Below are 115,343 nucleotides of genomic sequence, written 5' to 3'. Positions count from 1 at the left end.
GTTCAATTGCAGCATTGTTGATTAGAGTCGTACCTTTCGCTAAAACAGCGGCCATCATTGCATTTCCTGTTGCTCCAACAGATGAGACATCAAAATTAATCTTAGCTCCTTTTAAATTTTTAGCTTCCGCAATTATATAACCGTCTTTCAAGTCTATTTGCGCACCTAATTTTTTCATCGCTTCAAGATGAAGATTAACAGGTCGTGGACCCCAGGCACAACCACCGGGTAACGAGACTGTTGCTTTTCCGAATCTTGCTAACAGAGGTCCGAGCACATATATCGAAGCACGCATCTTTTTAACGTGTTCATAAGGTGCGGTAAACTCATTTATACCTGAAGTGTCTATCTCGAGAATTTCATTGTTAAAACTTATATCGGCTCCGAGGTGTTTGATCAGTTTTGACATCGTGTATACATCATTGAGTTCAGGAGTGTTTTTGAGAACAGATTTTCCCGATGCGAGAATAGAAGCCGGCATCAAGGCAAGAGATGAATTTTTCGATCCACTTACTTTTACACTACCGGAAAGAGTCTTACCGCCTTTTATTACAAATTTATCCATATGATTTTTTTATTATTTGATTTGTCATAGCAAAACTAAGAATAAAACTTCGTATTGACAGTTAAAAACATTACTCGAAGAGCCGATTTTATTTCATCATTTATACTGTGTCCCCGACAACAATCATAATTGATAAACACCTCCTCTGACCGTATATTAGTAGCCAATTTTTAAAGATTTACACAGCAAAATAACAAATCTGCGAGAATGGCGGAATTTGGCAGACGCGCTAGACTTAGGATCTAGTACCGAAAGGTGTCGGGGTTCGAGTCCCCGTTCTCGCACACTTTTATTATTAAACAATTCAGAGGTTAATTTGGAGTTCACAGTAAACGATATTTCACAATCGGAAAAAGAAGTTGAAGTTACGCTCAGCTATGATGAAATTCGTGATGAAATAAAATCAGAAGTAAAAAAGCAGACAAGTAAAATTCAGGTTCCGGGATTCAGAAAAGGGAAAGTTCCACAGCATATAATCAAACAAAGATTTGGAGATTCACTTGAGTTTGAAGCATCAGAAAAAGTTGCTAATTCCCGGTTCTGGCAATTGGCAAAAGAAAATGATTTACGTCCAATTGGTCAACCAGTGATGACCGATCTCGATTTTAACATCGAAAAAGACTTTAAATTCAAAGTAAAGTATGAAGTAATTCCTGATATCGATGTAAAAGATTACACAAATCAGTTGATCGAAGTTCCGGATATAAAAGTGACTGATTTAGAAGTCGAAAAAGAAATCGAACATATTTTGCGATCAAACAGTACGCAGGAGGAAACCGATGCAGTTGGTGATGACAATAATTTTATTTTAGATGTTGAACTTACAAGAGTAAATAAAGAAGACCAGCCATCATCAGATTCAAAACCGGATAAAATGCAGATCGATCTATCGAACGAAAGCGTTCATGTAGATATAAAAGAAAATGCAAAAGGGAAAAAAGTCGGTGAGAAGTTCAAGTTTCATTTTCACGATGAACGAATGGTACCGAATAAAGATGGACAGGAAGAAAAAGTAGTTGAGCATTTTGATTATGAAGTTTTGATTCTTGGGATTAAAAAAATTGTATTGCCTGAATTGAATGAAGATTTAATTAAAAAGGTTACAAAAGATAAAATTTCGACAGAAGCTGATCTTCGAACAGAAATTGAAAAAAACATTCAGAATTATTACGATCAACGAGCTGATGAATTCACAAGGAACCAGCTTATTGGTTTAATAATTTCTAAAAATGATTTCACTCCCCCTTCATTCATGGTGGAAAGTATTCTTGATGAAATGGTAAAAAGTGAAGAAGAGAGACTTAAGAAGCAGGGAATGAAAAAAGTTGATACTAAGTATCTCAGGGAATATCTTCAGCCATCTGCATTGAATGAGGTGAAGTGGTATCAGTTAAAAAACGAAATCCTGAAAAAAGAAAAACTTGAAGTCGCAGATAAAGAGCTTGAAGAACTTGCTGCGAAAGATGCCGAAAAAACAGGTCTTCCGATTGATAAGCTTATGAACTACTACAAATCATCAAACCAGATGGAAAGAATGCTTGACCAGAAGTTATTTTCCTTCTTAAAAGAAAAAAATGATATTAAAAAAGTTAATCCTGATAAACTTGCTAAAAAGCAGAAAGAGGAAAAAGAATGAAAGACAAAATAGAAATTTTTAACCAACTCGTTCCTTATGTTATAGAACAAACAGGACGCGGCGAACGTGGAATGGATATTTACTCACGTTTGCTTCGTGAGCGAATTATATTTATCGGTATGCCGATAGATGACCATGTGGCAAGTCTGACGATTGCACAATTAATTTTCCTTGAAGCTGAAGATTCACAAAAAGATATCAATCTTTATATCAACAGTCCGGGTGGAAGTGTGACTGCTGGAATGGCTATTTACGATACGATGCGCTACATTAAACCGGAAGTAGCAACAATTTGCGTTGGAATGGCAGCTAGTATGGGAGCAATTCTACTAGCAGGCGGTGCACAAGGAAAACGTTCAGCTTTGCCACATTCTAAAATAATGATCCATCAACCATGGATTGGCGGATTGCAGGGACAAACAACAGACATCGAAATTCATGCAAAAGAGATGCTTAAGACCAGAGACTCTCTTTACAAAATTTTAGCAAAGCACACCGGAAAATCCGTCGAACAAATTACAAAGGATTGCGACAGAGACTACTTCCTGACTTCAGAAGAAGCTAAAGAATATAAGTTGATTGATAACGTTTTGGAAACACGATTACCGATCGAAAAAAAATAATTTAATGGGGGAATTTATTTCCCCCCTTCCTTTCTTAATTCTCAACAAAATTTATTCTTGTTTTAACATAAAGTTTAATTTATTTTCAACCCGAAATTATTGCGAACTAATAATTCATTTTCATTGTTTATACTATTATGATAGGACATAGATTTACAGATTTCATCCCAAGTGATAGTTCCGGAAACAGTTTTGAAGACTTGCTCAAAGTCTTTTTACAGCTTGTTACCATCACATCCGGGGATGTATCAGAAGCTTTAAACTGGATGAACGAGCTTGATCGTCAGTATAATATGACCGGGGAGGAATATGGAATGGGTGATTTTATTGATGAACTGAAAGAACGAGGTTACATAAAAGAAAATGAAGACGGAAAAACAATTTCATTGACTACTAAAAGTGAAATGACAATTAGAAGACAATCTCTTGAGGAAATATTTGGTAAACTTAAAAAATCTGCACGAGGAAATCATCGCACTCCTTTTTCAGGACACGGCGACGAACTAACATCCGATCGAAGGGAATATAATTTTGGTGATACTCTTGAGCAGATTGATATGACTGATTCAATTAAGAATGCTCAGATAAATCACGGGATTGATGATTTCAAATTAACTGAAAAAGATCTTGAGATTGAAGAACGAGATTTCAAAGGATTGACATCGACAGTGTTGATGATTGATGTTTCTCATTCGATGATTTTGTATGGTGAAGACAGAATCACTCCCGCAAAAAAAGTTGCGATGGCTTTATCAGAACTTATCACTACCAAATATCCAAAAGATACATTGGATATTATTGCATTTGGCAATGACGCATGGCCAATTGAAATAAAAGATCTCCCATATCTCGAAGTTGGACCTTTTCATACAAACACAGTCGCAGGATTACAATTAGCTCATGATATTCTTCGCAGGAGGAAGACAAATAACAAGCAAATTTTTATGATAACGGATGGTAAACCAACTTGTTTAAAGGTTGGTGCAAAATATTATAAGAACAGTTTTGGACTCGATAGAAAAATAATTAATAAAACTCTTGACCAGGCTGCAATTTGCAGGAAGCATAATATCGACATTACAACTTTTATGATTGCTCGCGATCCATATTTACAGCAATTTGTTCGTGAGTTTACAAAGATTAACAATGGCAGAGCTTATTACAGCAGCTTGACAGGTCTCGGCGATTTTCTTTTTGAAGATTATATACGTAACAGAAGAAAGAGAGTAAGGTAAGGCCTCACCCTGCCCTCTCCAAAGGAGAGGGTTAATAAAATTTTAATTTGGTTTTTATTGGACAAACTAAAAATATTAGAAAGAAATATTTAAATAATGAAGTTAGATAGTATTAAAACGCTCGGTGAATTAAAACAAAGCGGATATAAATCCAATTCAATTAAGGATGAATTAAGAGATAACCTGATAAAGTTTTTAATGGAAAATAAAAATCCATTTGAAGGCATAATCGGTTTTGATGATACTGTAATCCCCGATCTTCAGACTGCAGTTCTCTCACGACATGATATTTTGTTTCTTGGATTACGTGGACAGGCAAAAACTAAAATAGCAAGGCTGATGATCAACCTTCTCGATGAATATATTCCAATTGTTGAAGGTTCTGAATTGAACGATGATCCGTTGAATCCTCTTTCAGTTTATGCAAAGGAAATAATAAGTAATGAAGGTGATCAGACTAAAATTAGCTGGATTCACCGCACAGAGAGGTATACAGAAAAACTTGCAACACCTGATGTTTCTGTAGCTGATTTAATCGGCGATGTTGATCCGATAAAAGCTGCAGCACTTAAGCTCCCTTACTCTGATGAAAGAGTAATTCACTTTGGTTTAATCCCAAGATCACACAGAGCAATATTTGTAATAAACGAGCTTCCTGATCTTCAGGCAAGAATTCAGGTTGCACTGTTCAACATACTTCAGGAAAGCGATATTCAGATTCGCGGTTTCAAAGTAAGATTGCCTTTAGATATTCAATTCATCTTCACTGCAAATCCGGAAGACTATACAAACAGAGGTTCGATAGTTACGCCGTTAAAGGACAGAATTGACAGCCAGATACTCACGCACTATCCAAAGAGTATTGAAATATCAAAAAGAATAACTCAGCAGGAAGCAAACCTGACGGATGACCAAAAACAAAAAATAAATCCTGACGAAATATTGCTGGATCTTGTAGAACAAATCGCATTTGAAGCACGTGGAAGCGAATACATCGACTCAAAAAGTGGTGTCTCAGCACGTCTTTCCATTTCTGCATATGAAAATTTAATCAGCACAGCAGAGCGACGAAGAATTCTGAACAACGAAAAGGAAACTCACTTGAGAGTTAGCGATCTTTTTGGAGTGATCCCATCAATTACCGGAAAGATTGAACTTGTTTATGAGGGTGAACAGGAAGGTCCCGCTAAGGTCGCTCAAATATTAATTGGTAAAGCGATAAGAAATAATTTTACTAAATACTTCCCTACTCTGGATAGTTTGAAAAAATCTCAGCAGCCAAGTCCGTATCAGCCAATAATTGATTGGTTCAAGAAAGGCAACAAAGCAGATTTGATGATGGACTTAACTGATAAAGGATATACAGAACTTCTCCATAAAATTCCGCAGCTCGAAAATGTTGTCAAGAAATACCAGCCATCAATGAATGGAAATTCAAGACTTCTTTTGATGGAATTATTGTTGTTTGGATTATCAGAACATTCGCTGCTCAGCAGAACAAAGATTGAAGACGGAATTCAGTTCAGAGATATGTTTAGCTCGATGTTCACAATGCCAGCTGAAGAAGATTTAGAGGATGAAGACGATGAGTCTCAGTATAAGTTTTAGTTTGTAATCCGAGTGTCATTCCGGAACTCTGACGCAGTCGGAGTATCCGGAATCTTTAAGTAATTATATTTATATCCATTTTACTTACTCAAGTTGACATCTTTCATTTATAAACCGTTGAAACGGTTATAAAAGATTTTTTTCCTTTTATTAACCCACGGATTAATCCGTGGGTTAATGAGAAACAAATAGAATTTTCCAACCGTTTTAACGGTTTTTTACCTGCGAATAATTTAATCGGTTAATCCGAGTCACTTAAATAATTTATATCCCTTAATTCACGAAAAGTATTCTGAAATAAATTCAGAATAAACACTCTTTAACACCAGAAGCGTTTTATTTATATTTCTAATGAAAGATTAATAATTAAAGCACTTTAGTTGAAGAAAAAAATAATCCTCATTGGTCCGGTTTTTCCATACAGAGGTGGAAATGCATTGTTTGTAACACACACCTATGAATCATTAAAGGATCATTTTGAAGTCAAGATTTACAATTACAAACTTCTTTATCCCTCAATTCTATTTCCCGGAACAACTCAGTTTGATCAAAGTAAGGAACAGGTATTCAAAGTTCCAAGCGAGCGGATTATCAATTCAATTAATCCATTCAACTGGATAAAAGCTGCAGGAATGATCAAGAAAGAAAATGCCGATCTGGTTGTTTTTGACTGGTGGCATCCTTTTTTTGGATTTTGTCACGGAGTTATTTCATTTCTCATCAGGAAAAAATATAAAAATAAAATACTCTTCATAACAGAAAACGTTGTCTCCCACGAAGCAAATGCTATCGATAAATTACTTACTAAGATCGGATTGATGTCCGCATCAAAATTTTTAGCGCTTTCGGGAATAGTTGAAAAAGAAGTACAGCAGTTTTCTAAAGAGAAAAAAGTTTATAGATCGGAATTGCCTGTCTACGATTGCTACAAACACAGTGATCAAGCTGATTCAAGAATGTTCAAAATAGAATTTGGTTTTGAAGAAGATTCACTCATTTTATTGTTCTTCGGATATGTAAGAAAATATAAAGGACTGGATATTCTTATTGAAGCATTCCCAAATATTCTTTCTTCAAATCAAAATGCACGACTGCTGATTGTCGGTGAGTTTTATGATAATCCTTCTGAATATTTTGAGTCGATAAGGAAATTAAAAATTGAAGACAAAGTAAAAGTTATTAATCAGTTTGTTCCCAATGAAGAAGTTGGGAAATATTACCAGGCTGCAGATGTTGTGATTCTTCCCTACCGCAGCGCTACTCAAAGCGGAATATTGAATGTCGCTTATGGATTTTATAAGCCGGTTATTGTAACCGATGTCGGCGGATTAGCAGAGTTTGTCGATGAAGGCAAAACAGGATTTGTTGTTAAACCGAATTCTCCTGAAGCAATTGCAGAGGGAGTTCAGAAATTTCTTCCCGTAAAAGATAAAGTGGATTTTACTACCTACATAAATGAAAGAAACCAGAAGAACAGTTTTAACCAGCTGCCGGAAGTGTTCGAGAGGATACTGGAAGAGAGTAGATAATCAGTCGAAAACATTTTTACCTCACCCTGTTTCCCTCTCCTTATAAAGGAGAGGGATGAAGGCAGAGGTTTTTTATTTCAGTAATACCATCTTTTTTGTATCAACAAAAGTTCCAGCCTGTAACTTATAGAAATAAACACCACTTGTAAGAGATGAAGCATCGAATTCAACTTCATAATTTCCTGCAGGCTTTAGTTCGTTTACTAATGTAGCTACTTCATTACCCAAAATATCGAATACTTTCAGAGTTACATCACCGCTCACCGATAACTGATAACTGATTACCGTACTAGGGTTGAATGGATTGGGATAGTTTTGCATTAAATTAAAATCAACTGCCGAAATGTCTTCGTCATCAACATTAATTATACCCGGTGTTAGTACATTATACTTCCACGTACAATTTGTTCCGAATGAGTTTTCACCAAGTATAGCAGCTCCCGGAATTTCATCATAGTAATAGATATAGTTAAAATCTAATGAAGTTCCACTCCAACCATTATGGACAATACCGCTGATATTTACCCAATAATTTGCTTCATGCGGAACATTCACAAGTAAGCTCGGTTCAATCCAGTTTTTTCCACCATCTTCGGAGCCTGAAAAACAGATATCGTAATAGTATTTATTCTGTTCACCAGCTTGTGAAAAGATATTTATTGGACTATTGCCCGGTTCTCCGGAAAATTGTGGAAGATTCCACATTACTACTACTATATTTCCTGATGAATCTGTTTCTATTACCGGCAAACTTGGACCATTAAAATTTCCTGCACATAAGTTAGTATAGTCATAGGGATATGTTTCAACAATCTGTCTTTCAAGAGCTATCCATTCTTTATCCCTGTCATTCCAATAAACAATCGGTGAAACATTGAGCAAACTAGAATCTCCTTCAATAATCGTGTAAGTATTAAAGGCTTGATGAACATAATGGGTTACACCATTTTGATCCACAAAATATGAATTGAATGGCCAGGTAGAAAGATTAGTCTCATAATTTCTTCTGTTAGTAATTAATGTGTCGCCATCCAGAGCTATCCATTCACCTTGCCAGTTCATACCTTGATCAGTTGAAAACCAATGATAGATACCACTTGCACTGTCCGGATTGCTTGTACCTTCTTCTCCAATACCTAATAATGCCAGCGACCCTGATCTTTCAATAGGTACAAACATTGAAATTTTATTTCCATTGGCTGATAAAAAACCTTCCCAAGCGGCAGCAGTACCCCAGAATGACGGATCATTTTCACCAACATGAGTAACAATATTAAAAGTCTCACCACCATCTTCAGAAACTGCAATATCGAAATGCTCCTCAAAAAGTTTAGATGCCCAAATATTACCTGAACCATCTACAGCATAAGGAATCAAATATTCATTTAACTCGCCTACCAGTTGTGCTTCATTCGGATCAATATTTAAATTAACTGACCAAAGCGAAACACCAGAAACACCATTCATATCAAATATTACTAAGTATGCTATTCCATTCGTTGCGTCCAAAAATACGTGGCTGGCTCTACTTCGGACGGGAATTCCAAGACTATCATAACCACAAGGAAAATACGATTCTACTCCAAAATCATCTTTATAAGCAACCACAGCGCAAGAATCACCGTTTGCCATCATAAATGGATCCGGAATACCGTCCCCAGTAAAATCATAAACAAATGATAGTTTTAGTGCAGTTTTATTCCACGGCCAATCATAATTGGATATTATTAAATCAAGTGGAGTTCCACTGCCATTAGCAAAACTATTAGCACTACTCTTGTTTTGAGCAAATGGTATAGAAAAAGATAGGATAAAAACTATTATAAAGAGTTTTATTGCATAACTCATATATATGCCCCTTTCCTTTTTTATAATGATCCAGTACTTATGACTAATAAATTTTTCAGAAGCTGAGTCATCTAAATCCTGAACTGCGAAGACTATTTAAACTTATTACTATTAATTTCTAAAATCAACAATTAAAGAAAAGCAAAAAGCCCCTCAATCATAGGGGCTTCTTAATCATTTACTTTAGAATAATAACTCTTTATTATTTAATTAACAGCATTTTCTTTGTCTGAACTAAATTTCCAGATTTTAATTGATAGAAGTAAACACCGCTTGGTAGTTCCTTGATTCCGGACAGGCTGGAATGACTGTTGAACTCTATCTCATAATTTCCAGCTGGTTTTTGTTCGTTGACCAATGTAGCAATTTCATTTCCTATAACATCATAGATTTTCAAAGTTACAAATCCCAACTCAGCAATTTGAAATTCAATTTTTGTGGTTGGATTAAATGGATTGGGATAATTCTGTCCTAACGAAAATGTTCCCGGTAATTGTTCGATTTCATCTACCGAGCTCGTACCACTTGTCCTATAGGCCAATGACTGAACATTGGTATATCCTGTTTCTCCTACCTCAGTTCCAACTGCTGTCGTTTTATTGATAGAAATTAGTTTGCCAATATCCGTTACTCCTCCTATCACACCATACAATGCACCTGTTTCGTCAAAAGCAAGATCATTTGTCTGTACATTAAATCCTGTTCGTCCTATTACTGTTGTATCTCCGGTAGACAAATCTATTTTGAATATTCTATCTTTTTGTCCTACTACAACTCGAGGTGTTGCCCATAACTCATTAGTTGTTGGATCAAATGCAATTGCTGTAAGTTGAACTGTAGTTGTAATTAGTGAAGTCGCTCCAGTAACTAAATCTATAGAATATAATTCTCCACTTTGTTTTGCACCATATAAAATTCCTGAAGTATCAAATGCAACTCCTACCATAAATCCCAATCCGGGTAGATTGTAACATGTGTATGCATCTCCTTCTGTTGCATTTACTCTTACAAGATCACTGCTTGTATTGCCCGGGACTATACCGTATAAAATGTTTGTTTGTGGATGTACAGTTAATGCACGAATGTCTGCAAAATTTGATTCACCTAACACTGTTCCTTCGCCTGTTAATTTATTTAATGATAGTGTTACTCCAGTATCTGGTAAACTTGCGTTTGCACTAGCATAAAAAATATTTGTATTTGCAGGATTCAACTGATAGGCTGTACCTTTCAGGTTCAATCCTTCAATACTTGGATCATTATCATTAATTTCCATAAACTCTTGATACATTCCAAGATTACCAGGATCAAACTGAATTTCAAGTGTCAAACTTTCATTTGTAGAAAGTGTAACCGGATAAGTTGGTTGAGTCAATAAAGTAAAAGGACCAGCCTGTGAGGTAATAGAATTGATAGTTAAATCCTCGAATCCATAATTTGATAATGTTACTGATTTAACCAAGGGAGTTTCTCCAAAAGCTAATTCAAATAAGACGGTTTCTTTTTCTGTGTATAGAAATGGTCCTGGGTTTATGTCTAAGTTCCCAATCATAGTATTTCCATTTTTATCAATTTTCCTCACTGAAACAAAAGTATTGTTCAGAACATAGTCTTTACTATCAGGATTTGTATTCCAATCAAATCTTCTATTATTTGTTGCACCCGGGAAAGGATCTCCCGCATCTCCTCTATTTTGACCATTGTTTAAATTACGATTACCATCCGCCTGTTCAAGATCGACTTTATAATGATTTTCGTTTTGATTACTCCCAACAGCATCATCAACGTGATAAATAAGTAAACCTGAATCATAAATGTTTGCATCAAATCCAATCTTCTGCCTGTTTTCAACTAAAAAATACTGCTGAGTAATAGTACCATTAAGCCAAATTCTGTAAACAACTGGATTTTCTTCTACATTTGGTATCGAAAGTTCTTTCTCCAATGAACTAATATTTATTGGTGTCACCCAACCCATTTGCTTTTTACACCAGGCACTCATATGAACAGGAGTCTCAGGTGATGAATCATTACCTCCCCAGGAACCCGCAGCCATTAAACACCAATTCCCTAATCCTTCGGATGAACCATCCGTGTCATATAAATCAGGTAATCCAAAAATATGACCGAACTCATGAGCAAAGACACCAATTTCGATGAGCGATCCTTCATTATTATTTCCACCATTACGTTCAGGCATGATCGCATAAGGACCGTCAATAATCACATTAAATCCAGAATTTGGATCAATATCATTAGTAGTAATTGGTCCGCCGCTATATACCGTAAAATTCCATCTATGTGACCAAATATTATTAGCTCCTGCTTCAGCACCAGCACCTGAATGCACGACTGCGAGAAATCCAATGTGTGGTTTGTTTTGAGCATCATAATATTGAATATAATCTGCAAAGTTTAAAGTGGGATCTGAAGATTGAATTAATTCAACAACAAATTTTGGTCCTCCGCTACTAGACCCTGGAGAATAATTTTGAATGTTACCATTTACATTATACCAACCCTTAGCATCGCCGGTAAAGTGTAGTTGGTTGTACGAAACTTCTGTATAATAATCTGTCACTGTTCCTGTTGGATTGGGTCCATCGTATAGCTTAGCTTGGAATTGTTCTTGAGTATAAAAACCGGGTAAATCCATGAATTGTCCCATCAATGTAAGAGCAAAAACAGTATCTGTCACCAAAGCAGATTCTGAAAGCAATCCTTGGGAAATCTTTTCTCTAATATTTTTCCTCTCTCTGAACTTCTCTGCATAATATCCATTTGAATATTCACTTTGAATCATTTGCTGAATTTCCAAAATGTCAGCCGGAGGCTTAACACCTTTTTTTGGTGAAACCTGAGCAAAGTTGATAGTTACATAGAAAACGACAAAGAGTAGTGTAACGCTAGAAGTAATTTTTCTCATAATATTATCTCAAATAATTTTTAAAAATTCCAATCACATATTATTGGAGGCTAACATAAGCAATTTCTGTTTTGTAAAAAATGCAAACATATCCTAATAGTTAACTGAACGATAACTAATTCAAATATTTTTTCAAATTAATGGCTTTTTTATTTACACAAAAAATCCCTCATAGTTAAAAACCTGAGGGATTTTGTTCAAACTAATTTTATGTGATTACTTCAGAAGAATCATCTTTTTAATATCCTGAAACTCACTTCCTTCAACACCTGAAGCTTTTAATTTGTAGAAATATATTCCACTGCTAAGCTTAATTCCTTTTGAATCATTCGCATTCCATATAACAGAATGATATCCGGCTGGTTTTTGTTCACTTAGTAGAGTTACTATTTCCTGACCAAGTAGATTATAAACAACAAGTTCAACATCGGATGCAACGGGTAAAGTAAATTCTATCCTTGTAGTTGGGTTGAACGGGTTAGGATAGTTTTGACCTAATGAAAATGTCACTGGTAGTTCATTACCTTCTCCGATTGAGCTAGTACCACTATTTCGATAAGCTAATGATTGAACATTTGTATATCCTGTCTCTCCTACTTCAGTTCCCACTGCTGTTGTTTTATCTATAGAAATTAGTTTGCCAATATCTGCTGCTCCTCCTATCACACCATACAATGCACCCGTCTCATCAAATGCAAGATCATTTGTCTGTACGTTAAATCCTGTTCGACCTATTATTGTAGTATCTCCGGTAGACAAATCTATTTTGAATATTCTATCTTTTTGTCCTACTACAACTCGAGGTGTTGCCCATAACTCATTAGTTGTTGGATCGAATGCAATTGATGTAAGCTGCACTGTAGTTGTAACTTGAGTGGTTGAACCATTAGATAAATCTATTGTATATATCCCTCCGCTTTGGAGTGCGCCATATAATACACCCGATGTATCAAAATCAAGTCCTACCATAAATAAACCAGGAAGTGTATATAAAGTATAAGCATCTCCTTCTGTTGCATTTACTCTAACAAGATCAGTACTAGAACCACTAGGAACTAATCCATACATAATATTTGTTATCGGATCGATGGACAATCCACGTAAGTCAGCAAAATTTGATTTTCCAAGAAGAGTACCATTACCTGAAGTTTTATCTAACGAGAGTGTCCTGCCAGTATCTGGTGTTACAGCATTTGATACTGCATAAAATACGTTTGTCATTGTTTCGTTTATTTCGAATCCACGACCTTTCATCCTGAATCCAGAGAAATCAGGGTCGTTATTTGTGAAACTCATTATTTCGTCATAAACAACTGGATCAGTGGGGTCAAATTCAAATTCAAGATCTACACTAGCATGTGGTGCAAGTGTATGGGGAGTGTCAGGTTCGTTAGAAGAGTAAATGGTCCAGTCGGTGAGTTTATAGTATTGATCACCAAATCATCTTCTCCATAATTGCTAACAGTTACACTTTTAGTGATAGGTGCTGATCCAACTTCCAAATTTCCAAAATCGACAGTAAATGAGTTGGCAAAAGCATGTGCACCTGGATAAGATTCCATTCTGATTTGACCAACATAAGTACCCCAGGTATTACCGGTTCTTGCATATTCGGTAAAAGTCCATACATTCAATTCATTCACAGGATCCAAATAAATTCCCATATAGTCACCCCATCTATTACGTGAGCCGCCAAAAGTTACCACATAATTTCCAAGTCCTACCTGAATAGGAACGCTGGGATTTAATCCTGCAGGATCCGATGCATGCTTAGTAGATATAAATGCACCACAATATTCTGAATCTCCAGAACGGCTAAAAGTAACAGCAATATTATGATTTTTATCAACTGTCAATGCTGGATAAAGATAGTAATAACCGATAAGACCAAATTCAGAATGCTCTGTAACTGATGGAACACTGAGATCAATTTTTGCATATCTAATTGCAGAATAGGATGTATTAGTTGTATTGCCAACAGGATGTGCCATATATAAATATCCATCTCTGACTATTGGAGAATGACGCAATTTGCTGCTACCTGCATCCAATGCAGTGCCACCTCCTAACTGATTTGCATCCGGAGAATTATAATAAAACTGTGTGCTAATTACTTTCCCACGTAAACGAGGTGTTGTACTAATAGGACTCAGAATTTTGTATAAGTAGTATACATTACTTCCACCACCCGGTACAGGACTAGACCATGTCCAGAAAAAATAACCACCCTGGCCAGGTGTATATGATATAGCAGGTTCTAATACATCAGGTTTTTCAGAAGTTTGATTTGGTCTTCTAATATCCCAAATGTCTTTCCAAGTTAATAACCCTCCATTACTTGAGTAAAGTTCTGATTTGTTTAATATTCTTATTTTGTTGTATTGTAAACCACCTGCAAATCCAAATTGTCTGGAATCTATGTAAATAGCTTCTTCATCGAAACCTATCTGTGGAAAATCTCCCCAAGTACTAGTGGTTGCAGTTCCATTTTGTCTTGAATCCAATCTATACATATACCATGTTCCAAATGGATCAGCATCATCAGAATAACTGATAATGAAATAGGCTTGAGAAATTTCATCCCACCAATCCCACAACATAAACCATCTTCCTGCGTAATGATCATAAATTATTTGAGGATCAAATGCACCAGCATTAATGACAGGAGCAATCCAGGTATCGGCGTTGATATTCGCAAGCAAATTACCTTGTTTATCCCAAACTAAAAACCTGCTATTTACACAAGCTATCACATGATCTGGCCCTGCAGCAACAATAGGATCTGGAGGAATAGAATTTTCCATATTCATGCCAGGCCAGCGATTTAGTATAACAGTTTCACCGTTAGTTCCATCATTATATCCGTGCACATTTGTATCTTCAACGTATACAAACTCCGGTAATGTTGAAGGATCAACATCTATAATGACCGATTCATTATAAGTTACTTCGGTATTTCTATCTGCTATTCTATTTTCCCCTTCAGAAGGTGCTTCAAATGTAAATTGATTAAGGGATATCATCACACCCGAGGCTACGCTGCCAGTTGCCGGTCCCTGATAGAAAACAGAATCTAACTGAGCATACCCTGTGAAAGTGAAACAAATTATAAATAATAAGAAGAGTGAAGATTTTTTCATATCTCTATCCTTGAATAATTGGTTGTTAAATTTTTACGAAGTTAAGCATTAAGATATTCTTATTCAATTATAATAATTCACCGATTAAAATAATTATTTACTCTTGCTTTTATATGTCTCAAGTAAATACTTTGCTACTGCTTCCGCTTCATTCGGCTTCAAGCCGGGATTCGGCATCGGCGGAAATGCCGGATCAACTTTAACCGGATTACGAATAAAAGCGATAAGCTGGGATTCTTTTCCATCATACTTCGGCAGTACGTCAAGGTGTGCCGGACCAACAAGTTTTTGATCCCACTTATGACAGGAAGCGCATTTGACCTGGTAAATTTCCTCAGCATTAATCGTTACCGTTTTTCCTTCACCCTTGAGTTCTGCAAGATATTTGTCGAACTCAGCACTTAGGACAGCACTATGCATCTGTGTTGATGTGGCCATAGCTTTCTGATCACTGATTATAAATGCAGCAACTGAAAAAATAAGTGTGAAGAACAATAATGCGGCGGTTGTTCCTTTAATTTCTTTGGTGAGCAGGTAGAGGAAATGATATCCCAAAAACAATAGTGCTAATGATATTATTGCATACGTGAAAACAGGTCCAGTGAGAGCGGTTTGCGGTAAACCAAACAAACTCAATAATGCAAAAAACGGGATGAATATTGCTGAGAAAAAAGAAACTCTCAGAACTTTCTGTTTTAGGAAATTAGAGTATTCTTCATCCTTAATATGTTTTTTCTTTTCATCTTCCAGGAAAATAAAAAGCATCATTCCTCCTGAAAGGATTATTGCAAAGAAGATGTAATAAATTAATCTGGAGATAACTTTCCAGCAGAATAATCCTCCGATAAAACTTTCTGATGTCCAGGCTGAGTAGACAGATGGTATCGTAAGCGCTGTAATGAAAAACCAGATTCCAATAAAAAGGAAAAACAAACCAAACGCACCCGCTTTTCTGCTGATCCTGTTACTTTCATCGCTCAACCGGCTGACATCTTCCAAAACATTTGGATCAGAAATACCTTTATCTGGTAACGAATTGAAAATTCTGTTGAACGAAAGTGAGTATCTATAGCTGTAAATAAATACAAGCGAAATAATAATCAGGATTAAAGATAACCCAAGATAATTCAGATTTGTGATTTGTGAATTATGAAGAAGCTGAGCGTAAATTAAAATTGCCGTTAGAATTGGTATTACACCAAAAATAAATCCTGCGCTTTTATTAACTGTAGTTATTTCAGTGATATCCTTTGCCAGACGCAGATAAAACGGATCATTCTGTTTTTCACCTTTCCTCTTATAAAATACTGAAAGCAATATTCCACCAAAAACAATACTTATGAATGGAACGAACAAAAACAAAGCAATCAGCAGCATGTAATGAAGCAGCTCAATGTGTTCTGCAGACTGTGGCAATACAAAATTATTTAAGAATTCCATTTAAACTTTTTTTAATTATGAAATGAGCTTGTCAATCGATACGAAAAAAACTACACTTAGCGCAAAATAATTTATTGATTTAAAATTGAGTCTGAATGCTGAATAATCGTTCGATTCAACCAGCAACCCGAAAGCTTTCCAGGTAAGCAAAACTCCGCTTACGAACAAAGCAATATCAACCCACAGCTGAGAAACAATTCCAAACAAAGGAATCATCAAACCAGTCACTGCAGTAGAAATTATCCAGATAAAAGTAATCCTTGATAACTGTTCTTTGCTGAACAACATTGATAAAGTTGGAAAGCCTGCTTGTCTATATTCGTTATCCATTACTAAAAGGAGCAACCAGAAATGCGGTATCTGCCAGATAAAAAAGAAAAATGCAATGATTATCATTTGCGGATCAATTAATGAACCACCAGCCGCAGCCCATCCGATCATCGGAGGGATTGCCCCTACAAATGAACCGGGAATAATTGCAAATGGTGTTTTTCTTTTTAATAATGTGTAAATCAAATTATACCAGACAAGGTTTAACAATCCAAGTGAAAGAACCAGAAGATTAGTAAATACGATTAAAACTATTGAGCCTGATATTACAAGCAACGATGATATTAACAGAGCCAATGATGATGAAATTCTTCCAGATGGAATGGGTCTGTTTTTTGTCCTATTCATTTTTGCGTCAAAATCTTTTTCCTGATAATGATTCAAAGCTGCTGATCCGAATGCAAGTAATAGCACACCTAACAGAACAGGGATAATTCCTACATCAATTTGAATAGTTGCCGCAATATAACCGAATGCAGTTGTTACCGTAACGAATGAGGTTATCTTTACTTTCGTTAACTCAAAAAATATTTTAATATTGTTTCTCAATTACCTTTACTATAGAAAATTATTGAGTCATTTGTTCTAATAATTTCAAATCTTCTTCGCTCATTCCGTACATCCAGTCTTTAAATTCCTGGTTTTCCATTACAATTATTTTTGAATACATGTATGAGTGATTTAATCCGCAGTATTCAGTGCAAGCGATATCATATTCACCGGTTCTTTCAGCAATAAACCAGGCAATTCTTTCCCTGTTCGGGAAGACATCTTTCTTCAGCCTGAAAGCTGGAATGAAGAAAGAATGGTTAACATCATTTGAATGAAGAATTAACTTGATTGGAGTATTAACAGGGACAAAGAGTGAATCAGACTTTTTGCCTCCTTCATATTCAAAACTCCATTTCCACATTTGCGCTGTTACATTTACCGGCATAGCATCTTCAGGCACATTTACCATCTCTTTATAACCCTGCCATCCGTACCAGAACATTATCAGTACAAGAATAGTTGGAATTGCAGTCCACGCAATTTCAAGCCCCATATTGCCGTGAATGTTTTTTGCTTTTGGATTTCTTTTTCTGCTGTATTTAATGACAAAAAATATCATCAGCACTGTAATCAGTACAAGAAAAAACACAGAAACTATTAATGTAAATAGAAATGTTCCGTCAACAGAGCTTACAAAATTTGATACACCATCAAACATTCTTAATATCCTTAGTGGAAAGAGTAATCAGAGAATAATAATACAAACGAAATACCCAGAAACAACAGTGCAACGAACACAAAGACTACAAACGTTTTGGTTTCACTCCTCAGATGCATAAACACCGTTAATACAAGATAAGCCTTGAATGATGCAATGATTAAAGCAGTTGCCACTGTAAATCTTCCGATATCCATTCCTGCTACTGCGACTGTAATTGCAGTAAGCGCCATCAACGCCAGCCATACCAAAATATATGCGCCATAGCTGTGAGAATGTTGATGTTGTTTATCATGTATTTGCATTTTGCTTCCTTATGTAATAAGATAGAAAAGTGGGAAAAGGAAAATCCAGATAATATCAACAAGGTGCCAGTATAAGCCGGCATTTTCAAGCCTTACATAGCTGTCTTTAGTAATGATATCTTTTCTGGTCATTCTTGTCATCACAGCAATTAAAAACATACCGACTATAACGTGAACACCATGAAGCCCTGTCATTACATAGTACAAACCAAAAAATAAAATCTCACCAGAGCTTTTCGATAATAATTGCTCACTTCCCGGATAAATTCCGTGGTGAAACTTTGCTGTCCATTCAAAATATTTATTCACTAAAAAGAAGAGTGCGAGGAAAATGGTGATCAGCTGCATCAGAATTGATAATGTTTTCTGATCTCTCTGAAGTGCAATAATTGCAAGCACCATCGTCAAGCTGCTGGTAAGAAGTACTGCGGTGTTGAATGCACCCATTATTGTGTTTAATTCTTTAGCAGCAAGATGAAATTCATCAGCATACTGAAATCTGTAAACAGAGTAAAGAAGGAACATTCCTCCAAACAGAAGCAACTCTGTAAACAGAAAGAGCCACATTCCCATACGGGAACCGACATCATCCCTGTGAACGTGAGCAGCAGATGTGTGTGTTGTGGAACTCAACGAACCTCCTGTTTTTCTAATTCTTCTTCATTCATTTTGTATTGATAGGGATCAGCCTCTATTTCAGGTATATTAACAAAATTTTCGTGGATAGGCGGTGTATCAATTTGCCATTCAAGAGTTTCTCCACCCCAAACATTTTTCTCTGTTACAACTTTACCTTTCCATATAGAGTGAACAATATTGTAAACCATCATCAGCATACCTGCAACTAGAATCCACGAACCGATGGTTGATATAAAATGGTATGAATGAAATTCCGGAAGATAATCGTAATATCTTCTCGGCATACCTAACCAGCCCATAATAAACATCGGGAAGTAGAGAACGTTAAACCCGATAAATAAAAACCAGAAATAAGTTTTAGCAAGCTTCCTGTTATACATTCTTCCAAACATTTTGGGGAACCAGTAGTGCATCGCTGCAAAAAATCCAAAACCTGTTCCACCAAACATTACATAATGGAAGTGTGCAACAATGAAAGATGTGTCATGCACCTGCATATCAATCGATAGAATTCCCTGCATAACACCGGTTAATCCGCCAATCGTAAAGAGAAAAATAAAAGCAAGCACAAACAATAGCGGAGTTGCAAGATCAATCGACCCTTTGTATAAAGTAGCAACCCAGTTGAATACTTTTATCGCACTCGGAATTGCAACAAGCATTGTCAGAAGTGAAAATATAAACTGTCCGGTATCGCTCATTCCGACTGTGAACATATGATGCGCCCAAACAAGCGATCCAAACAATGCAATTGCAATACTTGAAAAAGCAATGAATTTATATCCAAAGATTGTTCTTCTTGCAAAGACGGGAATTATTTCCGAAACAACACCCATTGCCGGAAGTATCATTATATATACTGCCGGATGAGAATAAATCCAGAACAAATGCTGGTAAAGAACGGGATCACCACCAAGAGCTGGATCAAAAATACCTACTCCGAACCATCTTTCAACTGCAACAAGTAATAAAGTAATTCCGATTATAGGTGTAGCTAAAACCTGAACCCACGCGGTTGAATAAAGTGACCAAACAGAGAGCGGCATTTTAAACCAGGTCATTCCCGGGGCTCTTAATCGATGCACAGTTGTAACAAAATTCAATCCCGTTAAGATGGAAGAAAATCCAAGAACGAATGCTGCAATTAAAGCAACTATTACATTAGTATTTGTTCTTACAGAATATGGCACATAAAACGTCCAACCAGTATCTGCAGGTCCGCCGGGTAATAGGATGGCTATAATAGCAAGCAATCCACCAATTACATACATATACCAGGACATCAGGTTGATTCTCGGAAACGCAACATCTTTTGCCCCGATCAAAATCGGAAGAACAAAATTTCCAAAAACTGCAGGAATACCCGGAACAACAAAAAGGAAAATCATTATAACTCCATGTAAAGTAAAAATAGAGTTATAAGTCTGCGGATCCATTATCGTTCTTCCGGGAGAGATAAGTTCAAGACGCATCAAAAATCCGAACGTAACTCCGACTAAGAAGAAAATTGCAAGAGAAATCAAATAAAGAATACCGATTCGCTTATGATCGGTGGAAAGTATCCAGCCTAATATACCAGAGTGTTTACCTTTAAATTCGAGGTAACTTGGTTCGTGTCCGTTTGTCTTTATAGCTGCAGCATCAACTGCCATAGTTCATCACCTTGATTTAATAATTTCTTTCTTCGGTTTCAGTTTAATAATCATGAAAAATATTCCCGCAAACAATAAAATTGCCGCACCAAAAATCCTGGTAATATTCAAAGCATATTTCTGTCCTTCAGTATCGTAGCTGAAGCAAAACCTTAGAAACCTAGCAACTGTTGGTGAAACTCTGCTCTCACCCGTTTCGATAACTGCCATTTTAAAATCGAATGGTAAAATACCATAACCATGATTTTCAGTATAGCTTGGGAAAAGGTAGCGGCAAATTTTTCCATCTTTATCAATAAATATCAATGTTCCGGCATGTCGAAGTTCTTCACCTTCGCGTTTGAAATAAAACCCGGCTGCATTAGTAACAGTTTTAATATTTTCAATTGAGCCGGTCAAAAATCTCCAGCTATCCGGATTTATATCACTGTCGAAACCCGAAAGCATCTCTTTCTTTTTACTGTTAGCTTTTTCAGGATTTTCTAATTCATCGATGCTGATCGAAACAACATTGTAATCATATCCGGGTTCAAGATCAGATTTGTTCATCACATTTGCCAATTCAAACATAAGCGGATTGCAAATTCCCGGACAGCTATAATAAACAAGTGCTAAGACAGTTGGGCCATTTATTAATTCCCTCAAAGACACCGGATTTCCATTCTCATCATAGAAAGTCACATCAAGTGGAAGATTCTTACCAAGCTGTTCATCAACTCCTATTTCAATTTGATTAGTTGAATTGGCAACCGATGTCAGTAAAACAATTAGAATTAATCCTTTAAGTAACTTCATGACAAGTCTTATAAAATCTTTCTTAAGTAATTAATCAATGTATTTCTTTCATCAACAGAAAGTTCAAGCACTTTTGAATTAAATCCGTTCTGATTAACATTTATACTTACATAATTAACAAATGCTGCATCACCGTCTTTCCAATTTTCAGAATTAATTAAAGATGATAAAGCAAGCTTTTCGTTGCTTACAACACTATGGAATAATCGAGCTGGATAATCGGCTACATCAGTATTTAAAGTATTAATTGCCTGATTAAGTTTATCAGCTTTGCCAGAATTTTCAGAAGTCAGAATATTGATTGCAGTACTTACCGGGATCTGAGCAGGTATTTCCATTCCTGAAGCCAAATTATATAACGAGTTCAATGCAGATAGATCATCATCTGTATCGACAGGTGGATTAGTTATAAATTCCTGCCTGATGTAATGAATTATCGAAATCCTTTCCTGCGGTGTAAGAAAATTATATGATATCATTGCACTTCCTTCAAATCCTTCTTCTAAAGTTGTATAGATTCCGCTCAGTGTTCTGCCGTTTTTCCAGCCATCAGGACTTGTAAAATTTCTTGGAGCAGGATTCATTCCTACTGCAGCCGGCCCGCCACCTGCACCAGTTTCATTATGACAGGATGCACAGTTTTTAGTATAAAGTTCTTTACCGGTTTGAATTAGTTCCTCTGTTGGTTCTTTCATTTTGAATATATCTACCGGAGGAACTGTTCTGGCTTGCATAACCGGCAGATCAGCTACAACTGTTGAATCAGGGATAAAAGCTGAAGTTTTATTGATAGCAACATTACCAATGTTAGCGACATAATATAATCCAATAATTACAATGATTATTAGAATATATGGATATAAAAATCCGAATATCGTTCCGGGATTTTCTTTTATGCTTTTTATAAAATCAGATATTATTTGTTTTATTTCATCCATAAATTTTTAAAGATGGAAATCTAAACCTCGTTGTAATTTTGGATCACCGACCGGAATCAGGTTATCTTTTTTTGCTTTCATATTGAAGACTAAAATTAAAATTCCGACAACGGCTATTGGAAACACAAAATCAATCCAACTGAATGAATATCCACCGGAAAGCTGTTCCATTTCAGGCATAACAAGCCAGAAAAGATCATAGAAATGAGCAAACAGCAGCCAGACTGAGATGAATTTCAGTTTCTTCGGATCCATTTTTGATGGCTGCGAAACTAATGTGATATAAGGAACGAGAAAATGAATTACTATCAAACCAATTGAGAATATTGCCCAGCTTCCTTCCCACTTCTGCAGAAACCAGAAAGTTTCTTCCGGCAAATCAGCATACCAGATTAACATATATTGTGAGAAAGCAATGTATCCCCAGAAGTTCACGAATGCAAAAAGTAAAGCACCAAGGCTGTACAAATGATCATTCGTCATTGCCGGATGAAGATAACCATGCTCTTTTAATAAAACAGTTGCCAGTGTAACTGCTGCTAATGCTGCTATAACAGTACCTGCAAAAAAGTAAACTCCAAAAATTGTAGAGAACCAATGGGGTTCAACACTCATCAGCCAATCCATTGCAGCAACTGTTACAGTAATTGCAAAAACCGGAATGAAGATTGCAGATAACCTGATATTTATTGTTGTCAGCTTCTGATCTTTTGTTGTGTCCTGCTTTTTCGAATTCCTTATGAAGAAGAAATAGAAGAGTGACCAAAGTCCGATGATTACAAAAACTCTTATTATAAAAAACGTCACATCTAAATACGGCGCTTTGCCTTGTAAGATTTTATCTTCTGCAACTGCTTCAGGATGCGACCAGTGGAATAGCTCACCAATGTTGAACAACAATGGAATAACTAGCAATGCCAATAATGGAATAACAGCAGCAAAAAATTCTACAACTCTTCTTATTGGTACGCTCCAGTCAGCTCCGACAATATACTCCAGCGAAACAAGGAATAGAGCACCAACACCAATACTTATCATAAAAGTAAACGCTATTAGATAATTGAATACAGCTCTTGAGTGATCGACAAAAAATGCTACTACACCAAGGATTATTCCCAATGCAAGCAAAGCCATACCCAATTTTGATAAGCTGGCAGGTAAATCTTTTTTCTGATATGTAATTTGATTTGTATGCATCTAAGATTTACTCCGCTTTAACCATTTTAAGATCTGCGTCAGTTGCATTCTTTGCTCTCTGTAAAGCACGAATATAATTTACGATTGCCCATCTTTCTTCTCTCGTCACCTGAGAAGCATAAGAAGGCATAACATTCTGACCAACGGTGATGATATGATAAATCATTCCATCAGAAAAATTTCTTGCTCGGTCTGAATGAAGTGTTGGTGGATTTGGAAATTGTCCTGCCAGTCTGCTATCACCATCTCCAAAATTTCCGTGACAAGGACTGCAGTAAGTTAAAAACTTCCTCTGACCAAGTTGTAAGTTTGCTTCTGTTGGAAAGTATGGATTTGATAAAACTTCTTTAGGATTTGTTTCACCTTCGAATGGATATGGGATAAATCCTTTAGCAACAGTTCCTTGAACTGGAAGTCTCATTCCTCTTCCATCTGCAAAAAAATCACTTCCGGATTGAGGAATTATTTTGGCCTGATTTTCCATCCAGTTAAATGGTTGAATATACATTAGCTTATTCAACATTAAATATGTTCCGATAGAAACAACAACTGCAACACTAAATAAGAACACAATAAATCTTGGTTCAAAAATCAGATACCCCTCTTTTTCAGGATGATATATAATTTCGGTTGAAAGAGGTTTCAGATTTTTTAAAAATTCAAGCGTGTTCTTTTCATCAAACTTCGGATCAATTGCCTCGATTACTATTCCATAATGGTCACGGGAAACTTTCTTCATGTATTCTGTATCGTGAAGCGCATGCGAATTTCTCGGAAGTCCAAAGAAGAATGCGAACATCGCAACAACTGTGGAAACTGTTGCCATAATTACCGTAACTTCAAAAGTCACAGGAATAAAAGCTGGAAGCGAGAAGTACGGTTTACCGCCGATGACCATCGGGTAATCAATTGACATTGTCCAATACATAAGTATCAATGCAAGAACAGCACCAGTAAGACCAAAAATCAAAGTAACGATACCAAGCTTTGATGGCTTCATCTTCATAGCTTTATCAATACCGTGGATTGGATATGGTGAGTTAACATCCCATCTGGTGAACCCTGCATCTGCAACTTTTTTTGCTGCTGCAGTTATTGCATTCGGATCGTTGAAGAGAGCTGTTGTACCAAAAATCTTTTTATCAGCCATGATTCTCTCCTTTGTGATGAGTTGGCTGAGCACCATCAGCGACAGCTTTAACTTCAGCAATGGAGACAACGGGTAATGCCTTGGTAAATAAAATTACCAATGTGAAGAAGAGTCCAAAGCTTCCGAGTAAAATTCCTGCATCATATAAAGTTGGTGTGAACATTCCCCAACTAGAAGGAAGAAAATCACGATGCAACGAGGTAACTACAATCACAAATCTTTCGAACCACATCCCCACATTTACAAGTAATACAATTACCATCATTGCCGGAATTGATCTTCTGATTTTCTTAAACCAGAAGAATTGAGGGAAGAAAACATTACAGCTTACCATTGTCCAGTACGCCCAGGCATAAGGTCCAAACATTCTATTAATGAAAACAAATTGTTCAAATTGAACGCCGCTGTACCAGGCAATAAAGAATTCCATACTGTAAGCATAACCTACCATCATTCCGGTCGCAAGAATAACTTTGTTCATCTTTTCAAGATGATCTATGGTGATGATGTTCTGCAGATCGAATATCTTTCTCACAAAAACTAATACAGTCACAACCATTGCAAAACCAGAAAAGATCGCACCTGCAACAAAGTATGGCGGAAAGATTGTTGTATGCCAGCCGGGCATTATCGAGACAGCAAAGTCAAAGCTAACAATTGTATGAACTGAAAGAACAAGAGGTGTTGCAAATCCAGCAAGAATCACGTAAGCTTTTTCATAGTGCAGCCAGTGACGTGATGAATGTCTCCATCCCAAACTGAAAATCGAGTAGATTGTCTTTTTTATTTTTGAAGTTGTTCTGTCGCGCAAAGTTGCGAAGTCAGGAATCAAGCCTGTATACCAAAACACAAGTGAAACTGTGAAGTACACAGAAACTGCAAAAACGTCCCAAACCAAAGGTGAAGTAAAATTAACCCATAAGCCATGTTGATTCGGATATGGAGTTAGATATCCAGCAAGCCATGGTCGTCCTGTATGAATAATCGGAAAAATTCCTGCGCACATAACGGCAAAAATTGTCATCGCTTCAGCGAAGCGAGCGATGCCAGTTCTCCATTTTTGTCTCAACAAGAAAAGAATTGCAGAGATAAGTGTACCTGCATGACCGATACCTACCCAAAAAACGAAATTAACAATTCCAAAACCCCATCCAACCGGTTGATTGTTACCCCACATCCCAACACCATAGTAGAATGTATAAGCAAGACAAATTGCACCGATAAGCAATGCACTGCCTGAAATAGTAAGTGCAATGAAGAATTTTTTATCCGGCTTAGTATCCATCGGTTTGGCCACAAGCTCTTCTATCTGAGCTAATGTCAACCGTCCTGCAACTACCGGAGCTTCAACTGAATAATCTGTGCTCACTATGCATTCTCCGGATTTTTGTTTTTAAGTTTCGCAATGTAAGTAACATTCGGTCGGATATTTAGTTCTTCAAGAAGATAATAACCAAGTTCATGGTTTCTGTATTTGCCAAATTCTTCTTCATTATTATTAATATCACCAAAATGTATGGCATTTGTATTACAAGCATCCTGACAAGCTGTTTTTACATCTGAACCTTTCAGTTCCCTGCCTTCTCTGGTTGCTTCTGCTCTGGCATCACTTATTCTTTGAATACAGAATGTACATTTTTCCATGACCCCGCGTGAACGTACTGTTACTTCAGGATTCATTAACAATGCAAAAACCGGTGATTCCTGAAATCCATCTTTAAAGTGATCGCGGAAATTGAAATAGTTAAATCTTCTAACTTTATAAGGACAATTGTTTGAACAGTATCTTGTACCAACACAACGGTTGTAAACCATCTGATTCAAACCATCGGGGCTGTGTGTGGTTGCAACAACAGGACAGACATTTTCACATGGTGCATGATCGCAATGCTGACAAACCATTACCTGGTTGTTCACATTCGGATCCTCAGGAGTTCCTGAATAATATCTATCAATTCTAATCCAGTGCATCTCTCTTCCATTATCTACCTGATCTTTTCCAACAACCGGGATATTGTTTTCAACATTACAAGCTACAACACAATCACCACATCCGAGGCATCTGTTCATATCGACCGACATTCCCCATTTAACGCCTTTGTAATCATAAAAAGGATTTACACTTGTAAGCTCATGTTTTTCTTCTTTATGAAAAATGTGCGGATCATTGAGATATTCCTGAACGGTTGCTTCCTTAATTATTCCTCTCTTTGCTGGAAGATCTTTTGTAAGTCCCTCGTTAAATGCATAAACTGTCTGCGAGGTAACAAGTTTATAACTGCCAGATACTTTTTCTACCTTCACACCTGAAAATAGCCATGGAGACAAACCACCGGAAGAAGCAAGAATAGCGTTCGCATTAAATCCAACACCGGTTCCAACAGTACCACCATTTTTTCTACCATAACCTGCTTCAATTGTAATTGAATTGTCTGAAGCACCTGGCTGAATAAAAACAGGAATGGTAAGAAAATTATTTTCGATAGAAACTTTCAAAAAATCGTTGCTTTTGAGTCCCAGATCATTTGCAGTTTTAGGTGATACAGCCGCATAATTATCCCAGACAATTTTTGAAACTGGATGCGGTAATTCCTGAAGCCAGCCATTGTTGGCAAATCTGCCATCCCGGACAGCATAACTTTCTTTAACAAGTAAAGAAAAATTTGTTGAAGTTTTGAATGGTTTAATCTCCCCAGAGGCTGCTGAATTAAATTTAGGACTAAAATTAGGTTTATCTTTTGAATAAACTATACCATCGTGAAGTGAATTATACCAAAATCGTTCAAACTCTAAATTACTTCCAGACTGAGGAAATATATTATTCTCCCAATTGCTCATTAAGTACTGATGATAAATTGATTCATCATATACTGAAGAATCTCCGGAAATTAAATTCAGTAATATTGCTTCGGTCTGTCTTGTATCATAAAGCGGTGCGATTACCGGCTGCTGAAGAGAATAAAATCCAGTTCTGGTTTTTGCATCGCCCCAGCTTTCGAGCTGATTATTAATCGGAAGAACAAAATTTGAAAGTTCGGAAGTTTCGTTCTCAAGTTCAACAAGGCTTACTACAGTATCTACTTTGGATAGTGCTTCTGCAAATTCCAGATCAGTAGGAAAATGATAAACGGGATTTGAATTAATATTTATTGCAACTGCTACTTCCCCGGATTTCATTTTCGCAGTTAAACTTTTCAGTTCTTGCAGTGAAGAAAGGGGATTAATTGAAAGAGTTGCCGATTCAAAGTCGTAGAGTGCTTCATTACCAAGGACACTGTTTAATAAATTAACAGCTATGTGAACATCTTCAGAAAGATGATCACCAGCGTAAATAATTGATTTGCCTTTGTTCTTTATTAAATCAGAAACGAGATTGTTTAAAGTTTCAAGATTGAATCCATTTTCTTCAGCAAAATTTTCTAAACTGATTCCATTAACATTCAATGGAATACCAGCACCTTTTTATTCAATGCAGCAATGAGACTCAAAATAAAATTTTGCTGAAAATCAGGACGTAGTCTTAATCTGTAATCTGCAGTCATTCCTGTTATAGTAAGATTACCTTCAACAACATAAAGACGATTGAATTTCTTGTTTACAACATCTCTTTTTTCCGAGAACAGCCGTGCATTTTGAATTCTATTATACGATTCACCAAGAAAATCACCATCGAGTGAAAGTATTATTTCAGCTTTGTTCCATTTAATCGATGGGAACTCACCGGAACCATAACTTTTTTTCCACGCCGAATTGCGTACTGAATTATCAAACTGCTCATATGAATAGATCTTTGTCGAAGGATATTTGGCAGCAAATTCATCAAACACTTTTTTTGCTGTTGGAGAAATCATTTTGTGCGTAATGATAGCAATTTCTCTGCTGCCGGTATTCATCAAATCAAATATTATCTCATCGGTTGCATCCTTCCAATTATAATCAACAAAAATTCTGTCATTTTTTTTCTTCGGGTTCTTTAACCTATCAGGATCGTAAAGATTCATTATGCTTGCCTGACCCTGTGCACATATCTTTCCTTTTGAAACCGGATGATCAGGATTACCGTCAATCTTAATTGGTCTTCCTTCGCGTGTTTTTATTAATGTTCCGCAGGCATTTGCACAAGCCATGCAAGTTGATGCATAATAATTTGCTTTGCCTAGAGTAATCTCCTCAGGTTTTTTATTATACGGAATTATTGCAGCTTTATCTCGGTAATCGGAACAAGCTGTACCTGCAAGAGCGGCAGATGCACCGAGGAGCGCAAGAAATTTTCTTCTTGAAATTGATGACATTCCGTTAGTATCAATTCCTTCAGATACACCTTGCTGAAACTCATCCTGATGAACTTTTAGGAATTCAGGAACGTTGTAAAGCTCTTCGAATGACTGCCAGTAACCTGCCTGTTCGGCAGACAGGTTTGGATTAGTGTTTTTTATTCCGTCTAATTCTTCAGCCATTCTTCTTTCCTGATTTTTCTCTTTTAACAGCGTTTGGGTTTAGTTTCACCATTAAAGAATTTTCATTAGATGAATTTTTTTTTGATGTAAAAAGATTCAATGGATTTGCTTTAATAAAAGCTGCACCAATAAGACTAGTTGAAAAGAGTGCAACAAATTTTTTTCTGTTCATATTCTTTTTATCTATGACAAGCCCAGCAGTAATCCGGACCCAGGTTAATATTTTTAAGATCAGGCAACCTATCGTGTGCATTTCGATGACAGTTTAAACAACTGTTCATTGTAAATGACTGCACCTGACCAACTTTTTCTGCCTGAGTGATCTCGCCATGACAAGCAACGCAATCAATTCCTTTATTCACATGAACACTGTGATTGAAATAAGCATAGTCAGGTACTTTATGAATTCGCTTCCACTCAAGCGGTTTACCTTCATTGTAATATTCTGTCAATTTGATGATTTCTGGTCTATCTTTCCTTGCAACAGTATGGCAATTCATACAAGTTGCAGTTGGTGGAACCATCGCATGTCGTGATTTTTCAACTGCCACATGACAATACTGGCAGTCAATCTGCATTGTACCAGCATGAAGTTTATGAGAATAATTAATCGGTTGATCCGGGGTGTAACCAACTCCATCTCTTTCGGCTCTTGAGGCAAAATAGGTAAGCGCAAACGCTGCTAATACCACGAAAATAGTAACTGGCAATCGGTTTCGGAGAATATAATCGAGGTAAGATTTCTTCATAGCCTACCCTTTAACATTCCCGTGGAAACAAGTTTCGGGATGATGAACTATCACTTTTGAATAAAATCCTGAAAACAAGATTAATAAATTATTCCGTAATTAGTTTTGAAAAATAGAAGCGCGGAGGCTTAAATTATCAACCGTATATGGTTGAACAATACTTCAATTTTTGGTCTGTAAAAATCTTAATTTTATTTAATTAAAGCAAATTTTTTATCAGTCTTTTTGTTTGACATTGTTTAATATAGATTACAACAAATATTAAACAACAAGCTTCAATATGTTGTAAACAATAATTGCAGCTATAACCATCAGGACTAAGTACAAAACAATAGTTTTAATCAATGATTTATTGAAGGTGAAATTAGCTTTCCATCCACGCCAGCCGCATTTCTTACATCTGTATAGTTCATACCATGTGAGATATTTTATTATCCTCTCTTTTGTATTCCGGGCTCTTGAATTTCGCAGCTCACCTTCATTACCGCAAACCGGACATTTGGAATAATGTTTCTTAGTTCCCATAAAAACTCGTCAGAAATTAAAAAGTATCCGAATTATTGCTAGCAATATAATCCCGGCAAATAATTTTTTTATTAAGAAATTTGAAGAAACAAGAGCAAGACGTACACCAAAAAATGAGCCTATTATTGCTCCAATTCCCAAAGGAATGGCAGCAGCAAGGACGATAAAACCGAGTGTCCCGGCTGGAGTAACTGAATCTGCACTCTGAAATAAATAAGAAATCGTTGAAGTGAGCATTGTAACTGCTGCAATAACGGACGAAGTTCCGACTGCTTTTCTTGGTTCAACCAAAAATAAATTCATCAGAGCAGGGAGATAAATAACTCCTCCGCCAAGACCAATAAACGCCGAAAAAACTCCGACAAACAATCCAAGAGGGATGTAATATTTTTCACTTAATGGATTGGAAAGAACTAGCCATTTGCGATCCTTTGATTCTAAAAGTATACTTATTAAAACTATGAAGAGTACAGAAGCGAAAATTATCTCAAGGGTTTTGGATTCAACTTTTACAACAAAAAAAGGTGCAATCGATGCGGTTACCAACGCACCGATTGAAATTAGTACTGATGGTCTCTTTAAATAATTATTTGCTCTTATGTGAAGTATAGCAGAATTGGAAACAGCTATTGCCCCTGTAAATAGAGATGTACCGATTGTAAAGTAAGCGAGTGAGCTTGATTCTATTCCAAGCAGCGGCAAACTGAAATAAAGTAACGGAACAAAAACCAATCCACCACCAATACCCAGCATTCCAATTAAAATCCCCGAGAAGAAACCGGATATTAAAAATAGTATCGAGCCAACTAATTCATTCAACGAACGTTTAACAATTTATTATAAACCTGGTTATTTGAAAGTACTTCCACTGCGGTCTGCAGTTGCAAATCTGATTTCAATTGCTCCCGTATACGACCTTCCATTCCAAGATAACGAGCCGCAATTTCAGATTTTATCTCACGGAGAATTTCATCCTTATAGATCTGCATTTCTTTTTCACACAAATCTGCTAGCTCTTTTTTAATGTTGAGTAATTCAGATTTTATTTCTGATTTATCATCAGCATTTTTAATAAGGTTATCGATTTCAATTTCAGTTTGAGATGTGTATTTAAAGTCTTCCATATTTAGATATTCTCTGAATTCACTAAATAATTTTTGATCATTCAATTCAGAATATTTGCTATCAGGATTATTGAAATAAAAATTATTTGCATATTTGAAAAATAATCCTTGTGCGAGGAGACTCTTTGTTAGTTCGCCTTTGATGGTAAATTCAACAGTTGTATCCGGAGTTATTCCACCTTTCGAATAAACCGGCCTATTATTATCCGTAAAAAATTTATTCTCAGATTCTTTAAGCAATGATTTAATCACTTCGCTTCCCTCTGAATAATCAATCCGCTGAATACTTCGTCCGCTTGGTGTGTAATACTTTGCAGTAGTAATCTTCAGGGAAGTATTATAACTCAACGGAGTTATTGTCTGCACCAATCCTTTGCCAAATGATTGCGTACCAAGAATTACAGCACGATCATGATCCTGAAGCGCACCCGCAACAATTTCAGAAGCAGAAGCACTTCCTCCATTAATAAGAACTACCATATTAACATTACTCGCAACCACAGGTTCTTCAACTGAATAATACTTTTTCTCGGTTCCCTGGTCACGGCCTCTGGTTGAAACCACTAACAAATCCCGAGTAAGAAATTTATCGCAAACATCAACAGCAATATCGAGTAAACCTCCGGGGTTTCCACGTAAGTCCAGAACAATCGAATTAATTGGCTTTTTTTCCTGAAGTTCTTTTATTGTCTTCTTTATTTCATCGCTTGCAGCTCTGCTGAAGTTAGAGAGCTTAATATAAACGTTATTACTATTTTCCGGATAAAATTCTGAATAAGTAATGTTCTTCACAATCACTTCTTCACGAACAAGATTGAAAGACAACGTGTCTCTTAATTCATTCCTCACAACTCTAAGTTCAATTGTAGTTCCGGGCTCACCTTTAACAAGCGATGAAATATCATCAATGTTGTCTGGCGTAATACTTGTTCCAGCTGCTTCAATAATTACATCGCCAATTTGTATTCCCTGGCGTTGTGCTGCATATCCATCCATCACTTCTACAACAGTTACCTCTTCACCACGAAGTCCGATTGAAATTCCAACTCCGCCATATTTACCATTAGTAATGAGATCTATATCTTCAATCTTTTTTTCATCTATGAAGATAGTATATGGATCAAGTGAAGAAAGCATTCCCTGAATTCCGGCACGCAGGAATTTTTCAGGATCAACTTCATCTACATAATTGAAAGCAACTTCTTTATATACTCTGCCTAGTAAATCCAGATTTTTGGCAATTTCAAGGTATATATCACCTCTACCTGGATAGAAACCTACAGCAAAAATAAATATCAGCAGCAAACCTGGAATTAAAATAAATTTTTTCTTCAAGACTGAATTCACCTCCGGTCGATTAATTCTAATTCAGAAATAATTTGATTTTGTATGGTTTCAATCGTTTGAGTTCCATCAATAACTTTAAATCTCTCTTCGCTCCTGGCAATTTCAAGATATCCATTTCTAACACGGTTATAAAATTCGATATCTGCAACTTCGATCCTGTCAAGTTTGATTTTACTTTTCTTTTTCTTTCTTTCGTTTGCAATACCAACCGGGATATCAATGAAAAAAGTCAGGTCAGGGATTGTATCGCCAATAGATAATTCATGAACTTTCATTACTACTTCTTTTGCAATTCCTCTGCCATATCCCTGGTATGCTGTTGAACTATCGTGAAACCTATCCGAAATTACATAAATGCCTTTTTCCAAATAAGGTCGAATTTTTTCCCGTACTAATTGCGCACGGCTCGCAGAAAATAACAGAAGTTCTGCTTCAGCAAACATTTTTTCGTTTTTATTATCCAGAAGGATTTTTCTTACTTTTTCCGATATTTCTGTTCCACCCGGTTCTCTAAGAATTTCAACTTTTTTATTGTGTTCTTCAAGGTAGTCCTTTAAAAGTTCAATCTGAGTTGATTTCCCGGAAAAATCTATTCCTTCAAATGAGATAAACATATTGTTTTCGTTTTTTTTGATTAAAATTTTCTTGTGTTAATATAGATAAACTTTGTTCTGTATTAAAATATATGTCAATTGAAATGATTCAGTATGACCTTATTACGTATCGCAGCCTGTCAGGTTTGGTAAATTGCAGAGTAACATTTTTTGGTAAGGAGATTTCCGGTTTAACACTTCCGGTAGTATCTCGCACAAGCGTCAGATATTTAACATATGCATTGAATTGCCCGGGTTTCAGCTTCCCGAGAATTTCAATTCCTCCTCTAACCTGAATACCTATTTTATTTGGAAGAAGAACAACCTCTTTCCCATCCGGCAGATCAATTACTTCAACAGGAATATCTTCGAACTGCTTATCAACTATCCTTTGGACGTCAATTGTAGCTTCAACTGAATTTGAGCTGAAGCTAAAACCTTGCATTTTCGGGAAGCCTATTTCGGTTTGTGTTTTGCTGTCCAGTGATGTGAAAGTTCTGGATTCTGTTTTGATGGCTTCCATTTTTCTTAAATAACTTACCGGACCGCTCACTAAAACAGAATCAGGTTTTAAAAGAACGTCCATTGCTAATCCATAGCCGGGTTTAAAATCTAATTCAAGTCCGGAAACGATTGGCAATTTTTTAGTGAGGATCCTTTCTACAAAAAAATTAATTGTATCTGGATATATTTTAATGATGTCTATATCAGAAAAAAGCAGCCGGTTAGTTTCAAGATATTTTTCAAGGTTGAGACGATAATTACCGCTGTCTTTATCAAGTGTTACACGGAATTCAGTTTCGGGTCCTACATTAATTGAAAGAAGCTTCCAGCCCTGGCCCCGAACTCTGATTACTATTTTTTCAGGAAGTTGTGTGCCTGTCGTGTAACCTTCAGGCAAATTAAGTAATGCCAGTTTAACATCAACATTAGTGTAATAGACATCGGAAAGTGAAATCGATCCCCACAGAATGGTAGCAAAAACCAGGGAAGCAATAAAGATGTTAATTTTTTTTCTCACGGTTCGATTCTGTTAGTTGGAACCTTTTTGGAATAAGAAGTACGAAGCAAAACTATTTTTGAAGAGCTTTAAAGAAATCCAGAAGTTCACCCCGATTTGCACGTGAAATTTCTCTGCCTTTAATCGGGAAATCCTCAAAGTCTCTAGCGAACCTTCTTAGCTGATGTACGTTCATAACTTCGAGTTCAGACATTGTAAATTTTTGTGCACCCCTTGATTTCGGTGTTTTAACTTTCTCAGCTTTGTATGTTTCACCAAGTGCTTCTTCTTTAAGTTTTTCAATTGTAGATAAAGTTGTTGATTTTGTTACAGGTTCAACCTCTTCAAAAAGTTCTTTCTCTTTAACTTTTATTTTTTTTTCCAGTTTAGGTTTAACTGGTGATGGAACCTTTTCAATTGGGCGAGATTTAATAGAACTTGCATCAGTTGCCGATATCCCATTGATGATACCACGAACCTGATCATCAGGTCTGGGAATAATATGAGTGGAAATTAATTCGCCTACTCTCTGTGCTGCTGCAGCACCTGCATCTACAGCTGATTTAACTGCAGCAGTTTCTCCAACAACAAGAATCGCAACCAGACCACCCTGAACTTTCTCTTTTCCGATGAGAGTAACTCTTGCTGCTTTAACCATAGCATCGGCAGCTTCAATTGAAGCCACCAAGCCACGGGTTTCAACCATACCCAGTGCCTGATCAGCCATAATATTTTTTACTTAGATCTTTTTGGGAGAATCATTTCAACGTCTGAATGAGGACGTGGAATTACATGAACTGAAACTAATTCACCAACTCTTTGTGCCGCGGCAGCTCCTGCATCTGTTGCAGCTTTAACTGCTCCCACATCTCCTCTAACCATTACAGTTACATAACCTCCGCCAATGGTTTCTTTCCCGATTAACTCAACTTTTGCTGCTTTGACCATTGCGTCCGCAGCTTCGATGGAACCTACCAGTCCTTTGGTTTCCACCATTCCGAGTGCATCAAGTGACAATGCTGACATAGAAATGCTCCGAATTAATTGATTTATGGCTGAAAAAATAGTTTTTTCAAATGATAATGTCAAACTTATTTATAGATAAATTTTTATTTTATCAGAGCTTAGTATGATGACCTGATAAAAATTATTAAAAGGCCTCACTATTTTGTTGAGTTAAGATACTCCTGTAGAATAATAGCAGCCGAGTGTCTATCCAACAAATCCTTCTTTCGTCTTGCTGATTTTTTCGCAACCGATTCATTCACTTTTTCCTGTGCAAGCACTGAAGAAAATTCTTCATCCCAAAAAATGACTTCAATTTTAATTTTCTCTTCAAAATCTTTTTTAAAGATATGGATTTTATCCGCCAAGTCCTTTGACGATTTAAACCTGGATGATGGAAGTCCGAGTATAACTTTAATTACATTTTTTTCAGTTACTAAACGAAGAAGGTTTTCGATTAAATTGTGATCATTAATTAGAGTTTTGAAAGGATAGGCAAATGTAAAAAGTGGATCACTCAATGCAATTCCGACTCGCTTTTCTCCATAATCAATTGCCATTATTCTTGATTCAGAATTTACTTGCTCCAAATAATTAACTTCCTTCAAATCTTTCTACTTTATAAAGACCACGAAGTTTTTTCAACCTGTCGATAAGAATGTTCAGGTGCTCCAGATTATTAACATAAACCATGACCGAGCCCTCAAAAGTTGAATCATTGGTGTTAATATTGATCGATTTAATATTTGTGTTTTTGTAAGAAACAATAGTGTGTGCAATGTCATTCAGAATTCCGGGACTATCCTCACCTTTCAATGCAAGTCCCGCTACGAACATAGTTCCATCCGTACCTGGCCAATCTACAGAAACCAATTTATCGCTATCAATTTTAGAAAGATTTATCAGATTATTGCAAGTCTTCCTGTGAATTTTTACTCCTTCACCAACCGTTATGTATCCAATAACCGGATCACCTGGAATTGGATTACAACATTTAGCATATGAATACATAATACCTGAAGATTTACCATCAACGATGATTCCGCCAGCATCTTTTCGCGCAATGTCTGCAAACTGATCGAAAGCTAGAATTTTATCTTGTTCTTCTGAGGTTTTATCTTCGCTTGTACTTAGAATTTTGTCCAGGTTAACATTGCCCTGCGCAATAGCTTGATAAAATTGCGAATTATTGTCGTACTTAAACTTTCTTGCAATCCTCGAAACTTCGCTTGTTGAAAATGATAATTTTAATTTCTTGAGCTTTTTATTCCAGATTTCTCTTCCGGCTTTAACTATCTTTTCCTCTTCCTTGTTCATCCATTTACGGATAGCTGATTTTGCTTTCTGAGTTTTTACAAACTTTAACCAGTTCTTATTTGGATGCTGATTCTTCGAAGTTATAATTTCTATTTGGTCACCGCTGTGAAGCGGTGTATCAAGCGGCACTATTTTACCATTTATTTTTGCGCCAATACATTGATAACCAACGTTGCTGTGAATTTCAAATGCAAAGTCAACCGGCGTTGAATCTATCGGGAGTCTTCTCAACTCTCCTTTCGGAGTGAAGACATAAATTTCATCCTGGTAAAGATTCAGTTTAAAGTCTTCTAAAATTTCTCTACGTGTTTCATCTTTTCCTGCTCCTTCAAAAATATCTCTTATCCAGTTCAGCCAGTTTTCAAGATCTTTATCCGATGTAGTTTTATCTTCTTTGTACTTCCAATGAGCTGCAAGACCACGCTCGGCAATTTCGTGCATCTTTTTTGTTCTGATCTGAACTTCAACCAATCTTCCTTCCGGTCCAATTACTGTTGTGTGGATGGATTGATAGTTGTTATTCTTCGGAATAGATATATAATCTTTAAATCTGTCAGGAACAGGTAGATACATCTGATTAACTATGCCGAGTGTAGTGTAACATTCATTGGTATTTTCAGTCTCAAGTATAATTCTTAGGGCAAATAAATCATAAATTTCTTCGAATGGTTTATTACGCTTCATCATTTTACGATAAATGCTGTAGAAGTGCTTAGGTCTCCCTCCCATCTCATATTTCAATTTATATTCATCGAGTTTTTTCCTTACTGGATCAGAAAATCTTTTTATATATGCTTCTCTTTCTTTGCGTGTACTTTTTACTTTCCCAACCAGTTCCTCATAAGTCTCACGATTCAGGTACTTGAAAGATAAATCCTCAAGTTCCCACTTTACTCTTGCTAGACCAAACCTGTTTGCAAATGGAGCGTAAATCTCAAGTGTTTCCTGTGCAATTCGTTTTTGCTTATCAGGACTAACGAATTCAAGCGTACGCATGTTATGCAGTCGATCGGCAAACTTTACAAGAATAACCCGTACATCCTTTACCATGGAGAGAAGCATCTTACGGTAGTTTTCTGCCTTGGTAATATCCTGACCTTTAAAAATTCCGCTTATCTTCGTTACACCGTCAACAATTTCTGTTACTTCCTTGCCGAATTCTTTGGTCATCAGGTTGAGATCGAAATCAGTATCTTCAACTACATCGTGCAGGAGAGTGGCAACAACAGTGATATCATCGAGCGGAAATTCCTCAACAACAATTCTTGCAACTTCATAGGGATGGTAAAAGTATGGTTCGCCGGAAGCTCTCAGGTCATGCTTGTGTGCCTCAAGTGCAAACTTGAACGCCTTGGTTATCAGTCCTTCGTCAACCTTCGGGAGGTTTTTATGGCAAACATCAAGAAGATCCTCCAACAATTTCTTATCGTCTGGGCTATTTTTACTCATTATCTCTTAAAATAAATCATACAACTTTTCGGTAATAATTTACTCTATTTTATTCACTTGGTAAAGTCAGGCTCAATTAAGTAAAAAGGATTCCCCTCACTTAGTCAAATCGTTCTTTAAAGAACGTACTCTCTCCAGTCTTTCATTTAAATCATTTTTAACTGACTTCGGCAAATTTTTAATTGCGAGAATTTCATTACAATATTTTAGTGCGTTTGCTTTATCACCTTTTTTCGCATATTGCTGTGCAATCAAATGTTTAAGTACGATTGTATTTTCATAATTCCCATTTAAAGAAGAGGGATATGAGTTCAGAATATCTTTGTAAAGATCGATTGATTTAGAAACATCAGTTTCTTCGTACGCTCTGGCGAGGCCCCACTTAAATGTTCTTGATTCAGGGAATTGCTTTAGAGCTTTTTCAGCAACTGCTATTGCATCACTGAATCTTTTCTGATCGATGTAAATCCAGATTAAGGAATTAATCGCAAGGTAAGTATTATAGCTCGATGAATCAATCGCAACAATTAAACGATCGATTCCAATTTTCTTGGTATCGTTTGTAAATGGAAGCCAGTCCATAAACTCCATCTTCCTGCTCTTCCAGTATTCAAATGTTCCAATTGCAATGTAAGCTTCGAAAAATTTTTTATCTGATTCTAATATTCTTTCAAACTCGGAAATCGAATTGACACCCGAAGAAAGCGCAGAGAACCAGCTTCCATTGATTGCATCAAAGTATGATATGTATCCTTCGGCAAGTGCATAAAAATATCTGTACCAGATATTTGATTGATCTTTTTCTAAAAGAAGTTCTGCCTGGTCTTTCGCATCTTCAAGATTATTTAGGATATAATCTTCATCAAATTCCTGTGCATAATCATAAGCTTGAGCGATTTTATTTACGGCAAGATATATTTTACCGAGAGGAATTTCAGGATAATCTTTCTTTAGTTTGATAAACATATTCTGAGCAGCATTATAATCCTGGTTGACTATGCTACTAATTCCCAAACGTAAAAGTGAATCAACTACCCTATCAGGATAAACCTGAGCATTTACAAATGAAGGAAAGACGAATAAAAACAGAAATAGAATAAACTTATAGTGTACCAAACGTGCGATCTCCTGCATCACCCAAACCTGGAAGTATGTATCCTTTTTTATTTAATTGACGATCAAGTGTAGCAGTAAAGATTATTAAATCAGGATGATCATTTAATAATTTAGTAACTCCCTCAGGTGCGGCAATTAGACAAGCAAACGACAAATTCTTTGCTCCGCGTTTTTTTAAAAAACTTATTGCAGCCGATGCACTGCCACCTGTTGCTAACATCGGGTCAAGTAATATTACATCAGACTTACTTAAATTCTTTGGGGTCTTTAAATAATAACTGTTTGGCTTAAGAGTAGTTTCATTTCGTTCAAGACCAACGTGCCCAAGCTTTGCATCTGGTATTATCTCCAGAAAGCCATCAACCATTCCTAGTCCGGCACGAAGCACAGGAATTAGTACAACGTCGTGGAGTAGTCTATAACCTTTGGTTCTCTCAAGCGGAGTTTCAACTTTAATTTCCTTAAGAGAAAATGCATTACTAATTTCAACGGCCATCACATTGGAAATTCTTTTTACTGCAGCTCTGAACATTTCAGTGTTGGTTTTCTTGTCTCTTAATACAGAGATATCTTTTTTAACCAAGGGGTGCTGTATGAGAACAAGATTTTTATAAGATGAATTCTTCTTCAATTAATTACTTTCATTTTTTAAGAAAATTTTTTACCAAGCAAACTTAGAATATTTACAAACGGAGAAAGCGGTGGAGTGTAATTGTAATTAATCTTTGGAAGTACTGATGCCGGAACTTTTAATTTGATTAACGCTGATATGAGATCAGCATATCCGGAAACTTCTGTCCCACCGAGAAATGATGCACCCAAAATTCGTTTACTTATTTCATCTGTTATTATCTTTCCAGTCACGATATCGCTTCCGGGCATAACATCAACAAGATTTTTTGCTTTAACAAATACCGTTTCAATTGTGAATCCGGATTTCTTTGCTTCTGCAGAAGAAAGTCCTATCTGTGCAAAATATTTGTTGAAAATTTTTACAGTTATATTTTTAATAACAGGTTCATACTTAACATTTCCTCCGGCGGCATTCTCACCAGCAATATGTCCTAAGTTATATGCATTAGTAGCAAGTGGGATATAATCCAGTTTTCCTGTGACTGCATTTATCACTTCAATGTTATCACCAGATGCATAGATAAACCTATCTGAAGTTTTCAAATATTGATCAACTTTTATTGCGCCTGATTTTCCTAATTCCAACTTTGTTGATTGAGCGAGATAACTATCTGGTTCAAATCCAACTGAAAGTATCAGCATATCTATTTCAATAAATTTCTTTCCATTTCGAACTGAAATTAATTTATCTGCTTTGACTACAGGTTCTAAATCATTTATTCCACCAATGAAATCTACTCTGTTCTGCTTCAATATTTCCAGAATTTCATCTGAAAATTCCGGATCAGCATTAGGCATTGGTAGCTTTTCCTTTTCAAATATCGATACTTTAATACCGCGTTTAGTCAGAGCATCTGCGGCCTCCAGGCCAATATAACCGGAACCAACAACAACAGAGTTCTTAACTTCATTGTCTTTCAGATAATTGTTTATCCGTAAGAGGTCGTTAATATTTTTAAAAGTGAAAACATTTTTCAGGTTAAGATCAAATCCCGGAATTGTTTTAGCTCGCGAACCGGTACATAGAATTAGCCTGTTATAATCCTGCTCAAAGATTTTATTTTCTATCAGATCTCGAACGATAACATTTTTTTTTCTGATATCAATTTCTTCAACAAAATGTTTTACAAAGACCTTTACATTTTTTTCTCTCTGAAATGTTGCAGGATTAAAGAAAATAATTTTGTCAATATTTTCTATTTCGCCGGAAAGCACATAAGGCATTTCACATGTGCCTGTGGAAATGAATTCACTTCCCTCATACAAAATCACTTCGGCATTCGGGTTAAATCTTTTTGCTTTTGCAGCAGCGGCTGGCCCGGCTGCATTTCCTCCAACGATAATTATTTTTACAGGACGTTTCATCTACTCGTCCTTTGAAGATTTGGATTTAAAACTCAAAGTCATTGGTACACCGTTAAATCCCCATTGACTTCGAATAAGTTTTTCTAGAAATCTTTTATAATTATCTCCAACGTGTTTCGGGTAATTACAGAAGAAAGCAAAAATCGGATAGTGCTCGCCGATCTGAGTAATGTATTTTATTTTAACTTCTTTACCTGATGGAGTTGTATGCGGTGGTGATTTTTCAATCTCAGGAAGAAGAAAATCATTTAGCTCTTTTGTCGGAATTTTCTTTTTACGTTCTTCACTCACCCGTTTACTTAGTTCAATAAGTTTGAAGATTCTCTGCTTTGTCAAAGCTGAGATAAAAATTATTTCAGCATAATCAATTGCACCCATTTTCTGATGAAGCGCCTTTTCATAAAACGCAGATGTGTTTGAATCTTTTTCAACAAGATCCCATTTATTGATGGCAATGATCAGCCCTTTCCTCCAGCGAACAACTTCGTCAATAATTTTCTGGTCCTGCTTTTCTAAACCGATCATTGAATCAATAAGAACAACTGCAACATCACACTCGCCTATCGCTTTTAGAGATCTTATGTTTGAATAAAATTCAATGCTCTCCTGAACTTTTTTCTTCTTACGAAGCCCTGCCGTATCAATCAGTACTATTTCTTCACCGTAATATTTCATGATTGAATCGATACTGTCGCGGGTAGTCCCGGGAATATCCGTAACGATACTTCTCTCTTCGCCAAGAAGTGAATTTACAAGCGAAGACTTTCCAACATTTGGTCTGCCAACGATTGCAATTTTAAGTCTGGGATCTTCATCTATTTCAATTTCGTCACTGAATTCTTTTGTTACTTCTTCGAGCAGATCACCGAGATTTCTTCCGCTTAGTGCAGAGACGGGATAAATTTTATTGACACCAAGTCTATAGAATTCTGCTGCGGCTGCATCGAAGTTCGGTGCGTCGGCTTTGTTAACAATAAGAAAAAACTGCCGGCCGGAAGCTCGTAACATCGTCATTATTTCTTTATCGATTGGGAGAATACCATCACGGACATCAACTACGAATAAAATACTATCCGCTTCACTGATTGCTATTTCCACCTGTTCACGGATTGCAGTCTCAAACACATCTTCACTTTCAGGAACGTATCCGCCGGTATCGATCACCTGAAACTTTTTACCTGACCAATCTGCTTCACCGTAAATTCTATCTCGAGTAACGCCGCTTACATCATCAACAATCGCATCTCTTTTTCCAATAAGCCTGTTAAAGAGCGTAGATTTCCCGACGTTCGGTCTTCCAACTATTACAACTAAAGGTGTTTTCATATTAAAAGATTATAATAAAGTCCCGAGAAACTCGAGACTGAAATATAATTATTTGGAAGAGAAGATTATTTAAGCAGTATCATTTTCTTTGTTTCAATATAGTTCCCAGCTTGCAAGCGATAGAAATAAATTCCGCTTGGTAATTCCCTGATTCCGGACAAGCCGGAATGACTATCGAATTCAATTTCATATTTTCCTGCTGGTTTTTCTTCATTAACAAGTGTTGCAATTTCTCTTCCCAATAAATCATATACTTTTAGTGTTACGAATTGCTGACTGCCAATTGTAAACTGCAGACTGGTGGTTGGATTAAACGGATTCGGATAGTTCTGCATTAACTCGAAACCATGCGGAGCGAAATCCTCTTGAGCTAGATTTACAATTATTGGTTCAAATGTGACTTCGAAATGCCCGCCTGTTCCTGCCGGTAAATTCAATACGCGGGTTATGTTATTATAATTGGAATAACTCTGACCATCGAGCAAAACCTGAGAGATGACCAATCCTTCATCACGGATTGCAATTGGTGTAAGATTGATTTCCCGATCTGTTGGAAGAGGATAAAAATTATAATGAAGCTTTGCGGACTCTTCAGTAAATAAAAGTTTTCCATACAGGTAAGTGTAATATCCTGTCTCGATTGAATGATATCCGGACTTTCCTGAATTTCCTTTCGCTTCATTCCATGCAAATCCTCCGTAACGTGTCCTGTCTGCGTATACCTCGCCATTCTGATGATCGACAAAATACTGCATATAAAAATTGATCGTCGCGTCTGCCATTTGCAGATACCAGTTTTCTTTTGTGAGATTGTACATCTGAAGTCCGGCAACAATAGCCTGCTCCATCTGCCACCACGCTTTTGTTGAATCCTGCAATCCCCACAAAAGCATTACTCCTGTAATCCGGTTGAAATCCTTATATGGTCCTCCGAAATCGTGATCATATCCGTTCTGCCAGACATCGTTGATCATATATTCAGCGGTACTGATGTAACTTGTATCAGGAAATAATTGATTGACTCTCGCAAGACACCACCCTGCTTTCAATACGTGACCCATTATTGTCATAGTTTCGTTGTTGTTCCAGTTCCAGTCGGAGTCAAACCTTTCAACCATTCCGATAGCTTGCTGCGGCATACTTGCGGCAAACCTGATTTTAATTTCTTCAGCAATTTCAAGAAGCCTCTGTTTATAAACTTCTTCTTTTGTCATTAAATAAAGATAGAGAAGATGTGTTGTGATTGCATCGACTGTTGCATTGAAACTTTTATCCCAGGCAGTTGAGTTTGTGTAATTTGTCTGATCGAAATAACCTAAAAAATCTGGACGATTATCCCAGTAATAATCTTCAAGATGCTGATAACCTCTCATCAGCCAGTTCCAGGCTGTTGTATCACCTGTTGCTTCATAGTAAGCAGCAATTCCAAGCAGCGCATAGTGCTGGTAAAATGCTGTTTTGTTTGCAGTTGGATTTATCGGAATTCCGTTAATATTAAGTTCCTGTATCCATCCGCCGTGAGTTTCATCCCAAGCGTGTTCGTACATCCAATCGAGAGCATTTTTTGCATAGCTGAGATAAATTGTATCGCCGGTAAGCATATAAGCACGCACCAATCCATACGCATTCCTGGATTGAGTAAGCATGTTTTTATTTGTTCCCCATTGTGTGAGCACGTTACCAAATTTATCTATGTTGGTGAAGAATCCGCCAATTGAACTATCCCACGTTTGAAGCCAGAAATTTGCACAGCTGTCTGTGTATCCGATTGCCAGATCGGGATTGAGCAGATACGGTGAAGTTGGAGTGTATTGAGCAAAGTTCCGGAAAGTAAATAAAATTATTATTGTGATAAGTAAATATTTTTTCATAGTTCATAATAAAATTTTGTTATGCAAAAGTAACGATTTAAAATATGAAGGGCGAGATATCATCTCGCCCCAAAAATTTTTTCAAAAAAATTTAATTAAAAACTGAACTTCACTTTTAATGTAGGAATGAGTTCAGTTCCTGTTGCTGTGTTGATTGGTTCTACTCGAAAGTTCACAGCTAAATTGTTATTAAACCTCGTCGCTCCCCATACGGCTTCTGCGGCACTAAGCAAGTGGTTTATGTATATTCCAATTACTGCAGTGGATGCAGTGTTATAGTAATCATTTGCTTCCCCTCTCAGACCGGAATAATAAGTAAAGTTTGGTGAGATGAGTGAATTGTTTGCGCCACCGGTATAATCATTCCATCCTCCGGCATACTGATGATACTTGCCAATGAGTTCATAATACTGCTGCTCCCCGTGTGGCGGCAAATTATGTGAACCTGTTTCTGCATTATTTAACTCAGCCCAGTTTACTCTTTCCCATGGCGGAAGGTTCGGATCATTACTTATTATTATTTTGTTCAGCATTTCCGGGTCATTGTTGTATTGATATTCAACCAGCCACTCAGCATAACGCACAACACTCCAGTTGTGCTCGGGATTCGTATAATCATCGGCATAATTTTCGAAAAATTCAGTTTGATCATCGCCCTTATTATCGTATGTGATTGCAGTTGTAATCAATGCAGCTTCGACTGCGACAAAAATTCCTGCAATCCACCAGTCTTCGTTATAAACCTGTCCTGCACCGGGAATAATTGCTGATAAAACTCCAGAAAGCACAGGAGACTTTTTTCCGGGAAGATCATCTGCCATCGGATTGCTTGTCAATTCAGAATAAGTACGGGAAATGATTTTTGTATCTGCAAACAAGCTGCCGGTAAATTCAAATTTATTATTTGTGATTTCCTGCCCGAATGCAAAAGCAGAAATCATAAGAAGTAGAAAAAATATTTTTACAGTTTTCATTACAATTACCTTAAACGATTAGGATTTGTAAAAGCTGTTTTTGAATTGACAATTTCGAATCCGAAAAGAATTCCTCCGTAAAATCTCCATTCTTTCCCATAAGTTGCAACACCCTGTTCAACGACCTTATCGAATTGATCGAAGCCGTAAGATGCATTAAAGAAAAGCGCCGTCGGAAATAGATAATATGAGTTCATATGAAGACGGATTTCTGCACCCGCACCTTTTTTGAAATCGGAGAACGAAGTGAAATCACCTGTCCATGCATTGCCGTAATCAAAATGAAATGAGAGAAATATTTTATCGAAATAGAGGAAGCTCAACTTGTAATCAATATTTCTCCAAAGCGGAAAACGATAAGTTAAATTTATCCACGCAATTTCATTTCCGCTGATAGAATAAAACGGATATGCTTTCATTCCTATCAAACCGCCAAGATAAAAATCAAAAAAGTCCGGAACAGCAGGTCCGAGTATTGTTCCACCGACGAGTCGAGTTGTGAGAGTGTGATCTCCCCACAGTTGTGAATAGAGACTTCCGTCAAACAATACACGATGGAAATTGTAATCATTGTATTTTGGAACAAGCAGTCCATCTTCGATCACATACTCGCCTTCGTCATTAAATTCATTCCACTCGTAATCGTAAATTAAATCGAGAGACATTCCAACAGGGTTTATATCAGTATCACGTGTTGGCTTGAGCGCTTCAAAGTTATAGCTCACTCTGAAATCTCTTCCGATAAAATAAGTATCATCAGAAGTTGGGTAAAGAATCGGTTCCCCATCTGTCGGAATTAAAAAGCTTGCTAAAGTTGCAGTGTAACGGCTGAAAATAAATCGGAGTTCAAGATCGTTATAACGATTGATTATTTGATGTCTTGCAGCAAAATCAAACTCCAAAAGATTGTACGTAACTTCAGTTGGAATAATCTGATCGTAGGTTACATTTCCATTTACAGTATCAGGTCCGAAAAGAACATCAACATCTGCTTTCCTGCTTACGCTGTAAAGTTCTGCAGAAAGTTCTGGTCTTAACCCAATTAGACTTAACAAAGGAAGCTTGTTTTTGTATTCAAAGATGAAGAACAAATCACGTTCCCACACAGCATTAATATCTGCACCTGCAAATATTGAGTATCGGTTCAGCATATCATTTGACGCAACGTAAACACCAGGTTTTATTCTCTGCCAGAAACTGTTTTCAGTATTGTAATTATCAAACCTGATGTATGGGAAAAAACTTAATGTTGAAAAAGCACCGCTGTATTTTAATTCAGTGTATTCCGGAGTTTCGTAGTCGTTAAAATTTTTCAGCGAGTCAATATCAAACTGCTCAATATCACCATTCGGCTTTGTCATATCGAGCGGAGGATTTTTTCTCCAGACATAACTTGCTGATGTACTTACATCTTTTTGTTCATCATTATTCACGTAGAAAATTTTGTAACCGGATGAAGTGTATCCGGAATAAGTCAACTCACCGTTTTCATTAACATCCGGCATAAATGCACCGCCCAGAACGTTCGTTAACTGTTTCTTTTCTTTAGTCACCGGATTAAAAGAATAGATATTGTAAATGCCAGTTTCATCTGATGCATAAATTATATTTTCGTTTTTATCAAAAACAGGATTTCTTTCATCTTTGTCCGTTTGAATTACAAATTCATAACCGGTACCATCAACACTTACCTTTGCGATATCTCTTGTCTGATGATACGAATAATCAAAGATTATATATGAATCATCGTTTGAGAATTTAGGATTGTAAACTTGCTCGCCATTTTTAAATTCTGTGAGAGCTTTGAAATTTTTGCCATCGATATCAATAATTCCGAGATTGGTAGTTCCATCTTTCTGAAATAGAAAAACAATTTTCTTTCCATCGTTTGAAACATCAGGTTGATTCGCACGAAGGTTTTCTGTTAATCTTATCTCATCATCTTCATCCACATCGTAAATAAATATATCATGAACGTTGTACCAATTTGGATTGTCTTCAGTAATCTTTGAGTAGAGAATTTTATTTGTTCCCGGAATCCAGCTGTAAGTTGAACGAACTCCAGTGACTAATGTTTTTTCTGTTTTAGTTTCTAGATCATATTCATAAATCGAAGAAGGACTGAAATAATCCGATGACTTGTTTGAGATGTAGTAAATCTTTTTTCCATCTTCGCTGAATGTTGGATAAAAATTGCCAAATCCTTTATCTGCAATTTTATCACCTTCCACTATATTTGATCTGATTTTTTCAACACGCTCCGAATAGTCTTTTTCAAGAAAACTTTTCCATTCGTTATAAATTTCATTTCCATCTTTTCTAAGAACATCTTCAAAAGCTGCATCAATTGTAAAGTTGCCCAGCTTGCCTAGTTTCTCAGTTATCTCTCTAAGCTTATCTTCTCCATACTGTTGAGCAATGTATCTCGTTAAAGCAAAACCTGAGTTGTATACCGACTCATTGCCGAGACTTGTTTTTCCGAAAACTCCCATCTCATTCCAGGTCAGCATATTTCCATCAAGAACGTAGCTTCTTAAAATCATATCGCGATGCGCATCCCAGTTATCGTAATCAAATTCCTGACGCATATATTGAGCGGTTCCTTCAGCGAACCACGCAGGAACGTTCACAGATGCAATCGGATAAGAAATTACATAGTTAGGATAGCCATATAGAATATCAGGTCTTCTTTCTTCCTGATAGTTTAACAATTGAAGAAAAACAGCAGGAACGGAACGCGATAATTTCATTGCCGCCTGAATTTGCACAAGATGAGTGAACTCGTGAGAAATTACATTACGAAGCCAGTTGTGTGTTCCGCGAAGATCGAAATCAAGTGCACTTGTCCATATTTCAATTTTGTTATCGAAGAAATATGTAGCTCCGTTTGAGTAATCGTCAAGATCTTTAATCACATAATGAACTTTATCAGGTTCATAATCATAGAGCGAGCAAATCGGATCCCAGACTTCATCAGCAATTTTAGCTACGACTTTTGCTGTTCGTTCGGCTCCGTTGTGATAATGAACTTCAACGTGTTTTCCTTTAATTGTAAACCAATCCAGTTCGGGATGAAATTCAGTGAACTGGGCGAATAATTTTCCCGATAAAAGTAATATGGTCAGAGCAGAAAGTAGTTTCTTCATTAAGAAAAGTATTTATTTTCAGATTGTAGAATTAGTGATAGGTTCTAATTAATTCTTATAATTTTGCTTAATCGTTTAGTTAGACTTTAATGTAATCCCACTTTTTCTGTCATTCCCACGAAAGTGGGAATCCATTTTATCAAGAATTTGGATTCCCGTTTTCACGGGAATGACACAGGCAATTCTTTACTTTACGACCGCTATTTTAATAACTGCTTGTTCTGTTTTGCCGCAATCGCAGACAGCTTCGATTCGCGCGAGATAAACTCCGCTTTGAATATCGCCAACATTCCAGACAGTTTCATTATCCATTCCACCCTGAGCTTCATCGTTCAGCTCTGCAACAAAATCTCCTGCAAGATCGAAAATCTTTATGTTGATTTTTGAATCTTCAGAAACATAATAACGTATATTTGTTGTTCCTTCGCAGACAGGATTCGGATAGTTGTATGCTCTGTTTGCAGGAAAGAACTCATTTATCCTGTTTGTATTTTCTGCAGCGTCAATGAATGAGGTGTTCTCACTGTTGGCAAATTGTTCCTTCCAAATAATTTCACCTTCAGCCGAACTAATAGACCAGGCTTGCAATAAACCGTCATAATTTGCAGCCACCAAATTGACTTTACCATTTAAATTAAAAAACGAAAGTGTTGAATATGCATGACCTAAAGATATTGGAAAACCAGGAATCAATTTGCCTGACCCACCGTCAATAGCATATATATCACCTTCGTTTGTTGCAAAAACAATCTCAGGTCTGTTATCCCCTTCAAAATCTGCAGATATTGGTGTAGTTCCACGGTATTCACTATTGAACTGAAATGGAAAATTATCAGCCATTGTGCCTTCAAAATTGTTGGCTTCAACTATTGACTTGTTCGATGTAAGGATATAAACATTACCATCTCTTTTTAGATCAGAGAGTGAAAAAGTAAGCGGTATATGATCACCGGAATATTCTACAACATTTAAAATGTTACTGCCTTGTATTACATAAAGTCTTCCCATATGAATTGGCGGAGTAAATTTCTGAGTAAGAAGTAGCGCAATAATATTTCCATCCCGATCTTTTGTTAATGCTAAATCTTGTACAAAATCATCCATAATTAACAATGAACCGGATGAACTAATGTAGATTTTTGTATCAGCAGGAGGTATTTTGGGAGTACAAGTTATAGCATAAAAATCCTCGTGTACTGCAAGATGATTAATATTATAATTGCCAAAGTAGATACTATCCTTCAATTCAGGAGCAACATTAGGTAAAGAACCCAAAGAATATTTATATATACTGCCAGTCCAGGAGCCAAACCATAACTCCTTCTCACCACTCAATTTAGTATTAATTACACAGTTACTTAATATTGGTGGTACTATCAGTTGTCCAGTATTATTGATTGAACCATCGGTCATCCAAAAGTTTAATTCTCCAAGTTCCGGACAAAAAATGTATAGAACATTGTTGAAAATTGTCACGGCTGGTTTACCAATAGAGAAGTATTCCGACGATTTATAAATCAATGAATCTCCTCTGATAACATATAAAGTATAGTTGTCATCGACAGCAATAAAATATACTTCATCATTAAAAACTATGGACGATAGTTTTCCAGCAAATGCTTGAGTTGGTGCAGATGGAAATTTGAATGAGTACAATGGTTTAATAATTGAATCACCAAACTCAACTCTAAAGCTCATTCGGTTATCGATCTCAGAAAAATCTTTAATTGTAATTAAACTGTTTGCACCTGTGTTGGTTAGAGTATTTGGTCGTGTGTCTTTTGCAAAACGGTTTTCAAATAACTCGGAAGGATTATCAGCATACCAGAAATCTTCCTCAAATCCTTCACCAATTACCTGGTCACCGAAAATTGTATAAAAGACTTCACCGATATCCTGCACACCATCGGCTTCTTCAACATCAACTCCGCGACGGGTTTTATCTGTGTTTACTTTGTTATCAGCAATTTTTTCGTTGATAACATTTTCGTCAATGTGCCAGATAACAATTCCATTTCCGGGAACAGCCCAGTCAAATTCATCAACATCAACAATAACTCCTGAGAGTGAATCAACATCAAAGCTGCGGTAACCGGTTGTATCATTTGGGAAAGTCTTCGTCCTTACAAGATCACCAACTGCATAAGAAATCGTTGAACCATCATTATAAGCATCACGAATTCGGTTTTCTATTAAATAATATTCAGAAGAATTTAGAGGAACTTTTAGGATGATAGTATCACTAATACTCGCAGCCAGGTTTGTAACAAGACTTACATCTGCATTTTGAATTTCCATTGTTACTGGTTCAGCCCAACCCAATCTTATTTTTTCCCAGGGAGAAGGTTCAGGTGGATATGTTCCTAAATAGGCAAAAATACTTTGTCCATCCATCAGACCGAATCTTCCGATTGCACTAAGTCCAGTTTCAGTATCAAATAAATCCGGTAAACCGAGATGGCTTCCAACACTCGCACAGAGCAAGCCGTTAATTGTAATTTCAAATAAAAATGTTCCGCTGATAGTTTGGACTTCCCTGCTTTCTGTTTCAGGAATTATCATACTGTTTGTAATTTTGAATGAACCACCGGATACAGGGATACCTTCAAAATTATTTCCGTAAATTTCTTTGAAAGCATTATCACTCAAGTAGAGTGACGGCAGGTCTCTTTCATTTCCAATGCTTCCGGGAAGCGAAATATCTCTTCCAACTCCGGCATGAAAGATCAGGAATACATCATAATCGCTGAAGTTAAATCCGGGATATACTTGATCAGCTTTCGTCCACGCCTCAACAGCAAAATCTGCAATGTTCGTAAAATCATCTGAGCCGGGATCCGGAGAATAATTCCTCATTCTATCAGAAACAGAAAAAGTATCAGGTAAAACCGTGTATTCAATTTCCAGCTTTCCCTTCGAAACTTTGGCAAAATAATTTTTCACAAACAGAAGATGAGACTCAAAATATTTTTTATCATGGGGAAGAGGATCTAAAATATCGCTGCCATAATTCTGGGAGTAAATAGTACCAAACTTTCCATTTCCGAAAGTTGTTCCGTCAGCATCTTCCTGGAAGTTTACCATTATCGCAAGAATTTTTAATGTATCATCGGCTGCTGTTATTGTCTGATTTGTTGCCGGGAAAGGATTAAGCTTTCCAATAAAAGATTGGGCAGATAGTCTGCCCAATTCAAATACTACAAGAATAGAGAGAAGAAGATATTTCATAACAAATTTTTAGATGCCCCTTGGAAATCCTCTTTGTGGTTCCGGAACTGCTCCCCAACCAATCAGAATTGTGAATCTTAATGTTCCATCAAGCGGATGGTTTTCTTCAATCGAGCTGATATAACTGAAATCAAATCCATAAATATCATATCGTAAACCTGCACCGAAGGTTAAGAATTTTCTGTTACCATATGAAGGATCTTCATAGAAGAAACCGCTTCTCAATGCGAAAAGAAAATCACCCGGAGTTCCGTACCAATATTCTAATCCCATCGATGTAATAACATCTCTTAACTCTTCACTCATCGTAGCATCGCCCCAGGAAGTAATAATCCCGGTATAAAATTCTTCCGAAGTCGTAGAATCTCTGCTCACAAGCAACTTGCTGAAATCGAGTGTGTATACTAAAGAGTTAAATTCATCCCTGAGTAATTGGAATGCAAATCCCAACCTGAAGTTTGTTGGAATTGGATCAGATTGTTTAGCGTCAATGTAAGTTATCTTTGGTCCAAGATTGCTTAAGTTAGCACCGATGCTTAACCTGTTTTCAAGTTCCCATCCGAAAATATTCAAATACTCCGGTCTCCACATACCAGCAAGATCAAAACTTACAGAAGTAGCAACACCGGATCCTTCTTCCTCACCAGTCGGCTGATCTGAAAGTCTGCTGTGGATGATTCTGAAGTTAAATCCAATACCCCAATCACTTCCAAGTTTAGTAGCGTATCCCAAAGTTAGTGCTGCATCGTATGCACTGAAAGTACCAACAGGCTCAGGACCGCCTTCAAGTGTTCTTACAAATTCACCAAAATTCATATAGGTAACACTTGCAGTTACGTTACCGCTTAATTCTTCAAGATAAGTTCTGAAAGTAAGGTAATCGTAAAATAAATCAAGATTAAACTGAGGCAGCCAGTTACTGTGAGTGATTGAAACTTCAGTACCGGATAAAAATGCAATACCCGCAGGGTTCCAGAATATTGCAGCTGAGTTATCGGCTAAACCTGTTCCTGATTCACCAAGTGCACCGAATCTTGAGTCAGGTGATAAAAGCAGGAATGGGACAGCAGCTTCTCCCTGAGCAAAAGTTTTTTGGGGAACAGCAAGTAAAGCCAGCCCAATCATCAGGAAAGGCATTAATACCTTCATTCTATTTTTCCTCCTAGAAATTATTATTGCGTCTTTTTTTAACATTTTTCGTTCCTCTTCAGGTTTGAAATATATAAAAATTATTTTGATTAAAAATGCTTAAATATTGCTCACTTATCTGATAACGGACATCTTTCCGAGGACACTTTGAGTGAACTCCCCGTCCGTGGTATTAACGATCAACTTATATAAATACGTTCCATTACCAATTTGATCTCCATCTTCATCTCTGCCATCCCAATCAACCTTTACAAATTTCTGATCTATATTTTTTGATTCAACCTGCTTGATGAGCCTGCCTGCAATCGTGTAAACATTTATCTTCACATCAACCGACTGTGCAAGATTATGCTGAAATGTAAAAGTGGTATTCGATGTAAAAGGATTCGGATAATTGAAAACATCCCTGATCACCAGATCGTTTGATGAGACAACCGTAAAAAAGGATTCCTCATTCGAAAAATTATTAAATACATCCCAAGCTTTTACTTCAAGAGCATAATCACCATCTGACATTTTGTTGAACTGATAATTGATTTCACCCTGCTTTCCGCCGGCATCAAGTTCGCCAACAAAGTAATCGGTAAAATCAATTGGATTTCCTTCATCATTATTTAAAATACCTTCAAGCTTGTGCCCAACTCCTGTGCCAGTAGTATTGAGCCCGGTTTCGTCGTAAAGCTTAACAATCAAATTCGGATCGGGTCCAACGAGGTAAGAACTTACATAATTTGCATTATCAAAGAATATTTCTATCTCCGGACCTTCGCCATCGTTAATCGCGGTCGTATCAGTTCCGCCAACAATAATTTTGTTTGTGAATGCTAATCCATCTGATTCAATATCATAGAAATAAAAAATGATTTTTCCGTTTTTATTTTCATAAGATATATCCTTCGGAACAACAAACTCAGCTTCAAAATCTCCATTAGTTACTGATACTCGTCCACGGAAGATTACTCCACCCTGAATGAGCATCGGATAATTATTAATTTCCTCGAGAAGTTTTGTACGTTCACTATCAAATACTGTTAGTAATCCTTCACCATTATATTCATTCCATTTTGATCCATCCGGTTTAAGAATCGTTCCGGAAATTTTTGTGCTGCTTAACGCTCTTATTTGAACGTCAGCAATTAATGGCTGACCATTTATTGAATCGATGGAGCCTGAGTATTGCGGAACATTTAATCTTAAAGTTGGATCACCAAGCAGGTGAAATTTCTGAGAATTGACTGTGTAATAAACTTGCTTTGTTGCCAAAACAGATATTCCAAGTGGAACACTTAAGCTCATTGTGTCTCTCGGCAGGTTAAGTAAATTACTCATCAGTTCATAATTTAACTGATGATTCTGACCAGAGAAGACCAATCTACCAGAATTGAAAGTGGCTATCGAGCCTGCATTTTTAAGAAACAACATTTCTTCAGCACCACTCTGAAAATTTGGGATGTCGTAATAACCAAAATCACACGTAGCTGCACAAAGGAAAAAGTACTTGTCATTCGCAAGCTGTGGAATTATCACAGATCTTTCAAAAACATACTCGTGAGCCCAAACATCGGGATTGCCGTGACCAATGTAATTGATCAACAATGTTCCCTGATTCATAATTTTCAGGATGTCAGCATTCGCAAGAGGTTTTCTTCTTCCATTGCCCGTGATGACGACCGGGTAATCTGCGAGGTAAATCTTCTTCAAATCAAAAGATTGCGGAATATATAAGTTAGCAAGTCTTTCTGAAGGTGCTGTGTGTTCCGGACCTTCATATCCCGTCGATGTATATCCATCATCTGCTATTAGTGTAACAAGATTTCTCCAAACACCGCGTTCACTATCATTTTCGTATTGTGCTATTTTATCAATGTAGTTGTTAGCTTCAGTTAAATTTCTTACTGTCAGTCTGCCGAAAGCAATATCCGGAATAGGATCGTCACCATCTATTCTGGCAAAAAAGTCGTCAGTGCAATATGAATCCTTTCCATAAATTAACTGCAGAGATTCTTCAGTCTGCCAGGTAACAATGTAGTTATCGCCAAAGCCTTCAACATTTTTATAATCAAAAGTGCCTTTGCCCATCAATAAAAAATATTCAGGTTTAATCTGCCAGTTTTCATAAGCAAATTTTATGAAGTCTCTTACTGCTGATACATCCTGACTTCCACAGGAGAACTCGTTATAAATTTTTTCGATATCGACAACGATAGTTGATATTGATATTCTTGATTCGTTTTCTCTGTAAGATTTTAATCGGTTTGCAGCGTCAAGAAAATTTTTGTGTGAAATTATTATGAACTTTGCCCCGTCGGTAATTCCTCTCAGGTTGGAGTTTTCAACTGTTGCTGGATTAGATGGCGTCAGGTATGTATCATTCCCGATTGCTATGTATTTTCTAATCGAGTCGCCATTTTCCAATGCCTGAAATCTGAAATCACCACCGCTTGGCCAGCCGGGTTTGGGACTAACTTCCAAAACGTTGCTGAAATCAGTTACATCAAATAGTTTTATGTTAGAAGAAGGAAATCCAGTGAGATAGTATTCGACGATAGCAGTAGAATCTTTAGAGAAAAATAACAGACTATTATTTGCCGGTTTTAATTCTTTTTCATAAGTGATTTCAAAATAATCCAGATAACCGATCGATGTTACTGAAGAGGAATTTAATGTAAATCTCAATACGCTTCGATTCTCAGGGAGTGAGCCATTGAAACTTGCCTCCCGTATATGAGCTAATCCAAAAGTGTATGAAGTATTGTATCCTTGCAGCGTTCCGGAAAAAATATTATTCGAGTTTTCTTCTAAAGTCATATTAAATGCTGAAGGTGTCGCATTAATAAATCTGAAGGTATAATTTATAGGCGATGAATCAATCCTGTAATCCAACTTATTCATATAAGTTCTTGTCGGGATAGATTGAGAAAAATCATCACCCATATACTGCCGGCCCGATTTAGCTAAGTTTATTTTATCAATTTCATAATCGGCGAATGCTAAAGTAGAAGTTTGGATTACATCCTGAGAAGTATTTAGACTGGATTTATTTTGAATCCTTTTCCCGTTCTCACCGCCTGCTGTTATCCAAAAATAATTTTTATCGGAGAACGGATGATTCAGTCGTATGATTGTTTGGCTTTCTGGATCAAAATCTCTGAACTGACTTCCTCTTCCGTAAAATAAAATGTAGTCACCATCATCAAAATTGCCATCTGATTCACCTACAACACTGATCGCGTTTTCCACCAGATCGACGGGACGAGGTGCAGTTACTTTTTCTGAGAGAACCTTTCCGCCATTATTATAAATTTTAATTGTTCGGGGATCGATTGACGCAGCATTAAATCCAAATGATTCAAATCGTGCTTTATCAATTTTATAAATTCCTTCTTCAGGAGCTTCGAATCTTACCCATTGACCATTTGCAAGTACGCTGTTTGTAATTTTTGATAATCTTCTGTTGTCTTTCACCCAGTATTTGGCAGCATCATAATTAATAACAGAATATTTTAAAATCTCATCTTCTGTTTTCTGACCGCTAACCTGAGCATTTCCATAATCAATCTGAATTACAATTTTTGAATATAACCTGATGGAGTTAGTATTTACATCAAACTTAACAGGAAACATTCTTATAATCTGAACCTGTAATCCGCGGGCAATTCCGAAATCACCAAATGAAGCCAGTTCGGGAAAGTCAGTATAGTTGTAATATTCAGGTGAGATTTCATACTTAACAGCATCAAGAAAATTTTCTTTTTCATACTTCGCTACTGGTAAAACTTTGCCGTTAATTATTTTGTAAGTAGAACTGAGAACTCTTATTGAATTTCCAAATTCAGAAGGAACGCCGAGGATTAATCTTCTTTCAGGAATTGAAGGAGTTCCGGGTAAAGCTGATTCATTATAAAAGCCAAAAGCCAGATTTGTATTTCTAAATTCCTGATCGTCAATCTTGATAGAAGAAGTATCTATGTATTGAGGTGTGAATTCAAGTATAATTGAATTTTGATTTGAAGAAAGTATTCTGTAATCCTGCTGGGGAAGTAAAATGGGAGTAAACGCTAAAAGTGTTAAAAAGATTTTGCTATTCATTTTAAGGTAATTAAAAATTACTCTGTACAGATTTTTCTCAGATACTTTTATTTAATACTGATATTCTTCAAGAATACCATCAATGTAGCAAAATCCTAATAATACTCCTTTAATTTGAACGAAATTTAGTTAACTATACAATTATCAGTCAAGTCATTTCTTTTCTGTTTAATAAGTCAACTTTTTCAATTATTTCCCGGGTGTTAATGTAGGTTACCGGTATCGTTGAATCAGCCCAAATGACTTTTTTATCAATGCCGATTAGCACCAATAGTCTTCTATTCATACCAAGAAAATTTATCGCATCAAATTGTCTACTTACCTTTTTATCAACATCTGCCAATAATGGAAAATTTAATTTAAGCTTTCTGCAAAATGATGAATGCGATTCAACAGTATCAGTGCTGATTCCAATCACTTTGATGCCATTCTGGATGAACTCATCAAGATGATTGTTGTAGTCGGTTAACTGAGTTGAACAGACCGGTGTATCATCTTTTGGATAAAAAGCGAGCAGAACATTCTTATCAAGATTCTTATATAATTCAAAATTATTTCCTTTTTCATCTTTGAGGATAAAGTTAGGTGCAATCTCCCCTGCTTTCATAAACCAAGTAATTCCTTTTTATTTTTCATTGAATTAATGCAAAACTGAATATGCTCTTCAAGCGGAACAGCGAGTTCCTGAGCACCTTTAATAATATCTTCTCTGTTAACAGTACGGGCAAATGCTTTATCTTTCATTTTTTTTAATACTGATTTCACTTCAACTTCATCTATTGTTCGCGATGGACGTACATAAGTTACGGCAGTTATAAATCCTGCTAACTCATCACAAGCAAATAACACATTTTCAAGCTGAGAAGTTCTCTTAATTCCAGTATAATCTGCGTGGGACATTATTGCATTCCTGAATTGCTCCGAAAATCCTTTTTCTTTAAGTATTTCGTTTCCCTTAAATGGATGTTCTTCAGAAGACGGGAACATTTCATAATCAAAATCGTGCAGCAGCGCAACGTTTCCCCAATATTCAATATCCTCATTTAGTTTTTCTGCATACGCACGGACACAGGTTTCAACTGCCAGTGCATGTTTTATTAAACTTTCACTCTTTGTGTATTCATTAAGAATCTGAAAACAATAATTTCTATCTCTTTCTATCTCAGCCATGTGAATTCTCCTTTAAATATTTATTTTATTCTAGGATTAAAACCGGGACATAAATCTCCGACAATACATTCATCACATTTTGGTCGTCTTGCTACACAAATTTTTCTTCCATGGTTCATTAGGTAATGCCCTAGATTTATCCATTCTTTTGGCGGGAAAATTTCTTTTAATCGTTCTTCTATTTTATCAGGATTATCTGAATCGACAAATCCCATCAGATTAGACAATCGTATAACATGAGTATCGACTGCTATTGCCGGAATCCCAAATGCATTTCCAGCAACAACAGATGCAGTTTTTCTGCCAACACCAGGAAGTGCGTTTAGCGATTCAAAATCTGTTGGAACCTTACCATTATAATTTTCAAGCAATGCCTTGCAGCAATTTTTTATGCTTTTCGTCTTCTGACGATAAAACCCGGTTGAGAAAATATCCTTCTCAAGTTCTTCATTCGAAACATTCAAAAAATCCTGTGGCTTTTTGTATTTCTTGAATAATGATTTGGTCACAATGTTCACTCTTTCATCAGTGCACTGCGCAGAAAGTATTGTAGATATTAATAATTGAAAGGGTGTCTCGAACTCCAGTGCAATTTTTGCAAGCGGATATTCTCTTTTTAATCTTTTAAGAATTTCAGCGGGACGATTTAGGTCGTCTTTAAATTTATGTTCTGTTAAACTTTTCATCTTTTATTCTTAGTCGTTCCACCGGAATGTTTTTTATAATGTGCTGCTGAATGATCTCCTCCACGTCATCAATAACAACATTACCATACCAAATCTGTTCCGGATATACAACAACGGTAATACCATGTTCGCAAGCGTCAAGACATCCTGAAGTATTTGCCCTTACTTCCGTATTCAATCCAAGTTCCTTTAATCTTTTTTTGAATTGCTCTTTAACTAATGGACTGTTTTTCTCAGCACAGCTTCCGCGGGGATGATCGTCAGGTCTTCTGTTTTCACAAATAAAAATATGTTTTTCAAATCGTTTCAATTTTAACTCTTTAAATTTTTTATTAAATGAAAATTACAAATAATTACTAAAACGAATTAAAATTTTTTGGGGAATTTCAGAGATTGGAATTTACGTGTGATTTGTTCCGCTACAGCGGATTGATATGTGGAATCTAAAGTAGTAGCGCGTGCGGGATTCGAACCCGCGATCTCCGCCTTGAGAGGGCGGCGTCCTAAGCCACTAGACGAACGCGCCTGAGATTCAATTAAAAATGAAAAATTTACAATTAGAAATTATTCAAGTCATGAATTCCCAATTGTAAATTGTTAATTGAACATTATTCATTAAAAAGCTGTCCCGCTAGGACTCGAACCTAGACTCTTCTGATCCAGAGTCAGACGTGTTAACCAGTTACACCACGGGACAAAATTTAGTGCGTAAATATAGATATGCGCTTCACTATTTGCAAAGAAATTGCTGTTATCTTGGCTATTTAAAAGACATTACTTATCTGCAGATTACAATTCCTTATGTGAAATTAAATTTTTTTTAACTTCATTATTCGCTAATATTCGCTTACAAAAATTTAAGTTATTATTTATGAAATCGCATATAGCCATACTCTTTATTTTATCAGTCGGGCTGGCATTCCCTCAAAAATTTCAGTATGAGAAAAGCATTGGTAAGTTTGTTAATGCTTCATCTTTTTATATAAATCCAGCCGGTTTCATCTATGTATCTGACATCGCTACTGATGAAATTACAGCAATGGATACTCTTGGGAACACTTTAAAAAAGATCGGAGGATACGGATGGAGAGAAAGTGCGTTCGATAATCCTGTCGATGTCTATGCTGATGCGTTAAAGGTATACGTGGTTGATAAAAACAATAATCGAATTCAGAGATTCGATAAAAACCTGAATTATAATTTTCAGATTTATACTCGAGAAAGTGAAATTGAACAGGAAAGATTCGGTTACCCGTTAAGTGCTGTGATGTCTAATCTTGGTGATGTATTTATCCTCGATTCTGAAAATTCAAGAATAGTAAAGTTTGACATCTTCGGAAATTTTCTTCAAAATTTTGGAGGATACGATTACGGAAATTTTGCCTTGCAAAATCCGCTGCAGCTCGCCGTTTCGATGCAGAATAATATCTTTGTTATTGATGGAGATGAAATAATTATTTTTGATCAGTACGGAAATGGGAGTGGCAGGATTTCTAGTGCGGAAGATTTTAAGAGCATCAGAATCATTTTTGATTGGCTGACTGTAACAACGAAAGATAAAATCTTTTTGGCAAATCTCAGATCGCCGGATTTAAGTCTCCGGGAATTGATCATTGAAGAATATGAAAAAAGTATGGATTTGGTTTCTGCTTTTATCTTCAATAATAAATTGTATGTTCTCACAAAAAAAGAGATACTTATTTTCAACCGATTGTGAGATTCCGAATTGTTTTCTGCTGATATAAAAAACTATCCTTCTTCATTTTTTGCTTCAAGGCATAGCACTTTACTAATTCGGATTTCATTTCTATTGATGTTAGCAATTTGGATAATTGGATTCCTTACACCGATACTTATCCGGATAGATAATCCTATTACAAATTTCTTACTTATAAAAAGCTATTCAAATCTTTGTCATCAGGAAAATGAAAAATGCATTGTACTCATTAATCAGTCGATGCTGGTTTGTGCGAGATGTACAGGTATTTATCTTGGCGCATTCATTGCAGGGTTAATCAGTTTATTCAAAAAATCAAATGAGATAAATTTTAATAAAATTAATATCATGTCTCTGCCTATGTTTCTCGATGTCTTTTTCTCAACAATAGGTATTTATAAATACTCACAAACTTTGGCTTTCATAACTGGCTTAGCATTTGGAGGTATGATTTATATGATCGTTATTTCTGAATTGGAAAATCTAATTATTAACAGAAGTGTAAGGGGAAATGAATAAAAAATATTTATCTGCATTAGTTTGTGGGTTTGGTGCTGCTGTTCTTACAACCATTCCTGGAATGGAAAGTATAGCTTGTTGTACTTTAGTTCCCATAGCAGCTGGTCTGTCAATATTCATTTATAAGAAGTCTCAACCAGGTATAATTAAAATCAACACTGGATCAGGAATATTAGTCGGGGTTTTGACTGGAGTAATAGCTGCTTTGTTTGCCAGTTTTTTTGAAGTTATAATTACATACCTGACAAAGTCGAGCGACCTCGTAGTTTCAATGCCACAGGCTGAACAGTTAGTCAAAGATATGAATTTTGGCCCTGCTGCGGAGCAATCACTGGAAGTTTTAAGGAGAGTGGTAAATGAAATTCAAACCACGGGATTTTCATTCTTATATACCATACTAATTACAATCACAAACCTTATCACTTATTCAATATTTGGAATTCTTGGCGGAATAATTGGGACAGCAATCATAAACAAACGGAGCCAACAGCTTTAAAATGATATCAGCAGTAATATTCTTCGCTCATTTCATTTTCCTGCTTCTCATATTTACCTGGAAGTGGCAGAATGAAGGTACTTCCAGTGGACTGTTAAATGTTAGTTTAATTTTGATTCTATTTGCTGTGGGTTGGTCAATTACCGGTATGATTGCAAAGTTCATAATGGAGCCGGAAGGATTAGGTCTCTATTATGATAGAGACACCTTTTCACTGACACTGCTTACAATCGCAGAGTTTATCTTCTATAAATTCTACTACAAAAAGTCTACTGCAGTCGGTACGGAAAAACAATAACCGCTGTTTGCTCCACCTGCTTCTGGTGCGAACTTAGAGCCTCAAATCTCCATTGTCTCAATGAATTAATTGCAGCATTCTCAAGATGAGTATCTGCTTTCATTTTTGGAATGATTGTCCCGACTGTTCCGTCTGGTAAAATTGTGAATTGCAATTTTATATTCACTTCCTTTTTTACACCTTCGGGATATTGAGGTAAAATGAAACTATAAATTTTTCTCGTTCCTTTTCCACCCCAGTCAATATCAAATCCAAAATTGCCTTCAACGTTACTGTTATTTCCTTCTTCATTCGATTTTGAATTTGAAACCGAAGTTTCTTTGTTTAATTCAGTTCTTTCCTCTGCAATTTCTTTTTCATTATTTGCCGGTTTGATAACATTTTCATCTTCAGTATTAATTGCAACCGGCAAGTCTACTTCTTTGACTTCCGGACTTTTTTCTTTTGATTGCTCCTTCTCGCTCTGCTTCGGAGTTTCTTTGATTATGTTGATCTTATTTCCCTGTGCACCTGATGAACCGGATTGGTCTGCAATGCCAAATGAAAGTTCAACATATTCGGAAGGTATGTAATCGAATGATAAATTAATTAAAAGGAAAAGCAGAATTGCAATTCCATGTAGAACTACTGAAATAGTGTAAGATATTCCAGAACTTTTTTTGGAAGACATAGCACTCCTCCTTATGGATTTTCTTGTTCTGTTTCTATTGTGAATTTTCCGATACCAACAGATTTTGCGGCATCAATTACTTTAATTACAAGATCAATTTGTACTGTCTTATCAGCCCTAATGATAAGACTTCCCTCTTCGCTTACACCTTTCAGCTCAAGCAGTTTACCGGACAACAATTCCATTGTGGTTTGGTCAGGTCCGGCATACACAACACCAGCGGAAGTTATTGTAACTATCATCTTAGTGGGTTCAGACTGCTCATTCGTTTTTGAACCCGGCAGTTTAACTTTTACCCCGGTTTGAATAACAAATTGTGAGGTAAGAAGAAAAAATATTACTAACAGTAAAACAATATCTGTGAGCGAAGAATATGAAAAAATTGTTAATGGTTCATTCGTTGTACTGAATTTCATAATAACACCTTACATTTCAACTTCAATTTCATCATCGAGATCAACTGCTTCAGGAGAGGAATCCTGCATTGTGTCTACAACATCGTTTGCAACTGTCTCCATATCGGAAACAAATTTTTTAATCGAACTTATGAAGTAATTATAAAAAGCATAAGAAGGTATTCCAACTATCAAACCAAAAGCAGTAGTTAATAATGCTTCCCAGATACCGCCTGCAAGATCGCTCGGGTTTGCAGCACCTGCAAGATCTTCAATTCGCATAAAAGCCTGGATCATTCCTGTTACAGTTCCCAGAAATCCAAGTAATGGTGCAACACCAGCAACGGTAGCAAGTATCGAAAGTCCTTTTTCAAGTTTGCTGACTTCCTGTCTGCCAGCATTTTCGATTGCCTCCTTGACTCGCTCGTGTCCCATTCCAAACTTCTTCAAACCTTTTCTTACCATGTTGGCAATAGGTGATTTTTCTCTGAGACAATATGATGCAGCACCACTCATATCTTTATTTTTGATGAAACCACGTATCCGGACAAGGAAAGCAGGTAAATTGATTTTTGCCTTTCGAAGGATTAAAAATCTGTCGATGGCTACGGCTAATGCAATGACCGAGCAGAATAATATTGCCCACATTATCACACCGCCCTTAAGAAAGATTTCGAATAAATTCATTTCTCTCCAAATATTTGTTTTTATTATTTAATATATTTTTCCTGAAATTGTTTAGCAAATTCTTCTGATGTAAAATCACCTACTATTAATCTGTATTCAGGATTCCGCCCTCTTTCAACTGCTTCAACTATTGCATTATAACCTAAGTTGAAATATCTATCGGCTTCCCTGTTAGCATCTTCTTCTGATTTGAATGATGAAATATAAACAACATAAAAATTCTTGTATAAAAATATTCTGTTCGATTTTTCTTCTTTCGGCACCTCAACTATTTTTTGTTCCTCTTTAATAGGAGGAGGAGTTTTTACTTCAGTGACAGGTTTACTTTCAGTTTCAGGATTTCTTTCCGGTTTAGTTTCTGATTTTATTTCCGCAGTTGATTCTTGTTTTACTTCAGGTTTTAATTTTGTGTCTGCATCAGGTTGCGTACCATCGGTAAGTAGAATATCCTTATTATATCCTGATACTTCCGCTTTGTCTTCAGACTTTGGATAGGGATAAGTAACAGCATGCTCATAATCTCTTTCAATAACCTCAACAGATGGTGGAGGTTGAACATTGGCAATGACATTTTGTTTTTGATTGCTTTGCGGAGAACCTTTTATGAAATAAATATAAATGACAATTGCTCCAATAACTATAAACGTAAAAATTGCAACGAACGGGAGAAAGCTGCGACGTTGACCAAATACATTATCTCTCGAATCACCTCTGAATGTTCTGCCTGTTCCCTTATCATCAAACCTGCCTTTACTTTTCCAATTATCTGATTGATACCGGAAAGCCTCGGTCTTTGATTTTACTTCAGTAAACTTAATTTCTTCTTTTTGCTCTTCAGTATCGGTTGTGCTGCTAACGATAAATTTTACCGTGTCACCATCATCAAGGGAATCTTTATCATCTTTATTTGGAGATAAGCGTGAGCTTACTGGTTCGAAACCTTTTAATTTTTTGGCCGGTTCCTTTTTAACTTCATTTTCTATTTTTTTTAGATCAGGTTTTTCCTTTTTATCCGCATCAGCTATTTGATTATCACCAGCCTGACCTTGTTTTTCCTTGTCTAAAAATTTTGCTCCATAGCTCCAGGGAAGAGTTTCCTCCGTACCGGTTTTTTCTGTTTTCTTAGTGACGGTTTTTGTTTCTTCAAAACTTTCTTTTGGTGCTTTAGGTAATTCAGATTCTTTAGTTTTGATTTGTTTTGATTCTTCACTCTTTCCTGAAATTCGATCGGAAATTGATTTGGTGACCGACTTACTTTTCTGCCCGGATTTTATTAAGAAATTTAAATCGAATGTCAGCGGAATTATTAGTTCTTCGACCAGTTCACTATCATAATCTTTTCTTAATCCCGCAATGATAACTTCAGCTTTAGTTGCAAAAGATTTTATCAATTGATTTCTATCCGTATGCGGTGCAAAATCACCCGCAGAAAGGCTTTTCTGAAAATCTTTGTCGTCAACCCAGAGAGTTTTCAGGTTTGCAATCTTTAAAAAGTGCAATGAGCTGAGATCACTTTTAATTTTTGCCTCTTCTGAGAAGATAACCAGTTGAATTAAGTAAGATTTCGGTATTGGGGAATCATGTGATTTTTCAAGCTGAATCCGGCAATTTCTTTTATGAAAATAACCATGGTCGTGGAAATGAAGCAAATCACCAGGTTTCAGTTTATTGCTAATCCTGTTCACAAAGACTTCAAAAAAGAATGATGATATCTCAACAGAAATCCCGCAGCTTTGTGCAACAATTTTTATGAGTTCATCCTTACTAATCATTTCATTCACCTAAAAAGTGTGTTGCTGTGGTTAATTTAATCATTGATTTGATGATAATTTATACCACAAAAAATGTGTTTAATCAAAGAAATAGTTAAAGCCTAAAAGCACATCAATGGGCTTCTCCTGATATCCCTCCCATACTGCTTTTTTATTATTAAGTATATTGTTTAGCTCAAAAAACACACCAAAATCCTTTTGAATTGAGTAATCAACTTTTAATCCCAAATCGACAATACCAGGTAGTTTTTTACTATCTGAATTTTCTATATCGGCATATCTTTCTGACAAATAACTTAATTTAGCCTCTGCTTTCCAATCATCTGAAAAGATATATCCATAAATTAAAGACGCCTTTAGATTAGGGATATAGGGGATTCTTCTGGATTCGGAATCCTGAATATTAAGATAATTTGCAGAGCCGTAGAAATAACCATAAGGTCCCAGATGATATAACATATTCAAAAACACATCCCAGTTGGTAGCATCAGTTTTTATTACTTCAAAAAAATCCGGAATTATCCATGTTGCTGTAGTAGGGCAGATTATCTGCATCATAAAATTCGATTCCTCCGTCTACCTGATAGTATTTATCATATTCGTATTTAACAGTCGCTAGTATTTTATTTTTTTTCTTAAAGAAAACTCTGTTTAAATCCTGCTGGTCATAATAGTAATTGTTCCTTAAAAATTTTCCGGCTGTTATGTTTTCACCAATTGGAGAATACTCGGCGAACAAAATAAGATTTTCAGCTACTTCTGTGCTAATTGAAGCAAATAATCCATTTAGTCTATCGCCTCCTGCAGCAGAGAATGTAAATCCTGCTTCAAGCATAATCTTCTTAAATATTTCAAGCGATGCTGTTGGTCTGAAAAAATAACCATCAGTCTTACTTCCAGAAAGTGAATCTGTGGAAAGGTTTTGATGCTGATATGAACCTGATAAATTTATACTGAATTTCGATAATCGCAGTCTCGCAAATGCATCAACATAAAATACCGACTCATTAAATTTTTCATCATCAGCATAAGTAAAATCTCCGCCTCCACGCAAATCGAAATTAAATTCTTTTAAATAGAGATTCTGAATACTTAATAATGTGTTCCCGATATTCAAATTTCGTTTGCGATCGGGATCAACAGAGCCAAAAAATTTAAAAATATTTTTGGAGTGATCACCACCTAACTTAAATTTTGTTCCGGGAAGCACACCAATATCTGTAGGCAGATTGTAACTAACATCCAGCCCTCCTTCCAGGAATTGCTTATCACTATTATCTACATATGCACGCTGATTCAATCCTTTTACAAATCCATAAATCATTCCGCCCGTATACGGGAAAGCATAATTTATTTCTCCGGCAGGTATTTGATAAAGACCAGCCTTCAATTCAATATGGCCTCTCCGGAAATTGGCGGAATCCAGAAGCGATATTTCTGATTCAACAGGATTTGATATTTCTGCAAGATCAAGCTGGTCTGGTTTGTAAGCTGGTTTAAGAAAGTCATCGGATACAGTAGAGATATAATCGGGTTTAAGTTTATCAACTTTCCGAACTGAGATGACATCCTTGCCGAAAATAACAAAGTCGGGTAATTCCACATTCGGATTTTCTCCCTGAGAAAAAACCATCGCTGTTGAGATTAAGAATATTATTAAAAAATATTTCATCATTTAAGTTTATTTATTTTCTGTCTTGCTTCTTCGCCAAGTTCATTGCCTTTATGCTTTGTAACAACAACACGATACATTTCTTCAGCTTGTCGTTTATCGTTCATCTTCACATAGCAATCACCCATCAATATGTATGAACGAGAAATCCACGGTTCATATTGCGAAAAGACTGTCCTCACTCTAACAAGTGCTGAAACAGCATCAGAATATTTTGCTTGCTCGAAGAGTGAAAGTCCATAATGGTATTGAGCTCTTGCACCGAGATCATCAGTTCGTCTACCTGCCACATCCAAAAAGTTTTTGTTTGCTTCCTCAAATCGGGAAATCGCCAGATCAATCAGTCCCATTTCTATTTTTGCACGATCAGCAAAAATTGTTTCCCGGTGATACATTGCTAATTCCTCAAAAGTTCCATATGCTTTTTGCAAATCATCACTTTTTATATATGCAGTTCCTTTTAAGAATAAAACTTCAGGCAATCTTGGTGAGTCTTTTAGTTTCGCAGACGCTCTTTCCAGTACATCGATAGAAGCCTGATAATTACCTGCGACTTCATACATTTTTCCCAGTTCGATAACAGAAACTGCTGCAGATTCTGAACCCGGATAACTATCAAATACTTTATTGAAATAGAATATCGCTTCATCATCTTGTTTCAAATTTTGCGAACTTTTACCAAGCCAATAATATGCTTCGGGCACAAAACTGCTTTTGGGATATTTAACAAGAAATTCCTGGTAGCTTAATTTGGCATTCTCGTAATCCCGCTGACTGTAATAAATTTCTCCCTTCTTGAAAAATATCTGGTCGCTGAATTTTAGATTTGGGTTTTGACTTACATATCTGTCAATGAGATTCACTGCTTCATTTGATTTTCCCATTGCTACATAGCTGTATTGCATTCCATTTATTGCATCGAATACATATTCTGAAGACGGATATTTTGTAAGAACGTTCCTGTAATTAACAATAGCCGAATCATACTGACCGAGATTAAAATAAGCATCACCAATTGAGTAATAAACCGCGGGAGCCAGTGAAGTTTTTTTGTAAACCAGCATCACGTTACGATAGTCGTTGATGGCTTCTTCAAATTCTCCTTCCTGGAATCTAATAAATCCAATAGTAAAAAGTGAACTCTCCCCATATTTAGAATCAGGAAACTTTTTTTGAAGGTTACGAAATTCTTCAATTGCAGCGTTCGATTCTCCCGATTTATACAGAGCCTGTGCATATTGATAATATGTGTACGGATCATCAGAAGAATATTTACCGGATTGAAAAATCTCTTTGAAGATTTTACTCGCTGCGGAAAAATTCTTTGCACCGAAGTAACTATCTGCTAATCGAAGTTTTGCATCTGTCATTCTGAAATCGGAAGGATACCTTTCCACAAACTCTGCGAACTGATAAGCTGCATTCGAGTAGCTACCGAGGTTAAAATGACAATACCCTTTTGAATAAGTAACTTGCTTCACATAATCAACATCAGAACTTCTAATATTGTTGTATCGTGAAAGAGCTTCCTGATATTTACCCAATGAAAAATAACTTTCTGCCATATAAAAATTGATTTTATCCTGCTCGAATGCTGGGTCGATTGTTTCTGCCTGTCGGAAATTCTCAACAGCATCCTCGTAATCTCCAAGATGATAATTTGAAACACCGAGTCCGAGAAGTGCTCGCAGATGAACGTCACTTTCAGCTGGTGTGATTCTAACAGCAGGATCAAAATTGCCACGGGCTTTAATATAATTTTTATTTCGGAGTTCAATTTCCCCGATCATCGTAAAAGCTTTTGCCCGTGTTAAAGGATCATCTGATGATGTAGCATTTGCCAAGTATTGTGAGGACAAGTCAAATTTATTGTCATCGAAATATATTAATCCAATAAGACTCTCAACTAATGAAGTTGACGGATCGTTAGGATATCTTTTTAAAAAATTCTGGAAGATTGCTAAAGCTTCGTTCGATCGTCCGGCATATCTTTTTGATTCACCTTTCCATATAAAAGATTTGACAGCAATTGAATCATCACCTTCAGAAAGTAGATTGAAAACCTGGTAAGCTTCATTGTATTTTGATTGCTGGAACAATGACCATGCTAATCCGTATTGTGAGTTTCTGTATACTTCGGATTCTGGAAAACTTTCAATAACCTCTGTATAAGTTTTTGCTGCATCACTGTATTCTTCAACTCTGTAATGAGAATTTGCAAGAAGATACAATGCTTCCGATAAATTTTCCCTGGGAAGTTCACGCAGAACCGGATTATTCAATTCAAGAATTGAGTTGTAATAATCTTTGAGATAAAAATAGCATACTCCAATTCTAACCTGTGCCTGCAAAGCCAAAGGACTGTTTGAGTGATAAGTCAACAACTGGTCATAATATTTCACTGCATTCTGGTAGTCCTGTCTTTTTTCATAAACACTTGCCAAAGCATACAATGAATGATCACGAAAACGATTGGCTGCTTTATCCTCGATTGCCTGAGTTAAAAATTCAATTGCATCATCCAGTCTTCCTTCTGCTGAATAAGATTCACCAATCCAGTACATAGAAGAACCAACGTATTCACTGTTGGGATATTGATACACGAGCATCAGATGATTTTTTCTTGAGAGCGCAAAGCGGTTCAATTCAAAATAAATCAGCCCAAGTTTGAATAATGATTCTTCTCTGAATTTTGACCAAACAATACTGTTCACGATGAACTCAAAACCTGAAACGGATTCTTCTTTCTTGCCCATTTGTAACAATGAATTAGCAGCATAAAATCTTGCAGAAGCATAAAGTTCATCCTCGACGCCATAACTTTTTATTACTTCATCAAATAACTTATAGGCTGAGGCATACAACTGATTGTTGTATGCTTCCATTGCATCATTGTATTTTTCTGATAAATTTTGAGCATAGACAGATATACCCGACCACATCGCCGCAAGGAGGAGACTTGAAAAATAGATTTTGATTATATAATGCATCATATAATAGTTTCAGACGATGACAGACTTTTCAAAGTTTCAGTCTGAGTTAACTGATAATTCTAAAAATTCGCATATTTTAAGGCTAAATATTAGCGTTACGAAACTTAAAGTCAAGCGAAATAATAAAATATGGGAATTCACTTAAAGATATTGTTTAGAATTTGCCGGCTTCTTAATGAATATAATGAGATAGTCATGGATTTTATCAGATATTATTTTTATGTTTCAACGGCCAAAATGAAATTATTAACTAATAAGGAGAGAAAATGAAGAAGAGCTACATCATCTTGCTTGCAATTACTAGCCTGTTATTCATTCCAAACTTGACGAACGCTCAACTTGTTAAAATTGGGGCTGGAGGTGGCATTACTCAAATTCTTGCACCTGAAATTTATACGAAAGAAGTTTCGGAGAGTGGATTGGGATATTCGACTGAGTGGAATTTTGGTATCGTTGGAAAAGTTGATTTACCATTGATTCCTTTTACTCCAAGGGCATTTATTCTTTACCATACTCTATCAGGTAATGGCAATGAGCCACCGGAGCTTTTCAAGATAGCCGTTGACGAAGGTGAAGCAGAATTCACCCAATCGATACTCGAAGTTGGTGCTGGTGTTCAGTTTAATTTTATTCCTTCCCCGCTTGGATTTGATCCATACCTTGCACTTGATCTTTCTTTCTCAAATTTTGGTGATGCTAAAGCATCATTTTTTGAACAGGAAATTACAACGGATGGTTTCAGTCGATTCGGCGGTGGAATTGGAATCGGATCGGAGGTAACAATAATCCCGATGATAAATCTCGATCTGTACCTTAGTTACAAAATGTTTAATCTGATCGGAAAAGAAGATGGTGAAGAAACAGTTAGTGCAATTACTCTCGATGCATTTGTGATTTTTAACTTCTTATAAGATTTCCACAGGGAATGTGATGCAATCACATTCCCTTTTCATTCTCAAATTTCTTAAGCACTCTTAATCCAAAAGCAGATAAATTTTTTCTTCCAAGAAAGTTCAAGTTTTCTATTACTCTTTTTATCTCAGTGACAGAAGCGTTCGCTCTGAACGCACCTTTGATATGGGAATAAAGCTGATCTTCAAATTTTAATGCTGAAAGCACCGCAACAATACAAAGTTCCCGTTCTTTAAAGGAAAGTCCTTTTCTGCCTAAAACTTTTCCGTATCCTTCAAGAACAAGCCATTCCGAAAGATCGGGAGAAAAATTTGAGATGTTAATTATTAATTTTTCATATTTGTTACCGTAAACCTTACGACAATTGAACTCTCCCCGATTCCTGAAGTGATAAAGGTTCATATCTTCTGATTTAGGTATTTGTTTTTCAGGGTAATAACTTTTTAAAAACTTTCAATGAAATTATAGCAGATGGATAACCAGTGAAAAGATAATTCTGAAGCAGTGTTTCATAAATTTTCTTGAAAGGAATTTCGCGAGACTTTGCCAAAGAAATCAGCCTTCTAAGGATATTTATTTTTCGAAGTGCGGCTGATGCTGCCATAAGTGAAATGACTTCCTGCACTTTAAGTTTGTTGAAATCGTTCAAAATGATTCCTTTAGTTGTGAAAGGTTATAAAAAAACCCTCACATTGGAGGGTTCATAAAAATTATGATTTTTTTAGTTTAATAAAGTAAGCTCGTACTCAGCGGTCTTTTTGTAAGTAGCATCCTGTTTTGCTTTTTCAAACATTTCTTTTGCTTTCTGAGTATCACCTTTTCCTTTGTAGGAAATTCCCATATAAAAATACGGTCCGCCAGAAGTGATCTTGGATTTATACTTAAGTGCACTTTCGGAAGCACCAATAGATTTATCCCATTCTCCGAGTTCAGAATAAAGTTTTGCAAGTGATAAATAAGCAGCATCATAATTGTCATTCTGTACAGCTTTATTTAAGTACTCTACTGCTTTTTGAGCATTACCTTTGGAAATTTCATCATTACCAAGTTTGGTATATGCGAGTGATAGATTCTTTTTAACTTTCTTCGTGATACTTGCATCTTTTGTAAGTGTCAGTACTTTTTCAAACTGATTGATCGCCTCAGTATAATTACTCATCGAGAAATACACACCACCAAGAGCATTATATCCTGGTTCAAAATCATTCTTCAATTTTATACATTCTTGCAATGAAGCTTTCGAGCCATTAAGATCGTTTGATTTTTTTTGAGCCACACCCTTCTGATAATAAATCCTGTAATCCTTTTCGATTGCTAATGCTTTATCATAACTTGATATCGCCCCATTATAATTTCCAGCTTTCAACTGACTATTACCTTCATTGTAGAACTTCCCTGCTTCAGGATTCATATCCTGTGCTATAGAAGATATAGTGAAAGTTAGAATAAAAAGAACACAAATTGGGAAGATTTTGTTTTGAATCATTTTTACCCTTCGACTTTTATGATTGATTGTTGTGCGGAAGGCGGGACTTGAACCCGCACGCCAATTAAGGCGCTACCCCCTCAAGATAGTGTGTCTACCAAATTCCACCACTTCCGCAAAATTAGAGTGGTAAAAATATGTTCGAAGTATTTGAAAATCAACCTGAATTTATTGACGGAATTATTTTTCCCCGCAATGATTATTCCTGATTTACAGGAGGTCTTCTTTCCTTAATAAGAAGCTTCCTGACTTCATTTCTGAATTGCTTCTCAAATACTATAAGCTTGCCTATCTGTTCATAGCTCATGATGTCAGATAGTGAATTAATAAATTCAATTCGATTCTTTTCTAACTGCAGCTGGAGGTTATTTATCTCATTTATATTTGATTTGATTTCGTCTACTGTAACTGCCCTGCCGCTTTTAAATGCAACGTCCAGACTTTCAATTTTCTGCTGTATCGAAAACTGGATTTCATCCTGTTGCTTTCTGTGTTCGGTGCGCCTTGCAAAGAATCTGAGAGTCGTCTCTTCATCAAGTTCGAGAGTTTCTATTAATTTTATTTTTTCAAGCTGTTCAAATTTTTCCCGGGCCTCTTCATCCTTCCATCTGCCCTTTTGTGCTATCAGCATTGACGAAAGAAAGAACATAAGAACGATTACATAACTTAAATATTTCATTAGAGACCTCGTGTTAAAAATTTCTGTTTAAAATTTCATTGTATATTTTATTGATTTCATCCTGGCCGAGTCCTACTATCAAATCATCATTGTCGATTTTGTAGGTTTCAATAACTTCGCTGCTGAATTCAAATTCTGCATTTATAATTTCATCAATTTCATTTATTGAAACGTTTTCTGATACAAGCTCTGTTGGAATTATTCCATAATCAAGATTTTCCAGCAATTCCAACCTTTGATTTTCATCTAATGATTCGGCAAACTCAGGCAAATCTGTGTTTGTAGATTTTTCTGATAAGAAATAATTTATGATTGCGACAGAAAAAACGAAGATCAACATTATCCCAACGGCATAACCAAAATTCAATCTAATACTGGGACTTTTTGTCGTTTGAAGTTTTGCTCTAAATTCAGGAATGATTGAATCGAGATAGAGATTATCAAGCTTAACTTTTTTTAGTTCAAGAGTTTCATTTTTTAGGTGTAAGTATTTATCAAATTCTTTTCTGAGTTCGGAGGAAGAATTAAGTTCTTCTTCAAAAGCATCTCGATCTCCCGAAGTTAGTTCATTCTCTATATATCTGATTATTTTTTCTTCTTTATTCATATTTGCCCATTAGCTCCTTCATTTTCCTGAAAGCATGAAAATAATTTGCTTTTAATGCTCCAACTGACTTACCTGTTATACTCGCAATTTCCTCATAAGATAAATTATCGTAGTTTCTCATTATAAAAACTTCCTTCTGTTTTACCGGTAGTGTTAGCAAAAGCTTCTCCATTCTTTTGAATTTTTCCCTCGATTCAATGTCTGCAATTACATTTTCTCGTCCGATGCTTTCCACATCTTCATTTTCACTGAAAGTAAAATACTTTCTCAGTTTTCTTTTCTTGAGAAGATTTAAACTTCTTGTCGAAGCAATTTTATAAATCCATGTGTAAAGAGATGAACTGAAATTAAATTTATTCAGCTTGCTGTGCATAACTAACAGAACCTGTTGCACAATTTCATGAGCATCGTCATGATCTCCGAGCATTCTTCTTGCATGCCAGTAAATTTTTTCCTGGTACTTTCTTGCCAGAATATTGAAAGACTGCTCATTTCCAGATAAAAAATCCCGAATGAGTTCATAATCCTCGGTATTCGAATTCATCCCTTATAAAACTATTCTTAAAATATTAAACACTAAAATATTCCAGAAGGTTTAAAGAATCATTATTAAACCAGGTGGCTGAGAAATTTGTCTAATTTGTAACAATTAAATTATTATCAAAAAGGAGTTCAAAATGAAAGATAGAATAATGGCCCTAATTATGGTGATAACACTAATCCTGTCCAACAATATTTTTGCCCAGGGGAAGATGCAGAAAAAAGAACAGTTCCAAAAACAGATCCACCAACAGCTTAACCTTACCGACGAACAGCAAACAAAAGTTGATAATTTAAAATTTACTCATCAAAAAGAGATGATTGATCTGAAAGCTGATCTTGATAAGAGAGAACTCGAACTGCGTGAGTTAAAAAATAAAGGCAACTATAGCAGAGATGAATATTTGAACAAAGTAAATGAAATAATCTCAGCTCGGAATAAAATTGCTCTCTCTGTAGCAAATCATCATATGGATGTTTACCAAATACTGGATGAAACTCAAAAGAAGGATTGGAACAAGATGTCACACCAGTTTGGTGAGCGAAGAGAAAAGAGAGTGCATAAGATGCTGCGAAATATTGATGCTGAATAGAAATATTATTTAACTCTCTCCACGAAATGCCGGTCGAGTTGCCGGCTTTTTTTATTTTAAATCTCCGGTGATAGGTCTTAGAACAATTTCTTCCGCCACGAGATTATCTTTCTGAAGATAGGTTGAAACAATAATTCTCGCTATACTCTCAGGATTCATCATCAATTCACTTTTTTCTTTCCTTATTTCCTGCGACCACATCGATGTTTCCGTCGCACCGGGAATTATATTGATTACTCTGATATTATGCTTACGTACTTCTTCACGCAGGGAATTACTGTATCCCAACAAACCCATTTTTGATGCTGCATAAACTGAACTTCTGGTAAACACTTTTTCAACAACAACCGAAAGAACGTTAAATATAGTACCTGATTCATTCTTGATGAATGATGGTAATACAGATTTAATTGAATAGATGGAACCGAGAAGATTTGTGTTTATAATATCATTTATCTCATTAACAGAGTTATCAGCAGCATGTTTGAATGAAGTTACTCCTGCATTGTTAATCAGACAATTAATCTCAAACTCCGCAGAGATTTTTTTAACAGTCTGATCCACATTTGTGGATGACGCAACATTACACGGAAATGGAAAAATATTCTCTCCAACTTTCCCTGCTTCATCCTTCAATCGTTCCAATTCCTGTGCTCTTCTTGCTGATACAAAAACATTGCATCCTATTTTTGCAAATTCGAGAGCAATCGCTTTACCAATTCCGGAGCTCGCTCCTGTTACCCATATTCCATCTTTTTTTGCCATACTTATAAATTCTTATGACCGATTAAATTTAAAAATTCTGCTCTCGTTCTTGGATCATCTTTAAAATCGCCATGAACTGCGCTTGCTGTTGCAGATGAATTTTGTTTTTGCACACCTCTCATCATCATGCACATATGATAAGCTTCCGAAACAACCGCAACTCCTTTTGGCTGCAGATATTGCTCGAGAGTGTCAGCAATTTGCTGAGTCATTCTTTCCTGAACCTGAAGTCTTCTGGCAAATACATCAACAATACGTGGTATTTTGCTCAACCCGATTATTTTTCCATCAGGAATGTATGCAACGTGAACTTTACCGTAAAACGGAAGCATATGATGCTCACAAAGACTGTAAAAATCTATATTCTTCACCAATACCATTTCATCATATTTTTCATTAAAGACAGCATCATTCATAACTTCTTCAATTTTCTTCGCATAACCGGAAGTTAAAAAATCATATGCATCGGCAACTCGACGTGGCGTTTCTAGCAAACCTTCTCTTTTAGGATCTTCACCAATGTTTTCAAGTAAATCTTTTATTAACACTCTGACTTTCGAATTATTCACTATTTATTCTCCTTTGTATTCAAAGTAATTATTTTCAGTTTCATAAAGCTTTACTGAGAAAAGTTTTCCTCCGGGTATTTTATCAGAAAGCTGATTCCAGATTGCGATAGTTATATTTTCAGATGTAGGATTTAATCCTTTCATAAAATCAGTATCGATATTTAAATTTTTATGATCAACTTGTGAGATAACATACTCTTGCATTATCTCCTTCAATTTTTTTATATCAATAACGAAACCGGTTTCAGGATTAATCTCGCCAGCTACAGTTACTTCCAAAGTATAATTGTGCCCGTGCCAATTAGGATTGCTGCACTTACCGAACATTTTAAAATTCTCTTTATCAGAGAGTCCGGGTTTGAACAACCGATGAGCCGCGGCGAATGTTTCGCGTCTTGTAAGATACACTATTTTTGACATCAGAGTTCTTTCAAAGCATCCATTACTTCTTTGTTATGATCATCAACTTTCACTTTTGGAAAAATTTTACTTATCTTACCGTTGGCATCAATGATAAATGTTGTTCTTTCAATACCCATATATTTTTTTCCGTACATATTCTTTTCTTTCCAGACACCGTACTTCTCAACAATTTCTTTCTTCTCATCGGCAAGTAAATTGAATGGGAGTTTATACTTATCAGCAAACTTTTTATGAGAATCAACTGAATCAGTGCTGATTCCGATTATCTCTGCTTTTAACTTTCCAAATTTCGGGAATTCATCCCTGAAATTACAGGCTTCTTTCGTGCAGCCGGGAGTGTCATCTTTTGGATAGAAATACAGAACGACAGGTTTGCCTTTTAAGTCAGAAAGTGAAATTAATTCTCCATCCTGATTTTTCAATTTGAATGCGGGTGCTTTGTCACCAACTTTGAGCGCCATCATTACCTCCAAACATTTTCATATAAATTAAAAAGAAATGATAAACACACTAAATAAAATAATAATGTATTCAGTGTTTAACAATTACATCATTTTAACAATTCATTGATGTAATTAGTTCAAATTATTTTGATATGAAAAATCTTGAATAGATAATTAATTCAGGAGACCTTCCTTTTTACACCATTTGTCGAATCCTTCTTCCAATTGCTCGAAGGAATCTATGGCAAAAAGTATCGGCTGTAAATGCCAAACATCATATTGCTGAACTACTATTTTTTCAGGATCGAATGGTCTGACTTCAACTTTATCGGATAGTGAATGCTGGACTTCTTTGTGAGATGAAAGCACACCAGCTCCATAAATTCTTCTTCCTTCAGGATTATTTATTAGCCCGAACTCAACTGTAAACCAGTGCAATGTTTCGAGCTTGACACTGTTCTCGCCTTTTGCATTGAGTGCTGCTTCACCAAATTTCTTATAGAAAGAAGCAAAACTTTTATTAGTCAGTAATGGCATATGTCCAAAAATATCGTGGAATAAATCGGGTGCAGGAGTGTAATCGAGTTCTTCTTTTCCGCGGATGTAATCGGTTGAAGGAAAAACTCTTCTTCTTAATAGTTCAAAAAAATTCTGTGATTGAATCAGGCCGGGAACTCTTGCAACTTTCCAGCTGGTGGTTTTGTAAAAGACATTACTTAATTCTTTTAGATAAGGAATTTTATCAGGAGAGAGATTTAACTGCTCGGTTCCTTCCATATATTCTTTGCAAGCTCTGTTTGGGAGAAATTTCATCTGGCGTTCGAATAAAAATCGCCATGTTTCCTGATCGGTTTCAGGATAAGCAGGATACTTTATCTCATCGTGTTCGGGAACAGGTCCATCAAGCCATTGAGGAATACAACGGGGATCAATCCCCTCCTGAGCAGCTTTTTCGTATGCGGAAAGATTTTCGTTTTTCTGTTCTTTCATTCTTTCTTCCTGTTAAAATGTTTGGAATATCTTTTATCGAAGTTAATTATTAGCAAATATTAATTCAAACTTAATCAGAGGATATTTACTTCCTCTTCAAGAATAATTCCGAATTTATTTGATACCTCCTCTTTTATCCGCATCGCAAACTCCAGTATTTCTGCACCTGTTGCATTACCAAAATTGCAAATGATTAGTGCATGATCCGGTGAAGTTCCGACATCTCCAACCCGTTTTCCTTTCCAGCCGGATTTTTCTATCAGCCAGCCTGCGGAGATTTTCATCTTTCCTGTTTTAGATGGAAAACTTGCAATATCAGGATATTCAGATTTAATTTTTTGAAACAAGTCTTCACTCACAACAGGATTCTTGAAGAAGCTCCCAGCGTTTCCAACTTTAGCTGGATCAGGAAGTTTGCTTCTCCGGATTTCTGCAACTGCATTGCTGATATCTTTTATTGAAGGATTGATAATTTTCTTTTTTGATAAGTAATCACTCAACGCTTTATAATTTGTATTTGGAGTGGGAATTTTTGAAAGCTTCAATCTCACAGAGGTTATGACAAACTCGTTTTTTAATTCGTATTTGAATATGCTTGAACGATAGGAAAAACTACACTCATTTTTTGTGAAAGTTTTTTTCTTTCCTGAGTTAATAAAAACGCCGTTCAATGAATCAAAAGTATCAGCAAGTTCCTGATCATAAGCACCTATATTCTGAATTGGTGCAGCTCCGACAGTTCCAGGAATAAGAGTCAGATTTTCAATTCCGCTAAAATTTCTTTCAACACAAAATTTTACTAAGTCATCCCAGATAACTCCTGCATCTGCTTCAACTAAAACTGAGTCTGTATTTTCTTCAATAATATTAATGTTTACTGAAGAGAGTTTAATCACCAATCCATCAAAATCTTTTGTAAAGAGTATGTTGCTTCCACTGCCAAGAATTAATTTTTTCTCCCGATTTATTTTTTCATCAATGAGCAAATCAATCAATTCATCTTCTGAATAAACTTCAGCGAAGAGTTTAGCTTTTACATCAACTCCGAATGTGTTCAGGTTTTTCAATGAATGATTTTTATTAAGCAGCATTTTTTTGCGTGAGTGTTTGTTGGTAACTAACAAGCAAATTATCTTTGCACAAACAAATTTAAGAATTCATATTTAATTCTTTACAGGATAATGAAAAGAAAAATAGCCGCGAGAAAAAGAGTTCACTTTGATCAGTCGGGAGTAATTCCATTCCGAAAGAAAGACGGAAGGACTGAAGTCTTGCTTGTCACTTCTATCAGGAAAAAGAATTGGATAGTCCCTAAGGGTTTCATCGAATATCATATGTCGCCATTTCAATCAGCAAAGAAAGAAGCATTTGAAGAAGCCGGAGTAAAGGGGACTAACACCACAAAAATTCTCGGAAGCTACAAAGTGAGGAAAAACGGCAGCGAACTCCTTACAAAAATCTATTCGATGAAGGTAACGAGAGTATTTAAAGATTATCCCGAAAAAAATCTGCGAAAGAGGAAATGGTTCTCAGTTTACGATGCTGCAAAGAAGGTTGATATTGATGAGCTGGCAACTATTATCAGAAGGTTGGGGAGGAGAAATTCGAAAAGGTAATTTTCATTCTTCATCTATTTGTTTTTTAATAATTTTACCACACACCTCCTTAATCAAATCGTACTCAAATCCTTTCGAGAAGAGAAAAGAGGAGAGTTTATTCCGCAATTCTTTTGGTTCTAATTTATTCCTTATCAACTGATCGTATTTTTTTCTAGCAAGTTTCATCGCATTTTCAAGTTCAGAATCGCTTGCGTGTCCTTTCAACATTTCATCAATGAGCTTATTGTCTATTCCCCGTTTATATAGTTCGGTCTTAACTTTTTTTGTACTCCAGCCTTTGGTCTTTGTCTTTTCAGCCACGAATTCACGAATAAAATCTTCATCATTTAGATAACCATTATTCTTCAAATCTTGAATTACTTCATCTATCAGTTTTTGTTCGTAGTCTTTGTTCCAGAGTTTTCTTCTCAACTCGGAAGATGAGTGCATTCTTCTTCCTAACAACCGAAATGCTCTTTGCTTGATGTGGAAAAGTTTGTTCTGTTCTATTAATGAAGAAAAGCGGTCTTCAGAAATTTCATCACCTTTCTTCAAACCGCTTTTTAAAAATACTTCGACTGCAAGTATTAAAAATCTATCATCCTCGAATTGAATTGTTACATCTTTATTTCCTTTTTTCAGAATTCGTACTATCAGCATTTTAAAATAACTAAACTACTTTTCATCAATTTCCAATATAAATCTTAAATGGATTGTCATCACGAGTCCGGTACTTGACGGACGAAGTGATCTCAATATTCTACTTTGTCCAAAGATTGCTTCGTCATTCGGCGAACGCCGAACTTCTCGCAATGACTATTTTAACTTTTTATCCTTCTGTTTTTGCTTGTCATCCACTTCTTCTTTCTTTTCAGCGACAACATTTTTAATCATTCCAAGTTTCGTACGAATTTCTTTATCCAGGCTATTCCTTAAGTCTGCCATTTCGAGTAACTTTTGTCTGAAACCTTCCCTTCCCTGAAATCGATCTTCACCATAAGTAAACCACGCACCGCTTTTCTTGATGATTCCCTGATCAACACCAAGATCGATCAGGTCACCTGTTTTACTTATTCCTTCATTGTAAAGAATATCAAATTCAACCTGTTTGAACGGAGGAGCAACTTTACTTTTTACAATTTTTACTTTTGTCCTGTTACCGACAACATCTTCACCTTCTTTTATCGCATTGATCCTGCGAATGTCAATTCTAACAGAAGCATAAAACTTTAAAGCATTTCCACCGGTTGTTGTTTCGGGATTACCGAACATCACTCCGATCTTGCTTCGCAATTGATTTACAAAAATCACAGAAGTCTTCGATTTAGCGATTGCTGCAGTGAGTTTTCTCAAAGCTTGTGACATCAATCTAGCTTGAACTGCCATCGTTGCATCACCCATTTCGCCTTCAATCTCAGAACGAGGAACAAGTGCAGCAACGGAATCTACTACAATCACATCGAGTGCGTTGCTTCGAACTAATGTGTCAGTAATTTCGAGAGCCTGCTCTCCAAAATCGGGTTGTGAGATCAAAAGATTTGCAGTATCAACACCAAGCTTTTTTGCATAGTTTACATCGAGTGCATGTTCAGCATCAATGAAAGCCGCTAGTCCGCCAGTTTTTTGTGCTTCTGCAATTACGTGAAGACAGAGAGTTGTTTTACCGCTTGATTCAGGTCCATAAATTTCTGTCACCCTTCCACGCGGAATTCCACCAATTCCGAGTGCATAATCCAGTGAAAGCGCGCCGGTTGGAATCGCTTCAATCTCTTGCACGATTCCGTCACCGAGTTTCATGATCGAACCTTTGCCGTAAGTCTTTTCTATCGACGAAATAGCATCATCAATTATTTTTAACTTTTGTTCTTTATCTGCTGTCATTTTAACCTCCGTTATTTGAGTTCATAAATTTTTAAAACTTTGTATTCCGATCCGGTTGGTTTGAGTACGCTTTGAACCAACGCAATTTCATTTGCAGTGAATTTTACAGGACTAAACTTATATTCCTTAAAACTTCTGATGAAATCCTCACTAACTTTTCTTTTAACTCGCATCAATGTAAGGTGACCTTTGAATTTTCTGGTTTCAGGTTCAATACTATACTTCTTTAGTCTCATATTCAATTCATCTATCAAAGGAATTATTAATTCATCAGTATCAAGATTGCACCAGAGAATTTTTGCTTCGTTAAATCTATAGAAGAATCCAAAATTAGAAATACTGCAATTGAAAGATGAGAAGCTTTTAACGTATTCAATTTCATTTGTGATTAGAGGAAGAAATTCCTCTTTCACCTCACCAATAAATTTTAATGTGAGATGAATTTTATCTTTTTCTTCCCATCTATAATCTGATGAATTTTCTATGACACTATTGCAATGATCAAATAAAATAGATTTAACTTCATCAGGAATAAGTAACGCAATGAATAGTCTAATCATCCGAAGAAATTCCAAGCAGCTGTCTTCTTACAAAATCCAATGCAGCCTGTGCAGTTCGTTGCTTGTTCAGTAATCTGTCATCACCGAAATGAAATTTTTTAGCTGTGCAAACTTTATCATCGCAATATCCAATATAAACCAAACCGACAGTTTTTTCAGCAGTTGCGCCAGTTGGACCCATAATTCCAGTCGTAGCCAAACCGATATCAGCACCACTGGTTGATTTAATTCCTTCTGCCATCTGCATTGCAACTTCCATACTTACAGCACCATGCTCCATTAGTGTATCTTCATTTACTTTTAATATCTCAACTTTTGCTGCGTTACTATAACAGATAACTCCGCGTTCAAAATATTTACTACTGCCACTGACATTTGTAAGCATATTTCCTACTAGTCCACCTGTGCAGGATTCGGCTGTTGCGATTTTGAATTCTCTTTCGAGAAGAAGTCTTCCAACAACTGCTTCAAGCTGATCTTCACCAACGCCATAAATAAATCGACCGGCTTTTGTACGAATACGCTGTTCAATTTCCATCATTTTGTTTTTCAATTCTTTTTCTTCGGGGCCTTCAGCAGATATCCGAAGCTTAACTCCGTATTGATTCGGAAGAAAAGCAAGCTTACCTCCCTGGAGTAAATCATCAAGATTGCCAAGTCGCTCATATAAAGTTGATTCAGGAATTCCTGTTGTGAGAATCATCTTCCGCAAAATAATATTTTGATCTTCTCCAATTTTCTCCTTCAGTTTTGGAATTATGTAAGATTGCATCATCCCTTCCATTTCATAAGGAACGCCCGGCATAACTACATAAATCTTTCCATTTTGCTCAATCCACATTCCCGGTGCGGTACCGTTAACTATTTCTAATGACCTCAGCAATTTTGGGAACTTTTGCCTGATCAATGTTTACAGGTGTAACTTTCCTTTTTCGTTTTTCAAAAAGTACTTTTATATCTTCCAGCACTTCCTGGTTTTCAATCAGTTCTGTTTTAAAAAAATCCACAATTGATTTTCTTGTAACATCATCGTGTGTCGGACCCAAACCACCTGTTATTAAAATCAAATCAGCTTGTTCAGAAGATGAGCCAAGTTCATTCAGAATTGAATTATTATCATCACCAACTACTGAAGTTTTAACAACAGGCACGTTTATATCAAACAACTGAGTACCGATGAATGCTGCATTAGTATTCAGTGTATTTCCGAGAAGTATTTCATCGCCTATCGTAATTATGTAAGCTTTCATTTCAATCAGATAAAATATTAAAATTTAACGAGCAAATATACGACAAGATGCATAATCAATAATGTATAAGATCCTGAGATCACATCATCAATCATTATTCCAAGTCCACCGTTGAGCCTTTCAAGATTTCTTGCAGGTGGAGGTTTAATAATATCGAGAATTCTCCAGAGTAAGAAAGAACTCAACACAACCCAGAAAATTTTTGGTAAAGCAATTAGAGAAATCCAGGTGCCTACTACTTCATCAACCGTGCATTGTGCGGGATCTTTTCCGTACTCTTCTTCAAATTTCGTCCCGACATAAATTCCATAGATCGCAACTAGAGTTGTGATCGGAATAATTATATACAAGTTTTCAAATCCCGGAATTAAATAAATTAGAATTGCTGCAGCGCTACCCACAGTTCCTGATGCTACAGGAGAATAACCCGTATAAAATCCTGATCCGATAAATTTTTCAAAATAATTAATTTTCAATCTTCATCAACTTGGTTATGATGTTCCAGTTTCTTTTTATGTATAGAATTCCAGAGTGAAATGTTATCCCAGTTATTATTAATGCAATGTAGAACACTAATCGTTTATTTAATAATGCTGAAATTAATTCTGAATAAGCAGCATTTACCTCAGGTGTAAATTGGGCTACGTAGAGAATTAACAAATAGTAAAGAAAAATCATTTGCAACATTGTCTTCCACTTTGCGTAGTAGCTCGTAGTGAATTGATAGCTCTTCATATCAGCAAAAACTCTGAGCAGAGTAACGATCACATCTCTTCCGACAATTATTCCAACCATCCACCACGGAATTAAATCAACAAGAGCAAATCCAATAAAAGCAAATGAAGTTAGAATTTTATCTGCAAGCGGATCCCAGAATTTTCCCCAGCTTGTGATATAATTGAATTTTCTTGCGAGCCAACCATCATACCAATCAGTCAGCGCTGCAACAATATAGATTGCAACTGAAACTTGTTTCATCCAGATTATTTCAGAGAGAAAAAAAAACAGGAATACCGGAGAAAGTATTACTCTTAAAACTGTGAGTTGATTTGGAAGCGTCATTTAATATCAGACCGTGTGAAATCCTGATTGAAATACTATCAATTATAATACACAGTTGTAATTCTAATAAAAATATTATTAGAAATAAAACTAAACTAAACTTTCACCGGTAAGTTTTTTATAAATGTCGAGATACTTTTCGCTTGTTTTTGCGATAATATCCTACGGTAATGGCGGAGGTGGTGGCTGCATATTGAAATTTATAGAAAGAAGATAATCTCTGACAAACTGCTTATCATAACTTTCTTGACCTCTTCCTTTCTCGTATTTATCCAATGGCCAAAACCTTGAAGAATCAGGTGTAAGCACTTCGTCAACTAAAATTACTTCTCCATCAACTTTACCGAATTCAAATTTCGTATCTGCAATAATAATTCCTTTGGTCAATGCATACTCTGAAGCTTTTTTATAAATATTGATTGTTGCATTCTTGACTGAATTGAAGGTTTCTTTATCAACAATTTGCATTGCCTGCTCAGCGGAGATGTTTTCATCATGCTCACCAATTTCAGCTTTTGTTGAAGGAGTAAAAAGTGGTTCGGGGAACTTTTCAGATTCCTGCAATCCTTGTGGCAATTTAATTCCGGAAATCTCACCTGTCTTTTTGTAATCTTTCCAGCCGGAACCTGTAATGTATCCGCGAACAATACATTCAATTGGAACTACTTTCGCTTTTTTAATTAACATTGATCTGTTCTTCAGAACTGCAGAATATTCTCTGCATTCAGCAGGATATTTAGTTACATCGGTTGTAATAAAATGATTGGGGATGATATCTTTTGTAAAGTTGAACCAAAACTCAGAGATTTTTGTAAGCACCATTCCTTTATATGGAATTCCCTGACTCATGATTACATCAAATGCTGAGAGCCTGTCAGTAGAAACAAGTAGAAGGTAATCATCAACTTCATAGATGTCTCTTACTTTGCCTCTTGCATATAATTTCAGATTGGGAAAATTCGTCTGTAATATTACATCTGGTTTCATCTTATTGCTCTTTTTTTAATCGAAATATATCTTGTTAAATCTAATTATCAAATAATTTCTTTAAGCTCAAATTTCATTTCGTCGTATCCTAGCAGATTCATCACTGTTCCAATAAATCCTTTTGAATCAATAAATGCTTCAAGCTTAACTAGTCCGATGCCGGGAGTCCGCCATTCATAAAATTTTGTATGTGTGCCTCTTTTCTTCTTTCGGATGTCGATTTGAAATTTAACACAATCAAAAGTGCCTGCTTCAGTTACAAGTTTTTCATAACCCAGCACTTTGCCTGAAACGTTTATTGTATCAGGATTTTGCTCATCAATAAATTCAACGCCTTCCCAGTTCCAGGTGTCATTTTTCTTCAGAGGAAAAGGAAACCGGAGGTACGGACGATTGTACGTAACCGAGATACTCGAGGATATAAAAAGAAAAACATCAACATTTTGATCAAGCTTTGTCAGGAAGATTGTATCATTTTCAGCATATACAGTCTGGGTGAAATAGAAATCATCATTCCGTAAATCTAAGATGTACTCATTACCCTTTTTCCTAACTTCAGAGAAAGCTTCACCCAAACTTGAATTATAAATAAGCTTCATAGAAGTATTTACAGGAAAATATTCTGGACCGATTGAATAATCTTCGCTGTTATAGTTATGATTTATTTCAAATGATTCTTTTGGACTATCTGAGGCAGCAATTATCGGAATAAGTATGCAATACAACAATATTAAAAAAAAAATTTTCATCGGGTTAAAGTATCCTAAATTTATTAATCAATACAGGAATAATAAATCAACATTTTATAACAAATAAAGTCAGGAATTTTTCTTCGTCAGATATGCTTCAAAGTAAATGTCTTTTTTTAGCATTAGTCCGAGATACTCAACAGGAAGCATGAAAAAAAGACCAATCCAGAATGATTTGCTTGCCGGGGAATATGATAAGAAATCAAACTTTCGGCCAAAGTTTCTTTTCTTAAGAACGGTCAATCCGATCTGATCAAAAAAATATTGGAGTGAATGATCATTGAATCCGATTACGTGATAAGGAATATCAAAAGGTTTTATTTTTTCTGATTCTTCCTTCTTTCCAGTGATTTTAAACACTAATTTTCTGACGCTGTTAAAAAGACAATCTTCATTCGGAACCCCGATATAAATAACTCCACCGGGACTTAGCAATGATTTTATTTTTGTCAGGTATTCGACGGGATTCAAAACATGCTCAACTACTGAATCAACATAAATAAAATCGAAATAATTTTTCTGCAAATTCGAATCCAGCAAATTCGATTTGATGAATCTTATTTCAGAAATTTTTGCCTCATTCAAACGATTATCGACAATATCAATGCCCGTAGCTTCCCAACCTCTTCTTGCTGCCTCAAGTAATCCTTTCCCCTCACCTGCACCAACATCGAGGTAATTTATTTTTTTTGTGTTTCCTGAGACAAATTTTTGAGCCGTATCGAATCTTTCAAGGAGTTCTTTTTTTCTTCTTTTAATTAATAGATTTGATTGATCTGAAAAATATTCTGAATTGTAAAGCTCAGCCCACTGTCCGGACTGAAACTAATTGGTGGAGTAAACATAATAAAGCTGACAATTTGAGCATTGAGCAACTTTGTAATCAACCTTCACGAAACGTGCAGCGATCGAATTTGTTTTTGGTTTTCCTAATATAGTTCTATTGACAGAATTGCATACAGGACAGCAATCGTTCATTTATGTTCTCCGGTGAAATACAGATTAAGTTATGAGGTAAAGAATAAAAAAAAGAGGCTGTCGGTATCAGCCTCATTTGCTGTGGGCAGAGACGGAATTGAACCGCCGACACATGGATTTTCAGTCCATTGCTCTACCGACTGAGCTATCTGCCCAAAAATTAGCGAGCAAAAATAAGAATAAACTTAGTTTTCTCAAAAGAATTATTCTACAGTTACGCTCTTTGCGAGATTTCTCGGCTGATCCACATCTAATCCCTTTTTAACAGCGATATGATAAGCCAACAACTGCAACGGAATCGAAGTTAGAATTGGAGTTAACATTTCAATTGTGCGGGGAATTTTAATCGTATAATCAACAAGTTTGTCGATTTCTCCATCACCGTTATCCGCTACAGCAATTATCCGTCCTCCCCTTGCCCGGACTTCCTGAATATTACTTAATATTTTTTCATAAGTTGAATCTTTAGGAGCAACGAAAACAACTGGCATATCTTCATCGATCAAAGCAATTGGTCCGTGCTTCATTTCTGCAGCAGGATAACCTTCTGCGTGAATGTAAGATATTTCCTTCAATTTTAATGCACCTTCGAGTGCTACAGGAAAATTATAGCCTCTACCCAAGTACAGAAAATTATGCACATCTTTAAATTCTTCTGCGATCTTCTCAATCTCATCATTCAATTTTAGTATCTGTTCAATTTGTTCAGGAATCTCAGATAAAGCTTTGGCGATTTTCTTTCCTTCAAAATTGCTTAAACCCTTTCTCTTACTAATGAGCAATGTAATTAAAGCCAATACAACAAGCTGAGCAGTGAAAGCTTTGGTTGAAGCAACACCGATTTCCGGACCTGCGTGAATGTAAACGCCACTCATACTTTCGCGAGCAATTGTGCTGCCAACAACATTACAAATTCCAAGTGCGAGTGCACCTTTACTTTTTGCTTCTCTCAATGCAGCAAGAGTATCAGCTGTTTCACCGCTTTGTGAAATGAAGAATATAGAATCGTCCGCAGTCAAGACCGGATTTCTGTACCTGAATTCTGAGGCATATTCAACCTCCACAGGCACTCTGGCAAATTGTTCCAGCATGTATTCCCCGACTAATGCAGCATGCCATGATGTACCGCAAGCTGAGATCAAGATTCTTCTTGAATTAACTAACCGGTCAAGAACATCAACTAATCCACCAAGTTTTGCGGATCCTTCATCAATGAGCAGTCTTCCACGCATAGAATTTCGAGTGGACTCAGGCTGCTCCATTATTTCTTTTAGCATAAAATGAGAATAGCCGCCTTTATCGATCTCATCGATACTCATATTGATTTCGTGAATTTCTTTTTCTATTGTTTCATCAGCGATTGTCTTAACTACATAACTATCTTTATAAATTTCAGCAAATTCTCCATCATCAAGGTATATAACATTTTTTGTGTGCGCCAGAATAGCTGAAACATCCGATGCTATAAAATTTTCGTTTTCACCAATTCCCATAACTAATGGTGAGCCTTTTCTTGCTGCAATTATTTTATCCGGTTCTTTTGAATATATAACTGCAAGACCGTACGTTCCATTAACCTCATTTAAAGCCATTTGAACAGACTTACTAAGACTATATCCCTTTTTCAAAAAGCTATCAATTAGATGTGCAAATACTTCGGAGTCAGTATCACTTTCAAATTGGTAACCAAGCGATATCAATCCGTTCTTCAACACCTGAAAATTTTCGATTATACCATTATGTATTATGAAAAGTGTTCTGTCTTTGTTTGTATGAGGGTGTGCATTTTGTTCGTTCGGGATGCCGTGTGTTGCCCAACGAGTGTGTCCAATGCCCAAATTTGAATCGAGGACCAGATCATTTACTTTATCTTCCAGTAATGATACTTTCCCCTTATTTTTAATGATTATTGGTTCATCTTCGTGTATGATTCCAATACCGGCAGAATCATAACCTCGATATTCAAGCCTTTTGAGTCCCTGTATCAAAATAGGAACACAATTCTTATTTCCTACATAACCTACTATTCCACACATGCTGCTTTATGGCCTCCATTTAATGATTTATTGATTGAATTGTTGAATAGTTCAAGTTTAGTGCCGATAAAAATTTATGCTGAGCCCGACTCATTTAATTAAAGATCGGGCTCAACAAATAATCTATTCGTTATCTGACTTTTGCAAGTTTCTGTGTAATGGTTTTCGTTTTATCAGGAAACTTGGCGATTACTTTATAGAAGTATACTCCATTACCTATTTCATCACCATCTTCATCTCTGCCATCCCAATAAATTTTATTGAAATTTGTTATCAAATCAGTTGGAGTTAGTTTAATGTCCCTGATTAGTCTTCCTGCAACAGTAAAAATCTTTAAATTGATTTCATCAGGTTTATCATTACCTTTAAGTATGAAAGTAAAGTGAGTAGAACTAGTAAACGGATTTGGATAGTTAAATACATCAGAGATATCATTTTCAGTATATACATTAAAAATAACACGGTACGATGTGGAGTCGAAGAAGTTGCCTGAAGCATCTTTAGCTAAAACTTCAAATGTATTTCTTTCGGGTGGTGTGAGTAACCTGGTCGAATCAGGAAGTGTTGGTTTCCAGATAATCTCAAACGGTGTTCCAGGTCCTCCATAATTATGGCTCAACTCAGGCTGATAAAATCTTAAAGGTTTGTTGTTGTGAACAATAGTAAAGAAAGTAGTATCAAGTGGAAGCGGACTATTATCTTCTAATCTGATAACAACTTCGGGTGTGGATGAAACTATATCGTTATCGATAATTTCCTGTCCGTCAAATTTCACATCGAAAACGGGTCGGATGGAGTCTCTCGCTACAAAAAATTGTTTATCAACTAAATTATTGAAGTAGAAGTATTCTCGTTTATCCTGATCAGCTAAAACGCTTACAATATTTTCAAATAAAAGTTTTCTGGTATCGATTGTATGCTGCACCGTATTGGATGAGCTATCACCAGGTATGCTAACAATTGGATTGAAAATTAGACTATCAAGTCCGTTCAAATAAAAACTAAGTCTCATCGAGTCAGCTGGAAGCTCTCCGAAATTTCTGGCGAAGTAATCGAAAGTAACAGGGTATCCCTGCAGTAATGAATCCTGTTGAAAATTAAAATCTTCTCTTTCAACATAAGCATCAGAGAGCGGCTGATAATCAAAGTGTACACTTTTAAGTTCCATCGGCTCGGTAGTTGTAAATGTTGAATCTGTCATATCAAATCTTAACCGAAGATTAGGGTACTCATCAGCATTTATTCCTGATAGTGACATTGAATCCGGAACATTTACTTGTAACGTATCCCAATTTTTTGTTGTTGAATTCTGACCTAAAAGATAAGTAGAGTATTCGCCAGTGGAGCTTGGATTAATAAAATCATATTTCAGTTGATTCCACCAAGCAACAGGACCTACATTCTGACTTGTGATATTTCCATTAGCATCTACGTAATAACCAGCAAATTTTCCAAACTTCACTGTATTTGTTGTATCAAGGTTCCTGAATACCGAACTGTACACATTATCGTTCTGCCAATCATAAGCCCATGCGAAAAATTTTCTGAAATTTTGAGGATGGGGTTCCATTATTAACCATTCTTCTTCAAAAAATCCATCTGTTAATCTGTGTCTTCTCATGTAATTATTGTAATAATCACAGGTATAGATTCTCTCACCGTGGACGAAGAATCCTGTAAAGCCAGGATAATAACTTATACCGAAAAGGTTTAAATCAGGTTTCGCTAAAGTCCAACCATTTGCTGGATCAAATGTTCGGATTTTGTATTTTGGATTCAACAAAGAATCAACATAAGCAAGATTATACACATACTGACCATCGGAGGTTAGGTACTGTGGACCATATGCAACTCTTGAATCATCTCTTATCAGTCCGGGAGGAACTGCAATCGTGTCAATTTGTTCAGTGGCAACATTTATTCTTACAATTTTATACGGTTCGCCTATCGCCACATAGAGATTTCCATCACTGTGATAGACTATATTATGCAACACTGTATCTCTGAAACTAGTAAATGGACCATAGAACTGACCTTTATTAGTACCATTATTACCGGTGCCTATTCGATAAATCATTGAATGAGCATAATAACCGTTTTTGGATTCATTCATTATCGTAAAACTTCTTGCCGGGCTCCAGTTACCAAAATCCTGTCCTTCGAAAATCCTTGAACGCCAGAAATAAACACCTGGTGGAATATTTGGCGAAGTCCATTTTACGTGAGATTTATTCGGAGTTAATTCACCTGATGAAAATAATGGAGTAGCAAAATTTCTTGATGTATCAATTTCAATAAAATATTTTAATTCTTTAGGAAGATAATATCCAACATCTGCGAAATTGAATTCTATTTGATTTGATGTAGAAACAAATCCATCGATCGGAGTTAAGATATTCGGTTCACTAATGTTAAAAATAAGAAAGAGTGCTTCAGCAATGTTATCTGAGTGATCGTCTTCCAAAATGACATCTGTTTCATTTACTTTAGCGGTTAATCTATATAGACCACCTTTATTTGGTACCCAAGAAAGTAAACAGAATCCTTTGCACCATAGCTTCCTCTTTTAATTGATCCAATTTGGTAAGCAGTATCCGGAAGTGTAGCAAAAAGTTCAACAACTACTGAATCATTAGGAAAAACAGTGCCCCAGTTCGTAACATTAACTTTTACCTGAATGCTATCGCCGACTAACGGGTTCTCCGGAATCAGTGATATATCAGTTGACTTAATTTCGAAATCAGGATATTTGGGTAATGCAAGTTTCATTACCGGATCGCCAAGATAAGTCAACAAATTTATTTGTGTTCCATATAATCCACCGGGAGGTACACGGTTTTTGGAATTCATAAATGCTTTACCGGTGATATAATTTCTCGAAGTAAAAATCTCGCCAAAAAGTTCACGGTTAATTGCGGTTCCAACTCCCCAATAAGTCAATCCGGAGCTTCCGTAAAACCCAATACTTCCTTTGCCGGGTACTTTATTAAATTGTTCACCGAACACATCCTGATTATCAAAGTGAGCTGTATAGCAAGTAACACTTAGGATTACAGGTAGTCTGCCTTCGTTTTCAAGAAGGTAAATATCATCATTTGTAAAAACAAGATCCCATTGATATCCGCCACCGTGACCGTAATAGTTGATCAGTACAGCTCCTTTATTTATCTCTGCACGTATCTCGGGTCCTTCTCCCTGATACGGTTCGTGTTCGGGTTTACTTGGATACCGGAACACGTAAGTCGCATTAAATCCCTGAGGAATCACATAATTGTTACCAAGGAACAAACTTGCATCATTAAAACCAAATTGTGTTTCATCCTGAAGACTTAAACCAGATGCCAACAGAAGAACATTTTCTTTCCATGGTTTTGTCGGATCATCAGGATAGTCCGTTAACTTTTGAAGAAGTACTTCACCTTCCGTAACTGTTTCGATTGATAATCTTCCAATCGCCAGGTCAGGTGCAGCATCGCTGCCGGCAACTGCTGCGATTAAATTATCACTCGCTGCTTGTCCATAACGCGTTGTAAAGTAAGGAATAGATGGTATGAAATTAGGGCGACTTGCCGGATTGATCGATCTGTAATCAAAACTCATATCACCGAGAAGTACGACATATGAGGGTGCAGGTACTTGCCAGTTCTCAAATGCAAATTTAGTGAATTCTTTCAAGGCATTTGGATCTAAAAATCCAAACGAAAATTCATCATAAATCTGTTGGACATCCACGATGCATATCCTAGGGTCAGGAATCGATTCATCAGGAAAATTTGTTTCTCTCAATGCAGCTAACTGGTTTGCAATCTCACTAAATTTAGTATGTGTAATTATAATGTAGTCACAACCATTTGATAAATTTCTGAGATCAGATGAAATATCAGCTACAATTGAATCAACGGTTGAGTAGTAATCACTCGATACGAGAAAATATTCGGTAGTTGAACTCATTGTATCAACAAACTGCTGATAACTTCCCGGATCGGGTAAATAAATCATCTTATTTTTTGACGGGATGTAAATTCGCATATCATTGCCTTGCCAATTAAAAATCCCGTATCGATTTGTTCCCCAGCCATCATTATTTTCAAAGGTATAGTAATCACTAGCTGAAGAATTTCCTCTCCAATACACAAACTCATACCAGTTAATGCGAATTTCATCATCTATAACAGTAATATTGATCTCCACGCACTTCCACTCTAATTTCATTACCAGGATAAATTGGAATACTATCGGGAGAAACATAAAATCTTTTATCAAACACAATATCATTTTGCCCATCCCATACAATATTACCAACTTCTTTACCATTAATAATTATATAAGCTTTATGGTCATATTGACAAAGTGAACTTGTACTCATTCCTTGCATTGCGACTTTCAAACGAACATAGGCTGAGTCAGGGTTACGATTTGCGAACTCTTCAAAATAATCAACAAAAGCATAAGAGACTTGTTGATTTCTCGACGAAGCTTTATCCCAGAACCAAAAGTCTCTATTTTGATTAGGTGCATATCCAAGTCTTTCGTATAAAGTATCCTTTTCAAAATGCAAAGTAGTTAAATTACTAAAATATGTTCTTGTATAGTCAGACCAACCAGGAGTTAGGTTATAATTCACACCAGAAGAATCACTTTCATAGGAAAACCAATAAACATTTGAGAGGTTGTAAATATTCGTTTTACAGTAGGGTGTTGCGGTGGCAGGGTATCCAACAAATTGTAAGTAATCACCAGCATTAAAAAATTGATCTGAATTGATATCGAATATTTCAATCGGAACTGGTAAACCATCATTAAAAAATTCCAGTTTATCTATTGGTGTATTATTTCCCAATTGCACACCGGCTGCAACCAGTTCACTATATCTGATTCGATATACATCCTTTTCTTTGAGATATATTTTAAAATAGTTTTTGTTCGGATTATGCCAATAATCTTCCTGAATCAGCGGTGAATCATTTGAAATAAATTTACCAGCAAATGACTTAGCTTCCCGATAATTTATTGTCGATGATTTTAAGAATTCGTCTGTCATTGCATCATCAACAGAGATTATGTTTCCTATGTAGGCGGAATTGAAATCAATTCGGACTGACACAAAAGAGTTATAAACAAGATCCCTCGTAACGGGATTGAACTGGTATGGTGAAACTGAAATTGGAAGCACATTTGAATAACGAAAAATGTATGTTTCTTCCAGCCCGGCAGATGTAATTGGAAACAGTTCATTCTTAGAATAAACCTCTACATTTATTTTATCAAAATCCTGTTTTACAAAAACAGGATCTTCTTCAGGATAAGGAATGATAAATTTATTTTTCTGAGTTGATTGTTTATTCTGCAGGATCTTTACGGTCGGCTTACATTCATATGGAACACCCACGAGAACTTTAAATTCCGGTACCCAAGGATCTCCCGGTCTTCTTATTGAATGATCTACTCCTTTTATTTTTTGAAAGGTTTTCCCTTCTACTATTGTATCGATAACAGAATATGAACTGCCAAAATTAAATTCGACGATAATATGGTCATTAGCAGATTCAATCACTTTATATACTTGTGCACTAGTGATTTGACTGATAAAGAGTAAGATCAAACTGACAAAGAACACAGGGAGTAATTGTTTCATTTAGTTCCTCGAAGGTTGAAAATTCAAACGAAACATAGCACTTTGAATATCTCAAGGCAAGTGCAAAAAAATGCTATAATGAACTTCCGATGATCACAATATTAATGGTACCGAGTATACTTATTGGTTCATTTTAAGTATAAATTTTATTATCTAAAATATTTGTGCCGCTCTGTTTCGTAGTGAATAAAGATTCAGATTGATATTAACCATACTTTTACAATAATTCTTTACCTTTGAGTTAGTGAATAATTAAACTTTTCTTGATAATGATACTTGTTTTTAAATTTGAGAGTGAATTGATCTCCAAACAAGATAAATTAAACTTGGAAGTACAATAAAAACATTACATATTTTAAGATAACATATGCCTTTTAATAAAGATATTTTTAAGGATTTACTTTGTCCAAATTGCTTCAGCAGGCTAATCGAGACACATATAAATTTCAAGTGTCACAATCAAAGTTGTCTAAAAGAATTTCCTCTGGTAGATGGGATACCAATTTTAATTGATGAATCCAAAAGTATTTTTAATATAAGTGATTTTTTAAATAAACGCACAACGACTTTCCAATTAAAGGAAAGCAAAACAGAAAATTTGATAAAAAAAATCATTCCATCGATTAGCAATAATCTTAAAGCTAAATCGAACTATAGCAGATTGTTATCATTATTACTGAAGAATGTTGAGCAAGTAAAAGTTTTGGTAATTGGTGGAAGTATAATCGGTGAAGGGATGGAAGATTTTATTAACGAGCCAAATTTATCTCTTGTCGAGAGCGATGTCAGTTTTGGACCAAGAACCAAAATTATTTTTGATGCACATAGTATTCCTTTTCCAAATGAGTATTTTGATTGTGTAATTCTACAGGCAGTGCTTGAACATGTAGTCGATCCTTATCAATGTGTGAAAGAAGTACATCGTGTGCTAAAAAATGAAGGTTTGGTTTATGCTGAAACACCCTTTATCCAGCAGGTACATATGGGAAAGTTTGACTTTCACAGATTTACCCAACTTGGGCATAGACGACTTTTCAGAGAATTTTCAGAAGTTGACAGTGGAGCAGTTTGCGGTTCAGGAATGGCGCTTGCTTGGACTTATAGCTATTTCATTTTCAGTTTTCTTAAATCGAGGAGAGTAAAAAAATTATTTATTCCTTTTACCCGATTCACTTCCTTTTTTTGGAAATACTTTGACCACATGACTATTAATAATCCTGGCACCATTGATTCTGCTTCAGGCTTTTATTTTATAGGTAAGAAATCAGATACGGTACTTGAGGATAGAGAATTACTAAAACAATACCGGGGTTTGTTTTGAAATTTAAAATTAATTACTTTCAATATACTTTAAAACCCTTTCGTATCTCCGCGTATCATTTGCCAGATGGTAATTAATATTATTTGTATATCAAATTTCAGCGACCAATTTTCAATATACCATAAGTCAAATTTCATTTTTTCTGTAATATGAGATTTACTTCCTTTCTCGTCGACAACCTCTCCCCTCAGACCATTGATCTGTGACCAGCCAGTGAGTCCAGGTCGAACATTATATCTCATATTAATTTCTTCAGAAACCTTTTGATAGACCTGGTCAACACCTTTGATGAGCGGTCTGGGACCAACTACGGACATATCGCCCTTTAAAACATTAATGAATTGAGGCAACTCATCCAGATTTGTTTTTCTAAGAAATCTGCCTATTCGGGTTACCCGTGGATCTTTTTTGACAATGGGTTGAAATTCAACCGGACTGTGTTTTTGATAAGTAAGCGTTCTAAATTTCAAACACTTAAAAGGCTTCTTTCTCATGCCATATCTTTCCTGAACAAATATTGCTGGCCCTTTTGAATCCAATCTGATTAACAAGGAAACAGTGGGCATGAACCATGATAAAATGAATATTGTGACTAAAAGAGAAAATAAAATATCAAAAACTCTTTTAAGAAATCTCCTGAAGAATTCATTTAAAGGTTCATCTCTGACAGTGATGACAGGAATATTACTGACGGAACTTATTTGAAATCTGGATGATAAAAACTTTATGAAATCCGGAATCACGTGAATCTTAACAGCATTCTTATTACATATGTTTACTATTTCATCCAGATTGATTCCTGATTCTGAATGAAGAGCAATTACAACGTCCTCGACTTTTTTTTCTTTAATTACTCTGTCCAGTTCGGAAAAAGAGCCAATGACATTTTCGGAAGGACTATCATTAATAAATCCAACAAATCTATGACCATACTCCGGATTTTTTGTAATTACTTCCCGGAAACGATCACCGATTTTATTTGCGCCGATGATTAGCAAATTTCTTATTGATTTTCCTTTGCTTCGGAGTGCACGTAATACACCTTTAAAGATTACACTCCGGATCATCAGTGTAATGAATATCAACAGGCCATTTATAACAATAAAGTTTCGTGTATACAGTTGTTGCGTGATAATGAAGAGGAAAAGAATGTTAAATACTGAAAGAACAATAGATAATTTGAAAATGTTATATATCTGTATAGGAAAAGGTCTGATTAAAAATTCTTCATAAAATTCACTTGAGTTTGTATAAAAAAACCAGACAAAATTTAGAATTATTAGCAGCAAATAAGGCTGACTCTTTTCTAAACTAAGATCAGAGGTATGTGAAATTTGAAGTGCTAGTAAAAAAGAAAAATTTATTAAGATAAAATCTGTGATGACACTGGATATATAAATCGATTTTTTATTGAAAATCATTTGTGATATATAAATTCAATTATTTACAAAATACCATGTGGAATAAGATTGCACAATAAATAAGCTGGGTAAAGAATCAATAATCATATCTCCAACGACTAGTGATTTTTATTTAAGAAAATCACTTTCGAATAAAGTTAAATTACACCGAAATTTGTTCTGATGAATTATAAAATTCTGACATTGAAACTTAACCAAATAATAATTATTTGAAAAAGAAAAATTAGGCTTTAAAATATTTGTGTTCTTTCTTCTCAAGGACTTATTTATAAAAACAATTTTGATTTCATTTTCATGCTGAAATGTCTTTTAATCACTATATTTTAGCAGTGTTTAATCATTTTTTTATTCATCATACTTCTTCTTACTAATTATTTAATAGACGGGAATGAATTCTGCTCATAAAAAAACCAATATCATGCTGAGTATTTTTGCGTCAGTTTTAATAAGCAGGAAATGTTCAGATTTTTACAAAGCAATGAAATGACAACAGCTTGAATAAAAAAATCAAAATACTTTATGTAATTACAAGCCTTGGAATCGGGGGAGCAGAAAGATTATTACTCTCATATCTTAAATTACTTGATCATAAAAAGTATGATTTCCATGTTATTGCTTTATGGGAAAAGCCTGATGAATTGCTGAAAGACATATCAGAGTACTGTGAAGTTACGATTCTTAAAATTCAATCAAGATTCAGTCCACTGGTTGTTTTTCAATTAGCAAAATTGTTCAAGCAGCAAAATCCCGATATAATCCATTCTCATTTGTTTCAGGCAAGATTTTATGCTGCAATCGCTCATTTAATTTCTAAGCGGGGAATCTTAGTTACACACAAACACAACAATGTAAATCCAAAGAAACACAACATTTTCTTACTGCTTGAAATGATAAGCATATTTCTAAGCAAGAAAGTAATTGCGATTTCTAATTCGGTTAAAAAAAGTTTAAACAGGTATGAGCTGATTCCATCAAAGAAAATATTTGTTTTACACAATGGGGTTGATTATGATAAATTTTTCAAAATCGCTGATTCAAATAAAATTTTGAAGGAAAATCCAATAATCATAGGCACGGTTTGCAGGTTAGAGCCACAAAAAGGTATCAGCTATCTCTTGTTGGCAATGAAAATCATTTTAACTAAGTTTCCTAGTGTTAAACTTGAAATAGTTGGTGACGGCTCACTTCTGCATGAACTAGAAGCTCTAGCCAAGAAAATAGGGATTAGCAATTCAGTAAAATTTTTTGGTAAATTTGCAGATGTAATCCCATTTTATAAAAGGATGCATGTTTTTGTACTTCCTTCGTTGTATGAAGGATTCGGGATTGTATTGCTTGAAGCCATGGCTTCAGGTATACCTGTCATCGCAACTAATGTTGATGGCATCAAGGAAGTTGTTGTTGATGGAGAGAGTGGCATTCTGATTCCCGCAAAAAATCCGGAAGCCATTGCTGATGCAGTTTTAAATATAATTGAAAACCCTCAACTGGCAGAAAAGTTAGTTGATGCAGGAGTAAAAAGATCTAAATTGTTTGATATCAGAGAGCATGTTATGAAACTCGATAACTTTTATGCAAATCTTTTAGGAGCAGAATCTTACAAATGATAAAGATTCTATATATTCTTGAAGCAACTTCCGGTGGAACCCAAAAACACGTCATCGATATAGCCAGAAAAATAGACAGATCTGAATTTCAAATCGATATAGTTTTCTCAACCAAAAGGAATAAAAATTTTCTTCAGGAAAGCGTTGGCATTTTTAACAGAACTTATGGATTGCCCATTAGTAGAAGCGGTTCTTTTACAGACATTTCGAATATTTTAAAGATCAGAAAAATTATTAAAGAAAATAAATATGACATTGTACATTGTCATAGTACTAAAGCGGGATTTGTTGGGAGGTTGGCTACCTTTATAAGCCGACATCCAAATGTTGTTTACTCTCCACACGGCTTTATGTTTTGCGACACTCGAATAAAAGCAAGAAGACTTCTTTACCTTCAATTAGAAAAGTATCTCGGTTATCTTACCAATAAATTAGTTGCCGTATCGGGTTCGGAACGGGATTTGGCCTTAGAACATAAAATCGTTCCAAGCAAAAAAGTTATTACACTTTACAATTCCATCGATCCAAGTGACTATAGTGATCACATCTATGAGAACAAGGTTTCAGATAAATTAAAAGACAAAAATTCAGACATCATTCTCGGAACTGTCGGAAGATTATATTATCAAAAAGATCCTATCACATTAATAAAGAGTTTCAAAATCATTAACGATGCTATCCCCAATACTAAATTAGTTATAGTTGGAGATGGTCCTTTGATCGATAAGTGTCTTGAATTAATTAATGAATTAGGTCTGCAGGAAAGAATTCAGTTAGCAGGGTTTCAGAAAAACTCAAAAGCTTTTTATAAAATTTTTGATTTGTTTATTCTTTCGTCTCATTACGAAGGACTTCCATATGCTCTTCTTGAAGCAATGGTTATGGGAATACCTTCAGTTGGAACTAATGTTGTTGGAATAAAAGATTTAATTCTTCCAGGTGAAACAGGTTATCTCGTGGAAGAAGGCGATTACAAGGGCTTGGCAAATGCTGTTTTAAGTTTACTTGAAAATCCTTCTCTTCTCACACTCTTCAGTGAAAATGCCAGACGCATGACACATACAAACTTTAATTTTAATGAAGGCATAAAAGAATACGAGCAGTTCTACACTGATCAATGTCTTCGGACCGCTTAAGTTTTCAGACTTAAGTTAAATCATTTCATCCAACATTTCTGAAAAAAACTACTGATTCATTTTTTTGAACAATAAGAATTTAATAGCGGCTGCAGAGCATTATAAACTTCTTCAACAGATAGTATATTCATACATTCATTTCCTGGACAAGAATATATATCGGCTCCAATAGCACAATACTTATCATTTCTTTGTGCTGAACAATTAAGAATCTTTTGACTAAATATTTGATACGTTTCTGTGGAAGCGGTAAAATCTGGATTAGTCGAACCATATATAGAATAAGTTGGTTTACCGAGATAGTTAGCTATATTAACCGGACCAGAATCGTTGCCAATAAATAGTGAACATTCTTTAATCTGTTCTATTAATTTATCTATAGAATCGGTAATTACTATTCCAATCTTGTGGTAATCAATTTCATTTTTCACATCATTCTCAAGCTGATTTTTTTTTACAATCAGATTAACTTCATATTCTTCATTGATTAGAGATGCCAGAGAAATTATTTTCTTAAAGTTCCATTCTTTTTCTTTCCACCCGGCATAAGGATGAATAAGAATTGCACCATCGGGATTTGCATTAATCCTATCAAGATTAAATTTGTGGCGAACTGAAGCACTGAGAACGGGCGAAATTGCATCATAATAAATATCAATCAGATCTGGTTCTTTTCTAACAGGAATAAATTCATCATAAACTTTTCTAAAATAATTTCTATTTATTCCAACAACTTTTTTTGTCAGCGTTTCTAGAATTAATAAAGCTGATACCATTGAACCTGTAAAATCAATTATCAGTTCGGGTTTCAATTTTATTAATTTGTTTTTCGCAGAACCTTTTGGAATTCTCTCACTAAAGCGAAATTCATCATGGGTAACTACTGAAAACTTGAGGTTAGGAAATTCCAATTTATAAATCGGGACTGACTCAGTGAAACAGTATATGATCACTTTATCTGAATATGTTTTGACTATTTCTCTCAACGCAGGAATTGTAAAAATTGTATCGCCAATTCTGTTTAATGATATTATAACAACTTGACCGGTGGTTATTGCAGATTTCTTATTTAATAGTTTAAATAATAAAAAAATAATTCCTAAAATATTTTCTATGATAACTGATATAAATTTATAATTACCGATCAGTTCGGTTAGCGGAATTTTTGATTTTTTAAACTTCATAAAATTCTTTTTTGAATGATCAGTTATTCAATGCAGTAGTAACAGAGGATTTCAAAGGAATTCGATAGAAGTAAATTAGGCTACCAAATATTAACCAGAAAGGCAAATCAGTTTGAATACCTCCAACATACAAGAGTCCGATGCTATTAAGCAAGTTTCTAATGATAATACTACACCCGGCAGCAAATAATCCCACGATAAAATAATATCTTTCAGGTAAATCAGCTTTATATTTTCTCAGTGTTTTAATCCCAATACGAAGATAGACAATAGGCAGAAAAACAGCTGTTAATAATCCTAAAATTCCCATATCAGTAAAAAACGTTAGAAAAAAATTATGTGATAAATTTGCTCCGCCTGTAACTTCATAGAAGTATATGAACAACCTGCCCCACCAATCATCTAACATATAAGGAAAGTAATTGAACATTTCATATTGATATGCCCCAGGACCCACACCAAATATAAAATGGTCGCTTATCATATCAATAGACATCTGCCAAATGTAATCTCTTGCGCTCATGCCGGATTCAATTCTTAAAAAAGTGGATAACAATTCATTTAGAGGTTGAAGAAGTAAAAACATCATACCTATTGTTATAATACCAAAGAGCAATTGATAAAATCTTTTTCTCACGAGAATAAAAAATATCATTGCTGTACTAAAAGTAATTCCGATAATTGCAGAACGAGACATAGTTAGTATCAGACCAATACCAAAAAATATTAGTAGAAAATATTCTAATTTCTTATCTGAAAAATTTTTCTTATTAAGGAGAGTACATATCAGCAATGGGAAAGAAACGACATAAAAGTTCGTTGATGCTTCTATATTAGTGATGATTGCTGAAACTCGCGGCCGATTTGGTGAAAATATATCCAGTAGACTTACGTCCCCATTTGAGAAAGCAATTAATGAAGAGCTAACTAAAATAAAAGCTACGATATATATAGAATTGAAGTAAAGTTTCAGATCCTTTATGGAACTAATTAATGAAAAAAATACATATGCAATGACAAACAAGGCTATCTGTCTTCCAAGTACATTTATTACAGCAGCCGGATAGTTTGACATTACTGAAGAAACGATCATAACTGTAAAATATAAGATCAAAAACAATTGTAAAGATTTTGGTATTTGCGGATATGCACCGAAATTCAGTCCATATTTTTTGAGGAAGAAATAACCTAACAAGCTAAAATCTACAACATACACTATTGGTCTGAGTGTTCTACTAACTTCTCCTACAAGTGTGAATAAAGATACAATAATTATTATTATGATAAATCTTTCTCCAAGACTTAAGGTAAGCATGAGTAAAACTATTAATGGGATTCCAATAATCAAGTACTCACCAAGCAAAATCGCTGGAATACTTAAAAGTAATGAGATAAAAAACAAAGACTGTAGGTCTTGGAAATCTGCATCAAATATTTTTATCAGTTTATTCATCAATCAATTTCTATTATCAGTATAATATTTCTTCTTCAGGCTTCAGCGCCTTGCTTTAAATAATTAAGTGGGCTAAAACGATTGAACACTCGTTGAGTAATATTTAAAGTTTTATGCTTTATTATTAAAATATTAACAATAAATAAACTTATAAACAGTATAATCTTGAATAGCTCATTAAACAATACATTTCCAAAAAATAAATTCGAAAAAATGGTAACCACTAAAAAACATATGATACAATTTATTATGTGAAACAGAAAATCCCTTATAAAAAGTGTTCTTTCTTTGATCTTTAATCTTTTATTTAGAAAAATATAGCTCGCCGAAAAGAAAAATATGAAACTAATACTCGTACTTAAAGCAAGTCCATCCTGATGGTATTCAACTAATACAAAGTTTAATAATAGTTTTAATATTACGCCTCCCCCTGTAATATAAAGCAGGATGTTTGCACTTTTAATGCTGTAAAATATTTTATTGAAAACAGCATAAACTGAATAGAATACAAGACTTATCGAATAGAACTTTAAAACACCAAAAGTCATTTCAGTATTTCTTTTACAAACTTTCCTCTTTCAAAAAATATTTTTATAAGAACATCACCATAGAAAAAAAGAATGAACGCTAAAGGCACGAATAAAAATACATTCATTGATATGCTTTCGTTATAAATTTTTTCGATCTCACCGTGAGAATCATCATTGATCGCCTTAGTAATTACCGGGAAAACAGCAGTAGCTAATGAAATAGAAAAAATGGAAACCGGAAGGAACCAGATTATTAACGCATAATTCAGTGAGGCTATGCCACCTGCTGAAATTTGTCCATAAAAGTATCTATCAAATATTGAATACAACTGACTCATAGATTCAATAAGTATTATTATGACAATCGATGAACTCAATATTGATCTGGAGATATTTAGCTCTTCTTTATCTAACCGAAAGTCAAACTTTAAAAACTTTCTGGACTTAGACAGCAGGAAAAGAAACTGCAATATTGTACCTGCTACATATCCTACAGGAATTATGTATACTCCATATTGGTCAGAAAAAAGAATCAGAAGAATGATAATGGAGATATTAAGAAATAAAATTGAGATTGCGGGATATTTAAATTCATACAAGCTTTGTAGTAATGCTGATAGAACTGAGATCGCAGCTGAAAACGGAATTGTAATTAAAAATATTCTAAATACCAGTATCGCAGTCTCCTGACTGTTCAAATCTGCCGATGGCATATAAAAGTTTACTACTGTTTCACTGGCAAGAAATAGCAGGCAGGTAAATAGCAAACCAGCAACGGTAAATATGAGAATTGACTGTCTGAAATATTTTTGAGATTGGCTAGAACCAACTTTTTGAAATTCAGGGATAAAATAATTTTGACTGATGTACAGCAAAACAGTATTAATGGTAATTGGCAGGACAGCACCAACAAGATAGAGATCGAACTCTGTTTCTAATCCAAAGTTATTAGCAAAAATCATTTCACGAATAAAGCCGAGACCTCTGCTGATTAATCCAAGTATGGAAATAAAAATCGATGCTCCGGCGATCGTAGAAGTGAATTTATTACTCATGTTCGATGATAGGAACGACTTAACTGAAAATTTGTATGTGGGTTAATTTCAGAATTATCAAACAAGCTTTTTGAAATACTCAATAGTTTTTTCTAATCCTTGTCTTCTATTTACCTTTGGTTCCCACCCAAGTTTTGTTCTGGCTTTTGTAATATCTGGTTGTCTTACTTTTGGATCATTAACAGGCAAATCTTCAAAGACTATTTTACTGCTACTACTAGTCAACTCTATAATTTCTTTGGCGATGTCTAATAAAGGTATTTCCTCCGGATTACCAATGTTCACAGGTTCTTTTTCATCGGACATAAGTAATTTGAATAACCCATCAACCTGATCAGTGATGTAACAAAAACTTCGTGTTTGTGATCCGTCTCCATAAACTGTGATGGGCTGTCCGGTTAAGGCCTGCATAATAAAATTTGGTATGGCCCTCCCATCTTTTAATCTCATCCTCGGACCAAAGGTGTTGAATATTCTGACAATTCTTGTTTCAAGATTATGATAACGCTGATAAGCCATAACCAGTGCTTCAGCAAACCTTTTTGCTTCATCATACACCCCTCTGGGTCCAATCGGATTTACATTACCCCAATATTCTTCAGGTTGCGGATGGATTTCAGGATCACCATAAACCTCAGAAGTTGAGGCAAGGAGAAATCGGGCTTTTTTCTCTTTTGCTAAACCCAATGCTTTGTGAGTTCCAAGAGATCCAACTTTTAAAGTCTGAATAGGTAATTGCAAATAGTCTATTGGACTTGCAGGAGATGCAAAGTGAAGGATATGATCGACCTTACCAGGAATGAATATGTAGTTAGTAATATCATGCTTAATGAATGAAAAATTTTCATTTCCCGCGAGATGTGAAATGTTATCAGTACTTCCCGTGATCAAATTATCAATACAAATAACCTTCATTCCTTCACTGAGTAATTTATCACATAAGTGTGAACCCAGGAAGCCAGCACCGCCGGTAACCACAGCTGTCTGCATTACTAATTGTCCTTTTCGATTTTAAAGAGTGAGAGTTTTTTTTCTTTAACAATGAACACTAGTGAGACTAGTAATAGAGCAAAAACAGATCCAACTACTGTGTTATAAATTAATCTTGGCGATGAATGCTTTTCTGGAGGTATTGCTTCATCCAGGATATCAATTGTCGGGACATCCCTGTTCTCCTGTATTCTTTCTTTGTAATACTGCTGCTGAAGCAACAGATAAACTTCATTTTTAATTTTTACTGTTCGTACTAATTTTGACAGCTGCATACCTAGTTCAGGTACATCGCTGAAGGCTACAAGATAATCATCCGAATCAATATCAAATTTATCGTACTCTTGTTGAAGCTGATTTAATTTCTTCTTCAGAGCTAATAAATTTTTATTATCAGGTCTGGAATTTGGTTCCAGCAAGGCAATCTCGATTTCAGTACTAACCATTTCTGCTTTTAATTTTGCTGCGCTTTCGATAACAGATGTGAGCTGTTCAGGTAAAGAAATTGTTTTATTTGCTTTTTGAAATTCCATCAATTTGGCTTCTGCCGAATCGAGCTCAGTCTTAGTCTGAACCAGCTGATATTCAATATATTCCCGAGCACGTTTTGCACGGTATGAAACTTTCTCACGATTAATGCTGTCCAATGCTTCAACATATGAATTTGAAACACGGGCTGCAAGAATTTTTATGGAGTCAATATCTGAAAATATTTTTGGTAAAAATCCTGAGGATAGATTAACTGATAGTGTAATAATTCCCTCTTTCGACAAATCTAAATTCAGATTTTTATTGATTTTCTTAATCGCTTCATACTCAGTGTCTTCACCATAAAAATCAAGAAGGTTATTTTTTCTAATTACGTATTCTGCTGCAGTACGGCTTTTAAGTATTTGAAGAAAAAGTTGTGAATTGCCGGGTGCAAATTTCCCTGTTAAAAAATCTCCAACACCGCTTCCTGAAAGTAAAGAACCTAATCCGGATATTTGATCAGTTTCCGGTGGAGGAAGAATTGTGACTGGTGCATTGTATGTTACAGGAGAGATTATAAAAAGATATAGAAAGATAACTACAGCACTTCCAATTGTATATTTTAGAATTGCTCTCCAATTGATCAATAAAACGTGAATAATGTCATGAAAAGTCATAATGTTACCTCACTGCCACAATTACTGCTGCAGAAGCGGCTACAATCGCTGCAAGCTGTGCGACAACAGTTAATGCATCTGTAAAAACATCCCAGAATTTTGGACCTGGTGGATCTTCGGGTGCCCAGATTGTATCTCCTGCTTCAAGTTTATCCACATCATCAGCATCAATCCATTCACCTGTTTTTGCTTTAATTATTCTAACATCACCTTCCAAAGCTCGCCAGCCAAAACCACCTGCTAAAGAGATATAATCCTGAATTGTAAGTGAAGGTTCGTAGACTATTTTACCCGGATTTACAAACTGACCAAGCATGATTATGTAATCTTTCTTTTCAGGAACATTAATAATATCATCTTTATGTAAAAGGATGTTTTCAAGCATATCATTCTGCTTAAAGAGTTTTACAAAATCCACAACAACCCTCCCGGAATGCTGTCTAGATTTCGCTTTAAGGTAATCATATTCATCTTCTGTCATGTTTTCTATCGGAATTAATTTAAGTCTTTCAAATTCCGGATCAGTTTCTTCAACATCCATCTTTCTTGTCAATGAGGCCTCGATTAAAGAAGCGTCCTGTAAAAATCCACCAGCTTCTTCAATGATTTGCTTTAGACTAGTTTCGTTTTTATTGATTTTATACCAGCCGGGAAATCGAACATACCCATTAATTTGAACATAATGATCAATTAAATATTCCGGGATTTTTCTGATGACAACGTGATCTTTATTTTGCAATAAAATATCGGCATTCGTTAAATCATCATAAGAATAGTAATTGCTGACTTGTGTTTCACCATCTTCAAGAAATCTGATAAGCTCAATGGTATCCTTTCGTGCATCGTATAAAAATCCACCTGAAAGATTAATCATATCCAAAATTGTTTCGTCAGGACGATACTCATACAAAGCCGGAAACTGAACCTGACCACTTATTCTAACTACCTTATCTACTTTTTGTACGAGTACACATCACCTTCGACTAAAATAGGATTGTTAGAAAAATCACCAAATCTTAAAAAACTTAGAAGGTCAAAAGTTCTTGTCTCACCTTCCTTTGGGATAACTTTAATATTTCTAATATCTGAATCTTCATTCAATTGACCTGAATTAGTAACAAGATCCATTAATCGTGAATTGGCAGGTAATACAAATACTGAAGGTTTTTTGATATTTCCAACAAGTGAGATTTTAATCATCCTGAAATCTGCCAGAGAGATAAAAATATCTACATCTTTATAATACTTTAAAATCGCTTCTGATATTTTTTCTTTTGCAGTTTTAAGTGTTGCATTACGAAGATCAACACCACCTACTCTTGGAATGTAAAACCAGCCTTCCTGATCTATTATGAGTGTATTCACAATTTCAGTTACACCACTGATCGATATAAATATTTTATCACCTGGTCCAACTTTATACTCATCCGGATTTATAATTCCTTCCGTTGCGATTCTGGCTGAGGGTGATGAAAACTTTTGATACATACTGTCAGGAACCAGCCTTTCAGGATAATCCGGCAGCTGCTGCGGTGTTATTGTAATTAAAAATAACCCGCTAAAACAGAGGACAAATGCAAAAATAAATTTCATTAGATCTTCAGGATGTGTTAAGAAATATAGACAATAAAAATAATCATCTAAATTGATTGTTAAATTATGAAATATTAAAGCTTCATCAAATTTTTAATGAAACTTTTCTGAGAGTTATTACCGATACAATGAAAACCAGCACAGGTCCGGTAAAAAAAATGATCGCATAGTAAGTAAGTAATTTATGTTCAATCAGAATTTTTAAAGATGCTAAATGTTTTATCTGATCCCTAAAAAACATGAAAGTTAAATATGCAATAATACCGGAAATCATCCCCGCAATTATCCCGTTGAGCATAACCGGAATTTTAATAGTTGAAAGTTTAGCTCCCACGAGTTTCATTGTTTCAAAATCTATCATCCTGGAATTAATAATTAATTTTATGGTTGCATATACCAGATAAACAGCAACAAGAGAAACCATAATTGTTAAAAGAAATAAATAAAATTTTATTGATTCGATATAGCTGAGCATTTTGTAAATAAAGCCTTCTCTGAAAACAACTTCATCAACAAATTGAAGTCCGGAAAGATTTTTTATAATTGAATTCAGTGAATCGTTATTGGCATGTGAATCTTTTATGCGTACAACAAAAGATGCGGGTAACGGGTTGTAGTCAAGAATCTTTTTGAAGTCTTCACCAGTTTCTTTTATGAATTGCTCCGCGGCTTGTTCCTTGCTGATGAATTCAACCGAATCGATAAATTCTTTTTCAGTCAATTCTAACAAAGTCGTCTGCTGAATAGCCGGAGTGAAAGGCTCTTTAAGGAATAAATTTATTTTGATGCTTGATTTCAGTTTATTGGAATAGTAATCAGATACCTGAAGTGTAATATAACTGAACAAAATCAACAGAACGCTTATTGTTAAACTAACGGTTGTCAGGATAAAAGAAGATTTTGCTGATTTTATGGAACGAAGAGCTTCATTAAAATAAAATAATAGCATTCTAAATTTTCTATAAGTTACTCAGAAATTAGATTCATCAATCCAGCGTGTCATCCGCCATTTTTGTGTTTGGGGATCTTTTTCTAATGACACATTTACCCTGCCATCAATCCTCACGACATCTGTTGGATTAAAGGTAATATTAAGATTAAAACTCCGGACGATATTTGCATCGAGTGTATCGATAGTGCTCAGAACTATGTTATTCCAGATCAAATCAAGCCTCTCTGAATTCTGGAATAGACCATAGGTAGTTCGCATTTCTTCATCCCTTCCCCAGTTAACATCGAAACCATTTTCATAATCTCTGTAAGTAAAAGTGAAGTTTGAAGTAATCAGGTTACCGTAGATAAGCGTATCTTTAAAAGTATAAGCATATTGGAAATTTTGAAATACACCTTCGATTGTAGTCTGATCGGAAATTGGTGGTGCACCGCTGTCAAAATCAGTATCAAGTCTGGGCGCGAATGGATTTGTACAGCCAGAAACAAGAGCAGCTAAGATCAGGAAGATGATTAATAATTTTATTTTAGAGATAAAATTCAATCTTCAATTCGCTCCAGCTTTTAGCACTTTGAATAGCAATATCTTCCCAGAAGTAAATTATCCAGGCTGAATTTATATCTCTTGTCATTGTGAACTTCAGACTTCCCTGATAGATTTCCGGATCAGAGTTCTGCACCGGGACACTGATGGAATACTTAGCAGAGTATAATGAGCTGTCCGCCCTAATATCATAAACCTCTTCAGAAAATGACAACGATATCGGGACGCCATCTGGTGACCTGTTTAATAAATTATTAAAATATTGATTGCAAAAATAATCATTCCCGTTCAAGATTCAGCATCTTAAATATTACCGGAATATTCACCCAGTCTATCGATAATTGTAAAACCTGCTTCTTCCAAAAAATCATAATTCTAATTTCAATGTATTATCGAACTGATTCAAAAAAATAGTCATTATCAATCCAGTGTTTTGCCGTGTCATAATGAGCTTCGATTTAAAATCGCTCGACCAATTGTTGCATCGTCTGCAAACTCAAGATCACCACCAATAGGCAGTCCACGAGCAATTCTCGTAACTTTCACTCCAAGCGGCTTAAGTAATTTAGCAAGATATAAAGAAGTAGTTTCACCTTCGGTATCAGGATTTAAAGCAAGAATTACTTCCTGAATATCTTCCTCTTCAAATCTTCTAAGCAGCTCTTTTATATGAAGTGAATCAGGAGTAATTCCTGACAGTGGTGAGAGTACGCCGCCAAGTACATGATACAAACCCCTGTATTCGTGTGTTTTTTCAACTGCCAGAACATCGCTTGCTTCCTCAACCACACATAATATTGATTGATCTCTTTTTTCTGATTTACAAATGTTGCAAAGTTCTTCCTCAGAAATATTAAAACACCTTGAACAGAATCTCAGCTTCAACTTTAAATTTTGTAAAGCAGTGATAAGATTTTCAACTTGCAGAGTTTCATATTTCAGAAGATGAATTGCAAGTCTTTGTGCGGTTTTTTTACCAATACCGGGCAGCTTGCTCAATTCTTCAATTGCGATTAGAAGAGGTTCAGCAATTTGCACTTTATAATCCCGGGATGTTCATGCCTGGTGGAATCATTCCTTTTGTTACTTTAGCCATTTCTTCTTCAGCCAATTTTGCTGCTGAAGAAATCGCCTTATTCACTGCAGCCACAACTAAATCTTCAAGTATTTCTTTTTCGTCTTTATTGATTACCTGCGGATCAATTTCAATAGATATAATTTCTCGATTTCCATTCGCTGTTGCTTTAATCATACCTCCGCCAGCTTCCTCCGAAACTGTAAGATTCCCAAGTCCGCTCTGCACTTTCTGCATTTCTTCCTGCATCTTCTGCACCTGTTTAAGCATCGCTTGCATTCCGCCCTTCATTAAATTCCTCCGATATTAGTCAAGTAAATGTTTTTTTGTTAAAATTTAATCAAATATACTACAATTGATTGACTTTATATACGTAAAATTCCTAACTTAATTTTCAAGTTTTACAAAGAAGAATAAAAATTTCGTAAAAATTGTTTATTGGAAAATCATATGGTAAAAATGGCAAGTTCAGAAACAGAATTTAAGTTGATTGATTATAAAGACGTCTTTCTTAATCAGAAAAGCAAAAAAATAACTGCAAAAGGTTTCGGAGAAAAAACAGCATCTTTAAACGCTTTTTTTCTTGATTACCTGAAGGGTTATAACATCCCAAGCGCCTACCAGAAACGTACTGATAAATACAATTTGCAATTTATCAAAGTTACTGAACTCCCTTTCAGAGTTAAAATATTGAACAATGCTGATAAAAGAATCTCAAAATTATTTTCTGTTAAAAATTTATCCCAACTTGAACTCCCGGTACAGGAGTTACACTATGGTGATTCAAAGGATACAATTGTAACCGAAAGCCATCTCATCTCTTTTAATCTTTCAACTTATGACGATATAAAATTCATTTACAGACTATGTTCCAAGATCAATGCGATTGTTAAATCTTTTTTTGAGCGAAGAAATGTTTCACTCGTTGAACTGACATGCATATTTGGTAAATTTGAAGGTAAAATTTTTTTGATCGGTGATTTTTCGCCAATGAGTATGAAAATAATTGATAACACAGAAATAGACACTTTGCCCAATCCATATAAAATTGAAACTTTTGCACAGATGAAAAAATATACCGACATCTTAGTTAAACTGACAAGCGGAGAATAGATGTTCACAAAGTATGGTTACACAACCATTGGAATCGTTACTGTAATAGTATTCCTTCTTATTTCACTAAGTTTCTTTATTCAAAGTAACCCTCTGAAAATTTTGATTATCATCATTGCCGCGGCAATTTTATTTTTAACATTAAACTTTTTTAGAGATCCGGAAAGAAAAATTCCTACAAAAAAAGGAATTATTATTACTCCGGCAGATGGGAAAGTAATTGTCATCAGGCAGAATATCTTTAATCATTTTGTCGGAGAAAATTGTAACCAGATTTCCGTTTTTATGTCGCCGCTGAACGTTCACGTAAACAGAATACCAATTGACGGTAAAGTTGAACATTTAAAATATCATGAGGGGAAATTCATTGCTGCTTTTGAGGATAAAGCATCCGAAAATAATGAAAGGATGGAAACTGGAATTAAAAGCAGTTATGGCAAAGTACTTTTTACTCAGATTGCTGGTTTTCTCGCCAGAAGAATTGTTAATGAGTTAAAGATAGGTGATGAAGTAAAGATTGGTGAAAGATTCGGAATGATTAAATTCGGCAGCAGGCTGGATATTTTCGTACCTTCAAACTTTATTCCGGTTGTGAATATGAACGATAATGTTTATGCCGGAGAAACAATTCTCTTTGAAGTAAAAAAATAAATGAACCGACCCCGGCTTACTCCTTCTGTAATACCAAATCTTTTTACCGCAATGAATATGTTTTGCGGTTTTCTCTCAATACTCAGTGCTTCAGAAGGAAATTTTAACTACGCTGCCTGGCTCATTTTTGTTGCGGCCGTTTTTGACGCGCTTGACGGAATGGTTGCGAGATTAACCAACTCGTCAAGTGAACTGGGGGTGGAACTTGATTCCCTTTCGGATATTGTGAGTTTTGGTGCGGCACCTTCTTTTCTTCTCTATAAAACTTTTTTTTATTCGATGAATACCTGGGGAATTATTATTAGTGCTTTACCGCTAATTGCCGGGGGTTTCAGACTTGCCCGATTCAATATTCAGCTTGTCGGATTCTCAAAATCTTTCTTTCTTGGATTACCAATCCCATCTGCAGCATTGACAATTGCATCGTTCATACTTGCTTTTTATGATGAAGGTTTTACAAAGCCAATGTCTGATTTTATCGCACCATTGATTCTTGTTCTTTCATATTTAATGGTAAGTAATATCAGGTATGAAGTTATTCCGAAAATTTCCCTGAAAAGTATAAAGGAAAAACCATTTCATTTTATTTTCTTATTGATTGCAGTCCTGCTTGTAATTTTTATGTATACAAAAGGATTGTTCCTTGTTTTTGTTTTCATGATAGTGATTGGTATTTTTCGGCATCTTTACAAATTGATTACATCACCTTCTGCCAATTAAAATTAATTAAATATGTTCAAAGCAAAAGTTCTTATTAAAAGAAGAAAAACCATACTTGACCCTCAGGGAAAAGCAGTCGAAATTGGTGCAAAACATCTTGGACTCACGAACATCAAAAATACACGGATTGATAAATTCATCGAGTTCAATGTGGATACTTCCGACAGGAAATCTGCTGAACAGGAAGTCAACGAATATTGTAAAAAACTTCTCGCAAATCCGATTATGGAAGATTATGAATTTACGCTTGAAGAGGTATAATGTTGAGTGAAACGAAATTCGCCTCCGGCAGAAGTAAACCTAAATTCGGAGTTGTTGTTTTTCCTGGTTCTAATTGTGACCACGACACTTATTATGTGCTTAGAAAAATTATTGATGTGGATGTCGTCTTTCTCTGGCACAAGCAACCTTCTTTGGAAGATTGTGATATTCTTATTCTTCCCGGTGGTTTCTCCTATGGTGACTATTTGAGAACAGGTTCAATCGCCCGCTTCTCTCCAATAATGAACGAGGTGATCAAGTTCGCAAATGGCGGTGGTTATGTTTTAGGCATTTGCAATGGATTTCAAATATTGCTCGAAGCTGGTTTGCTTCCCGGAGTTATGATCAGAAATGAATCTTTAAACTTCGTGTGTAAAGACATTTATCTTAAAGTTGAAAATATGAATACAAATTTCACCAAAGCAATCAATGGAAATAGTGTTCTAAAAATTCCGATTGCACACGGCGAAGGAAATTACTTTACCGATCAAAGAACATTGAATGAACTTGAGGAAAACCAGCAGATCGTGTTCAGGTATTGTTCAAGCGACGGCTTAATAACTGCAGATGCCAATCCAAACGGTTCGGTAAACAATATTGCCGGGATTATGAATAAGAAAGGTAATGTGTTGGGAATGATGCCTCATCCTGAAAGGAGCAGTGATCCGGTCTTGGGAAAAACAGACGGAAGTCTTATTTTCAAATCATTAGTAAATAATATTTTTAATTGAGAGGTTTAATATGTTCGGTAATTTAGGCGCAGGCGAGATAATTCTAATAGTTCTGGTTGTATTACTACTTTTTGGAGCAAAAAAAATTCCGGAACTTGCACGTGGTATCGGCAAAGGTATGAGTGAATTCAAAAAGGGACTTAAAGACGTTGAGAGTGAAATAAAATCTGCAGATACCGATTCAAAAAAAATAGACGAGAAAAAAGATTCAAAATAATATTTAGTAATAAGTAGCTATCTTCCTTCTCCACTAACGCGGCAGAACTTCCAGCAATTGTTTCCATCTCATTTAGGACAGGTCTTTTCATTTTCTTAAATTTGTCAGTCAAATTTTTAAATGCTACACCAATCAGGGATAAATTTTTATGAGCATTCTTGTTAATAAACAAACCAGACTATTAGTACAAGGAATCACCGGCGGTGAAGGTTCATTTCATACTCAGCAAATGATAGATTACGGAACTAAAGTAGTTGCAGGTGTTACTCCAGGTAAAGGAGGGACAGAGCATCTTGGTGTTCCGGTCTTTAATACTGTTGCAGATGCAGTTAAGAAAACTAAAGCTAATACTTCTGTAATTTTTGTCCCCCCGGCATTTGCTGCAGATGCAATACTCGAATCAGCGAACTCAGGAATAAAAGTAATCATCTGCATCACCGAAGGTATACCTGCTGCGGATATGATAAAAGTTTATAACTCAATAAAGGAAAAAGGTGTAGTGTTAGTTGGTCCGAATTGTCCGGGAGTTATCTCACCCGGAGAAGCAAAAGTCGGAATAATGCCTGGCTTCATTCACAAAAAAGGAAATATTGGT

Annotated in this window: 108 protein-coding genes, 5 tRNA genes and 2 pseudogenes (2 of these 115 running past the window's edge); 23 read left to right on the top strand and 92 right to left on the bottom strand. The window is 35.7% G+C overall.

Annotated features, from left to right (window positions below; translation table 11 throughout):
- Window positions 1-565: the start of a UDP-N-acetylglucosamine 1-carboxyvinyltransferase gene (gene murA, locus IPM14_16435; GenBank protein MBK9099660.1), read on the bottom strand. 701 nt of this gene lie to the left of the window's left edge; 565 of the gene's 1,266 nt are visible here — the first part of the coding sequence; the start codon lies at window positions 563-565; its stop codon lies off the left edge, out of view.
- 201 nt (window positions 566-766) lie between these two features.
- On the opposite strand from murA, the gene IPM14_16430 reads away from it, so the two are divergent.
- From IPM14_16430 to IPM14_16405, 6 genes are all read left to right on the top strand, one after another.
- Window positions 767-849, top strand: a tRNA-Leu gene (locus IPM14_16430).
- A 32-nt stretch (window positions 850-881) separates the two neighbouring features.
- Entirely contained in the window at window positions 882-2,201 is a 1,320-nt protein-coding gene (gene tig, locus IPM14_16425) for a trigger factor (GenBank protein MBK9099659.1), read from the top strand.
- Window positions 2,198-2,824, top strand: a complete 627-nt coding sequence (gene clpP, locus IPM14_16420; GenBank protein MBK9099658.1) for an ATP-dependent Clp endopeptidase proteolytic subunit ClpP — start codon at window positions 2,198-2,200, stop codon at window positions 2,822-2,824. The genes tig and clpP overlap by 4 nt, the downstream gene beginning before the upstream one ends.
- Window positions 2,825-2,961: 137 nt before the next feature.
- Window positions 2,962-4,059 (top strand): VWA domain-containing protein, encoded by a 1,098-nt coding sequence (locus IPM14_16415; GenBank protein ID MBK9099657.1) that lies wholly within the window; start codon window positions 2,962-2,964, stop codon window positions 4,057-4,059.
- Between the two features lie 96 nt (window positions 4,060-4,155).
- Window positions 4,156-5,667 (top strand): magnesium chelatase, encoded by a 1,512-nt coding sequence (locus IPM14_16410; GenBank protein MBK9099656.1) that lies wholly within the window; start codon window positions 4,156-4,158, stop codon window positions 5,665-5,667.
- Between the two features lie 380 nt (window positions 5,668-6,047).
- A complete protein-coding gene (locus IPM14_16405; protein MBK9099655.1) occupies window positions 6,048-7,196 on the top strand; it encodes a glycosyltransferase in 1,149 nt (382 codons plus the stop codon).
- A 72-nt stretch (window positions 7,197-7,268) separates the two neighbouring features.
- Here IPM14_16405 and IPM14_16400 read toward each other — a convergent pair whose 3' ends face one another.
- From IPM14_16400 to IPM14_16190, 43 genes and pseudogenes are all read right to left on the bottom strand, one after another.
- Complete coding sequence (locus IPM14_16400) at window positions 7,269-7,901, bottom strand: T9SS type A sorting domain-containing protein (protein MBK9099654.1); 633 nt, start codon at window positions 7,899-7,901, stop codon at window positions 7,269-7,271.
- Window positions 7,902-9,246: 1,345 nt separating this feature from the next.
- Entirely contained in the window at window positions 9,247-11,970 is a 2,724-nt protein-coding gene (locus tag IPM14_16395) for a M6 family metalloprotease domain-containing protein (GenBank protein MBK9099653.1), read from the bottom strand.
- 216 nt (window positions 11,971-12,186) lie between these two features.
- Window positions 12,187-13,266 (bottom strand): T9SS type A sorting domain-containing protein, encoded by a 1,080-nt coding sequence (locus IPM14_16390; GenBank protein MBK9099652.1) that lies wholly within the window; start codon window positions 13,264-13,266, stop codon window positions 12,187-12,189.
- A 50-nt stretch (window positions 13,267-13,316) separates the two neighbouring features.
- Window positions 13,317-15,110 (bottom strand): hypothetical protein, encoded by a 1,794-nt coding sequence (locus IPM14_16385; protein ID MBK9099651.1) that lies wholly within the window; start codon window positions 15,108-15,110, stop codon window positions 13,317-13,319.
- A gap of 93 nt (window positions 15,111-15,203) precedes the next feature.
- Window positions 15,204-16,550: a hypothetical protein gene (locus IPM14_16380; protein ID MBK9099650.1), complete on the bottom strand. Its 1,347-nt coding sequence runs from the start codon at window positions 16,548-16,550 to the stop codon at window positions 15,204-15,206.
- 15 nt (window positions 16,551-16,565) lie between these two features.
- Window positions 16,566-17,429, bottom strand: coding sequence for a protoheme IX farnesyltransferase (gene cyoE / locus IPM14_16375; protein ID MBK9099649.1), 864 nt, complete (start codon window positions 17,427-17,429; stop codon window positions 16,566-16,568).
- Between the two features lie 19 nt (window positions 17,430-17,448).
- Window positions 17,449-18,090 (bottom strand): cytochrome c oxidase subunit II, encoded by a 642-nt coding sequence (gene coxB, locus IPM14_16370; GenBank protein ID MBK9099648.1) that lies wholly within the window; start codon window positions 18,088-18,090, stop codon window positions 17,449-17,451.
- An 11-nt stretch (window positions 18,091-18,101) separates the two neighbouring features.
- A complete protein-coding gene (locus tag IPM14_16365; protein ID MBK9099647.1) occupies window positions 18,102-18,395 on the bottom strand; it encodes a cytochrome C oxidase subunit IV family protein in 294 nt (97 codons plus the stop codon).
- A 9-nt stretch (window positions 18,396-18,404) separates the two neighbouring features.
- A complete protein-coding gene (locus IPM14_16360) occupies window positions 18,405-18,968 on the bottom strand; it encodes a cytochrome c oxidase subunit 3 (protein ID MBK9099646.1) in 564 nt (187 codons plus the stop codon).
- Window positions 18,969-19,024: 56 nt separating this feature from the next.
- The gene (gene ctaD / locus IPM14_16355; protein MBK9099645.1) at window positions 19,025-20,686 is read right to left on the bottom strand and encodes a cytochrome c oxidase subunit I; all 1,662 of its coding nucleotides are present in this window, start codon (window positions 20,684-20,686) and stop codon (window positions 19,025-19,027) included.
- A gap of 6 nt (window positions 20,687-20,692) precedes the next feature.
- Entirely contained in the window at window positions 20,693-21,481 is a 789-nt protein-coding gene (locus IPM14_16350; protein ID MBK9099644.1) for an SCO family protein, read from the bottom strand.
- Window positions 21,482-21,489: 8 nt separating this feature from the next.
- Window positions 21,490-22,419: a cytochrome c gene (locus tag IPM14_16345; protein ID MBK9099643.1), complete on the bottom strand. Its 930-nt coding sequence runs from the start codon at window positions 22,417-22,419 to the stop codon at window positions 21,490-21,492.
- A 6-nt stretch (window positions 22,420-22,425) separates the two neighbouring features.
- Complete coding sequence (locus IPM14_16340; GenBank protein MBK9099642.1) at window positions 22,426-23,553, bottom strand: quinol:cytochrome C oxidoreductase; 1,128 nt, start codon at window positions 23,551-23,553, stop codon at window positions 22,426-22,428.
- Window positions 23,554-23,623: 70 nt separating this feature from the next.
- Window positions 23,624-24,766, bottom strand: coding sequence for a DUF3341 domain-containing protein (locus tag IPM14_16335; GenBank protein ID MBK9099641.1), 1,143 nt, complete (start codon window positions 24,764-24,766; stop codon window positions 23,624-23,626).
- Complete coding sequence (nrfD, locus tag IPM14_16330) at window positions 24,759-26,051, bottom strand: polysulfide reductase NrfD (protein ID MBK9099640.1); 1,293 nt, start codon at window positions 26,049-26,051, stop codon at window positions 24,759-24,761. The genes IPM14_16335 and nrfD overlap by 8 nt, the downstream gene beginning before the upstream one ends.
- Window positions 26,052-26,134: 83 nt before the next feature.
- A pseudogene (locus IPM14_16325) lies at window positions 26,135-29,223 on the bottom strand (TAT-variant-translocated molybdopterin oxidoreductase).
- Window positions 29,216-29,395 (bottom strand): hypothetical protein, encoded by a 180-nt coding sequence (locus IPM14_16320; GenBank protein ID MBK9099639.1) that lies wholly within the window; start codon window positions 29,393-29,395, stop codon window positions 29,216-29,218. Before IPM14_16320 ends, IPM14_16325 begins: the two are co-directional and overlap by 8 nt.
- Before the next feature lie 7 nt (window positions 29,396-29,402).
- Window positions 29,403-29,972 (bottom strand): cytochrome c3 family protein, encoded by a 570-nt coding sequence (locus IPM14_16315; protein ID MBK9099638.1) that lies wholly within the window; start codon window positions 29,970-29,972, stop codon window positions 29,403-29,405.
- A 261-nt stretch (window positions 29,973-30,233) separates the two neighbouring features.
- A complete protein-coding gene (locus IPM14_16310) occupies window positions 30,234-30,497 on the bottom strand; it encodes a hypothetical protein (GenBank protein MBK9099637.1) in 264 nt (87 codons plus the stop codon).
- Between the two features lie 9 nt (window positions 30,498-30,506).
- Entirely contained in the window at window positions 30,507-31,316 is an 810-nt protein-coding gene (locus IPM14_16305) for a sulfite exporter TauE/SafE family protein (protein ID MBK9099636.1), read from the bottom strand.
- Window positions 31,313-32,956 carry a S41 family peptidase gene (locus IPM14_16300; GenBank protein MBK9099635.1) on the bottom strand — a complete coding sequence of 548 codons (1,644 nt, stop codon included), beginning with the start codon at window positions 32,954-32,956 and terminating at the stop codon, window positions 31,313-31,315. Before IPM14_16300 ends, IPM14_16305 begins: the two co-directional genes overlap by 4 nt.
- Before the next feature lie 8 nt (window positions 32,957-32,964).
- Window positions 32,965-33,582, bottom strand: coding sequence for a dTMP kinase (gene tmk, locus IPM14_16295; GenBank protein MBK9099634.1), 618 nt, complete (start codon window positions 33,580-33,582; stop codon window positions 32,965-32,967).
- Between the two features lie 88 nt (window positions 33,583-33,670).
- A complete protein-coding gene (locus IPM14_16290) occupies window positions 33,671-34,582 on the bottom strand; it encodes a hypothetical protein (GenBank protein MBK9099633.1) in 912 nt (303 codons plus the stop codon).
- A 52-nt stretch (window positions 34,583-34,634) separates the two neighbouring features.
- Complete coding sequence (locus IPM14_16285) at window positions 34,635-35,288, bottom strand: BMC domain-containing protein (GenBank protein MBK9099632.1); 654 nt, start codon at window positions 35,286-35,288, stop codon at window positions 34,635-34,637.
- Between the two features lie 8 nt (window positions 35,289-35,296).
- Window positions 35,297-35,578, bottom strand: a complete 282-nt coding sequence (eutM, locus tag IPM14_16280; GenBank protein MBK9099631.1) for an ethanolamine utilization microcompartment protein EutM — start codon at window positions 35,576-35,578, stop codon at window positions 35,297-35,299.
- Window positions 35,579-35,724: 146 nt separating this feature from the next.
- The gene (gene ruvX, locus IPM14_16275; protein ID MBK9099630.1) at window positions 35,725-36,156 is read right to left on the bottom strand and encodes a Holliday junction resolvase RuvX; all 432 of its coding nucleotides are present in this window, start codon (window positions 36,154-36,156) and stop codon (window positions 35,725-35,727) included.
- A gap of 4 nt (window positions 36,157-36,160) precedes the next feature.
- Window positions 36,161-38,332, bottom strand: a complete 2,172-nt coding sequence (locus IPM14_16270) for a bifunctional (p)ppGpp synthetase/guanosine-3',5'-bis(diphosphate) 3'-pyrophosphohydrolase (protein ID MBK9099629.1) — start codon at window positions 38,330-38,332, stop codon at window positions 36,161-36,163.
- Between the two features lie 96 nt (window positions 38,333-38,428).
- Window positions 38,429-39,448: a tetratricopeptide repeat protein gene (locus IPM14_16265; GenBank protein MBK9099628.1), complete on the bottom strand. Its 1,020-nt coding sequence runs from the start codon at window positions 39,446-39,448 to the stop codon at window positions 38,429-38,431.
- Entirely contained in the window at window positions 39,435-40,079 is a 645-nt protein-coding gene (gene upp, locus IPM14_16260) for a uracil phosphoribosyltransferase (protein MBK9099627.1), read from the bottom strand. The genes IPM14_16265 and upp overlap by 14 nt, the downstream gene beginning before the upstream one ends.
- A gap of 17 nt (window positions 40,080-40,096) precedes the next feature.
- Window positions 40,097-41,446 (bottom strand): FAD-dependent oxidoreductase, encoded by a 1,350-nt coding sequence (locus IPM14_16255; GenBank protein MBK9099626.1) that lies wholly within the window; start codon window positions 41,444-41,446, stop codon window positions 40,097-40,099.
- Complete coding sequence (gene der / locus IPM14_16250; GenBank protein ID MBK9099625.1) at window positions 41,447-42,772, bottom strand: ribosome biogenesis GTPase Der; 1,326 nt, start codon at window positions 42,770-42,772, stop codon at window positions 41,447-41,449.
- Window positions 42,773-42,837: 65 nt separating this feature from the next.
- Window positions 42,838-43,527: a T9SS type A sorting domain-containing protein gene (locus IPM14_16245; protein MBK9099624.1), complete on the bottom strand. Its 690-nt coding sequence runs from the start codon at window positions 43,525-43,527 to the stop codon at window positions 42,838-42,840.
- Between the two features lie 1,211 nt (window positions 43,528-44,738).
- Window positions 44,739-45,617 carry a hypothetical protein gene (locus IPM14_16240; protein ID MBK9099623.1) on the bottom strand — a complete coding sequence of 293 codons (879 nt, stop codon included), beginning with the start codon at window positions 45,615-45,617 and terminating at the stop codon, window positions 44,739-44,741.
- Window positions 45,618-45,622: 5 nt separating this feature from the next.
- Window positions 45,623-48,763 carry a PD40 domain-containing protein gene (locus tag IPM14_16235; protein ID MBK9099622.1) on the bottom strand — a complete coding sequence of 1,047 codons (3,141 nt, stop codon included), beginning with the start codon at window positions 48,761-48,763 and terminating at the stop codon, window positions 45,623-45,625.
- Window positions 48,764-48,949: 186 nt separating this feature from the next.
- Window positions 48,950-51,991, bottom strand: coding sequence for a T9SS type A sorting domain-containing protein (locus IPM14_16230; GenBank protein MBK9099621.1), 3,042 nt, complete (start codon window positions 51,989-51,991; stop codon window positions 48,950-48,952).
- Window positions 51,992-52,000: 9 nt separating this feature from the next.
- On the bottom strand, window positions 52,001-53,140 hold the full coding sequence (porV, locus tag IPM14_16225) for a type IX secretion system outer membrane channel protein PorV (protein MBK9099620.1): 1,140 nt from the start codon (window positions 53,138-53,140) through the stop codon (window positions 52,001-52,003).
- Window positions 53,141-53,254: 114 nt separating this feature from the next.
- The gene (gene porU, locus IPM14_16220; protein MBK9099619.1) at window positions 53,255-57,229 is read right to left on the bottom strand and encodes a type IX secretion system sortase PorU; all 3,975 of its coding nucleotides are present in this window, start codon (window positions 57,227-57,229) and stop codon (window positions 53,255-53,257) included.
- Between the two features lie 148 nt (window positions 57,230-57,377).
- The gene (locus tag IPM14_16215) at window positions 57,378-57,836 is read right to left on the bottom strand and encodes a peroxiredoxin (GenBank protein ID MBK9099618.1); all 459 of its coding nucleotides are present in this window, start codon (window positions 57,834-57,836) and stop codon (window positions 57,378-57,380) included.
- The gene (locus IPM14_16210; protein MBK9099617.1) at window positions 57,833-58,399 is read right to left on the bottom strand and encodes an HDIG domain-containing protein; all 567 of its coding nucleotides are present in this window, start codon (window positions 58,397-58,399) and stop codon (window positions 57,833-57,835) included. The genes IPM14_16215 and IPM14_16210 overlap by 4 nt, the downstream gene beginning before the upstream one ends.
- Before the next feature lie 20 nt (window positions 58,400-58,419).
- Complete coding sequence (nth, locus tag IPM14_16205) at window positions 58,420-59,085, bottom strand: endonuclease III (protein ID MBK9099616.1); 666 nt, start codon at window positions 59,083-59,085, stop codon at window positions 58,420-58,422.
- Complete coding sequence (locus IPM14_16200) at window positions 59,063-59,395, bottom strand: (2Fe-2S) ferredoxin domain-containing protein (protein ID MBK9099615.1); 333 nt, start codon at window positions 59,393-59,395, stop codon at window positions 59,063-59,065. Before IPM14_16200 ends, nth begins: the two co-directional genes overlap by 23 nt.
- 142 nt (window positions 59,396-59,537) lie before the next feature.
- Window positions 59,538-59,611: transfer RNA gene (locus IPM14_16195), tRNA-Glu, on the bottom strand.
- Between the two features lie 97 nt (window positions 59,612-59,708).
- Window positions 59,709-59,782, bottom strand: a tRNA-Gln gene (locus IPM14_16190).
- Between the two features lie 174 nt (window positions 59,783-59,956).
- Here IPM14_16190 and IPM14_16185 point away from each other — a divergent pair.
- From IPM14_16185 to IPM14_16170, 4 genes are all read left to right on the top strand, one after another.
- Window positions 59,957-60,802 (top strand): NHL repeat-containing protein, encoded by an 846-nt coding sequence (locus IPM14_16185; GenBank protein ID MBK9099614.1) that lies wholly within the window; start codon window positions 59,957-59,959, stop codon window positions 60,800-60,802.
- 93 nt (window positions 60,803-60,895) lie between these two features.
- Window positions 60,896-61,321 carry a DUF2085 domain-containing protein gene (locus IPM14_16180; protein MBK9099613.1) on the top strand — a complete coding sequence of 142 codons (426 nt, stop codon included), beginning with the start codon at window positions 60,896-60,898 and terminating at the stop codon, window positions 61,319-61,321.
- Window positions 61,314-61,817: a hypothetical protein gene (locus IPM14_16175; GenBank protein ID MBK9099612.1), complete on the top strand. Its 504-nt coding sequence runs from the start codon at window positions 61,314-61,316 to the stop codon at window positions 61,815-61,817. Before IPM14_16180 ends, IPM14_16175 begins: the two co-directional genes overlap by 8 nt.
- A gap of 1 nt (window position 61,818) precedes the next feature.
- A complete protein-coding gene (locus tag IPM14_16170; GenBank protein ID MBK9099611.1) occupies window positions 61,819-62,115 on the top strand; it encodes a hypothetical protein in 297 nt (98 codons plus the stop codon).
- Here the strand turns inward: IPM14_16170 and IPM14_16165 are convergent.
- From IPM14_16165 to IPM14_16135, 7 genes are all read right to left on the bottom strand, one after another.
- Window positions 62,087-62,785, bottom strand: a complete 699-nt coding sequence (locus tag IPM14_16165; protein MBK9099610.1) for a hypothetical protein — start codon at window positions 62,783-62,785, stop codon at window positions 62,087-62,089. The two genes, IPM14_16170 and IPM14_16165, sit on opposite strands and share 29 nt — an antisense overlap.
- Before the next feature lie 11 nt (window positions 62,786-62,796).
- Window positions 62,797-63,201, bottom strand: coding sequence for a biopolymer transporter ExbD (locus IPM14_16160; protein MBK9099609.1), 405 nt, complete (start codon window positions 63,199-63,201; stop codon window positions 62,797-62,799).
- Window positions 63,202-63,210: 9 nt separating this feature from the next.
- The gene (locus tag IPM14_16155; GenBank protein ID MBK9099608.1) at window positions 63,211-63,867 is read right to left on the bottom strand and encodes a MotA/TolQ/ExbB proton channel family protein; all 657 of its coding nucleotides are present in this window, start codon (window positions 63,865-63,867) and stop codon (window positions 63,211-63,213) included.
- 23 nt (window positions 63,868-63,890) lie between these two features.
- Window positions 63,891-65,639, bottom strand: coding sequence for an SPOR domain-containing protein (locus IPM14_16150; protein ID MBK9099607.1), 1,749 nt, complete (start codon window positions 65,637-65,639; stop codon window positions 63,891-63,893).
- Window positions 65,640-65,717: 78 nt separating this feature from the next.
- A complete protein-coding gene (locus IPM14_16145; GenBank protein MBK9099606.1) occupies window positions 65,718-66,197 on the bottom strand; it encodes a TonB-dependent receptor in 480 nt (159 codons plus the stop codon).
- On the bottom strand, window positions 66,142-67,314 hold the full coding sequence (locus IPM14_16140) for a hypothetical protein (protein ID MBK9099605.1): 1,173 nt from the start codon (window positions 67,312-67,314) through the stop codon (window positions 66,142-66,144). The genes IPM14_16145 and IPM14_16140 overlap by 56 nt, the downstream gene beginning before the upstream one ends.
- Window positions 67,311-70,304, bottom strand: coding sequence for a tetratricopeptide repeat protein (locus tag IPM14_16135; protein ID MBK9099604.1), 2,994 nt, complete (start codon window positions 70,302-70,304; stop codon window positions 67,311-67,313). The genes IPM14_16140 and IPM14_16135 overlap by 4 nt, the downstream gene beginning before the upstream one ends.
- Before the next feature lie 266 nt (window positions 70,305-70,570).
- Here IPM14_16135 and IPM14_16130 point away from each other — a divergent pair, with 266 nt between their 5' ends.
- Window positions 70,571-71,215: an outer membrane beta-barrel protein gene (locus IPM14_16130; protein MBK9099603.1), complete on the top strand. Its 645-nt coding sequence runs from the start codon at window positions 70,571-70,573 to the stop codon at window positions 71,213-71,215.
- Window positions 71,216-71,240: 25 nt separating this feature from the next.
- Here the strand turns inward: IPM14_16130 and IPM14_16125 are convergent, their stop codons facing one another.
- From IPM14_16125 to IPM14_16095, 7 genes are all read right to left on the bottom strand, one after another.
- Window positions 71,241-71,618 (bottom strand): carboxymuconolactone decarboxylase family protein, encoded by a 378-nt coding sequence (locus IPM14_16125; protein ID MBK9099602.1) that lies wholly within the window; start codon window positions 71,616-71,618, stop codon window positions 71,241-71,243.
- Window positions 71,619-71,643: 25 nt separating this feature from the next.
- Complete coding sequence (locus IPM14_16120) at window positions 71,644-71,865, bottom strand: hypothetical protein (GenBank protein ID MBK9099601.1); 222 nt, start codon at window positions 71,863-71,865, stop codon at window positions 71,644-71,646.
- A 72-nt stretch (window positions 71,866-71,937) separates the two neighbouring features.
- A complete protein-coding gene (locus tag IPM14_16115; protein ID MBK9099600.1) occupies window positions 71,938-72,702 on the bottom strand; it encodes a tetratricopeptide repeat protein in 765 nt (254 codons plus the stop codon).
- A 32-nt stretch (window positions 72,703-72,734) separates the two neighbouring features.
- Window positions 72,735-72,819: transfer RNA gene (locus IPM14_16110), tRNA-Leu, on the bottom strand.
- A gap of 82 nt (window positions 72,820-72,901) precedes the next feature.
- Complete coding sequence (locus tag IPM14_16105; GenBank protein MBK9099599.1) at window positions 72,902-73,381, bottom strand: hypothetical protein; 480 nt, start codon at window positions 73,379-73,381, stop codon at window positions 72,902-72,904.
- A gap of 13 nt (window positions 73,382-73,394) precedes the next feature.
- Complete coding sequence (locus IPM14_16100; protein MBK9099598.1) at window positions 73,395-73,988, bottom strand: hypothetical protein; 594 nt, start codon at window positions 73,986-73,988, stop codon at window positions 73,395-73,397.
- Window positions 73,981-74,532, bottom strand: coding sequence for a sigma-70 family RNA polymerase sigma factor (locus IPM14_16095; protein ID MBK9099597.1), 552 nt, complete (start codon window positions 74,530-74,532; stop codon window positions 73,981-73,983). Before IPM14_16095 ends, IPM14_16100 begins: the two co-directional genes overlap by 8 nt.
- Before the next feature lie 133 nt (window positions 74,533-74,665).
- Here IPM14_16095 and IPM14_16090 point away from each other — a divergent pair, with 133 nt between their 5' ends.
- The gene (locus tag IPM14_16090) at window positions 74,666-75,121 is read left to right on the top strand and encodes a Spy/CpxP family protein refolding chaperone (protein MBK9099596.1); all 456 of its coding nucleotides are present in this window, start codon (window positions 74,666-74,668) and stop codon (window positions 75,119-75,121) included.
- A gap of 51 nt (window positions 75,122-75,172) precedes the next feature.
- Here IPM14_16090 and IPM14_16085 read toward each other — a convergent pair whose 3' ends face one another.
- The 6 genes from IPM14_16085 to murB form a co-directional block, all read right to left on the bottom strand.
- Window positions 75,173-75,886: an SDR family oxidoreductase gene (locus IPM14_16085; protein ID MBK9099595.1), complete on the bottom strand. Its 714-nt coding sequence runs from the start codon at window positions 75,884-75,886 to the stop codon at window positions 75,173-75,175.
- A 2-nt stretch (window positions 75,887-75,888) separates the two neighbouring features.
- Window positions 75,889-76,455 carry a GTP cyclohydrolase I FolE gene (folE, locus tag IPM14_16080; protein ID MBK9099594.1) on the bottom strand — a complete coding sequence of 189 codons (567 nt, stop codon included), beginning with the start codon at window positions 76,453-76,455 and terminating at the stop codon, window positions 75,889-75,891.
- Between the two features lie 3 nt (window positions 76,456-76,458).
- Window positions 76,459-76,866, bottom strand: a complete 408-nt coding sequence (locus tag IPM14_16075; GenBank protein MBK9099593.1) for a 6-carboxytetrahydropterin synthase — start codon at window positions 76,864-76,866, stop codon at window positions 76,459-76,461.
- Between the two features lie 8 nt (window positions 76,867-76,874).
- A complete protein-coding gene (gene bcp / locus IPM14_16070) occupies window positions 76,875-77,339 on the bottom strand; it encodes a thioredoxin-dependent thiol peroxidase (protein ID MBK9099592.1) in 465 nt (154 codons plus the stop codon).
- Window positions 77,340-77,495: 156 nt separating this feature from the next.
- A complete protein-coding gene (locus IPM14_16065) occupies window positions 77,496-78,311 on the bottom strand; it encodes a phenylalanine 4-monooxygenase (protein ID MBK9099591.1) in 816 nt (271 codons plus the stop codon).
- A 74-nt stretch (window positions 78,312-78,385) separates the two neighbouring features.
- Complete coding sequence (gene murB, locus IPM14_16060) at window positions 78,386-79,402, bottom strand: UDP-N-acetylmuramate dehydrogenase (GenBank protein MBK9099590.1); 1,017 nt, start codon at window positions 79,400-79,402, stop codon at window positions 78,386-78,388.
- A 90-nt stretch (window positions 79,403-79,492) separates the two neighbouring features.
- On the opposite strand from murB, the gene IPM14_16055 reads away from it, so the two are divergent.
- The gene (locus IPM14_16055) at window positions 79,493-79,927 is read left to right on the top strand and encodes an NUDIX hydrolase (protein ID MBK9099589.1); all 435 of its coding nucleotides are present in this window, start codon (window positions 79,493-79,495) and stop codon (window positions 79,925-79,927) included.
- Between the two features lie 3 nt (window positions 79,928-79,930).
- Here IPM14_16055 and IPM14_16050 read toward each other — a convergent pair whose 3' ends face one another.
- From IPM14_16050 to IPM14_15985, 14 genes and pseudogenes are all read right to left on the bottom strand, one after another.
- On the bottom strand, window positions 79,931-80,569 hold the full coding sequence (locus IPM14_16050; GenBank protein ID MBK9099588.1) for a regulatory protein RecX: 639 nt from the start codon (window positions 80,567-80,569) through the stop codon (window positions 79,931-79,933).
- 156 nt (window positions 80,570-80,725) lie between these two features.
- Window positions 80,726-81,790, bottom strand: a complete 1,065-nt coding sequence (gene recA / locus IPM14_16045; GenBank protein ID MBK9099587.1) for a recombinase RecA — start codon at window positions 81,788-81,790, stop codon at window positions 80,726-80,728.
- Between the two features lie 11 nt (window positions 81,791-81,801).
- A complete protein-coding gene (gene thpR / locus IPM14_16040; GenBank protein ID MBK9099586.1) occupies window positions 81,802-82,350 on the bottom strand; it encodes an RNA 2',3'-cyclic phosphodiesterase in 549 nt (182 codons plus the stop codon).
- Window positions 82,343-83,600, bottom strand: a pseudogene (locus IPM14_16035) (competence/damage-inducible protein A). The gene thpR and the pseudogene IPM14_16035 overlap by 8 nt, the downstream one beginning before the upstream one ends.
- Before the next feature lie 17 nt (window positions 83,601-83,617).
- Window positions 83,618-84,076, bottom strand: a complete 459-nt coding sequence (locus IPM14_16030) for a phosphatidylglycerophosphatase A (GenBank protein ID MBK9099585.1) — start codon at window positions 84,074-84,076, stop codon at window positions 83,618-83,620.
- The gene (gene pgsA, locus IPM14_16025) at window positions 84,066-84,662 is read right to left on the bottom strand and encodes a CDP-diacylglycerol--glycerol-3-phosphate 3-phosphatidyltransferase (GenBank protein MBK9099584.1); all 597 of its coding nucleotides are present in this window, start codon (window positions 84,660-84,662) and stop codon (window positions 84,066-84,068) included. Before pgsA ends, IPM14_16030 begins: the two co-directional genes overlap by 11 nt.
- A 162-nt stretch (window positions 84,663-84,824) precedes the next feature.
- Window positions 84,825-85,649: a phosphoribosylaminoimidazolesuccinocarboxamide synthase gene (locus tag IPM14_16020; protein MBK9099583.1), complete on the bottom strand. Its 825-nt coding sequence runs from the start codon at window positions 85,647-85,649 to the stop codon at window positions 84,825-84,827.
- Window positions 85,650-85,696: 47 nt separating this feature from the next.
- Window positions 85,697-86,398 carry a hypothetical protein gene (locus IPM14_16015; protein ID MBK9099582.1) on the bottom strand — a complete coding sequence of 234 codons (702 nt, stop codon included), beginning with the start codon at window positions 86,396-86,398 and terminating at the stop codon, window positions 85,697-85,699.
- 69 nt (window positions 86,399-86,467) lie between these two features.
- Window positions 86,468-87,157 (bottom strand): class I SAM-dependent methyltransferase, encoded by a 690-nt coding sequence (locus tag IPM14_16010; GenBank protein MBK9099581.1) that lies wholly within the window; start codon window positions 87,155-87,157, stop codon window positions 86,468-86,470.
- A gap of 301 nt (window positions 87,158-87,458) precedes the next feature.
- Window positions 87,459-87,531: transfer RNA gene (locus IPM14_16005), tRNA-Phe, on the bottom strand.
- Between the two features lie 48 nt (window positions 87,532-87,579).
- Window positions 87,580-89,412 carry a glutamine--fructose-6-phosphate transaminase (isomerizing) gene (glmS, locus tag IPM14_16000; protein MBK9099580.1) on the bottom strand — a complete coding sequence of 611 codons (1,833 nt, stop codon included), beginning with the start codon at window positions 89,410-89,412 and terminating at the stop codon, window positions 87,580-87,582.
- Window positions 89,413-89,542: 130 nt separating this feature from the next.
- Window positions 89,543-91,876, bottom strand: a complete 2,334-nt coding sequence (locus tag IPM14_15995; GenBank protein MBK9099579.1) for a T9SS type A sorting domain-containing protein — start codon at window positions 91,874-91,876, stop codon at window positions 89,543-89,545.
- 29 nt (window positions 91,877-91,905) lie between these two features.
- Window positions 91,906-93,603 (bottom strand): hypothetical protein, encoded by a 1,698-nt coding sequence (locus IPM14_15990; protein ID MBK9099578.1) that lies wholly within the window; start codon window positions 93,601-93,603, stop codon window positions 91,906-91,908.
- Complete coding sequence (locus tag IPM14_15985) at window positions 93,575-95,047, bottom strand: hypothetical protein (GenBank protein ID MBK9099577.1); 1,473 nt, start codon at window positions 95,045-95,047, stop codon at window positions 93,575-93,577. The genes IPM14_15990 and IPM14_15985 overlap by 29 nt, the downstream gene beginning before the upstream one ends.
- Before the next feature lie 367 nt (window positions 95,048-95,414).
- Here IPM14_15985 and IPM14_15980 point away from each other — a divergent pair, with 367 nt between their 5' ends.
- Window positions 95,415-96,368, top strand: a complete 954-nt coding sequence (locus tag IPM14_15980) for a class I SAM-dependent methyltransferase (protein ID MBK9099576.1) — start codon at window positions 95,415-95,417, stop codon at window positions 96,366-96,368.
- Window positions 96,369-96,397: 29 nt separating this feature from the next.
- Here IPM14_15980 and IPM14_15975 read toward each other — a convergent pair whose 3' ends face one another.
- Window positions 96,398-97,789: an exopolysaccharide biosynthesis polyprenyl glycosylphosphotransferase gene (locus tag IPM14_15975; protein ID MBK9099575.1), complete on the bottom strand. Its 1,392-nt coding sequence runs from the start codon at window positions 97,787-97,789 to the stop codon at window positions 96,398-96,400.
- A 494-nt stretch (window positions 97,790-98,283) separates the two neighbouring features.
- Here IPM14_15975 and IPM14_15970 point away from each other — a divergent pair, with 494 nt between their 5' ends.
- Window positions 98,284-99,396, top strand: a complete 1,113-nt coding sequence (locus IPM14_15970; protein ID MBK9099574.1) for a glycosyltransferase — start codon at window positions 98,284-98,286, stop codon at window positions 99,394-99,396.
- On the top strand, window positions 99,393-100,532 hold the full coding sequence (locus IPM14_15965; protein MBK9099573.1) for a glycosyltransferase family 4 protein: 1,140 nt from the start codon (window positions 99,393-99,395) through the stop codon (window positions 100,530-100,532). The genes IPM14_15970 and IPM14_15965 overlap by 4 nt, the downstream gene beginning before the upstream one ends.
- A 56-nt stretch (window positions 100,533-100,588) precedes the next feature.
- Here IPM14_15965 and IPM14_15960 read toward each other — a convergent pair whose 3' ends face one another.
- From IPM14_15960 to IPM14_15900, 13 genes are all read right to left on the bottom strand, one after another.
- Entirely contained in the window at window positions 100,589-101,716 is a 1,128-nt protein-coding gene (locus IPM14_15960; GenBank protein ID MBK9099572.1) for a glycosyltransferase family 9 protein, read from the bottom strand.
- Between the two features lie 19 nt (window positions 101,717-101,735).
- Window positions 101,736-103,169, bottom strand: a complete 1,434-nt coding sequence (locus IPM14_15955; protein ID MBK9099571.1) for an O-antigen ligase family protein — start codon at window positions 103,167-103,169, stop codon at window positions 101,736-101,738.
- 35 nt (window positions 103,170-103,204) lie between these two features.
- Window positions 103,205-103,717 carry a polysaccharide biosynthesis C-terminal domain-containing protein gene (locus IPM14_15950; GenBank protein ID MBK9099570.1) on the bottom strand — a complete coding sequence of 171 codons (513 nt, stop codon included), beginning with the start codon at window positions 103,715-103,717 and terminating at the stop codon, window positions 103,205-103,207.
- The gene (locus tag IPM14_15945; protein MBK9099569.1) at window positions 103,714-104,754 is read right to left on the bottom strand and encodes a polysaccharide biosynthesis C-terminal domain-containing protein; all 1,041 of its coding nucleotides are present in this window, start codon (window positions 104,752-104,754) and stop codon (window positions 103,714-103,716) included. The genes IPM14_15950 and IPM14_15945 overlap by 4 nt, the downstream gene beginning before the upstream one ends.
- Before the next feature lie 57 nt (window positions 104,755-104,811).
- Window positions 104,812-105,744, bottom strand: coding sequence for an SDR family oxidoreductase (locus IPM14_15940; GenBank protein ID MBK9099568.1), 933 nt, complete (start codon window positions 105,742-105,744; stop codon window positions 104,812-104,814).
- A gap of 2 nt (window positions 105,745-105,746) precedes the next feature.
- Window positions 105,747-106,892, bottom strand: a complete 1,146-nt coding sequence (locus IPM14_15935) for a hypothetical protein (protein MBK9099567.1) — start codon at window positions 106,890-106,892, stop codon at window positions 105,747-105,749.
- 4 nt (window positions 106,893-106,896) lie between these two features.
- A complete protein-coding gene (locus IPM14_15930) occupies window positions 106,897-107,802 on the bottom strand; it encodes an SLBB domain-containing protein (protein ID MBK9099566.1) in 906 nt (301 codons plus the stop codon).
- A gap of 41 nt (window positions 107,803-107,843) precedes the next feature.
- The gene (locus IPM14_15925) at window positions 107,844-108,485 is read right to left on the bottom strand and encodes a polysaccharide biosynthesis/export family protein (GenBank protein MBK9099565.1); all 642 of its coding nucleotides are present in this window, start codon (window positions 108,483-108,485) and stop codon (window positions 107,844-107,846) included.
- A gap of 85 nt (window positions 108,486-108,570) precedes the next feature.
- Window positions 108,571-109,434: a hypothetical protein gene (locus IPM14_15920; protein MBK9099564.1), complete on the bottom strand. Its 864-nt coding sequence runs from the start codon at window positions 109,432-109,434 to the stop codon at window positions 108,571-108,573.
- A 21-nt stretch (window positions 109,435-109,455) separates the two neighbouring features.
- Entirely contained in the window at window positions 109,456-109,938 is a 483-nt protein-coding gene (locus IPM14_15915) for a hypothetical protein (GenBank protein ID MBK9099563.1), read from the bottom strand.
- A gap of 25 nt (window positions 109,939-109,963) precedes the next feature.
- Window positions 109,964-110,272, bottom strand: coding sequence for a hypothetical protein (locus IPM14_15910; protein MBK9099562.1), 309 nt, complete (start codon window positions 110,270-110,272; stop codon window positions 109,964-109,966).
- 149 nt (window positions 110,273-110,421) lie between these two features.
- Window positions 110,422-111,018, bottom strand: a complete 597-nt coding sequence (recR, locus tag IPM14_15905) for a recombination protein RecR (GenBank protein MBK9099561.1) — start codon at window positions 111,016-111,018, stop codon at window positions 110,422-110,424.
- Between the two features lies 1 nt (window position 111,019).
- Window positions 111,020-111,346, bottom strand: a complete 327-nt coding sequence (locus tag IPM14_15900; protein ID MBK9099560.1) for a YbaB/EbfC family nucleoid-associated protein — start codon at window positions 111,344-111,346, stop codon at window positions 111,020-111,022.
- 168 nt (window positions 111,347-111,514) lie between these two features.
- Between IPM14_15900 and IPM14_15895 the strand changes: the two genes are divergently transcribed.
- The 7 genes from IPM14_15895 to sucD form a co-directional block, all read left to right on the top strand.
- Entirely contained in the window at window positions 111,515-112,168 is a 654-nt protein-coding gene (locus tag IPM14_15895; protein ID MBK9099559.1) for a hypothetical protein, read from the top strand.
- Window positions 112,169-112,819 carry a phosphatidylserine decarboxylase family protein gene (locus IPM14_15890; protein MBK9099558.1) on the top strand — a complete coding sequence of 217 codons (651 nt, stop codon included), beginning with the start codon at window positions 112,169-112,171 and terminating at the stop codon, window positions 112,817-112,819. It begins immediately after the preceding gene.
- The gene (pssA, locus tag IPM14_15885; protein MBK9099557.1) at window positions 112,820-113,539 is read left to right on the top strand and encodes a CDP-diacylglycerol--serine O-phosphatidyltransferase; all 720 of its coding nucleotides are present in this window, start codon (window positions 112,820-112,822) and stop codon (window positions 113,537-113,539) included.
- Window positions 113,540-113,551: 12 nt separating this feature from the next.
- Complete coding sequence (gene purS / locus IPM14_15880) at window positions 113,552-113,800, top strand: phosphoribosylformylglycinamidine synthase subunit PurS (GenBank protein ID MBK9099556.1); 249 nt, start codon at window positions 113,552-113,554, stop codon at window positions 113,798-113,800.
- Window positions 113,800-114,531 carry a phosphoribosylformylglycinamidine synthase subunit PurQ gene (gene purQ / locus IPM14_15875; GenBank protein MBK9099555.1) on the top strand — a complete coding sequence of 244 codons (732 nt, stop codon included), beginning with the start codon at window positions 113,800-113,802 and terminating at the stop codon, window positions 114,529-114,531. The genes purS and purQ overlap by 1 nt, the downstream gene beginning before the upstream one ends.
- Window positions 114,532-114,541: 10 nt before the next feature.
- Window positions 114,542-114,748, top strand: coding sequence for a twin-arginine translocase TatA/TatE family subunit (locus IPM14_15870; GenBank protein ID MBK9099554.1), 207 nt, complete (start codon window positions 114,542-114,544; stop codon window positions 114,746-114,748).
- Window positions 114,749-114,896: 148 nt separating this feature from the next.
- On the top strand, window positions 114,897-115,343 hold the start of the coding sequence (gene sucD / locus IPM14_15865) for a succinate--CoA ligase subunit alpha (GenBank protein ID MBK9099553.1). It continues 507 nt past the right edge of the window; 447 of the gene's 954 nt are visible here — the first part of the coding sequence; the start codon lies at window positions 114,897-114,899; the stop codon falls past the right edge of the window.

The sequence above is a fragment of the bacterium genome (assembly GCA_016716565.1).
Lineage (GTDB): Bacteria > Bacteroidota > Ignavibacteria > Ignavibacteriales > Ignavibacteriaceae > IGN2.
This window is presented reverse-complemented; position numbering and strand designations above follow the sequence as displayed.

Bases quoted from the DNA above. Each gene is read 5' to 3' on its own strand.
- clpP (MBK9099658.1), top strand. From the start codon at position 2,198: ATGAAAGACAAAATAGAAATTTTTAACCAACTCGTTCCTTATGTTATA.
- IPM14_16415 (MBK9099657.1), top strand. From the start codon at position 2,962: ATGATAGGACATAGATTTACAGATTTCATCCCAAGTGATAGTTCCGGA.
- IPM14_16410 (MBK9099656.1), top strand. From the start codon at position 4,156: ATGAAGTTAGATAGTATTAAAACGCTCGGTGAATTAAAACAAAGCGGA.
- IPM14_16400 (MBK9099654.1), bottom strand. From the start codon at position 7,901: ATGTGGAATCTTCCACAATTTTCCGGAGAACCGGGCAATAGTCCAATA.
- IPM14_16395 (MBK9099653.1), bottom strand. From the start codon at position 11,970: ATGAGAAAAATTACTTCTAGCGTTACACTACTCTTTGTCGTTTTCTAT.
- IPM14_16390 (MBK9099652.1), bottom strand. From the start codon at position 13,266: ATGAGTTTCACAAATAACGACCCTGATTTCTCTGGATTCAGGATGAAA.
- IPM14_16385 (MBK9099651.1), bottom strand. From the start codon at position 15,110: ATGAAAAAATCTTCACTCTTCTTATTATTTATAATTTGTTTCACTTTC.
- IPM14_16380 (MBK9099650.1), bottom strand. From the start codon at position 16,550: ATGGAATTCTTAAATAATTTTGTATTGCCACAGTCTGCAGAACACATT.
- coxB (MBK9099648.1), bottom strand. From the start codon at position 18,090: ATGTTTGATGGTGTATCAAATTTTGTAAGCTCTGTTGACGGAACATTT.
- IPM14_16365 (MBK9099647.1), bottom strand. From the start codon at position 18,395: ATGCAAATACATGATAAACAACATCAACATTCTCACAGCTATGGCGCA.
- IPM14_16360 (MBK9099646.1), bottom strand. From the start codon at position 18,968: ATGGGAATGTGGCTCTTTCTGTTTACAGAGTTGCTTCTGTTTGGAGGA.
- ctaD (MBK9099645.1), bottom strand. From the start codon at position 20,686: ATGGCAGTTGATGCTGCAGCTATAAAGACAAACGGACACGAACCAAGT.
- IPM14_16350 (MBK9099644.1), bottom strand. From the start codon at position 21,481: ATGAAGTTACTTAAAGGATTAATTCTAATTGTTTTACTGACATCGGTT.
- IPM14_16345 (MBK9099643.1), bottom strand. From the start codon at position 22,419: ATGGATGAAATAAAACAAATAATATCTGATTTTATAAAAAGCATAAAA.
- IPM14_16340 (MBK9099642.1), bottom strand. From the start codon at position 23,553: ATGGCTTTGCTTGCATTGGGAATAATCCTTGGTGTAGTAGCATTTTTT.
- IPM14_16335 (MBK9099641.1), bottom strand. From the start codon at position 24,766: ATGGCTGATAAAAAGATTTTTGGTACAACAGCTCTCTTCAACGATCCG.
- nrfD (MBK9099640.1), bottom strand. From the start codon at position 26,051: ATGGATACTAAGCCGGATAAAAAATTCTTCATTGCACTTACTATTTCA.
- IPM14_16320 (MBK9099639.1), bottom strand. From the start codon at position 29,395: ATGAACAGAAAAAAATTTGTTGCACTCTTTTCAACTAGTCTTATTGGT.
- IPM14_16315 (MBK9099638.1), bottom strand. From the start codon at position 29,972: ATGAAGAAATCTTACCTCGATTATATTCTCCGAAACCGATTGCCAGTT.
- IPM14_16310 (MBK9099637.1), bottom strand. From the start codon at position 30,497: ATGGGAACTAAGAAACATTATTCCAAATGTCCGGTTTGCGGTAATGAA.
- tmk (MBK9099634.1), bottom strand. From the start codon at position 33,582: ATGTTTATCTCATTTGAAGGAATAGATTTTTCCGGGAAATCAACTCAG.
- IPM14_16285 (MBK9099632.1), bottom strand. From the start codon at position 35,288: ATGGCTGATCAGGCACTGGGTATGGTTGAAACCCGTGGCTTGGTGGCT.
- IPM14_16270 (MBK9099629.1), bottom strand. From the start codon at position 38,332: ATGAGTAAAAATAGCCCAGACGATAAGAAATTGTTGGAGGATCTTCTT.
- IPM14_16255 (MBK9099626.1), bottom strand. From the start codon at position 41,446: ATGAAACGTCCTGTAAAAATAATTATCGTTGGAGGAAATGCAGCCGGG.
- der (MBK9099625.1), bottom strand. From the start codon at position 42,772: ATGAAAACACCTTTAGTTGTAATAGTTGGAAGACCGAACGTCGGGAAA.
- IPM14_16245 (MBK9099624.1), bottom strand. From the start codon at position 43,527: ATGCAGTATTTTGTCGATCATCAGAATGGCGAGGTATACGCAGACAGG.
- IPM14_16240 (MBK9099623.1), bottom strand. From the start codon at position 45,617: ATGAAAACTGTAAAAATATTTTTTCTACTTCTTATGATTTCTGCTTTT.
- IPM14_16235 (MBK9099622.1), bottom strand. From the start codon at position 48,763: ATGAAGAAACTACTTTCTGCTCTGACCATATTACTTTTATCGGGAAAA.
- IPM14_16230 (MBK9099621.1), bottom strand. From the start codon at position 51,991: ATGAAATATCTTCTTCTCTCTATTCTTGTAGTATTTGAATTGGGCAGA.
- porV (MBK9099620.1), bottom strand. From the start codon at position 53,140: ATGAAGGTATTAATGCCTTTCCTGATGATTGGGCTGGCTTTACTTGCT.
- porU (MBK9099619.1), bottom strand. From the start codon at position 57,229: ATGAATAGCAAAATCTTTTTAACACTTTTAGCGTTTACTCCCATTTTA.
- IPM14_16215 (MBK9099618.1), bottom strand. From the start codon at position 57,836: ATGAAAGCAGGGGAGATTGCACCTAACTTTATCCTCAAAGATGAAAAA.
- IPM14_16210 (MBK9099617.1), bottom strand. From the start codon at position 58,399: ATGGCTGAGATAGAAAGAGATAGAAATTATTGTTTTCAGATTCTTAAT.
- nth (MBK9099616.1), bottom strand. From the start codon at position 59,085: ATGAAAAGTTTAACAGAACATAAATTTAAAGACGACCTAAATCGTCCC.
- IPM14_16185 (MBK9099614.1), top strand. From the start codon at position 59,957: ATGAAATCGCATATAGCCATACTCTTTATTTTATCAGTCGGGCTGGCA.
- IPM14_16175 (MBK9099612.1), top strand. From the start codon at position 61,314: ATGAATAAAAAATATTTATCTGCATTAGTTTGTGGGTTTGGTGCTGCT.
- IPM14_16170 (MBK9099611.1), top strand. From the start codon at position 61,819: ATGATATCAGCAGTAATATTCTTCGCTCATTTCATTTTCCTGCTTCTC.
- IPM14_16165 (MBK9099610.1), bottom strand. From the start codon at position 62,785: ATGTCTTCCAAAAAAAGTTCTGGAATATCTTACACTATTTCAGTAGTT.
- IPM14_16160 (MBK9099609.1), bottom strand. From the start codon at position 63,201: ATGAAATTCAGTACAACGAATGAACCATTAACAATTTTTTCATATTCT.
- IPM14_16155 (MBK9099608.1), bottom strand. From the start codon at position 63,867: ATGAATTTATTCGAAATCTTTCTTAAGGGCGGTGTGATAATGTGGGCA.
- IPM14_16150 (MBK9099607.1), bottom strand. From the start codon at position 65,639: ATGATTAGTAAGGATGAACTCATAAAAATTGTTGCACAAAGCTGCGGG.
- IPM14_16145 (MBK9099606.1), bottom strand. From the start codon at position 66,197: ATGATGCAGATAATCTGCCCTACTACAGCAACATGGATAATTCCGGAT.
- IPM14_16140 (MBK9099605.1), bottom strand. From the start codon at position 67,314: ATGATGAAATATTTTTTAATAATATTCTTAATCTCAACAGCGATGGTT.
- IPM14_16135 (MBK9099604.1), bottom strand. From the start codon at position 70,304: ATGATGCATTATATAATCAAAATCTATTTTTCAAGTCTCCTCCTTGCG.
- IPM14_16130 (MBK9099603.1), top strand. From the start codon at position 70,571: ATGAAGAAGAGCTACATCATCTTGCTTGCAATTACTAGCCTGTTATTC.
- IPM14_16125 (MBK9099602.1), bottom strand. From the start codon at position 71,618: ATGAACCTTTATCACTTCAGGAATCGGGGAGAGTTCAATTGTCGTAAG.
- IPM14_16115 (MBK9099600.1), bottom strand. From the start codon at position 72,702: ATGATTCAAAACAAAATCTTCCCAATTTGTGTTCTTTTTATTCTAACT.
- IPM14_16105 (MBK9099599.1), bottom strand. From the start codon at position 73,381: ATGAAATATTTAAGTTATGTAATCGTTCTTATGTTCTTTCTTTCGTCA.
- IPM14_16100 (MBK9099598.1), bottom strand. From the start codon at position 73,988: ATGAATAAAGAAGAAAAAATAATCAGATATATAGAGAATGAACTAACT.
- IPM14_16095 (MBK9099597.1), bottom strand. From the start codon at position 74,532: ATGAATTCGAATACCGAGGATTATGAACTCATTCGGGATTTTTTATCT.
- IPM14_16090 (MBK9099596.1), top strand. From the start codon at position 74,666: ATGAAAGATAGAATAATGGCCCTAATTATGGTGATAACACTAATCCTG.
- IPM14_16085 (MBK9099595.1), bottom strand. From the start codon at position 75,886: ATGGCAAAAAAAGATGGAATATGGGTAACAGGAGCGAGCTCCGGAATT.
- bcp (MBK9099592.1), bottom strand. From the start codon at position 77,339: ATGGCGCTCAAAGTTGGTGACAAAGCACCCGCATTCAAATTGAAAAAT.
- IPM14_16065 (MBK9099591.1), bottom strand. From the start codon at position 78,311: ATGAAAGAACAGAAAAACGAAAATCTTTCCGCATACGAAAAAGCTGCT.
- murB (MBK9099590.1), bottom strand. From the start codon at position 79,402: ATGCTGCTTAATAAAAATCATTCATTGAAAAACCTGAACACATTCGGA.
- IPM14_16055 (MBK9099589.1), top strand. From the start codon at position 79,493: ATGAAAAGAAAAATAGCCGCGAGAAAAAGAGTTCACTTTGATCAGTCG.
- IPM14_16050 (MBK9099588.1), bottom strand. From the start codon at position 80,569: ATGCTGATAGTACGAATTCTGAAAAAAGGAAATAAAGATGTAACAATT.
- recA (MBK9099587.1), bottom strand. From the start codon at position 81,790: ATGACAGCAGATAAAGAACAAAAGTTAAAAATAATTGATGATGCTATT.
- thpR (MBK9099586.1), bottom strand. From the start codon at position 82,350: ATGATTAGACTATTCATTGCGTTACTTATTCCTGATGAAGTTAAATCT.
- pgsA (MBK9099584.1), bottom strand. From the start codon at position 84,662: ATGACGCTTCCAAATCAACTCACAGTTTTAAGAGTAATACTTTCTCCG.
- IPM14_16020 (MBK9099583.1), bottom strand. From the start codon at position 85,649: ATGAAACCAGATGTAATATTACAGACGAATTTTCCCAATCTGAAATTA.
- IPM14_16015 (MBK9099582.1), bottom strand. From the start codon at position 86,398: ATGAAAATTTTTTTTTTAATATTGTTGTATTGCATACTTATTCCGATA.
- glmS (MBK9099580.1), bottom strand. From the start codon at position 89,412: ATGTGTGGAATAGTAGGTTATGTAGGAAATAAGAATTGTGTTCCTATT.
- IPM14_15985 (MBK9099577.1), bottom strand. From the start codon at position 95,047: ATGAAACAATTACTCCCTGTGTTCTTTGTCAGTTTGATCTTACTCTTT.
- IPM14_15980 (MBK9099576.1), top strand. From the start codon at position 95,415: ATGCCTTTTAATAAAGATATTTTTAAGGATTTACTTTGTCCAAATTGC.
- IPM14_15975 (MBK9099575.1), bottom strand. From the start codon at position 97,789: ATGATTTTCAATAAAAAATCGATTTATATATCCAGTGTCATCACAGAT.
- IPM14_15965 (MBK9099573.1), top strand. From the start codon at position 99,393: ATGATAAAGATTCTATATATTCTTGAAGCAACTTCCGGTGGAACCCAA.
- IPM14_15960 (MBK9099572.1), bottom strand. From the start codon at position 101,716: ATGAAGTTTAAAAAATCAAAAATTCCGCTAACCGAACTGATCGGTAAT.
- IPM14_15955 (MBK9099571.1), bottom strand. From the start codon at position 103,169: ATGAATAAACTGATAAAAATATTTGATGCAGATTTCCAAGACCTACAG.
- IPM14_15950 (MBK9099570.1), bottom strand. From the start codon at position 103,717: ATGACTTTTGGTGTTTTAAAGTTCTATTCGATAAGTCTTGTATTCTAT.
- IPM14_15945 (MBK9099569.1), bottom strand. From the start codon at position 104,754: ATGAGTAATAAATTCACTTCTACGATCGCCGGAGCATCGATTTTTATT.
- IPM14_15940 (MBK9099568.1), bottom strand. From the start codon at position 105,744: ATGCAGACAGCTGTGGTTACCGGCGGTGCTGGCTTCCTGGGTTCACAC.
- IPM14_15935 (MBK9099567.1), bottom strand. From the start codon at position 106,892: ATGACTTTTCATGACATTATTCACGTTTTATTGATCAATTGGAGAGCA.
- IPM14_15925 (MBK9099565.1), bottom strand. From the start codon at position 108,485: ATGAAATTTATTTTTGCATTTGTCCTCTGTTTTAGCGGGTTATTTTTA.
- IPM14_15920 (MBK9099564.1), bottom strand. From the start codon at position 109,434: ATGCTATTATTTTATTTTAATGAAGCTCTTCGTTCCATAAAATCAGCA.
- IPM14_15900 (MBK9099560.1), bottom strand. From the start codon at position 111,346: ATGAAGGGCGGAATGCAAGCGATGCTTAAACAGGTGCAGAAGATGCAG.
- IPM14_15895 (MBK9099559.1), top strand. From the start codon at position 111,515: ATGGCAAGTTCAGAAACAGAATTTAAGTTGATTGATTATAAAGACGTC.
- IPM14_15890 (MBK9099558.1), top strand. From the start codon at position 112,169: ATGTTCACAAAGTATGGTTACACAACCATTGGAATCGTTACTGTAATA.
- pssA (MBK9099557.1), top strand. From the start codon at position 112,820: ATGAACCGACCCCGGCTTACTCCTTCTGTAATACCAAATCTTTTTACC.
- purS (MBK9099556.1), top strand. From the start codon at position 113,552: ATGTTCAAAGCAAAAGTTCTTATTAAAAGAAGAAAAACCATACTTGAC.
- purQ (MBK9099555.1), top strand. From the start codon at position 113,800: ATGTTGAGTGAAACGAAATTCGCCTCCGGCAGAAGTAAACCTAAATTC.
- IPM14_15870 (MBK9099554.1), top strand. From the start codon at position 114,542: ATGTTCGGTAATTTAGGCGCAGGCGAGATAATTCTAATAGTTCTGGTT.